111 protein-coding genes, 1 tRNA gene and 2 pseudogenes (2 of these 114 only partly in view) are annotated in these 113,023 nt (G+C 67.0%); 61 read left to right on the forward strand and 53 right to left on the reverse strand.

All coding sequences use genetic code 11. From position 1 onward, the window contains the following. Positions 1-1,057, reverse strand: partial view of a M18 family aminopeptidase gene (locus G6N46_RS15430; protein ID WP_138247844.1) — the 5' portion only. The gene continues 203 nt to the left of window position 1, outside the view; only the first 1,057 of its 1,260 coding nucleotides appear in the window; its start codon is at positions 1,055-1,057; its stop codon lies off the left edge, out of view. Between the two features lie 51 nt (positions 1,058-1,108). On the opposite strand from G6N46_RS15430, the gene G6N46_RS15435 reads away from it, so the two are divergent. Together G6N46_RS15435 and G6N46_RS15440 are read left to right on the forward strand one after the other, a co-directional pair. Next, a complete protein-coding gene (locus tag G6N46_RS15435; RefSeq protein ID WP_133428310.1) occupies positions 1,109-2,125 on the forward strand; it encodes a Dyp-type peroxidase in 1,017 nt (338 codons plus the stop codon). Further along, on the forward strand, positions 2,122-2,919 hold the full coding sequence (locus G6N46_RS15440; protein WP_133428311.1) for a family 1 encapsulin nanocompartment shell protein: 798 nt from the start codon (positions 2,122-2,124) through the stop codon (positions 2,917-2,919). Before G6N46_RS15435 ends, G6N46_RS15440 begins: the two co-directional genes overlap by 4 nt. A gap of 71 nt (positions 2,920-2,990) precedes the next feature. Here the strand turns inward: G6N46_RS15440 and purQ are convergent, their stop codons facing one another. Both purQ and purS read right to left on the reverse strand, forming a co-directional pair. Then, positions 2,991-3,665 (reverse strand): phosphoribosylformylglycinamidine synthase subunit PurQ, encoded by a 675-nt coding sequence (purQ, locus tag G6N46_RS15445; RefSeq protein ID WP_135355853.1) that lies wholly within the window; start codon positions 3,663-3,665, stop codon positions 2,991-2,993. Further along, positions 3,662-3,901 (reverse strand): phosphoribosylformylglycinamidine synthase subunit PurS, encoded by a 240-nt coding sequence (purS, locus tag G6N46_RS15450; RefSeq protein WP_020098778.1) that lies wholly within the window; start codon positions 3,899-3,901, stop codon positions 3,662-3,664. Before purS ends, purQ begins: the two co-directional genes overlap by 4 nt. A gap of 82 nt (positions 3,902-3,983) precedes the next feature. On the opposite strand from purS, the gene G6N46_RS15455 reads away from it, so the two are divergent. Together G6N46_RS15455 and G6N46_RS15460 are read left to right on the forward strand one after the other, a co-directional pair. Then, positions 3,984-4,634, forward strand: coding sequence for an MBL fold metallo-hydrolase (locus tag G6N46_RS15455; RefSeq protein ID WP_138247843.1), 651 nt, complete (start codon positions 3,984-3,986; stop codon positions 4,632-4,634). Positions 4,635-4,651: 17 nt separating this feature from the next. Then, complete coding sequence (locus G6N46_RS15460) at positions 4,652-5,245, forward strand: phosphatase PAP2 family protein (RefSeq protein ID WP_138247842.1); 594 nt, start codon at positions 4,652-4,654, stop codon at positions 5,243-5,245. Between the two features lie 3 nt (positions 5,246-5,248). Here the strand turns inward: G6N46_RS15460 and G6N46_RS15465 are convergent, their stop codons facing one another. The 3 genes from G6N46_RS15465 to G6N46_RS15475 form a co-directional block, all read right to left on the reverse strand. Beyond that, the gene (locus G6N46_RS15465) at positions 5,249-6,889 is read right to left on the reverse strand and encodes an FAD-binding dehydrogenase (protein WP_138247841.1); all 1,641 of its coding nucleotides are present in this window, start codon (positions 6,887-6,889) and stop codon (positions 5,249-5,251) included. Between the two features lie 49 nt (positions 6,890-6,938). After that, positions 6,939-7,643 carry a DUF2334 domain-containing protein gene (locus tag G6N46_RS15470; RefSeq protein WP_061002481.1) on the reverse strand — a complete coding sequence of 235 codons (705 nt, stop codon included), beginning with the start codon at positions 7,641-7,643 and terminating at the stop codon, positions 6,939-6,941. A 254-nt stretch (positions 7,644-7,897) separates the two neighbouring features. Further along, the gene (locus G6N46_RS15475) at positions 7,898-8,449 is read right to left on the reverse strand and encodes a TetR/AcrR family transcriptional regulator (RefSeq protein WP_138247840.1); all 552 of its coding nucleotides are present in this window, start codon (positions 8,447-8,449) and stop codon (positions 7,898-7,900) included. An 80-nt stretch (positions 8,450-8,529) separates the two neighbouring features. Between G6N46_RS15475 and G6N46_RS15480 the strand changes: the two genes are divergently transcribed. Then, the gene (locus G6N46_RS15480; protein WP_133428317.1) at positions 8,530-8,976 is read left to right on the forward strand and encodes a DoxX family protein; all 447 of its coding nucleotides are present in this window, start codon (positions 8,530-8,532) and stop codon (positions 8,974-8,976) included. Here G6N46_RS15480 and G6N46_RS15485 read toward each other — a convergent pair. Both G6N46_RS15485 and G6N46_RS15490 read right to left on the reverse strand, forming a co-directional pair. Further along, positions 8,905-11,061 carry a S9 family peptidase gene (locus G6N46_RS15485; protein ID WP_163692781.1) on the reverse strand — a complete coding sequence of 719 codons (2,157 nt, stop codon included), beginning with the start codon at positions 11,059-11,061 and terminating at the stop codon, positions 8,905-8,907. The two genes, G6N46_RS15480 and G6N46_RS15485, sit on opposite strands and share 72 nt — an antisense overlap. Then, on the reverse strand, positions 11,058-11,957 hold the full coding sequence (locus G6N46_RS15490) for a phosphoribosylaminoimidazolesuccinocarboxamide synthase (RefSeq protein ID WP_135355847.1): 900 nt from the start codon (positions 11,955-11,957) through the stop codon (positions 11,058-11,060). Before G6N46_RS15490 ends, G6N46_RS15485 begins: the two co-directional genes overlap by 4 nt. Positions 11,958-11,987: 30 nt before the next feature. Between G6N46_RS15490 and G6N46_RS15495 the strand changes: the two genes are divergently transcribed. From G6N46_RS15495 to G6N46_RS15505, 3 genes are all read left to right on the forward strand, one after another. Then, positions 11,988-12,617 (forward strand): hypothetical protein, encoded by a 630-nt coding sequence (locus G6N46_RS15495; protein WP_138247839.1) that lies wholly within the window; start codon positions 11,988-11,990, stop codon positions 12,615-12,617. Positions 12,618-12,997: 380 nt separating this feature from the next. After that, the gene (locus G6N46_RS15500) at positions 12,998-13,861 is read left to right on the forward strand and encodes a cyclopropane mycolic acid synthase family methyltransferase (RefSeq protein ID WP_138247838.1); all 864 of its coding nucleotides are present in this window, start codon (positions 12,998-13,000) and stop codon (positions 13,859-13,861) included. A 74-nt stretch (positions 13,862-13,935) separates the two neighbouring features. Beyond that, positions 13,936-14,820 carry a cyclopropane mycolic acid synthase family methyltransferase gene (locus G6N46_RS15505; protein WP_138247837.1) on the forward strand — a complete coding sequence of 295 codons (885 nt, stop codon included), beginning with the start codon at positions 13,936-13,938 and terminating at the stop codon, positions 14,818-14,820. Positions 14,821-14,892: 72 nt separating this feature from the next. On the opposite strand, the gene G6N46_RS15510 is transcribed toward G6N46_RS15505, so the two are convergent. After that, positions 14,893-16,104 carry a geranylgeranyl reductase family protein gene (locus tag G6N46_RS15510; RefSeq protein ID WP_138247836.1) on the reverse strand — a complete coding sequence of 404 codons (1,212 nt, stop codon included), beginning with the start codon at positions 16,102-16,104 and terminating at the stop codon, positions 14,893-14,895. A gap of 320 nt (positions 16,105-16,424) precedes the next feature. Between G6N46_RS15510 and G6N46_RS15515 the strand changes: the two genes are divergently transcribed. Then, a complete protein-coding gene (locus G6N46_RS15515) occupies positions 16,425-17,033 on the forward strand; it encodes a fasciclin domain-containing protein (RefSeq protein WP_407665194.1) in 609 nt (202 codons plus the stop codon). Positions 17,034-17,121: 88 nt separating this feature from the next. Continuing rightward, on the forward strand, positions 17,122-17,979 hold the full coding sequence (locus tag G6N46_RS15520) for a cyclopropane mycolic acid synthase family methyltransferase (protein ID WP_138247834.1): 858 nt from the start codon (positions 17,122-17,124) through the stop codon (positions 17,977-17,979). 45 nt (positions 17,980-18,024) lie between these two features. Here G6N46_RS15520 and G6N46_RS15525 read toward each other — a convergent pair whose 3' ends face one another. Genes G6N46_RS15525 through G6N46_RS15535 form a run of 3 tightly spaced genes read right to left on the reverse strand, consistent with a single transcriptional unit; the run spans position 18,025 to position 21,296 of the window. Continuing rightward, positions 18,025-19,242: a cytochrome P450 gene (locus G6N46_RS15525; protein ID WP_163692783.1), complete on the reverse strand. Its 1,218-nt coding sequence runs from the start codon at positions 19,240-19,242 to the stop codon at positions 18,025-18,027. Further along, a complete protein-coding gene (gene purB, locus G6N46_RS15530; protein ID WP_061002494.1) occupies positions 19,239-20,657 on the reverse strand; it encodes an adenylosuccinate lyase in 1,419 nt (472 codons plus the stop codon). Before purB ends, G6N46_RS15525 begins: the two co-directional genes overlap by 4 nt. 24 nt (positions 20,658-20,681) lie before the next feature. Next, the gene (locus tag G6N46_RS15535; RefSeq protein WP_061002496.1) at positions 20,682-21,296 is read right to left on the reverse strand and encodes a TetR/AcrR family transcriptional regulator; all 615 of its coding nucleotides are present in this window, start codon (positions 21,294-21,296) and stop codon (positions 20,682-20,684) included. A gap of 96 nt (positions 21,297-21,392) precedes the next feature. Between G6N46_RS15535 and G6N46_RS15540 the strand changes: the two genes are divergently transcribed. After that, positions 21,393-22,289: an alpha/beta hydrolase gene (locus G6N46_RS15540; RefSeq protein ID WP_163692785.1), complete on the forward strand. Its 897-nt coding sequence runs from the start codon at positions 21,393-21,395 to the stop codon at positions 22,287-22,289. Positions 22,290-22,340: 51 nt separating this feature from the next. Here the strand turns inward: G6N46_RS15540 and purD are convergent, their stop codons facing one another. Beyond that, on the reverse strand, positions 22,341-23,609 hold the full coding sequence (gene purD / locus G6N46_RS15545; protein ID WP_138247832.1) for a phosphoribosylamine--glycine ligase: 1,269 nt from the start codon (positions 23,607-23,609) through the stop codon (positions 22,341-22,343). 72 nt (positions 23,610-23,681) lie between these two features. On the opposite strand from purD, the gene G6N46_RS15550 reads away from it, so the two are divergent. Next, the gene (locus G6N46_RS15550) at positions 23,682-24,173 is read left to right on the forward strand and encodes an EspA/EspE family type VII secretion system effector (protein WP_082762005.1); all 492 of its coding nucleotides are present in this window, start codon (positions 23,682-23,684) and stop codon (positions 24,171-24,173) included. 315 nt (positions 24,174-24,488) lie between these two features. On the opposite strand, the gene G6N46_RS15555 is transcribed toward G6N46_RS15550, so the two are convergent. The 5 genes from G6N46_RS15555 to G6N46_RS15575 are packed head-to-tail and all read right to left on the reverse strand — an operon-like array spanning position 24,489 to position 29,271. Next, entirely contained in the window at positions 24,489-25,715 is a 1,227-nt protein-coding gene (locus tag G6N46_RS15555) for a hypothetical protein (RefSeq protein WP_138247831.1), read from the reverse strand. Continuing rightward, positions 25,705-26,148 carry a carboxymuconolactone decarboxylase family protein gene (locus tag G6N46_RS15560; RefSeq protein ID WP_061002502.1) on the reverse strand — a complete coding sequence of 148 codons (444 nt, stop codon included), beginning with the start codon at positions 26,146-26,148 and terminating at the stop codon, positions 25,705-25,707. Before G6N46_RS15560 ends, G6N46_RS15555 begins: the two co-directional genes overlap by 11 nt. Continuing rightward, positions 26,148-27,002 carry an NAD(P)-dependent oxidoreductase gene (locus tag G6N46_RS15565; RefSeq protein ID WP_138247830.1) on the reverse strand — a complete coding sequence of 285 codons (855 nt, stop codon included), beginning with the start codon at positions 27,000-27,002 and terminating at the stop codon, positions 26,148-26,150. The genes G6N46_RS15560 and G6N46_RS15565 overlap by 1 nt, the downstream gene beginning before the upstream one ends. Next, the gene (locus G6N46_RS15570; protein ID WP_061002506.1) at positions 26,999-27,751 is read right to left on the reverse strand and encodes an SDR family oxidoreductase; all 753 of its coding nucleotides are present in this window, start codon (positions 27,749-27,751) and stop codon (positions 26,999-27,001) included. Before G6N46_RS15570 ends, G6N46_RS15565 begins: the two co-directional genes overlap by 4 nt. 50 nt (positions 27,752-27,801) lie before the next feature. Next, on the reverse strand, positions 27,802-29,271 hold the full coding sequence (locus G6N46_RS15575) for an aldehyde dehydrogenase (RefSeq protein ID WP_138247829.1): 1,470 nt from the start codon (positions 29,269-29,271) through the stop codon (positions 27,802-27,804). A gap of 211 nt (positions 29,272-29,482) precedes the next feature. Here G6N46_RS15575 and G6N46_RS15580 point away from each other — a divergent pair, with 211 nt between their 5' ends. The 8 genes from G6N46_RS15580 to G6N46_RS15615 all read left to right on the forward strand — a co-directional run bounded on the left by G6N46_RS15580 (position 29,483) and on the right by G6N46_RS15615 (position 36,009). Next, positions 29,483-30,088: a TetR family transcriptional regulator gene (locus tag G6N46_RS15580; protein ID WP_133428003.1), complete on the forward strand. Its 606-nt coding sequence runs from the start codon at positions 29,483-29,485 to the stop codon at positions 30,086-30,088. Beyond that, positions 30,085-31,284, forward strand: a complete 1,200-nt coding sequence (locus G6N46_RS15585) for a cytochrome P450 (RefSeq protein WP_133428002.1) — start codon at positions 30,085-30,087, stop codon at positions 31,282-31,284. Before G6N46_RS15580 ends, G6N46_RS15585 begins: the two co-directional genes overlap by 4 nt. After that, positions 31,285-32,112, forward strand: coding sequence for an SDR family oxidoreductase (locus tag G6N46_RS15590; protein ID WP_133428001.1), 828 nt, complete (start codon positions 31,285-31,287; stop codon positions 32,110-32,112). After that, positions 32,109-33,497: a lanosterol 14-alpha demethylase gene (locus G6N46_RS15595; RefSeq protein ID WP_138247828.1), complete on the forward strand. Its 1,389-nt coding sequence runs from the start codon at positions 32,109-32,111 to the stop codon at positions 33,495-33,497. Before G6N46_RS15590 ends, G6N46_RS15595 begins: the two co-directional genes overlap by 4 nt. 1 nt (position 33,498) lies before the next feature. Then, positions 33,499-33,705: a ferredoxin Fdx gene (locus G6N46_RS15600; protein ID WP_061002518.1), complete on the forward strand. Its 207-nt coding sequence runs from the start codon at positions 33,499-33,501 to the stop codon at positions 33,703-33,705. Positions 33,706-33,722: 17 nt separating this feature from the next. Continuing rightward, positions 33,723-34,286: a nuclear transport factor 2-like protein gene (locus tag G6N46_RS15605; protein ID WP_138247827.1), complete on the forward strand. Its 564-nt coding sequence runs from the start codon at positions 33,723-33,725 to the stop codon at positions 34,284-34,286. 96 nt (positions 34,287-34,382) lie between these two features. Next, positions 34,383-35,513, forward strand: coding sequence for an NDMA-dependent alcohol dehydrogenase (locus tag G6N46_RS15610; RefSeq protein WP_061002522.1), 1,131 nt, complete (start codon positions 34,383-34,385; stop codon positions 35,511-35,513). A gap of 73 nt (positions 35,514-35,586) precedes the next feature. Continuing rightward, on the forward strand, positions 35,587-36,009 hold the full coding sequence (locus tag G6N46_RS15615; protein ID WP_234880509.1) for a nuclear transport factor 2 family protein: 423 nt from the start codon (positions 35,587-35,589) through the stop codon (positions 36,007-36,009). Here the strand turns inward: G6N46_RS15615 and G6N46_RS15620 are convergent. From G6N46_RS15620 to G6N46_RS15635, 4 genes are read right to left on the reverse strand one after another with little or no spacing between them, the layout of a single operon-like run. After that, on the reverse strand, positions 35,997-36,971 hold the full coding sequence (locus G6N46_RS15620) for an NAD-dependent epimerase/dehydratase family protein (RefSeq protein WP_407665112.1): 975 nt from the start codon (positions 36,969-36,971) through the stop codon (positions 35,997-35,999). The genes G6N46_RS15615 and G6N46_RS15620 overlap by 13 nt on opposite strands. Positions 36,972-36,994: 23 nt before the next feature. After that, positions 36,995-37,960 (reverse strand): SDR family NAD(P)-dependent oxidoreductase, encoded by a 966-nt coding sequence (locus tag G6N46_RS15625; protein WP_235688644.1) that lies wholly within the window; start codon positions 37,958-37,960, stop codon positions 36,995-36,997. Between the two features lie 8 nt (positions 37,961-37,968). Further along, positions 37,969-40,185, reverse strand: coding sequence for an MMPL family transporter (locus G6N46_RS15630; protein ID WP_138247882.1), 2,217 nt, complete (start codon positions 40,183-40,185; stop codon positions 37,969-37,971). Then, entirely contained in the window at positions 40,185-41,351 is a 1,167-nt protein-coding gene (locus G6N46_RS15635) for a thiolase family protein (RefSeq protein ID WP_138247823.1), read from the reverse strand. Before G6N46_RS15635 ends, G6N46_RS15630 begins: the two co-directional genes overlap by 1 nt. Positions 41,352-41,812: 461 nt before the next feature. On the opposite strand from G6N46_RS15635, the gene G6N46_RS15640 reads away from it, so the two are divergent. Genes G6N46_RS15640 through G6N46_RS15660 form a run of 5 tightly spaced genes read left to right on the forward strand, consistent with a single transcriptional unit; the run spans position 41,813 to position 46,147 of the window. Beyond that, positions 41,813-42,436 (forward strand): PaaI family thioesterase, encoded by a 624-nt coding sequence (locus tag G6N46_RS15640; RefSeq protein ID WP_064857339.1) that lies wholly within the window; start codon positions 41,813-41,815, stop codon positions 42,434-42,436. Further along, the gene (locus tag G6N46_RS15645; protein ID WP_138247822.1) at positions 42,437-43,369 is read left to right on the forward strand and encodes an SDR family NAD(P)-dependent oxidoreductase; all 933 of its coding nucleotides are present in this window, start codon (positions 42,437-42,439) and stop codon (positions 43,367-43,369) included. It abuts the gene before it with no gap. 15 nt (positions 43,370-43,384) lie between these two features. Further along, positions 43,385-44,746: a cytochrome P450 gene (locus G6N46_RS15650; RefSeq protein WP_138247821.1), complete on the forward strand. Its 1,362-nt coding sequence runs from the start codon at positions 43,385-43,387 to the stop codon at positions 44,744-44,746. 9 nt (positions 44,747-44,755) lie between these two features. Further along, positions 44,756-45,733 carry an enoyl-CoA hydratase/isomerase family protein gene (locus G6N46_RS15655; RefSeq protein ID WP_138247820.1) on the forward strand — a complete coding sequence of 326 codons (978 nt, stop codon included), beginning with the start codon at positions 44,756-44,758 and terminating at the stop codon, positions 45,731-45,733. Between the two features lie 9 nt (positions 45,734-45,742). Next, complete coding sequence (locus G6N46_RS15660; RefSeq protein ID WP_064857336.1) at positions 45,743-46,147, forward strand: HIT family protein; 405 nt, start codon at positions 45,743-45,745, stop codon at positions 46,145-46,147. Here the strand turns inward: G6N46_RS15660 and G6N46_RS15665 are convergent. Both G6N46_RS15665 and G6N46_RS15670 read right to left on the reverse strand, forming a co-directional pair. After that, entirely contained in the window at positions 46,094-47,608 is a 1,515-nt protein-coding gene (locus G6N46_RS15665) for a sensor histidine kinase (RefSeq protein ID WP_138247819.1), read from the reverse strand. The two genes, G6N46_RS15660 and G6N46_RS15665, sit on opposite strands and share 54 nt — an antisense overlap. 35 nt (positions 47,609-47,643) lie before the next feature. After that, positions 47,644-48,363 (reverse strand): response regulator transcription factor, encoded by a 720-nt coding sequence (locus G6N46_RS15670; RefSeq protein WP_020098732.1) that lies wholly within the window; start codon positions 48,361-48,363, stop codon positions 47,644-47,646. A gap of 133 nt (positions 48,364-48,496) precedes the next feature. On the opposite strand from G6N46_RS15670, the gene G6N46_RS15675 reads away from it, so the two are divergent. The 3 genes from G6N46_RS15675 to G6N46_RS15685 all read left to right on the forward strand — a co-directional run bounded on the left by G6N46_RS15675 (position 48,497) and on the right by G6N46_RS15685 (position 50,364). Next, positions 48,497-49,792, forward strand: coding sequence for a hypothetical protein (locus tag G6N46_RS15675; protein ID WP_064857334.1), 1,296 nt, complete (start codon positions 48,497-48,499; stop codon positions 49,790-49,792). A 48-nt stretch (positions 49,793-49,840) separates the two neighbouring features. Then, a tRNA-Thr gene (locus G6N46_RS15680) sits at positions 49,841-49,915 on the forward strand. A gap of 44 nt (positions 49,916-49,959) precedes the next feature. Continuing rightward, entirely contained in the window at positions 49,960-50,364 is a 405-nt protein-coding gene (locus G6N46_RS15685; protein ID WP_064857333.1) for an HNH endonuclease, read from the forward strand. 22 nt (positions 50,365-50,386) lie between these two features. Here the strand turns inward: G6N46_RS15685 and G6N46_RS15690 are convergent, their stop codons facing one another. Together G6N46_RS15690 and G6N46_RS15695 are read right to left on the reverse strand one after the other, a co-directional pair. Beyond that, entirely contained in the window at positions 50,387-51,409 is a 1,023-nt protein-coding gene (locus G6N46_RS15690) for a tetratricopeptide repeat protein (protein WP_138247818.1), read from the reverse strand. Further along, positions 51,406-52,632 carry an ATP-binding protein gene (locus G6N46_RS15695; protein WP_138247817.1) on the reverse strand — a complete coding sequence of 409 codons (1,227 nt, stop codon included), beginning with the start codon at positions 52,630-52,632 and terminating at the stop codon, positions 51,406-51,408. Before G6N46_RS15695 ends, G6N46_RS15690 begins: the two co-directional genes overlap by 4 nt. Before the next feature lie 331 nt (positions 52,633-52,963). Between G6N46_RS15695 and G6N46_RS15700 the strand changes: the two genes are divergently transcribed. From G6N46_RS15700 to G6N46_RS15715, 4 genes are all read left to right on the forward strand, one after another. Continuing rightward, entirely contained in the window at positions 52,964-54,361 is a 1,398-nt protein-coding gene (locus G6N46_RS15700) for a threonine/serine exporter family protein (RefSeq protein WP_138247816.1), read from the forward strand. Between the two features lie 6 nt (positions 54,362-54,367). Then, positions 54,368-54,733 carry a hypothetical protein gene (locus tag G6N46_RS15705; protein WP_138247815.1) on the forward strand — a complete coding sequence of 122 codons (366 nt, stop codon included), beginning with the start codon at positions 54,368-54,370 and terminating at the stop codon, positions 54,731-54,733. A gap of 94 nt (positions 54,734-54,827) precedes the next feature. Next, positions 54,828-56,861: a glycoside hydrolase family 183 protein gene (locus tag G6N46_RS15710; protein ID WP_138247814.1), complete on the forward strand. Its 2,034-nt coding sequence runs from the start codon at positions 54,828-54,830 to the stop codon at positions 56,859-56,861. Between the two features lie 2 nt (positions 56,862-56,863). Further along, complete coding sequence (locus G6N46_RS15715; RefSeq protein ID WP_138247813.1) at positions 56,864-57,355, forward strand: hypothetical protein; 492 nt, start codon at positions 56,864-56,866, stop codon at positions 57,353-57,355. A gap of 4 nt (positions 57,356-57,359) precedes the next feature. Here G6N46_RS15715 and G6N46_RS15720 read toward each other — a convergent pair whose 3' ends face one another. Continuing rightward, the gene (locus G6N46_RS15720; RefSeq protein ID WP_138247812.1) at positions 57,360-58,358 is read right to left on the reverse strand and encodes an AraC family transcriptional regulator; all 999 of its coding nucleotides are present in this window, start codon (positions 58,356-58,358) and stop codon (positions 57,360-57,362) included. 180 nt (positions 58,359-58,538) lie between these two features. Here G6N46_RS15720 and G6N46_RS15725 point away from each other — a divergent pair, with 180 nt between their 5' ends. Both G6N46_RS15725 and G6N46_RS15730 read left to right on the forward strand, forming a co-directional pair. Next, positions 58,539-58,811 carry a hypothetical protein gene (locus G6N46_RS15725; RefSeq protein WP_138247811.1) on the forward strand — a complete coding sequence of 91 codons (273 nt, stop codon included), beginning with the start codon at positions 58,539-58,541 and terminating at the stop codon, positions 58,809-58,811. Positions 58,812-58,871: 60 nt separating this feature from the next. Continuing rightward, entirely contained in the window at positions 58,872-59,396 is a 525-nt protein-coding gene (locus tag G6N46_RS15730; RefSeq protein WP_138247810.1) for a DUF1254 domain-containing protein, read from the forward strand. Here G6N46_RS15730 and G6N46_RS15735 read toward each other — a convergent pair. Beyond that, positions 59,393-61,300 (reverse strand): acyl-CoA dehydrogenase family protein, encoded by a 1,908-nt coding sequence (locus G6N46_RS15735; RefSeq protein ID WP_138247809.1) that lies wholly within the window; start codon positions 61,298-61,300, stop codon positions 59,393-59,395. The genes G6N46_RS15730 and G6N46_RS15735 overlap by 4 nt on opposite strands. 66 nt (positions 61,301-61,366) lie before the next feature. Between G6N46_RS15735 and G6N46_RS15740 the strand changes: the two genes are divergently transcribed. Together G6N46_RS15740 and G6N46_RS15745 are read left to right on the forward strand one after the other, a co-directional pair. Continuing rightward, positions 61,367-61,999, forward strand: a complete 633-nt coding sequence (locus tag G6N46_RS15740) for a TetR/AcrR family transcriptional regulator (protein WP_138247808.1) — start codon at positions 61,367-61,369, stop codon at positions 61,997-61,999. Positions 62,000-62,016: 17 nt separating this feature from the next. Then, positions 62,017-63,066: an oxygenase MpaB family protein gene (locus G6N46_RS15745; protein ID WP_226520528.1), complete on the forward strand. Its 1,050-nt coding sequence runs from the start codon at positions 62,017-62,019 to the stop codon at positions 63,064-63,066. Here the strand turns inward: G6N46_RS15745 and arsB are convergent. Both arsB and G6N46_RS15760 read right to left on the reverse strand, forming a co-directional pair. Beyond that, positions 63,063-64,531 (reverse strand): annotated as a pseudogene (gene arsB, locus G6N46_RS15755) (ACR3 family arsenite efflux transporter). The gene G6N46_RS15745 and the pseudogene arsB overlap by 4 nt on opposite strands. Then, entirely contained in the window at positions 64,528-64,953 is a 426-nt protein-coding gene (locus tag G6N46_RS15760; protein WP_133427984.1) for an ArsI/CadI family heavy metal resistance metalloenzyme, read from the reverse strand. Before G6N46_RS15760 ends, arsB begins: the two are co-directional and overlap by 4 nt. Positions 64,954-65,052: 99 nt before the next feature. Between G6N46_RS15760 and G6N46_RS15765 the strand changes: the two genes are divergently transcribed. Continuing rightward, positions 65,053-65,406 carry an Rv2640c family ArsR-like transcriptional regulator gene (locus G6N46_RS15765; RefSeq protein ID WP_060999484.1) on the forward strand — a complete coding sequence of 118 codons (354 nt, stop codon included), beginning with the start codon at positions 65,053-65,055 and terminating at the stop codon, positions 65,404-65,406. A 7-nt stretch (positions 65,407-65,413) separates the two neighbouring features. Here the strand turns inward: G6N46_RS15765 and chrA are convergent, their stop codons facing one another. The 3 genes from chrA to G6N46_RS15780 all read right to left on the reverse strand — a co-directional run bounded on the left by chrA (position 65,414) and on the right by G6N46_RS15780 (position 67,333). Then, positions 65,414-66,571 carry a chromate efflux transporter gene (chrA, locus tag G6N46_RS15770; RefSeq protein WP_234880507.1) on the reverse strand — a complete coding sequence of 386 codons (1,158 nt, stop codon included), beginning with the start codon at positions 66,569-66,571 and terminating at the stop codon, positions 65,414-65,416. 38 nt (positions 66,572-66,609) lie between these two features. Further along, positions 66,610-67,062, reverse strand: a complete 453-nt coding sequence (locus tag G6N46_RS15775) for a lipoprotein LpqH (RefSeq protein ID WP_234880506.1) — start codon at positions 67,060-67,062, stop codon at positions 66,610-66,612. 88 nt (positions 67,063-67,150) lie between these two features. Next, positions 67,151-67,333, reverse strand: a complete 183-nt coding sequence (locus tag G6N46_RS15780; protein WP_060999479.1) for a hypothetical protein — start codon at positions 67,331-67,333, stop codon at positions 67,151-67,153. Between the two features lie 264 nt (positions 67,334-67,597). Between G6N46_RS15780 and G6N46_RS15785 the strand changes: the two genes are divergently transcribed. Beyond that, positions 67,598-67,915 carry a DUF732 domain-containing protein gene (locus tag G6N46_RS15785; RefSeq protein WP_060999477.1) on the forward strand — a complete coding sequence of 106 codons (318 nt, stop codon included), beginning with the start codon at positions 67,598-67,600 and terminating at the stop codon, positions 67,913-67,915. A gap of 1 nt (position 67,916) precedes the next feature. Here G6N46_RS15785 and G6N46_RS15790 read toward each other — a convergent pair whose 3' ends face one another. The 5 genes from G6N46_RS15790 to G6N46_RS15810 form a co-directional block, all read right to left on the reverse strand. After that, complete coding sequence (locus G6N46_RS15790; protein WP_133427983.1) at positions 67,917-69,074, reverse strand: glycoside hydrolase family 76 protein; 1,158 nt, start codon at positions 69,072-69,074, stop codon at positions 67,917-67,919. A 15-nt stretch (positions 69,075-69,089) separates the two neighbouring features. Then, a complete protein-coding gene (locus G6N46_RS15795) occupies positions 69,090-69,764 on the reverse strand; it encodes a TrmH family RNA methyltransferase (protein WP_060999472.1) in 675 nt (224 codons plus the stop codon). Beyond that, a complete protein-coding gene (locus G6N46_RS15800) occupies positions 69,757-70,668 on the reverse strand; it encodes a hypothetical protein (protein WP_234880505.1) in 912 nt (303 codons plus the stop codon). Before G6N46_RS15800 ends, G6N46_RS15795 begins: the two co-directional genes overlap by 8 nt. A gap of 25 nt (positions 70,669-70,693) precedes the next feature. After that, a complete protein-coding gene (gene ttfA / locus G6N46_RS15805) occupies positions 70,694-71,506 on the reverse strand; it encodes a trehalose monomycolate transport factor TtfA (protein ID WP_060999469.1) in 813 nt (270 codons plus the stop codon). A 66-nt stretch (positions 71,507-71,572) separates the two neighbouring features. Next, on the reverse strand, positions 71,573-72,178 hold the full coding sequence (locus G6N46_RS15810; protein ID WP_138247805.1) for a TetR/AcrR family transcriptional regulator: 606 nt from the start codon (positions 72,176-72,178) through the stop codon (positions 71,573-71,575). Between the two features lie 69 nt (positions 72,179-72,247). Here G6N46_RS15810 and G6N46_RS15815 point away from each other — a divergent pair, with 69 nt between their 5' ends. Both G6N46_RS15815 and G6N46_RS15820 read left to right on the forward strand, forming a co-directional pair. After that, a complete protein-coding gene (locus G6N46_RS15815; protein ID WP_138247804.1) occupies positions 72,248-73,222 on the forward strand; it encodes a 3-ketosteroid-9-alpha-monooxygenase, oxygenase component in 975 nt (324 codons plus the stop codon). 4 nt (positions 73,223-73,226) lie between these two features. Then, a complete protein-coding gene (locus G6N46_RS15820; RefSeq protein ID WP_138247803.1) occupies positions 73,227-74,303 on the forward strand; it encodes an NAD(P)H-dependent amine dehydrogenase family protein in 1,077 nt (358 codons plus the stop codon). A 223-nt stretch (positions 74,304-74,526) separates the two neighbouring features. Here the strand turns inward: G6N46_RS15820 and clpB are convergent, their stop codons facing one another. Continuing rightward, complete coding sequence (clpB, locus tag G6N46_RS15825) at positions 74,527-77,073, reverse strand: ATP-dependent chaperone ClpB (RefSeq protein WP_138247802.1); 2,547 nt, start codon at positions 77,071-77,073, stop codon at positions 74,527-74,529. A 175-nt stretch (positions 77,074-77,248) separates the two neighbouring features. Between clpB and G6N46_RS15830 the strand changes: the two genes are divergently transcribed. The 5 genes from G6N46_RS15830 to G6N46_RS15850 are packed head-to-tail and all read left to right on the forward strand — an operon-like array spanning position 77,249 to position 81,422. After that, entirely contained in the window at positions 77,249-77,914 is a 666-nt protein-coding gene (locus G6N46_RS15830) for a GAP family protein (RefSeq protein WP_064857532.1), read from the forward strand. 15 nt (positions 77,915-77,929) lie between these two features. Continuing rightward, the gene (locus G6N46_RS15835) at positions 77,930-78,574 is read left to right on the forward strand and encodes a CYTH domain-containing protein (RefSeq protein WP_138247801.1); all 645 of its coding nucleotides are present in this window, start codon (positions 77,930-77,932) and stop codon (positions 78,572-78,574) included. Then, a complete protein-coding gene (locus G6N46_RS15840; RefSeq protein ID WP_138247800.1) occupies positions 78,564-79,730 on the forward strand; it encodes an FAD-binding oxidoreductase in 1,167 nt (388 codons plus the stop codon). The genes G6N46_RS15835 and G6N46_RS15840 overlap by 11 nt, the downstream gene beginning before the upstream one ends. Before the next feature lie 14 nt (positions 79,731-79,744). Then, positions 79,745-80,644, forward strand: a complete 900-nt coding sequence (locus G6N46_RS15845; RefSeq protein WP_138247799.1) for an aldose 1-epimerase — start codon at positions 79,745-79,747, stop codon at positions 80,642-80,644. Positions 80,645-80,681: 37 nt separating this feature from the next. Beyond that, positions 80,682-81,422, forward strand: a complete 741-nt coding sequence (locus tag G6N46_RS15850; RefSeq protein WP_133427974.1) for a potassium channel family protein — start codon at positions 80,682-80,684, stop codon at positions 81,420-81,422. Between the two features lie 12 nt (positions 81,423-81,434). Here the strand turns inward: G6N46_RS15850 and G6N46_RS15855 are convergent, their stop codons facing one another. After that, entirely contained in the window at positions 81,435-82,877 is a 1,443-nt protein-coding gene (locus tag G6N46_RS15855) for a hypothetical protein (protein ID WP_131808644.1), read from the reverse strand. Positions 82,878-83,292: 415 nt separating this feature from the next. Here G6N46_RS15855 and G6N46_RS15860 point away from each other — a divergent pair, with 415 nt between their 5' ends. The 4 genes from G6N46_RS15860 (at position 83,293) to G6N46_RS15875 (ending at position 85,965) form a co-directional block, all read left to right on the forward strand. Beyond that, positions 83,293-83,598 carry a WXG100 family type VII secretion target gene (locus G6N46_RS15860; protein WP_064857526.1) on the forward strand — a complete coding sequence of 102 codons (306 nt, stop codon included), beginning with the start codon at positions 83,293-83,295 and terminating at the stop codon, positions 83,596-83,598. A gap of 10 nt (positions 83,599-83,608) precedes the next feature. Then, complete coding sequence (locus G6N46_RS15865) at positions 83,609-83,899, forward strand: WXG100 family type VII secretion target (RefSeq protein WP_064857525.1); 291 nt, start codon at positions 83,609-83,611, stop codon at positions 83,897-83,899. A 75-nt stretch (positions 83,900-83,974) separates the two neighbouring features. Next, positions 83,975-84,826 carry a hypothetical protein gene (locus G6N46_RS28410; RefSeq protein WP_179967688.1) on the forward strand — a complete coding sequence of 284 codons (852 nt, stop codon included), beginning with the start codon at positions 83,975-83,977 and terminating at the stop codon, positions 84,824-84,826. Next, on the forward strand, positions 84,823-85,965 hold the full coding sequence (locus G6N46_RS15875; RefSeq protein ID WP_131808643.1) for an ESX-1 system-associated protein: 1,143 nt from the start codon (positions 84,823-84,825) through the stop codon (positions 85,963-85,965). Before G6N46_RS28410 ends, G6N46_RS15875 begins: the two co-directional genes overlap by 4 nt. 1,231 nt (positions 85,966-87,196) lie before the next feature. On the opposite strand, the gene G6N46_RS15880 is transcribed toward G6N46_RS15875, so the two are convergent. After that, a complete protein-coding gene (locus tag G6N46_RS15880) occupies positions 87,197-87,373 on the reverse strand; it encodes a hypothetical protein (protein ID WP_163692794.1) in 177 nt (58 codons plus the stop codon). A 137-nt stretch (positions 87,374-87,510) separates the two neighbouring features. Here G6N46_RS15880 and G6N46_RS15885 point away from each other — a divergent pair, with 137 nt between their 5' ends. After that, positions 87,511-88,329 (forward strand): EspK C-terminal domain-containing protein, encoded by an 819-nt coding sequence (locus G6N46_RS15885; protein ID WP_133427968.1) that lies wholly within the window; start codon positions 87,511-87,513, stop codon positions 88,327-88,329. Continuing rightward, a complete protein-coding gene (locus tag G6N46_RS15890) occupies positions 88,326-89,072 on the forward strand; it encodes a hypothetical protein (RefSeq protein ID WP_138247798.1) in 747 nt (248 codons plus the stop codon). Before G6N46_RS15885 ends, G6N46_RS15890 begins: the two co-directional genes overlap by 4 nt. Positions 89,073-89,083: 11 nt before the next feature. Here the strand turns inward: G6N46_RS15890 and G6N46_RS15895 are convergent, their stop codons facing one another. The 5 genes from G6N46_RS15895 to G6N46_RS15915 all read right to left on the reverse strand — a co-directional run bounded on the left by G6N46_RS15895 (position 89,084) and on the right by G6N46_RS15915 (position 94,004). Then, the gene (locus tag G6N46_RS15895) at positions 89,084-89,458 is read right to left on the reverse strand and encodes a heat shock protein transcriptional repressor HspR (RefSeq protein ID WP_064857520.1); all 375 of its coding nucleotides are present in this window, start codon (positions 89,456-89,458) and stop codon (positions 89,084-89,086) included. Beyond that, a complete protein-coding gene (gene dnaJ / locus G6N46_RS15900) occupies positions 89,455-90,639 on the reverse strand; it encodes a molecular chaperone DnaJ (protein WP_064857519.1) in 1,185 nt (394 codons plus the stop codon). Before dnaJ ends, G6N46_RS15895 begins: the two co-directional genes overlap by 4 nt. Positions 90,640-90,667: 28 nt before the next feature. Next, entirely contained in the window at positions 90,668-91,306 is a 639-nt protein-coding gene (gene grpE, locus G6N46_RS15905) for a nucleotide exchange factor GrpE (protein WP_064857518.1), read from the reverse strand. Continuing rightward, the gene (gene dnaK, locus G6N46_RS15910; RefSeq protein ID WP_138247797.1) at positions 91,303-93,165 is read right to left on the reverse strand and encodes a molecular chaperone DnaK; all 1,863 of its coding nucleotides are present in this window, start codon (positions 93,163-93,165) and stop codon (positions 91,303-91,305) included. Before dnaK ends, grpE begins: the two co-directional genes overlap by 4 nt. A 191-nt stretch (positions 93,166-93,356) precedes the next feature. Beyond that, positions 93,357-94,004, reverse strand: a complete 648-nt coding sequence (locus G6N46_RS15915) for a pyridoxamine 5'-phosphate oxidase family protein (RefSeq protein ID WP_138247796.1) — start codon at positions 94,002-94,004, stop codon at positions 93,357-93,359. A 78-nt stretch (positions 94,005-94,082) separates the two neighbouring features. Here G6N46_RS15915 and G6N46_RS15920 point away from each other — a divergent pair, with 78 nt between their 5' ends. Together G6N46_RS15920 and G6N46_RS15925 are read left to right on the forward strand one after the other, a co-directional pair. Continuing rightward, on the forward strand, positions 94,083-95,507 hold the full coding sequence (locus G6N46_RS15920; protein ID WP_138247795.1) for an aminotransferase-like domain-containing protein: 1,425 nt from the start codon (positions 94,083-94,085) through the stop codon (positions 95,505-95,507). A gap of 1 nt (position 95,508) precedes the next feature. After that, positions 95,509-96,231 carry an oxygen-binding di-iron domain-containing protein gene (locus G6N46_RS15925; RefSeq protein WP_138247794.1) on the forward strand — a complete coding sequence of 241 codons (723 nt, stop codon included), beginning with the start codon at positions 95,509-95,511 and terminating at the stop codon, positions 96,229-96,231. Here G6N46_RS15925 and G6N46_RS15930 read toward each other — a convergent pair. Beyond that, entirely contained in the window at positions 96,228-97,688 is a 1,461-nt protein-coding gene (locus G6N46_RS15930; RefSeq protein ID WP_138247793.1) for an HNH endonuclease signature motif containing protein, read from the reverse strand. The genes G6N46_RS15925 and G6N46_RS15930 overlap by 4 nt on opposite strands. Before the next feature lie 644 nt (positions 97,689-98,332). Between G6N46_RS15930 and G6N46_RS15935 the strand changes: the two genes are divergently transcribed. Genes G6N46_RS15935 through G6N46_RS15955 form a run of 5 tightly spaced genes read left to right on the forward strand, consistent with a single transcriptional unit; the run spans position 98,333 to position 104,317 of the window. Further along, entirely contained in the window at positions 98,333-99,808 is a 1,476-nt protein-coding gene (locus G6N46_RS15935; RefSeq protein ID WP_133428268.1) for a flavin-containing monooxygenase, read from the forward strand. 14 nt (positions 99,809-99,822) lie between these two features. Next, positions 99,823-100,800, forward strand: coding sequence for an alpha/beta hydrolase (locus G6N46_RS15940; protein ID WP_133428267.1), 978 nt, complete (start codon positions 99,823-99,825; stop codon positions 100,798-100,800). Positions 100,801-100,851: 51 nt separating this feature from the next. Continuing rightward, positions 100,852-103,701 (forward strand): AMP-binding protein, encoded by a 2,850-nt coding sequence (locus G6N46_RS15945; protein ID WP_234880504.1) that lies wholly within the window; start codon positions 100,852-100,854, stop codon positions 103,699-103,701. A 33-nt stretch (positions 103,702-103,734) separates the two neighbouring features. After that, positions 103,735-104,001 carry a hypothetical protein gene (locus G6N46_RS15950; protein WP_064857510.1) on the forward strand — a complete coding sequence of 89 codons (267 nt, stop codon included), beginning with the start codon at positions 103,735-103,737 and terminating at the stop codon, positions 103,999-104,001. A gap of 19 nt (positions 104,002-104,020) precedes the next feature. Further along, the gene (locus tag G6N46_RS15955) at positions 104,021-104,317 is read left to right on the forward strand and encodes a hypothetical protein (RefSeq protein ID WP_020103971.1); all 297 of its coding nucleotides are present in this window, start codon (positions 104,021-104,023) and stop codon (positions 104,315-104,317) included. A 5-nt stretch (positions 104,318-104,322) separates the two neighbouring features. Here the strand turns inward: G6N46_RS15955 and G6N46_RS15960 are convergent, their stop codons facing one another. Both G6N46_RS15960 and G6N46_RS15965 read right to left on the reverse strand, forming a co-directional pair. After that, a complete protein-coding gene (locus G6N46_RS15960) occupies positions 104,323-106,080 on the reverse strand; it encodes a SulP family inorganic anion transporter (RefSeq protein ID WP_138247791.1) in 1,758 nt (585 codons plus the stop codon). Next, positions 106,077-107,126, reverse strand: a pseudogene (locus tag G6N46_RS15965) (sulfate ABC transporter substrate-binding protein). The gene G6N46_RS15960 and the pseudogene G6N46_RS15965 overlap by 4 nt, the downstream one beginning before the upstream one ends. Before the next feature lie 101 nt (positions 107,127-107,227). Here G6N46_RS15965 and G6N46_RS15970 point away from each other — a divergent pair. The 3 genes from G6N46_RS15970 to G6N46_RS15980 are packed head-to-tail and all read left to right on the forward strand — an operon-like array spanning position 107,228 to position 109,110. Next, the gene (locus tag G6N46_RS15970) at positions 107,228-107,773 is read left to right on the forward strand and encodes a hypothetical protein (RefSeq protein WP_138247790.1); all 546 of its coding nucleotides are present in this window, start codon (positions 107,228-107,230) and stop codon (positions 107,771-107,773) included. 14 nt (positions 107,774-107,787) lie between these two features. Next, positions 107,788-108,717: an LLM class F420-dependent oxidoreductase gene (locus tag G6N46_RS15975; RefSeq protein ID WP_138247789.1), complete on the forward strand. Its 930-nt coding sequence runs from the start codon at positions 107,788-107,790 to the stop codon at positions 108,715-108,717. 6 nt (positions 108,718-108,723) lie between these two features. Next, entirely contained in the window at positions 108,724-109,110 is a 387-nt protein-coding gene (locus G6N46_RS15980) for a hypothetical protein (RefSeq protein ID WP_138247788.1), read from the forward strand. Here G6N46_RS15980 and G6N46_RS15985 read toward each other — a convergent pair. The 4 genes in view from G6N46_RS15985 to G6N46_RS16000 are tightly spaced (at most 50 nt apart) and all read right to left on the reverse strand, a layout consistent with a single transcriptional unit that may run on beyond the window. Then, positions 109,107-110,348: a DUF445 domain-containing protein gene (locus G6N46_RS15985; protein WP_138247787.1), complete on the reverse strand. Its 1,242-nt coding sequence runs from the start codon at positions 110,346-110,348 to the stop codon at positions 109,107-109,109. The genes G6N46_RS15980 and G6N46_RS15985 overlap by 4 nt on opposite strands. Beyond that, positions 110,348-111,031 (reverse strand): Abi-alpha family protein, encoded by a 684-nt coding sequence (locus G6N46_RS15990; RefSeq protein WP_138247786.1) that lies wholly within the window; start codon positions 111,029-111,031, stop codon positions 110,348-110,350. Before G6N46_RS15990 ends, G6N46_RS15985 begins: the two co-directional genes overlap by 1 nt. A gap of 50 nt (positions 111,032-111,081) precedes the next feature. Next, on the reverse strand, positions 111,082-112,584 hold the full coding sequence (locus G6N46_RS15995; protein ID WP_133428263.1) for a dynamin family protein: 1,503 nt from the start codon (positions 112,582-112,584) through the stop codon (positions 111,082-111,084). Next, positions 112,581-113,023 carry the final stretch of a dynamin family protein gene (locus tag G6N46_RS16000; RefSeq protein ID WP_163692797.1) on the reverse strand. It continues 1,399 nt past the right edge of the window, so only the last 443 of its 1,842 coding nucleotides appear in the window; its start codon lies beyond the right edge, outside the window — the gene reads right to left on this strand; it ends in the stop codon at positions 112,581-112,583. The genes G6N46_RS15995 and G6N46_RS16000 overlap by 4 nt, the downstream gene beginning before the upstream one ends.

The following is a 113,023-nucleotide window of genomic DNA, read 5'->3' on the forward strand; positions in this document are numbered from 1 at the left end:
CGGCCTGGGCGCACGCGAGCGCGAACGCCGCGGCGGTCCGGCCGTCGGTGGCGTACCGCAGGTTGGGCTGCACCTTGAGCACCGGGCCGGCGTTGACCTGGATGAGGTGGCCCGGCTCGTGTCGCTCGGGGTAGTTCGGGTGGGTGGCGTGCGCCATGTCGCCCGAGGCCACCATAGATCCGGAAAGCCGGCGCAGCAGGTCTTCGCGCGTGCCGCCGGCCGCCAGGACGATGCGCTCGAGCACCGTCGGCAGGAGATCGGACTGCGCGCCGTGGTCGGACGTCGACCCGACCTCTTCGTGGTCGAACAGCGCGAGCACCGGCACGTGGCGTTCGGCGTCGGCGGCCAGGAACGCCTCCAGCCCGGCGTAGCAGGTGCCCTGGTTGTCGAGCCGGGGTGCGCTGATCAGATCGCTGTCGACGCCGATCAGGCGCGACGGCGCGAGGTCGTGCGTCATCAGGTCGGCGGCCAGGACATCGGCACCGTCCACCCCCGCGTGCGCGGCGACGTAACCGAGGAAGTCGCGGGTGCCCGTCCCGACGCCCCACACCGCGTTGACGTGCCGCTGCGGGTCGAGGGTGACGCCCTTGCGGTCGTCGGACAGGTGGATGGCCAGCTGCGGCACCCGCAGGATCGGGTCGTCGATCCGGACCAGGACGTCCTCGACGGTGTTGCCGCGCCGCACCGAGAGCCGGCCGCTGATACCGAGATCCCGGTCGAGCCAGGAGTTGAGCCAGGCGCCACCGTACGGCTGGAGCGCCACGACCTGCCAGCCGCTGACGAACCGATCGGGGTACTGCTTCACCCGCAGGTTGGGGCTGTCGGTGTGGCCGCCGACGATGCGGAACGGGTTGGCCGCGTCGGTCGCTTTCCACGCCACCAGCGAGCCGGCCCGCACCGTGAAGTAGTTGCCCCCGGTGGCGGGCCAGGCGTCGGTCTCGGCGAGCTCGGTGAAGCCGGCGGCGGTCAGCCGCGCGGCCACTGTCGCGCACACGTGGAATGGCGAGGGCGACGCGTCGATGAACCCGCAGAGGCCCGCGGCAGTAGCTCCGGTCATGAGGCCATCATCACCCGGAAATCCGTGACGGTTGCCGCTAGGGTCGGATTCGTGTGTCCCGCACGGCCTCAGCCCGTACTCACGACTTTGACGTCTGCCGCGATCTTTCTCATCGCCACCATCGATGAGGGCGCCGAGCCCGAAGTGCACGATGCGCTCACCGGGTTGTCGGGACTTGTTCGGGCAGTCGGATTCCGCACGCCCGCAAGCCGTCTGAGCCTGGTGACCGGCATCAGCTCGGACGCCTGGGATCGCTTGTTCAGCGGACCGCGGCCGGCCGGGCTGCACCCGTTCCCGGAATTGCAGGGTGCGCGTCACCACGCACCGTCGACGCCGGGCGATCTGCTGTTCCACATCCGGGCCAACGCCATGGACGTGTGTTTCGAGCTGGCCAGCCAGATTCTGAAGTCACTCGACGGCGCCGTGACGGTGATCGACGAGGTGCACGGATTCAAGTTCTTCGAGAACCGCGATCTGCTGGGCTTCGTCGACGGCACCGAGAACCCGGATGGTCCGGACGCCGTGGTCGCGGCACTGGTCGGCGACGACGACCCCGAATTCGCCGGTGGCAGTTACGTTCACGTGCAGAAGTACCTGCACGACATGGCGTCGTGGGAGTCGCTCAGCGTCACCGAGCAGGAACGGGTGATCGGCCGCAGCAAACTCGAGGACATCGAGATGGCCGACGACGTCAAGCCGCCCAACTCGCACCTTGCGCTCAACGTGATCGAAGACGACGACGGCAACCAACTGCAGATCGTGCGGGCCAACATGCCGTTCGGCCGCGTCGGCGCAGGGGAATTCGGCACGTACTACATCGCGTACTCGGCCGACCCGGCCGTCACCGAACGCATGCTGCGCAATATGTTCATCGGCGATCCGCCGGGCAACACCGATCGCATCCTGGATTTCTCCACCGCGGTCACCGGAGTGTTGTTCTTCACGCCCACAGTGGATTTCCTCGATGCCCCACCACCCCTGCCCGTCGCACCACCGGCCGAACCCGAAGCCCAACCCAAGTCCACCGGCACCCTGTCCATCGGCAGTCTGAAAGGTCAACCGCAATGAACAACCTGTACCGCGATCTCGCTCCGATCACCGCGGCCGCGTGGGCCCAGATCGAGGAGGAGGCCGCCCGGACGTTCAAGCGGCACATCGCCGGCCGTCGCGTCGTCGACGTCAGCGAACCGGGTGGGCCGAAGACGGCCGCGGTCAGCACCGGCCACCTCGTCGACGTCACGTCACCGGCCGACGGTGTGGTGGCGCACCTTCGCGAGGCACGCCAGCTGGTCCGCCTTCGCGTGCCGTTCACGGTGACGCGCACGGCCGTCGATGACGTCGAGCGCGGCGCACAGGACTCCGACTGGGACCCGGTGAAGGAGGCCGCCAAGAAGCTGGCGTTCTCCGAGGACCGGGCGATCTTCGAGGGCTACCCCGCCGCGCAGATCGAGGGCATCCGGGCCGCCAGCTCCAACCCGGCGCTGGCGCTGCCGAGCGACCCGCGCGGCTACCCGGACGTCATCTCGCAGGCCCTGTCGGAACTGCGCCTGGCCGGTGTGGACGGGCCGTATTCGGTGCTGTTGTCGGCGGAGGCCTACACCAAGGTCAGCGAGACCACCGAGCACGGCTACCCCCTGCTCGAGCACCTCAACCGACTGGTCGACGGTGAGATCATCTGGGCGCCTGCCATCGACGGCGCGTTCGTATTGTCCACGCGCGGAGGCGATTTCGATCTGCAGCTGGGCACCGACGTCACCATCGGCTACCTGTCCCACGATGCCGAGACGGTGCAGCTGTACCTGCAGGAGACGCTGACGTTCCTCGTGTACACCGCCGAGGCGTCCGTCGCGCTCGACAGCTGACGCAGCTGTCGATCCTGCGCTGAGGGTGCGAGCCACTCGCGGTTCTGCGCCCTCAGCGCGGGGTCAACGAATCAGGCGCTCAGAACCGCGTCGAGTGCCGAGAAGAAGATGCCGAGCCCGTCGTCGGACGGGCCGGTGAGCGCCTCGGTGGCGTGCTCGGGGTGCGGCATCAGGCCGACGACGCGGCCGTTGGCCGAGCTGATCCCGGCGATCGAGCGCATCGAGCCGTTCATGTTGTCGCGGTAGCGGAAGACCACACGGCCTTCGCCTTCGAGCTCATCGAGCACGTTCTCCGACGCGACGTACCGTCCTTCACCCGACTTGAGCGGGATCAGGATGTCGGCGCCGGATTCGTAACGGCTGCTCCACGCGGTCGACGTCGCGGTGACCTCGAGCCACACGTCGCGGCAGATGAAGTGCAGGCCCTCGTTGCGGGTCAGGGCGCCCGGCAACAGCCCGGCCTCGCACAGCACCTGGAAGCCGTTGCAGATGCCCAGCACGGGCATGCCCTTAGCGGCCGCTTCGACGACCGAGGTCATGACGGGCGCGAACTTCGCGATGGCGCCGCAGCGCAGGTAGTCGCCGTAGGAGAAGCCGCCGGGGACGATGACGGCGTCGACGCCCTTGAGATCGGGATCGGCGTGCCAGAGGCTGACGGCCTCACCGCCGACGGCCCGGACCGCCCGCGCCGCGTCGACGTCGTCGAGCGTGCCGGGGAAGGTGATGACGCCGACCTTCGTGGTCATGCGTTCTCCCGGTGCACCGAGAAGTCCTCGATGACGGTGTTGGCCAGCAGCGTCTCGGCGACGTGCTCCAGCGTCTCGTCGGACACCGTGTCGTCGACCTCGAGTTCGAATCGCTTGCCCTGGCGGACGTCGGACACTCCGGTGATCCCGAGGCGCCCCAGCGCTCCCACGATCGCCTGGCCTTGCGGGTCCAGGATCTCGGCCTTGGGCATCACGTGCACAACGACGCGGGCCACGCGCGCTCCTTTGTTCGGGTCGGATTGCTCGCGCTTACTCTACCGGCGCCCCTGTTCGCGGCGTTGCCCGCACAATGGACTGATGGAGCTGACGCACTTCGGACATTCCTGCCTGTTGGCCCGGTTCACCGATGGCGAAGCCGAGGCGACGGTCCTGTTCGACCCCGGCAACTTCTCGCACGGGTTCGAGGGCATCACCGGACTGGACGCGATCCTGATCACCCATCAGCACCCCGACCACGCCGACCCGGCCCGGCTCCCCGCCCTTGTCGAGGCGAATCCGCAGGCCAAGCTGTACGCCGACCCCATGACCGCGGCGCAACTGGGTGGTGCGTGGCAGGCCGTGCACGTCGGCGATACCCTGTCGATCGGTCACCTGACGGTGCGCGGCGCGGGCGGCACGCACGCCGTCATCCACCCGGACATCCCGATCATCGACAACATCTCGTACCTCGTCGGTGATGCTGGTCACGCCGCCCGCTTGATGCATCCGGGCGACGCGCTGTTCGTGCCGGACGAGCCCGTCGAGGTGCTGGCGGCGCCGGCCGCCGCGCCGTGGATGAAGATCGCCGAGGCCGTCGACTTCCTGCGGGCCGTCGCGCCGCGGCATGCGGTACCGATCCATCAGGGCGTCGTCGCCGAACAGGCCAAGGGCATCTACTACGGCCGGCTCGACGAGATGACCGACACCGACTTCCGGGTGCTGACACCCGAGCAGGAGATGCGGTTCTGAACACGCGACGGTTCTTGGTGTGGTGGCCGCTGGTCGGGTTCACCGCGACGATCGCGCTGGGCCTGGCCGTCAGGTCAGGTGACTCGGGGTTGGATCGCTGGTTCGTGGCGACGTCTCACGAACTCCTCGGCCCGCATCCGTACTGGATGCTGCTGCTGAACCGCGTCAAGGTGCTGGTGCCGCTCTACCTGCTGGCGGTGGGCATCCCGCTGTGGCGACGCGAATGGCGACTTGCCACCGCTGCCGCGTTGTGCCCCGTCATCTCGATCATCGGCGCCAAGGTGCTCAAGGTCCTGTTCGGCCGGCCCTGGTACGGCGAGAATCTGGCATACCCCAGCGGTCACACCACCGTGGCGATCACCGTCGCGGCCATGCTGGTGCTCGCGATCGGGATTCACCCGTGGAGTGTCACTCTCGCCGTAATCGGCGCCGCCATCCCGTCTATTGGCATGGCCAGCAACGGCTTCCACTACTTCACCGACATCATCGGCGGGGCGTTCTATGCCACAGGCATGGTGTGCCTGGCGGTCTTGGCGGCCGGCCCGCAGGCCCTGCACCATTCGCAAACCAGGGGCGCCTCCCACTGGGGAAGTGGAAGTGTTCGGCGGTAAACCTCAGCCGACGGCGCGGGCGGCAGCCCGTCCCGCCGCCCGGCCGGAGAAGATGCAGCCGCCCAGGAAGGTGCCTTCAAGCGCCCGGTAGCCGTGCACGCCGCCGCCACCGAAGCCGGCCGCCTCACCCGCCGCGTACAGCCCGTCGAGCACCGCGCCCTCGGGCGTCAGCACCCGGGAGTCGAGGTCGGTGTGCAAGCCACCCAACGACTTTCGGGTCAGGATGTGCAGCTTGACGGCGATCATCGGGCCGGCCTTGGGGTCGGTCAGTTTGTGCGGTCCGGCGATGCGGGCCAGCCGGTCCGGCAGGTAGGAGCGCGCGGCCCGGTAGGCGACGGTCTGGCCGTCGCTGGTGAGCTTGCTGGTCATCTCCTTGTCGCGGGCGGCGACCTCGGCCTCGACGGTCGCGTAGTCCAGCGGTTCGACGTCGGGCACCTTGTTCATGGCAGAAACCAAGTCGCGCAACGTGTTCGCCGCCACGAAGTCCACGCCCTTGTCGACGAACGCGCGGACCGGGGCGGGGCCACCACCCCGACTGCGTCCCAGCACTTCCCGCAGGTTCTTGCCGGTGAGGTCGGGATTCTGCTCCTGTCCGGACAGCCCGAACTCCTTGGCGATGATGCTCTGGTCGAGCACGAACCACGTGTAGTCGTAACCGGTTTGGCAGATGTACTCCAGCGTGCCCAGGGTGTCGTAACCCGGGTACAGCGGGTCGGGTAGCCGCTTGCCGGTGGCATCCAGCCACAGCGACGACGGCCCGGGCAGGATGCGAATACCGTGCAGCGGCCACACCGGGTCGTAGTTGGTGATGCCCTCGGTGTAGTGCCACATCCGGTCGTTGTTGATGACGCCGGCGCCGGCGGCCTGGCTGATGCCGAGCATCCGGCCGTCGACGTGCGCGGGCACACCGGACAGCAGTTGCCCGGGCACCCGCCCCATGCGCTCGGGCCAGTTCTGGCGCACCAGGTCGTGGTTACCGCCGATGCCACCGCTGGCGACGATCACCGCCTGCGCGCGGAACTCGAACTCCCCCACGGCGTTCCGCGAAGACGCCTCCCCGCGGGCGGTCGTCGACGGTTCCAGCACCGCGCCGCGTACACCGGTGACGGCGCCGCCGTCGACGATGAGTTCGTCGACCCGATGCCGGTGCGCGAACCGGACTTTCGGCTGCCCGACGACCCGTCGGGCGAAGACGTCGACCAGTGCCGGACCGGTGCCCCAGGTGATGTGGAAGCGCGGCACCGAGTTGCCCGGCCCCTTGCCGTCCCAGCCGCCGCGTTCGGCCCAACCGACCAACGCGAAGGTCTGCAGTCCCCGCTCACGCAGCCAGCTGCGCTTCTCGCCGGACGCGAAGTCGACGTAGGCGCGCGCCCACTGCTCGGGCCAGTGATCCTCGTCGCGGTCGAAACCCGCTGTGCGCAACCAATCTTCCAGCGCCCGCTCGTAGTTGTCGCGGATACCGACGCGACGCTGCTCGACACTGTCGACGAAGAACAATCCGCCGAACGACCAGAACGCCTGGCCACCGATGTTGGCCTCATTCTCCTGGTCGACGATCAGGACCGACCGGCCCCGCTCGAGCAGTTCGGCGGCGGCGACCAGTCCGGCCAGCCCGGCTCCCACGACGATGACGTCAGCGTCCATGGGGCCACGCTAGCGCCCCCTCGCGGTTGACGAGCCAGATGGCTCAGGTTCAGGCGGCCGCGTTCAATGCCGGGTCAGGTGCCCACTCGTAGGCCGCGGGCGCGCAACCGTGCATGAGCGACAAGTCGATGGCGTCGAGCATGGCCTGCCGCGGCCCGATCCGGCGCAGCTGGGCGGCGGCCACCGCGAGCCGGACGGTGCCGCCGCGCCGGGCCGTGCGCTCGGCGGCCAGCACCAGGGTGCGACACCACCAGGGCTCGGTGAGGAAGCCCTCGCCGATGCCGAAGACGCGCGACCGCAGGGTCGTCGAGCGCACCAGATCGGTGATGCCGCTGTCCCCGGCCAGCAGCCGGAAGCCGTTGCGCGGCAACGCCGTGATGGTGCCCTGCGATGCCGTCCAGCCGGGCGCCGCGAACAGGCGGGTACGCAGGCCGAGGTGCTCCAGGACCCGGTCGGCGCCCATCAGCCGCAGGTTCGCCTCGTGGGCGGGCAGGGCGGCGAACTCGCCACGGCGCTTCTTGCTGGCCGCTTCGTCGAACCCGTGCAGGACGACCGCGGCACCGCCGGCGCGACGGGCCGTCAGCCAGTCCACCGTCGTGGCGTCGCGGTCCAGCCGGTAGCCGCCCTTGAGCCGCGGGGCGACCAGCAGCGACGCGGGGATCTGCCGGGCGTCGAGTTCGGCACAGAAGTCCGCGACATCGCCCAGCGTGCGGTCCCGGATCCCCGAGATCGAGACGATCAATTGGCCAGCCATGTAAGCAGTGTGACAACGTCAGGTGTCCCGTCGGTTGCCGTGACATTGGTGCCGCCTGAACACTGGCCCTTTTCTCGCGCCCCAGAGCGCCCGCCTTTGCCGCGAGCGGCCGTGTTTGTACGCCAACACGCCGACGCATGTGTGCGAAATGGGGCCACTCGGCGGCCGTGAGCGACACGTTTCCGCACGCAGATTGCGGCGTGTTGCCGTACAGACACGGCCGCTCGCGGGAGGTGGGGTGCGGGAAGTGGGGGCTAGCCGGAGAAGAGGATGCGGGCGAGGCGTTCGGCGGTGTCGACGGGGTCGGCGTCGGTGACGGCGCCGTTGAGGGTGAGCAGGGCGAAGCCGTGGACCAGCGACCACGCGGCCAGAGCCGAGCCGTCGGGGTCGCGCTGGGCATTGGGATCGGCCAGGGTCGCGACGCCGCCCGTGAGTTCCGCGGCGGCCTCGGCTTCGGCGGCGCGCAGGGCCGGGTCGGCCGCGTCGTAGAGCATCTTGTCGAACATGACGGCGTAGTGGCCGGGGTGGTCGAGGGCGAACTGCACATAAGCCCTTGCCGCGTAGGCGAATTCAGGTTTGGCTTCGTGGAGAGCGCCAGCCAGGAGGGTGAAGCCCTCCGTCGCGAGGGCGGTGAACAAACCCCGCCGATCGGTGAAGTGGTGCGCCGGCGCCGCGTGCGACACACCGGCGGCGCGGGCCAACTCACGCAACGAGATGGTGTCGGCGCCGCGTTCGGCGACGAGCGCAGCCGCCTGCACCAGGATGACGGCCTTGAGGTCGCCGTGGTGATAGCTCTGCCTGGCCATGTCCGCATCCTATCTTGACAGTGTCAAGTTCCAGGATATCCTTCAATCTAGACGTCGACTAGATTATGGAGGCGCAGCCCATGGCCGTTCTTCTCGCTCTCGTGTTGGGCAGTTTGGCCGCGCGCGTAGCCGGCTGGTTCGGGGTCGGTTACGTCGACAGCTGGCCGAGCGCCATCGCGGTCGGCCTGGCCCTGATGTTCTTCATGACCGGCGTCGCGCACTTCACCCCGGGCATGCGGCGCGACATGATCGCGATCGTCCCACCGCGGCTGCCCTCGCCGGAACGTCTGGTGGCCATCACCGGCGTGCTCGAACTGCTCGGCGCTGTCGGGCTCCTGTTTCCGCCCACTCGCGTCGCGGCCGCGATCTGCCTGTTCCTGCTGATGCTGGCCATGTTCCCGGCCAACATCTACGCCGCGCAGATGCCCGACACCCCGCCGTCCATGACGGCGAATCTAGGTGTGCGCTCCGTCCAGGAGGTCGTCTACCTGGCCGCTGCCATATTTGTCGCGGTCCGCGGTGGCTAGCACCCAGGCGTACTGGAACGCGGCTTCTTTCCAGCGTTCGTAACGCCCACTGGTGCCGCCGTGCCCGGCGGCCATCTCGGTCTTGAGCAGGACGGGATGGTCGTCGGTCTTGGTGCTGCGCAGCGCGGCAACCCATTTCGCCGGTTCGACGTAGTACACGCGGGTGTCGTTGAGCGACGTCATCGCCAGGATCGCCGGGTAGTCCTGGGCCGTCACGTTCTCGTACGGCGTGTAGGACTTCATGTAGTCGTAGACGTCCTTGTCCGCCAACGGATTACCCCACTCGTCCCACTCGGTGACGGTGAGCGGCAACGACGGATCGAGGATGGTGGTCAGGGCGTCGACGAAGGGCACCTGCGCCAGGATCCCGGCGAACAGCTGCGGCGCCATGTTGGCGACCGCACCCATCAGCAGGCCACCGGCACTGCCGCCGAGGGCCACGAGATTCTCCGGCCGGGTGACGCCGGTGGCGATGAGATGCTCTGCGGCACTTATGAAGTCGGTGAAGGAGTTCTTCTTCTCCAGCAGCTTGCCGTGCTCGTACCAACCGCGTCCCAACTCGCCGCCGCCACGCACATGCGCGATGACGAACACCACGCCGCGGTCCAGCAGCGACAGTCGCGCGATCGAGAAGCGCGGGTCCTCGCAGGACTCGTAGGCGCCGTAGCCGTACAGCAGCGCCGGCGCCGGCGTCGGCGCGCCCGCCCGCTGGATGATCGACAGCGGCACCTTCGTGCCGTCGGCCGCCACGGCCCAGTCCCGGCGCTCGAGATAGTCCTGCGGCCGGTAGTCACCGAGAACCGGCTGCTCGCGCAACAGGATTCGTTCCCCGGTGGCCAGGTCCAGGTCATAGATCCGCACCGGGATGACGAACGACGTCGCCCCCACCCGCAGCCGCGGCGACGACCAGTTCGGGTTGCCCGAGAGGCCGACCGACATCAGTTCCGACTCGAAGGCGATCTCCTGGGTGTCGCCGTAGTTGCCGTCGGAATCGAAGGGCCACAGCTGAATCCGCGGCAAGGCTTCGCGGCGATAACTGACCACCAACTGGTCGGCGAACGCGTCGACACCATCGAGGCGCACGTCGTCGCGGTGCTCGATGAGCGTGCGGGCGCCCTCGATGCCGGCCAGCGGGGCAGCGGACACCGGCACATCCACGAGGGTGAAGTTCTCGGCGCCGTCGTTGTGCAGGATCAGGAACCGATCCTCGCCGCCGACCACCGCGTGCTCGACCGAGTACTCCACGGAATCCTTGCGCGGCAACACGACCGTGAACTCGGCCTTGGAATCGCGCGCGTCGGCGTAGCGCACCTCGGAGGTGACCGCGCTGCCGGCCGCGATGAAGATGTACTTGTCACTGCGGGTGCGGCCCACGCCCACCCAGAACCGCTCGTCGGATTCGTGGTGCACCTTCTCGCCCGGCAGCCCGGAGCCCAGGCGGTGTCGCCAGACGGTGTCGGGCCGCCAGGCCTCGTCGACCGTGACGTAGTAGAGCGTCCGGTTGTCGGCCGCCCAGGTGCCGCCCGCGCCGATGCCGGTGATCCGGTCGTCGTACAGCTCACCCGTGCGTAAATCCTTGAACTTCAACGTGTATCGCTCGTCGCCGACGGTGTCGACGGAGAACGCCAGGATGTTGGCGTCGACACTGACGGTGGCCGCGCCGAGAGAGAAGAAGTCATGCCCCTCGGCCTCGACGTTCTCGTCCAGCAACACCTGCTCGCCGGGGACCTCGGTGTGCTCGTCGAGCTGCGGCGGGGTCCAGTCGTCGGGATCGCTGATGGGGCACCGGCAATGCACGCTGTACTGCTTGCCCTCGAAGCTGCGGGCGTAGTACCACCAGTCGCCGCGACGGGTCGGCACCGACAGGTCGGTCTCTTTGGTACGGGCCTTGATCTCGTCGAAGATCTTCTGCCGCAACGGTTCCAGTGGTGCGGTGATCTCCTCGGTGTAGGCGTTCTCCGCGTTCAGGAGTGCGAGCACCTCGGGATCGTTCTTGTCGCGCATCCACTCGTACGGGTCGATGAACACGTCGCCGTGGTGTTCGCGGCGATGCTCGACCTTCTTGGCGATCGGCGGGGTGCTCACGCGCCGACCCAATCGGCAAAGCGGCGGCCCGAAATCCGTTCGTACGCTTCGATGTATCGCGCCCGGGTGGCCTCGACGATGTCGTCGGGCAACGGCGGGGGCGGGGTGTCACCGGCGCGGTCCCAGCCGGAGTCCGGGCCGGTCAGCCAGTTCCGGACGAACTGCTTGTCGAAGCTGGGCTGCACCACACCTTCGGTGTAGCCCTCGACCGGCCAGTACCGCGACGAGTCCGGTGTCAGCACCTCGTCGGCGAGTACCAGCCCGCCGTCGGCATCGACTCCGAACTCGAACTTGGTGTCCGCCAGGATGATTCCCTTGGTCAGCGCGTGCGCGGCGGCGGCGCTGTAAACCTTCAGGGTCTCGTCACGCAGCTGCTCGGCCCGCTCGGTGCCGACGAGCTTCACGACGGCGTCGAACGCGATGTTCTCGTCGTGCGCCCCGATCTCGGCCTTGGTCGCCGGCGTGAACAGCGGCTCACCGAACCGGCTGGCCTCTGTCAGCCCCTCGGGTAGCGCGATGCCGCATACCTGGCCCGTCTTGCGGTAGTCGATGAGCCCCGAACCGGTCAGGTAACCGCGCGCCACGCACTCGACCGGCATCATGTCCAGGCTGCGCACCACCAGGGCGCGGCCCAGCACCTCGGCGGGGATGCGGTCGTCATCGGCCGGGCCGGCGAGGTGGTTGGCGGTGCCCAGCTGCTCGGCCAGGTAGTCGAAGAAGAAGACGCTCATGGCGGTAAGGACGCGGCCCTTGTCCGGGATCTCGCTGTCGAGGACATAGTCGAAAGCCGAGATCCGGTCCGATGCGACGAACAGCAGGTGGTCGTCGTCGATGCGGTACAGGTCGCGAACCTTGCCGCTGGTCAGATGCCGGTAGTCGGACAAAGCTGGGCGCATCGGACCACCCTATCTGTTGGGATGGGTGGCATGAGTTCGCGCTACGTGCCCTACGCCCGGACGCCGGGCCGGTTGCTCGCCCAGCTGACCAGCGACGTCGTCGCGCTGGTGTGGTTCGTCATCTGGATCTCCGTCGGCGTCGCGGTGCACAGCGCGATCGCCACCATCGCCGACGTCGGGCGCCAGGTGCACGACGGCGCCGACGGTGTCGCGGACAGCCTGGCCTCCGCCGGCCACAACGCCGACGGCATTCCCCTGATCGGGAAGGCGTTCAGGGCCCCGTTGCGGTCGGCCGGCCACGCCGCGGTCGACATCGCAGGCGCGGGTGACAGCCTGAACAGCACCGCGAGCTGGCTGGCCTGGGTGCTCGCACTGGCAGTGGCGCTACCGCCGATCCTCGCCGTGGCGATGCCGTGGCTGGCACTGCGGATCCGGTTCTTCCGCCGTAAGTGGACGGCGGTGACGCTGGCCTCGACCGACGCCGGCGAGCAGCTGCTGGCGTTCCGGGCGCTGGCCAACCGGCCGTTGGCAAAGCTGACCGAGGTTTCCGACGACCCGGTGAATGCCTGGCGCACCCACGACACCATCGCGATCCGGAAGCTGGCGGCGCTCGAGTTACGGTCGGCCGGCCTGCGCCCAGCCCGCACCACCTCGTCCTGACGGACGACACCCGACGTTTCGTGGGCGTTTGCTCTTGCATTGCCGCTGAGTCGTTGCTTCACTGGTAAGCCGTCGGCAACATATTCCAGGGCTTCTCTGGCTGATCGCTCCAGCAGCGCGGGCACCGCCAGACCGCGAATTCCTGTGCTGCTGATCGCTGCGCCGATGTCGCTCCAGCAACCGGGCAAATCCATCAATTTCGGCGCCCGACCCATCCAACTGAAACCTGGCAACGAATCCCAGTTGTCGTGCTCGTGAACCGTACGGGCACCACACACGTGTACAGGGCACAGCACCTCCCTACGAGCCGTCGACGTCGCCGGCTGAGCGAGGTGTGCGCGCGATCAGTGTTCTCAGGCCGTCGGCCTGGAGAGGAAGCCATGGCAGAAAAACTCAAACCGCATTTTGCGGATGTCCAGGCGCATTACGACCTGTCAGATGATTTCTTCAGACTATTTCTGGATCCGAGCCAGACCTACAGCTGTGCGTATTTCGAGCGCGACGACATGACGCTGGAACAGGCCCAATTGGCGAAGATCGACCTCGCGCTGGGCAAGCTGGGCCTCGAGCCCGGCATGACACTGCTCGACGTCGGCTGCGGCTGGGGCGCGACGATGCGGCGCGCCGTCGAGAAGTACGACGTCAACGTCGTCGGGCTGACACTGTCGAAAAACCAAGCCGCATATGTCAATCACCTGCTCGACGGCGTGGACACGAAGCGTTCGCGCCGCGTGTACCTGGAGGGGTGGGAACAGTTCGACGAACCGGTCGACCGGATTGTGTCCATCGGCGCGTTCGAGCACTTCGGCCACGACCGCTATCCGGCGTTCTTCCAGATGGCCTATGACGCGTTGCCGCCCGACGGCGTCATGCTGCTGCACACCATCTGTGGCATCGACCCGCGCCGGGCCGCGGAAATGGGCATCCAGCTGACGTTCGCGTTGGCCAGGTTTGTGAAGTTCATCGTGACCGAGATCTTCCCCGGTGGCCGGCTGCCGTCCATCGAGATGGTCGAAAACCTCTCCACCGCAGCCGGATTCCGCGTGACCCGCGTGCAGTCGCTGCAGCCGCACTATGCGAAAACCCTCGACCACTGGGCCGAGGCACTCGAGGCGCACCGCGACGAGGCCATCGCGATCCAGTCGGTGGAGGTCTACGACCGGTACATGAAATATCTGACCGGCTGCGCCGACATGTTCCACCGCCGCCAGGTGGACGTCAATCAATTCACTCTGCAGAAGTAACCGACCACAACAGCCTGTCATCAGACCGCTATCACAAAGACGTGGCATAGCGCTGCGTTGGAAAGCACGGATCCATGCCTGCTGGTTCCCAAGAAGAAATGCGTCCGCATTTCGAAGAGATCCAAGCCCACTACGACCTGTCCGACGACTTCTTCGCCCTGTTCCAAGACCCGTCGCGCACCTACAGCTGCGCGTACTTCGAACCGCCGACCTTGGACCTTGAACAAGCGCAGCTCGCCAAGATCGATCTCAACCTCGACAATCTCGACCTCAAACCGGGAATGACGTTGTTGGACATCGGTTGTGGCTGGGGCGCCACCGCACGACGCGCAGTCGAGAAGTACGACGTCAACGTCATCGGATTGACCCTGTCGAAGAACCAGAGGGCGTTCACGCAACAACTCCTGGACGATATCGACACCGAGCGAACCCGCCGGGTGCTGCTGCAGGGGTGGGAACAGTTCGACGAGCCCGTCGACCGGATCGTGTCCATCGAAGCCTTCGAGCACTTCGGTTTCGAACGCTATCCGGATTTCTTCAAGAAGTGCTTCGACATTCTTCCCGCCGACGGTCGGATGACCATTCAGAGCAGCGTCGGTTTCCATCCGTACCAGTTGAACGCAGACGGTAAGAAGGTCACCTTCGAAACCGCCCGCTTCATCAAATTCATCGTCACCGAAATCTTCCCGGGCGGCCGGATTCCGACGACGGACATGATGATCGAGCACGGCGTACTTGCCGGTTTCGTCGTCCCCGAGGCCATCTCCCTACGGCCGCACTACATCCGGACGCTCAAGACGTGGGGCGACGCGCTCGAGGCCAATCATGCGAAGGCGGTGGAAATCCAGTCCGAGGAGGTCTACCAGCGCTTCATGAAGTATCTGCGCGGGTGCGAACGCTATTTCACCGAAGGCCTGCTCGACGTCACGCTCGCCAGTTACCACAAGCGCACGGCCTAGGTAAGCGTGCGACCGGCCCGCGCGGGCCGGTCGCACGTTGAATACGTTGACGCACGGTGCTTTTGAACATCCCTACGATTCGGTACCCGGACCCGCCGAATGCGGCGAGGTTGCGGGGTCGGACCATTGCTCCCAGAACAGCAGCCTCGCCCGCACCGACGGATTGCTGACGGCGTCGAGCGTGCGCACCCCGGCAGCCGCGATCGCAGGCACACCGACCAGCCGGTGGAACCATCGACCGCGGCGATATTCCTTGCCCCATGCCGCTTCCACTCGCTGGGTGTAGTTGGTGAAATCGTCTGGCCCACCGTTGGTCAGCGCCGCGATGGCGCATTCACCGGCCGCCAGTCCGGATTGCAACCCCTTGGAGATCCCCGCACCTGAAGCCGGCCTCGCCGCTCCGAGCGCGTCGCCGGCGAACAAGACACCGGGACGCCACGGTGGCCACGCCGTGAATCCCATCGGTAGCCGCCACGCCCGTACGGCCTTCGCTTTCATCAACTCGCCGACCGACGGTAGCTGCCACTCATGGGGTAGTCCGGCCAGGAACTCGCCCAACAACTGGGTAGCGTTGATCTGCTGCCACTGCTTGTAGCTGTTCACATATCCGAGACCGATGTTCACCCGGCCCCCGCCGAGTGGGAAAACCCAGCCATAACCCGGCAGCTGATCGCCGCGGAACCTCAGTTGCAAGTGCACATCGAGCGAGTCGACGTCCGGTCGATTGGCGGACATCTCGGCCCGGATCGCGATCGCGGCGTAACCGTTGTGCTGCGAGACGAGATTCAGGGCCCGCTTGACCGGCGAATGGGCGCCGTCTGCGGCAATCACCGCATCAGCTGCGACCCGTTCACCGCTTTTGAGCACCACTCCTGCCACGCGCCCACCGTCATCGAGGATCGGTCCGGCGACCTCGGTGCCGCGGCGCACCTCGGCACCGCAGAACTCGGCCCGGTCGAGCAGCATCAAGTCGAGATCCAGTCGGCGCGCCACGTGACCGTGATCAGGCATCCCCGGGCGGTCCGGGAATGCCAGGTCCCAGCGGCTCGGACTGTAGACGGTGGCCCGATTCACGCGGTGGAACTTCGCGACCTGCTCAGCGAGTCCCATCTTCTGGATGTAGCTGACGGCCCGCGGTGTCAAGCCATCACCACACGGCTTGTCTCGGGGGAACTCAGCCTTGTCCAGCAACAGCACGCGAGCCCCTGCCTGCGCCGCCTGCCATGCGGCCGCCGACCCTGCCGGGCCGCCGCCCACTATCGCCACGTCAAATCCCTGCGTCATCTGGTTTCACTCTCGTCCGACGCCCGAGCCACCACGCTGCGGGTCGCAGGAGGGGTTCGGAGCCAGGGGCGGCCCGGATGGGTGCGGCAGCGAATTCGGTGTCTTCGGGTACACGAGTCTGGCCGTTCCCTCCCTTCAGTCGAATCACGTTGGCGGACAGACCTCATCCATCTGCCCGCAGACCTATCCAAACGCGCCAGGGCTCCGAACCAGTAAACAAAGAACAAACCACGGCGGCAGTCGTCCGTACAAAGGAGACCCTGATGCAATACCCTCGCTACCCACACATCGCAGCCGCCGGCCTGTCGATCGCCGCCGTCATGGGTTTATCAGCGTGTTCCGACGCCGGCACCAACTCGGCGCCCTCGGCTGCGCCGAGTACAAACATGGCTTCGATGCCAAGTGCTGCCACGGCAGCGACATCGACTCCGCCTGTCACGGCTCTCGTGGGCCCTGGTTGCGAGGCCTACGCACAGCAGGTCCCCACCGGGCCGGGTTCTGTCGCCGGGATGGGGTTGCACCCTGTCGCGACGGCAGCCTCCGACAATCCGATGTTGACCATGCTGACGGCGGCGCTGTCGGGCAAGTTGAACCCGAACGTGAACCTGGTCACGACTCTGAACAGTGGCCAATACACCGTCTTCGCACCCACCGACGATGCCTTCAAGAAGCTGCCGGCAGCGACCCTGGATTCTCTCAAGACGGACTCCGCCACCCTGACCAAAATCCTGACGTATCACGTTGTGCAAGGCCAACTCTCGCCCGCGGCAGTGGCCGGAACGCACACCACCCTCGAACGCTCTCCGGTGACCGTTACCGGCGACGGCGCAGATCTGAAGGTCAATGACGCCGCACTCGTGTGCGGCGGAGTCAAGACCGCGAATGCCACGGTGTACATGATCGACTCGGTCCTGATGCCGCCGAAATGACGGAATCACACCGCGATCCCGATATCCGTTGCCATCCAACGTTTCTCATAACCCACTGAATCCAGTTGAACCGCCAGGAAGGAACACCATGGCGCAGAATCTTCAACCGCATTTCGCGGACGTTCAAGCCCACTATGACTTGTCCGACGACTTCTTCAGACTGTTCCTGGACCCCAGCCAGACCTACAGCTGCGCATACTTCGAGCGCGACGACATGACACTCGAACAAGCCCAAATAGCCAAGATCGACCTCGCCCTCGGAAAGCTCGGCCTCACACCGGGAATGACGCTGCTCGACGTCGGCTGCGGCTGGGGCGCCACCATGCGCCGCGCCATCGAGAAGTACGACGTGAACGTCATCGGCCTCACCTTGTCCAAAAACCAGGCCACCCACGTCGAACGGCTCTTCGAGAACATGAACACCACCCGCTCCCGTCGCGTCCTGCTCGAAGGCTGGGAACAATACGACGGAACCGTCGACCGGATCGTATCCATCGGCGCGTTCGAGCATTTCGGTCACGAACGCTATCCGGCGTTCTTCCAGATGGCCTACGACGTCCTCCCGCCCGACGGCGTCATGCTGCTGCACACCATCTGCGCCACCGATCCGCGTTACACGAACCTGCCTGTGACGATCGACCTGCTGCGGTTCGTCAAGTTCATCATGACCGAGATTTTCCCGGGTGGCCGGCTGCCGTCCGCCCCGATGGTGCGTCAGCACGCCGCGGCGGCCGGATTCAAGGTGACTCGAGTCCAGTCACTGCAGCCGCACTACGCGCGCACCCTCGACCTCTGGGCCGAAGCCCTGGAGACGCACCGCGACGAAGCAATCTCAGTGCAATCGGTCGAGGTCTACGACCGGTACATGAAATATCTGACCGGGTGCGCGAAAATGTTCCGGCTGCGCCAGGTCGATGTCCATCAATTCACCCTCGAAAAGTCGTGATTTGTGCACGATTTTCCGCGCCAGGCGCGGATTTTCGTGCACAGATCACGACAGGGAAACCCAGAGGTGCCGGAGGCCGGTGTGCCGGTTGCTGCGGGTCCATTCAGGTGGCTCGACCACCTGGATGTCCGGGAACCGGGTCAGCAGCTCCTCGAACAGCACCCGCAGCTCCAGGCGGGCCAGGTTGGCCCCCAGGCAGTAGTGCAGCCCCTGCCCGAATCCCAAGTGCGGGTTGGGCTTGCGGGTCACGTCGAACGTCATGGGGTCGGCGAACACCAGCTCGTCGCGGTTGGCCGAACCTTCCCACACGACCACCTTCTGCCCCGGCTCGATATCGCAGCCGCCCAGCGACACGGCACGCGTCGCGGTGCGCCGCTTGGACGGCGACGGCGAGGTCCAGCGCACCATCTCCTCGATCGCCGACGGCAGCAGCGACAGGTCGGCGCGCAGCAGCGCCAACTGAGATGGGTTCTCGCACAACGCCAGCAGTCCGCCGGCAACCGAGTTCCGGGTGGTCTCGGCGCCCGCACTGAACAGCAGGTTGAAGAACAGGTACACCTCGAGATCGGAGACGCCCTCGGCGTTGGCCACCACCGACAGCATGTCGTCGGTCGGTTCGGCCCGCTTGGCGGCGATCAGCTCCATGCCGAAGTTGTACATCCGGGAGCCGGCTTCCTCCACCGACAACCGGGTGATGGCGGCCTTGCGTGAGCCGCCGAAATCGAAGCTCGGCTCGATGGCCTCGAACAGCCAATGCCGTTGTGACTCAGGGATACCCATCAGGATGCAGATCATCTGCATGGGTAGCTCGGCGGCGATGTCGACCAGGAAATCGAACGGCACGCCCGGGGTCACCGCGTCCAGCAGTGCCCGGCTACGCACCCGCAGGTCGTCCTCGACCCGCGCGATCATCCGTGGCGTCAGCCCCGACGACACCAGCCGCCGAATCTCCGCGTGCCGCGGATCGTCCATCATGTTCAGTACCTGGCCGGCGATCGACAGGTCCTGGATCAGCGTCCCGCCGAACGGTCGCGAGCCGCCCGTCACAGACGAGTACGTCACCGGATCACGCAGCACCGCAAGGGTTTCCGCGTGGGTGGCGACCGACCAGAAGCCTTCGCCGTCCGGGGTGTTGTCGGTCGGCTCGTGCCAGTACACCGGAGCTTCCGCGCGGTGCCGCGCGAACAACTCGTGCGGGAAGCCCGACGCGAAGTTGTCGAGGTCGGTCAGGTCGACCCCGGCCAAGCTTCCCGCCAAGGTCACAGGATGGCGCCCGAGGTGTACTTGGCCGCTTCCGGGTACTGCGCCACCAGGCGGTCCACCGCGGCGACGACGGCGTCGACCTGGTCGCCGGCGGCGCCGCTGAACGCCTGCTTGTCGGCCAGTGCCGCGTCGAGCTCGACGCGGTCCAGCGGGAGGCGCGGATCGGCGGCCAGCCGGTCCAGAAGGTCTGGCTCCAAACCCTTTTCGCGCATCGCGAGCGCGACGGCGACGGCGTGCTCCTTGATGACCTCGTGCGCCGTCTCGCGGCCGACGCCGGCGCGCACCGCCGCCATCAGGATGCGGGTCGTCGCCAGGAACGGCAGGTAGCGGTCCAGCTCGCGCTGGATGACGGCCGGGTAGGCGCCGAACTCATCGAGCACCGTCAGGAACGTCTCGGTCTGGCCGTCGATGGCGAAGAACGCGTCGGGCAGCGCGACGCGGCGTACCACCGAGCAGAAGACGTCGCCCTCATTCCATTGCGCCCCAGCCAGTTCCGCGGCCATGGAGCCGTAGCCGCGCAGTACGACCTGCAGGCCGTTGACGCGCTCGCACGAGCGGGTGTTCATCTTGTGCGGCATGGCCGACGAGCCGACCTGCCCGGGCGCGAAGCCTTCGGTGGCCAGTTCGTGGCCGGCCATCAGCCGGATGGTGTGCGCGAACGACGACGGGCCGGCGCCCAGCTGCACCAGCGCGGACAGCACGTCGTGGTCCAGTGACCGCGGGTACACCTGCCCGACGGAGGTGAAAACCTCGGTGAATCCAAGAAACTCAGCGATTCGGCTTTCCAACTTGCCCAGCCGCGAGGCGTCACCGCCGAATAGGTCCAGCATGTCCTGCGCGGTGCCCATCGGGCCCTTGATGCCGCGCAGCGGGTACCGGTCGATCAGCTCCCGCAGCCGGGTCAGCGCGACCAGGGTCTCCTCGGCGGCCGAGGCGAACCGCTTGCCGAGCGTGGTGGCCTGCGCCGCGACGTTGTGCGAGCGACCGGCCATCACCAGGTCGCGATACAGCGCGGCGCGCTCGGCGAGCCGGGCCACCACCGCGACGCCGTGCGAGAACACCAGTTCCAGCGACTGCCGGATCTGCAACTGCTCGACGTTCTCGGTGAGGTCGCGGCTCGTCATGCCCTTGTGGACGTGCTCGTGGCCGGCCAGCGCGTTGAACTCTTCGATGCGCGCCTTGACGTCGTGCCGGGTGACGCGTTCCCGCGCGGCGATGGAATCCAGGTCGACCTGGTCCAGCACCCGCTCGTAGTCCTCAACGACGCCGGACGGTACGGCCACGCCCAGTTCGGACTGCGCGCGCAGCACGGCCAGCCACAGCCGGCGTTCGGCGACGATCTTGTTCTCCGGCGACCAGATGGCCACCATCTCGTCGCTGGCGTAACGATTGGCCAGCACGTTGGGGATGCTCACGGGACTACAGCCTACTAAGCCCGCTTATAGGGCGACCCGGCGTTCTTGGTCGAAGGGCGCCAGGACGTCGATGACGTCCACGAGGGTCGCCCGGGCAGTCGCGCGCGGGCCGTCACCGTCGCTCACCATCGACGCCACCACCGCACCGTCGACGGCGCAGACCAGCGCCGTGAGCAGTTCGGCGCGCACCGAGCGCCCGGATCGCTCCACCACCTCGATGACGGCATCGGACCGCTGCTTGAGGATGCGTCGCTGCACGTCGCGCAGCCCGGGCTGACGGGCGCAGGCGATGTACCGCTCATAGCGGGAAATCAACTGGTCGGACGCCCGGGTGCTGTCACCGACCAGCAGGTCGACCAGCAGATCCGCCGTCGCGTCTGCGCCGCGGCGGCGCCGCGACAACGCCGAGACGCGCATGCGCAGCTGCTGAGATTCCGATTCTCCGACGTGCTCGACCGCCTTTTCGATCAGGTCGTCGAGGGACGAGAAGTAGTACGTCGTGGAGGCCAGCGGCAGCCCGGCCCGCTGCGCCACGGCGCGGTGCCGGACAGCGTCGAAGCCGCCCTCACACAGCAGCTCGGCGGCAGCGCTGACCAGCGCATACCGTCGCCGTTCCCCCTTTGGGGTGACTGCTGTCATCACCCCGTAAATGCTGCCAGGAATGGTCACGCGACGATCACGATTTCACGTAATCCATTAGGCATTACTCAGGAATGCCGGGCTGCGGCCGATGGCATGATGGCGGCCATGGCAGAGCTGAGCCGACGCGCCGTCCTCCGTCTCGGAGCCGGCGCCGCCGCAGGGGCCGCCGGCGCGTTCGCGTTGGGGTCGACGTTCAACCGCCCGACCGTCACCGCGACCCCGGTGACAATGACGAGCGTCGGGGCGCCGCTCGCGCCACCCCCGGCCGTCGCCGATCCGGCACCCACCTACGTGACCGGTTCATTCGTCTCGCAGGCCCGCGGTGGCGTCTCGACCAACTGGGCCATCGCCCGCCCGCCGGGCCAGACCGCGCCACTGCGGCCCGTGATCGCGCTGCACGGCAAAGGCAGCGACGCCGCGACGGTGATGGCCGGCGGCGTCGAACAAGGGCTGGCACAGGCCGTGGCCGCGGGGCTGCCGCCGTTCGCGGTCGTGGCCGTCGACGGCGGTGGCGGCTACTGGCACAAGCGGGCTTCGGGGGAGGATTCGGGCGCCATGGTGCTCGATGAGCTGATCCCGATGCTGGCCTCGCAGGGCCTCGACACCTCGCGGGTGGGTTTCCTGGGCTGGTCGATGGGCGGCTACGGCGCGCTGCTGCTGGGGGCCCGGCTGGGCGCGGCCCGCACCGCGGCGATCTGCGCCGTCAGCCCGGCGTTATGGACGTCATCGGGCGCGACGGCTCCGGGCGCCTTCGACGGTGCGGCCGACTACGCGGCCAACTCGGTGTGGGGTCTGCCCGGGCTGGCGGGTATCCCGATCCGCATCGACTGCGGCGACAGTGACCCGTTCTACTCGGCGACCAAGCAGTTCATCGCCCAGCTGCCCAACGGCGCCGCGGGTGGCTTCTCCCCCGGCGGCCACGACGCGTCGTTCTGGAGCGCGCAGCTGCCGGCCGAGATCTCCTGGCTGGCCCCGCTCCTCGTCCAGTGATTTGTGCACGAAAATCCGCGTCTGCCGCGGAAAATCGTGCACAAATCCCGGCTAGAGCGAGATGCGGCCTTCGGCGGCAGCGAGGCCGATGTCGGTGCGGAAGTGGCTGCCCGGCAGGCGAATCGACTCGATGATCCGGTAGGCCTCGGCCCGCGCGGCCGCCAGGTCCGCACCGGTGCCCACCACCGACAGCACCCGGCCGCCGGAAGAGACGACGCTGCCGTCGTCGCGGCGGCTGGTGCCCGCGTGCAGCACGCCGGCCGTCTCCGATCCGGTGATCACGTCCCCGACGCGGGGGCGACCCGGGTAGTTCTCGGCGGCCACGACGACCGTGACGGCCGACCCGTCCTGCCACTGCAACGCACCGACAGAATCGAGGGTGCCGGTGGCGGCGGCGTTGAGCAGCGTGCCCAGTGGGGTCTGCAGCAGTGCCAGCACGGCCTGGGTCTCGGGATCGCCGAAGCGGCAGTTGAATTCGACGACGGCCGGGCCCTTCGAGGTGATGGCCAGGCCGGCGTACAGCAGGCCCGAGAACGAGCTGTCACGCCGAACCAGTTCCGCGGCAACGGGTTTGACGACCTCGTCGACGATCTGGTCGACGACCGCTGCGGGCAGCCACGGTAGCGGCGTGTAGGCGCCCATGCCGCCGGTGTTGGGTCCGCTGTCGTTGTCGCCGACGCGCTTGAAGTCCTGCGCGGGCAGCAGCGGCACCACGGTCTCGCCGTCGACGACGCAGAACAGCGACACCTCGGGCCCGTCGAGGAACGACTCGAGCAGCACCGGGTGGCCGGATTCGAGCAGTTCGGCGGCGTGGGCGCGGGCGGCCTCCCGGTCCGCGGAGACGACGACGCCCTTGCCGGCGGCCAGCCCGTCGTCCTTGACGACCCAGGCCTGTTGGCCGGCGGGCGGGCCGAAGCGGTCCAGGGCGGCGTCGAGGTGGGCGGGGTTGTCGACGATCTCGCTGGTCGCGGTGCGCACGCCGGCCGCGGCCATGACGTCCTTGGCGAACGCCTTGGAGCCTTCGATGCGGGCGGCGTCCTTGGACGGCCCGAAGGTGGCGACGCCGGCCGCGCGCAGCGCGTCGGCCACACCCAGCACCAACGGCACCTCGGGGCCGATCACGACCAGGTCGGCGGCGAGCTTCTTGGCCAGCGCGAGCACCTCGTCGGCGGCGGTGATGTCGACGTCGTGCTGCTCGGCGACGGCGGAGGTACCGGCATTGCCGGGGGCGACAGCCAGGTAGTCCACCTGGGGGTCGCGGCTCAGGGCGAGCAGCAGGGCATGTTCACGGGCACCGGAGCCGATCACGAGGACGCGCACAGCCACACCCTAGTAGCTGGTCGGCTCGTCCTAAACTGGGCAGGCCCGACGCACGCGAGGAGGTCCGCACCGGTGGAGCCGCTGGATGCCTTCCTACTGATGTGGGAGCGGGCCCGCGCCACCTTCGGCGAGGGCGTTCCGCACGACCGCTCCGAGTTCGACAAGAGCGAGCAGCTGCGCGCACTCCAGGATCAGGTGAAGGCCGCGGGTCCCGGTCCGCACTGGACCGGCGGCGCGGCCGACCGCTACGCCGAGGCCAATGACAAGCACGCCCAGGCCCTCGGCCGGCTGGCCGACCTCGACAAGCGCGTGGGCGACGAACTCGAGCGGTCCGCAGACGTGGTCAACGGCGGACGCCGCGAACTCGACGCTCTCAAACACTGGGTGACCGACCTCGCCGACGAAGCCAAGAAGACGCCGACCGCCGCCGCCGACCACGCGCTGTGGTCGGCGATCGGCAAGGCCAGCGGCGACGTCGCCGACATCATCACGCGCTCACACACCGACCTGTCGGGAGTCGCCGGCCGAATCCAGAGCCTCGACAGCGAGTTCGACGACTTCTGAGCGGCTCAGACCGTGCCCGTACGGATTTGACCCTGCGTCCACTCACACATCTACTCGGTCATTTGTGGCGTCAACGCAAGGTCAAACGCAGAAGTCACCTCTCACCCCACTGCCTTTGATCCGGAGCTGTCACCGATCGCGACATTGTCATCATGGGCTGACATGGTCAGCCCGGGCTGACAGCTTCGGCCGACATGTGCCCCAGGGAGAGCTGATCGAGCCGAGCTACCTAGCCACCGGTGACGTTGACTGCGAACTCACGCACACGTTTTCTCGACTTTCTGCGTCGTCAGTTCGCAGTCAACACAGACGCTCCTACACCACCGTCAGCGGCAGGGACTTGCGTTCCTCGAAAACCCACGCCGCGCCGCTACTGACCTTGCACACCGAGACCTCGCCGAGTTCCTTTGCCGGGGTGTCGGTTTCGATGAACCGGACGGTCCAGTCGGTGGCATCGCCGGAGACTTCGGCGCGCAGCAGCGGGTTGACGGCCGTCGCGATGGCCTGCAGCGGCAAGTCCGACTCCGGCGACACCAGGGTGATCCAGGCGCCATCCTCGTGTGCGGGTGACGGGCGCACGTGCGCCTCGCTGCCCGAAACCTCGACGCACACATACGCGGCCGGATTGAGGAGCGGATGCAGCTCGAGTACCCGCAAGGCCCCGGCGGCGTCGTTCGGCAGGTCCAGCACCTTCTGGATCCGCTCGGCCGCCACGCCGGAGATGCCGATCAGGGACTTGGTCCGGATGGACCGTTCCTTCTCGGCGTCGCCAGCACAACGGGCCCGCACGGCCAGCGCGAAAGACAGCACCAGCAGGTGCATCTGCAGGCACACCTCGTCGGCGATGCGCACCAGCGCCGAGTGCGAGAACGCCGAGAAATCGACGTCGCTCACCAGCGGGCCCGAGTAGTCGGCCTGGCCCTCGTCCGCCGGATCGATGTCGTCGAGCTCGCACCGGTAGGCGTTGGTCGCGCCGATGACGTCGAGCTGTGGGATGAAACCGACCTCGGGATGGGACTCGTCGATGATGACGGTCCACGCGCACGCCGGCGTCCGATCCGCCGGGACGCGCGGCGGCCGGTGGATGGGCCGCACCTGGCAGCGCCGGTTGGTCGCGAGCGCTGTCGCGTCGAACGTCGGGTCCTCGATGTCGTGGCACATGCCGCGCACGTAATCGGGGCCCATGGGCTCGACGTCCATGAGCGCACCGCAGTGGTCCAGGTGGAATTCGCCGTGCCAGCGGTCGTGCACGGTGTACCGGAAGTCCATGAACTGCGGGGGCGCGCCGATGTCGAGCTGCAGGCCCTTGAAGATCGTGATGACGTCCACGCCTTCGTACTTCAGCGCCTTCTGCATCCGCTTGGTGTAGAGCGGGCTGGACCCGGCCCACTCCTCGATGGCGACCTGCAGCATCTCTTCCCGGCCGAATTCGACTATGCACCAGGCCATTCCGGCGCGGTCGATGAGCTGGCCGATCAGCAGCAGCTCGGGCACCAGTGCCGCCAGCTCAGCACGCGACAGCGACGCGTACCTACTTGTCATCGAGCTCGCTCCCGGTGTTCATCTTGACGGCGGCATTGACATTGGCCTTGCGGTCCTCTGCCACGCCCTTCTCGGCGGCCTTGCGCCGCCTCGCGACCACCTTGGACACGGCGCCGTTGAACGCCGACCCGAGGGGGAAGCCGAGGTACTGCGTCAGGAAGATGCCGATGTCCTTGAGCTCGGCCTCGGTGAATTCCTCGTTGAGCAAGGCGGCGTTGATCTGAATCTCGGCGAGGTCCTGCGAGCCGACAGCGGTGACGCACGTGAACGTCATCAGGCGCTTCTCCCGCATCGACAGTCCGGGCTTGCTCCAGATGGTGCCGAACAGGTGATCCACGGTGAGGTCGAAGTACGGGTCGCCCTCGATGTTGGGCATCTCCCAGCCGTAGACCTCGTTCATCTTCGCCAGGCCCTTGGCGCGCAACTCGTCCATCAAGACTCCTTCACATGCGGTACGCCGAGACCCTCGGCGAGGTTGGCCAGCGCCAGCTCCGCAAGCGGAAGATCCACTCCCACAGCCGAACCCAGCCCCAGCGCCAGTGACAGGTCCTTCTCGGCCAGCCCGCGGGTGTGGACGAACATGTTGTAGAGGAAGTGGTCGGGCGCCAGCGGTTTGGTGTCGTCACGCGCCATGATGGCGCCGGGGCCGCCCGACTGCGCGTCACTGTGCCGCACCACGCGTCCCAGCTTCTGCAGGTCGATGCCCGATGCCTCGGCGAGTTTCTGCGCCTCACACGCGGCGGCAAAACCGATGAACGTCAGCATGTTCCGCGCCAGCTTCATCTTGGTCCCGGCGCCGGGCTCGCCGGCCCGCACGACCAATGACGCCCACTGCTTGAAGACGGGCTTGACCTTGTCATAGGCCTCGTCGTCGGCGCCGACCATGACCGCCAGCTCACCCTGGCTCGCCGCATGGGCGCCGCCGCTCACCGGAGCGTCGACGATGTGGATCCCCTTGGGCCGCAGCTGCTCGGCCAGCTCGACGGCTGTCGTCGGCTCGATGGTGGAGTGGATCGCGATCACCGTGCCGGGCGCGGCATGCTCGGCCAGCTGCGTCACGACGTCACGGACCTGCTCATCGTTGAGCACCGTCACGCTGATGACGTCGGCCTTGGCCACCTCGGCGACGCTGCCGGCCAGGGTGGCGCCGAGCTCGCTGAACGGCGCCATGGATTCGGCGCGGACGTCGAAAACGATAAGCCCGCCGGGCCATTCGGCCAGGCGCTTGGCCATGGGGGCACCCTGGTTGCCCAGCCCGATATACCCCAGCTTCACGTCAGAACTCATGACCGGATGATCTGTCCGCCGTCGACGTTGAAGATCTGCCCGGTGATCCAGCTGGCCTCGTCGGACAGCAGGAACAGGCACATGCCGGCGAGGTCTTCGGGCGTGCCCATGCGCGCCAGCGGCAGGGTCTGCACGATCTGCTTGACGATGGCCTGCGGCGTGGTGCTGCGGTTGGCCTCGGTGTCGATCGGGCCGGGCGCGATCGCGTTGATCCGGATGTTGCGCCAGCCCAGCTCGCGCGACAGCTGCTGCGTCAGGCCGTTGACACCGACCTTGGCCAGACCGTAGAAGTTGGCGTAAACCCATGCCGCGGTGGAGGACTGGTTGACGATCGATCCGCCGCCCCGCTTCTCCATGTGCGGGAACACCGCGCGGGTACACACCAGCGCACCGTCGAGGTTGACGCTCATGAACTTGCGGTAGTAGTCCCAATCGACGGTCAGCAGACCGTCGAGCTTCATGCCGCCGAAGATCGCGGCGTTGTTCACCAGGTAGTCGATGCCACCGAATTCCGCGACGGCCGCCGCGGCCATCTCGTTGGCCGAGTCGATGTCCGACACGTCGACCCGCACGGCCAGCGCCTTGCCGCCGTCGGCCTTGATGCCGGCGGCCACCTTCTCGGCGCCCTCGACGTTGATGTCGGCGATGACGACCGCGGCGCCTTCCCGGGCCAGCGCCTCGGCGTAGACCTGGCCGATGCCGCCGCCCGCCCCGGTCACGATCGCGACCTTGTTCTCAAACCTGCTCATGATTTCCTCTCGAATAACGCTTGTCAGTCAACAGTTCTCGGCGACCAGGCCTACGTGGCCAGCGTGGCGATGCACTTGGTCTCCAGGTACTCCTCGAACCCGGCGATACCCATCTCCCGGCCGTTGCCGGACTGCTTGTAGCCGCCGAACGGTGCGTCGGCGGAGTACCAGACACCGCCGTTGACGTTGACGGTCCCGACGCGCAGTCGCGCGGCCACGCCGGCCGCCCGCTGCGGGTCGGCCGAGAACACCGTGCCGGACAGGCCGTACGGCGAGTCGTTGGCGATGCGGACGGCGTCGTCGTCGCCGTCGTGGGCGATCACGGTGAGTACCGGCCCGAAGATCTCCTCGCGGGCGACGCGGGCCGAGTTGTCCAGTCCGGCAATGACGGTCGGCTCGATGAAGAAACCGGTGTCGCGGTCGGCCGGCCGGCCGCCACCGCACGCGAACGTGCCACCCTCCTCGATGGCCAGGTCCAGATAGCTCTGCACCCGGTCACGCTGGCGGGCCGAGATCACCGGGCCGCAGACGGTGCGCGGGCTGGACGGATCGCCCGGTTTGATGCCACCCATCGTGCCTGCCGCGGCCGCGACGGCCTCGTCGTAGCGGGCCCGCGGTACCACGAGCCGGGTGGTGATCGCGCAGCCCTGGCCGGCGTGCATCGATGCCGTGAACGCCGCCATGGCGCAGGCGCCGGCCACGTCGGCGTCGTCGAGAACCAGGAACGCCGACTTGCCGCCGAGTTCCAGGAACACCTTCTTGATGGTCTCGGCGGCATCGGTCATCACGGCGCGGCCGGTGACAGTCGAGCCGGTGAACGAAACCATGTCGACGTCAGCATGTTTCGACAGCATGGCCCCGACGCCGTGATCCCGAGAGGTGACGATGTTGATGGCGCCCGCCGGGAAGTCGGTGTGCTGGGTGATCAGTTCGCCGAGAACCGCGGCGACCCACGGGGTGTCCGGTGCGGGCTTGAGGATCAGGGTGTTGCCCGCCGCGAGCGCCGGACCGATCTTGGCCAGGTTGATCTGGTGCGGGAAGTTCCACGGCGTGATGGCGCCGACGACGCCGACGGCCTCCCTCGCGATGGTCCGGTTGGTCGGAATCCCCTGCGGCGTGGCATGTCCCAGGTCGGTGGTCCACTGGTAGCTCTCCGCGGTGTCGGCGGCAAAGCTCAGGTCCTCGATCGGGCCGTCCAAATGCGCTCCGGCGGTGAGCATTCGGGGCGCGCCGGCTTCGGAGATCGTCAATTCGCGCAATTCAGCACTGTGGTCACGCATGGCCTGCTGCAACTGCCGCAGGCACCGCACGCGAAGCTCCACGTTGGTGGACCAGTCGGTCTCGTCGAAAGTCCGACGGGCGGCGTCGATGGCGTCGACCATGTCGCCCACCGTGGCGTCGGCTGCCACGCCGAGGACTTCCTCGGTCGCGGGATTTACGGTCGGGAATGTGCCACGCGAACCCGGCACCAATTTTCCGTCGATGAGAAGGCGACTTTCGCGATCACCCAGCAAGGTCATCTGCACTCCTGCCCACTGGACGATGTCCAGCAATGTGAATTTTCGTTGGACAACTGTCCGACAACGTTCAGTCGAACCATAACCTCACGCGCCGTCGAGTAGCAAGAGTCAGGCGGTATCGGTCCTCATTTTTCGCGCATAAATAGCTGTTCAACAGGTATTATCCGGAAACATCTTGCCTTCGCGGCAGGCCGTCGGCTAACTTGGACATGTGTCCAGCGATGCAGTGGCCGCGCTCACAAGCGCCAGCCAAGAAGCGGACGACCAGCCGCGCAACCGCCGCCAAGAGGAAACCTTCCAGAAGGTTCTGGCCGCCGGTCGCGAAATGCTGCGAGAGTCCTCCTACGCCGACCTGACGGTGCGGGCCGTCGCCGCGCGCGCCAAGGTCGCGCCGGCAACCGCCTACACCTACTTCTCGTCCAAAAATCACCTCATCGCCGAGGTGTATCTGGACATGGTTCGGCAGGTGCCCTACTTCACCGACGTCAACCAGACGATGGCCAGCCGGGTCGAGCAGGCACTGCGCAGCCTCGCACTGGTCGTCGCAGACGAACCCGGGGTGGCCGCGGCGTGCACGACGGCCCTGCTGTCGGGCGACGACGAGACCGTCCGCAAGGTGCGCGACCGCATCGGTGGCGAAATCCACAAGCGCATCCGGTCAGCCGTCGGACCCGACGCCGATCCGCGCCTGCTCTCGGCCCTGGAGATGACGTACTTCGGCGCGCTCGTCAACGCCGGCAGCGGCGCGTACACCTATCACCAGATCGCCGACCGGCTGGCCTACGTCGTCGGACTCATCGTGGGAGACAACGCATGACAGCCAATGTGGAGCTACTGATCGACCCCTACAGCTACGACTTCCACGAGGATCCGTACCCGTACTACCGGCGGCTGCGGGACGAGGCGCCGATCTACCGGAACGACAAACTCAACTTCTGGGCACTGTCCCGCCACGAGGACGTGCTGCGCGGTTTCCGGAACAGCACCGCCCTGTCCAACAAGCACGGCGTCTCGCTGGATCCGATCTCCCGCAACGCCGAAGCCCACCGCGTGATGTCCTTTCTGGCCCTTGATGATCCGGCGCACCTGCGGCTGCGCACCCTGGTGTCCAAGGGGTTCACCCCGCGGCGCATCCGTGAGCTGGAGGGACGGGTCACCGAGATCGCCGTCCAGCACCTCGACGAGGCGTTGCAGAACAACAGCTTTGACTACGTCGACGATTTCGCGGGCAAGCTGCCCATGGACGTCATCAGTGAGCTGATGGGCGTCCCGCAAGAAGACCGCGTGCGTATCCGCGCGCTCGCCGACGGTGTGATGCACCGCGAAGACGGGACGGCCGATGTGCCGCCGTCCGCCATGGCCGCATCGGGTGAGTTGCTGATGTACTACGCCGACATGGTCAAGCAGCGGCGCAAGAGTCTGTCCGATGATCTCACCTCGGCGCTGGTGGAGGCCGAGATCGACGGCGACAAGCTGACCGATGACGAGATCATGGCATTCCTGTTCCTGATGGTCATCGCCGGTAACGAGACCACCACGAAACTGCTTGCCAATGCGGCGTATTGGGGACACAAGAACCCCGGGCAGCTGGCGCCGGTGTTCGACGACCATGAGCTGATCTCGCCGTGGATCGAGGAGACGCTGCGCTACGACACGTCGAGCCAGCTGCTGGCCCGGGCCGTCGTCGAGGACCTCGAGTTCTACGGCACCACCGTGCCGGCCGGTGACGTACTGGTGCTGCTGGCCGGCTCGGCCAACCGCGACGAGCGGGTGTTCGACCAGCCGGACGAATACCGCATCGGCCGCGACATCGGTTCCAAGCTCGTGAGTTTCGGCAGCGGCGCCCATTTCTGCCTTGGCGCCCACCTGGCCCGGATGGAAGCCCGGGTCGCCCTGACCGAATTGTTCAAACGCATCCGGAGCTACGAGGTGGACGAGGACAACTCCGTCCGCGTCCACTCGAGTTCCGTACGCGGATTTGCCCACCTCCCAATGACAGTGAAGGCACGCTAAATGGCCCGTTTCGAACCACACCCCACCCGCAGGCCCGCCATCGTGGCCGGGGCCTCGTCGGGCATCGGCGCCGCGACGGCGACCGCACTCGCCGCGCGCGGCTTCCCGGTCGCTCTCGGCGCCCGCCGGGTGGAGAAGTGTCAGGAACTCGTCGACCAGATCAAAGCCGAAGGCGGAGAGGCGATCGCGCTGCCGCTCGACGTCACCGACAACGCATCGGTCGAAAATTTCGTCGCCAAGGCGACGGCCGCGCTCGGCGACATCGAGGTTCTGGTCACCGGCGCCGGAGACACCAACTTCGGCCGGTTGCACGAGATGACCACCGACGAGTTCGCCGAGCAGCTGCAGATTCATCTGGTCGGGGCCAACCGCATGGCGCGCGCCGTGCTCGACGGCATGGTGGAGCGCCGGCGTGGCGACCTGATCTTCGTCGGCTCCGACGTGGCATTGCGCCAACGTCCGCACATGGGAGCCTACGGCGCCGCGAAGGCCGGACTGGTCGCGATGGTGACCAACTTCCAGATGGAACTGGAAGGCACCGGCGTGCGCGCCTCGGTGGTGCATCCCGGCCCGACCATGACGTCCATGGGCTGGAGCCTGCCCGCTGAGAAAATCGGCCCGGCCCTGGAGGATTGGGCCAAGTGGGGCCAGGCCCGCCACAGCTACTTCCTGCGCGCGGCCGACCTGGCCCGCGCCATCACCTTCGTCGCCGAGACCCCGCGCGGCGGCTTCATCGCCAACATGGAACTGCAGCCCGAAGCGCCACTGACGGAGATGAAGGACCGTCAGTCGCTGGCCCTGGGCGAGGAAGGAATGCCTGGACAATGACCATCACCAAAGAGGTACAACGGGTTTCGGGTGGCGCCGAGGAACACGGCCACCTGGAGGAGTTCCGCACCGACCCGATCGGACTGATGCAGCGCGTGCGCGACGAGTGCGGTGACGTCGGCTGGTTCCAGCTCGCAGACAAGCAGGTGGTGCTGCTGACCGGAGCAGAGGCCAACGAGTTCTTCTTCCGCTCCACCGACAGCGAGCTCAACCAGGCCGAGGCCTACCCGTTCATGACGCCGATCTTCGGCGAGGGCGTGGTGTTCGACGCCGATCCCGAACGTCGGGCCGAGATGCTGCACAACACCGCGTTGCGCGGTGAGCAGATGAAGGGCCACGCCGCGACCATCGAGCGCGAAGTCCGGCGGATGACCGAGAACTGGGGCGAATCAGGCGAGATCGACCTCCTGGAGTTCTTCTCCGAGCTGACCATCTACACCTCGACGGCCTGCCTCATCGGTCCGAAGTTCCGCAACCAGCTCGACTCCCGGTTCGCGAACTACTACCACCTGCTCGAGCGCGGCACCGATCCGCTCTGCTACGTCGACCCCTACCTGCCCATCGAGAGCTTCCGTATCCGCGACGAGGCCCGGGCCAACCTGGTGGAGCTGGTGCAGGAGGTCATGAACGGGCGAATTGCCAACCCGCCCACCGACAAGAGCGATCGCGACCTGCTCGACGTCCTGGTCTCGATCAAGGATGAAGAGGGCAGCCACCGCTTCAGCGCCAACGAAGTCACCGGCATGTTCATCTCGCTGATGTTCGCCGGGCACCACACCAGCTCGGGCACGTCGTCGTGGACGCTGATCGAACTGCTGCGCCACCCCGATTTCTACGCCAAGGTCCAGCAGGAGCTCGATGACCTGTACAGCGACGGCCAGGAGGTGAGTTTCCATGCGCTGCGCCAGATTCCGAACCTGGACAATGCGCTCAAGGAGACGCTTCGCCTGCACCCGCCGCTCATCATCCTGATGCGCGTCGCGCAGGACGAGTTCGAGGTCGCCGAGCACCCGATCCACAAGGGTCAGATGGTGGCGGCGTCACCGGCGATCTCCAACCGGATTCCCGAGGACTTCCCCGACCCCGACGCCTTCAACCCCGACCGGTACGAGAAGCCTCGCCAGGAAGACCTGCTGAACCGGTGGACCTGGATTCCGTTCGGCGCCGGCAAGCACCGCTGCGTGGGGGCGGCCTTCGCACAGATGCAGATCAAGGCCATCTTCTCGGTTCTGTTGCGCGAGTACGAGTTCGAGATGGCGCAACCCCCGGAGAGCTACCAGAACGACCACTCCAAGATGGTCGTCCAGTTGGCCCGGCCCGCCACGGTGCGCTACCGGAAGCGGGATTCGGCGGGCAAGAGCGCAGCGACCGGGGAAGTTGACTGAGATGGGCAGTTATCGCGTTGAAGTCGACCGCGACCTGTGCCAGGGCCACGCCATGTGCGCCCTGGAAGCGCCGGACTACTTCAACGTCCCCAAACGCGGCACTGTCGAGATCCTCGACGAGACCCCGCCCGACGACGCGCGCGACGAGATCGAGCGTGCTGTCGCCGAGTGCCCCACCCAAGCCCTGTTCATCCGCGAAACCAGCTGAAAACAAAGGACAAGACAATGACGTCATTCCCCCGCGCACAACTCGAAGACTGGGTAGAGCGGTGGCTGCAGGTCAACCGTGACGCCGAGGCGGCCGGCGACTGGAAGCCCATGGCCGACTTCTACACCGAGGACGCCACCTACGGCTGGAACATCGGCCCCAAGGAAGACGTGATGTGCCTCGGCAAGGCCGAAATCCGCGACATCGCTCTGGGTTTGGAGATGGAGGGCCTCGAAGGCTGGAAGTACCCGTACCAACGCGTGGTGATCGACGACAAGCAAGGTGAAGTGGTCGGCTTCTGGAAGCAGGTCGTCACCGATCCGGAGGATGCGTCGGCCCCGGAACGGGAGATTTACGGCATCGGCGGCAGCTGGTTCCGGCTGGAGAACGTCGACGGGGAACCGAAGATCGCCTGGCAGCGCGATTTCTTCGACTTCGGCCACGTGCAGAAGCTCTATTTGGACCTGATGACCGCCGGCAAATTGTCCAAGGGCATGCAGCAGCGCATCCAGCGCAGCCTGGCCGGCGAGCAGCTGCCGGGCTACTACCCGCTGGGTGAGGCCCCCGTCCCGATCTGGTGAAAAACCGGCCAAGCAGTTGGTTGGGGGGTGGGGTGTGACGAACGTAACTTTTACCTCTACGCTAACTGAAACAGGTTCTAGTGGAAGGCGCATGCGGTGAAGACAAAAGGTGCTCTCATCTGGGAGTTCAATCAGCCGTGGTCGATCGAGGAGATCGAGATCGGCGACCCCGTCAAGGACGAGGTCAAGATCCAGATGGAAGCCTCGGGCATGTGCCACTCCGACCACCACCTGGTGACCGGCGACATCCCGATGGCTGGGTTCCCTGTTCTCGGCGGCCACGAGGGCGCCGGCATCGTGGTCGAGGTCGGCCCGGGCGTGGACCACATCGCCGTCGGCGACCACGTCGTGCTGTCGTTCATCCCGTCGTGTGGTGAATGTCCGTCGTGTCAGGCCGGCATGCGCAACCTGTGCGACCTGGGCATGTACCTGTTGACCGGCACCGCGGTTTCCGACGGCACCAACCGCGTGCACGCCGCCGACGGCACGCCGGTGATCCCGATGACGCTGCTGGGCACATTCAGCCCGTACATGGTGGTGCACAAGAGCTCGGTGGTGAAGATCGACCCGACCATCCCGTTCGAGGTCGCCTGCCTGGTCGGGTGCGGCGTCACCACGGGCTACGGCTCGGCGGTCCGCAGTGGTGACGTCCGTCCCGGCGATGACGTCTGCATCGTCGGTGTCGGCGGTGTGGGCACGGGTGCACTGCAGGGTGCTCTCAACGCCGGTGCACGCAATGTGTTCGTCGTGGATCCCGTTGAGTTCAAACGCGACAACGCCCTCAAGTTCGGTGCCACGCATGCCTACCCCGACATCTTCAGCGCCATGGCCGGCGTTGCCGAGGTCACCGAGGGCCGCATGGCCACCAAGACCATCGTCACCGTCGGTGAGCTGCACGGCGAGGACATCGACAACTACCTCAACATCACCAGCAAGGGCGGCACCTGCGTGGTGACCGCGGTCGCGAACATGGCCAGCCTGGACGTGAAGCTGAACCTGTCGATGCTGACCTTGATGCAGAAGCGCCTGCAGGGCACCATCTTCGGTGGCGGCAACCCGCACCACGACATCCCGTCACTGCTGGCCATGTACAAGGCCGGCCGCCTCAACCTCGACGACATGGTCACCCGCCAGTACAAGCTGGAGCAGATCAACGACGGCTACCGGGACATGCTGGAGGGCCGCAACATCCGCGGTGTCATCCGGTACACCGACGCCGACCGCTGAGCGAGACGCACCAACCCGAAACGGCATTCCACCTGCTGGAATGCCGTTTTGGCATGAAATGGAAGGAAATCCCTTGTCCGACAATCCCGTTGTCACCGCCTCGCAGTCGTCGTGGCGTTGCGTCCAGAGCCACGACCGCGAGGGCTGGCTGGCCCTGATGGCCGACGACATCGTCGTCGAAGACCCCATCGGCGAGGCCGTCACCAACCCCGACGGCACCGGCGTCAAGGGCAAGGAGGCCCTGGCCGCCTTCTACGACACCAACATCGGGCCCAACCAGCTGACGGTCACGTGCGAGGAGACGTTCCCGTCGAGCTCACCCGACGAGATCGCCTACATCCTGGTGCTGCGCACCGAATTTCCGAACGGTTTCGTGGCCAGCGTCCGTGGCGTCTTCACCTACAAGGTCAACGCCGAGGGGCTCATCACCAATCTGCGCGGCTACTGGAACCTCGAGGCCATGACGTTCGAGCAGACCGCCGATCAGACCAACTGATTGTCGGCGTAGAACCGGGCCGCGCGGCGAATCGCATTCACCGTCGGCTCCGGTTCCCAGCCCAGTTCCCGCCGCGCCTTGCTGTTGGCGGCCGGTGACGTCATGTGCAGCAACCGCGTGATGGTGACCAGCGGCGGAATCTTGCCCGGGCGCAGCGCGCGCAACGGCTGCGTGGCGTAGGCACCGGCGTACATCGCGGCCTTTGGCACCCCGAATCGTGGTGGCGGCACGCCGATTTCGTCGGCCGCCGTCTCCAGGATGGTGCGCAGTGTCAGGTAGCTCTCTGAGATGATGTAGCGCTCGCCGACGCGGCCGCGCTCGGCGCCCAGGAGCAGCGCGCGGGCGGCGTCCTCGATACCGACCACTTCCGCGGCCGCATCCGAGGCATAGAACCGCATCCGGCCGGCCGCGGTGCGCGCCACGATCTCACCGTGCGGCGTCGGCTGCCAGTCCCGTGGACCGTAGGTGTTCGACACGCACATCGCTACGGCCGGTAGTCCCCGCTGCGTCGCCGCGTCCAGCACGAGTTGTTCTGCGGCACGCCGTGATCGGACGTAGTCACCGCCCTTGTCCGCCCAGTTGAACGGGGTGTCCTCATCGACGACCGACCCGTCACCGCTGACGGCGATGGTGCAGATGGTGCTGACGAACACGAACTTGTCGAGGCCGGCGTCCACCGCGATGTCCAGCACCTGACGCAGTCCGTCGACATTGGTCCGGAACAACGGCGCCGGGTCGGGCAGCATGGCCCGGGCGTCCACGACGCAGTAGAAGACGACGTCCCGGTCGGCCATCGCGGCCCGCACCGCGTCGTCATCGAAAATGTCTCCGTAGCAACGCTCGACGTCGAGGTCATCGATGCCGCGGGTCGAGCTGGTCTGCCGCAGCAGCACCCGGACGTCGTCGCCGCGTTCGACGAGCTGCCGCGTCACGTGGGAGCCGAGGAAGCCACTGGCTCCCATCACCAGTGACCTGCGCGGTGCCATCAGGCGCGCGGCCCGACCGGCTGACCGAGCAGGCGGTCCGGCTGCGACCACCACGGCGCGGCGTCGGACTCGCCGATGCCGGTGATGTCGTTGGCCTCGACGAAGTACTCGTGCACCCGCTCGGGGGCGACGGCCGGTGCGCGCTTGCCCCATTTCACCGACAGGAAGCCGCTGTCCCCCATCGATTTCTGGTGCAGCACGTAGGGAGACATCGAGCGCGCACCACGGCCGACGGTGACCCCGCCGAACGTCCATGCGATGTACGGCAGCACCCGGCGCCAGTACACCTGACTGAACTGACCGCGCTCCCGCAGGATGTTCGTGCCCGGCATCACGCCCGGATCGAAGTACGCCGCGGACATGCCCTCGGGCACCAGCCGTCCCGTCGCGCGCGACAGGTAGAACAGGCCGAGCTTGGTGCGCGCGTACGCCTGCACACCGTCATCGCTGGGCAGACACTGCTCGGCGAGGGGCTTCCATTCCGCGGTCTTCACCCGCGCCAGCCGCTGGAACAGCGTCTGGCGAATCGTCGGTGACCCGACGATCATCACCCGGGCATCGGCTGCCAGTTGCGGGCTGATGCGTGCCAGTAGCGCGTGCGGGCCGAAAAGGTTGGTGGCGACGGTCAATTCGATGCCGTCGGGACTGAGTTCGTGGGCGTCGTTGCGCAGCACCGCGGCATTGAGCACGACGGTGCTGAGCGGCGGGATGACGCCGTCCGTCACCAAGCGGGCGATGTCCGCGGCGGCACGGCGCACACTTTCCTGCGAGCCCTGATCGCACACCACGATGTGGGTGGTGCCACCGGCGGCGCGGTCGCCGAGCAGTGCCTTGAGCTCCTCGCCCCGCTCGGCGTTCCGGACGGGCAGCACGCAGTGCCAGCCCGGCGTTCCCACGATCCGTTGCGCCAGTCCGAGGCCCAGCCCGGAGGTGGCGCCCGTCAACAGCAGACTGCGGGTTTCCATCTGATTCATCACCCGACTTCCGCTGGAACCGACGAATTGCTGCACGGTGCAACCTCATTCAGCCCGATGCGGGCATGCAGGCGAGCCAGCGGCGCGGGCGCCCACCAGTTGGCCTTGCCCAGCAGCACCATGACGGCCGGTAGCAGGACAGTGCGAATCACGATGGCGTCCACCAGGATCGCGACCGCCAGCCCGAACCCGAAGATGCGCAGGAACGACACCTGGGAGGCCACCAGTCCGGCGAAAGTAATCGCCATGACGAGCGCCGCGGCAGTGACGATGCGGCCGGTGCCGGCCAGACCGAGAGCCACCGATTCGCGGCCGGCCGCATCGGATCTGTCCGAGGCGAGCCAGAATTCGCGGATGCGGGCGATGATGAACACCTCGTAGTCCATCGACAGCCCGAACGCGACGCAGAACATCAACACCGGCATGGTCGACACCAGAGTGCCCACCACCGTGGTGCCCAGCCCGCCCAGGTGCCCCTCCTGGAAGATCCACACCAGCGCCCCGAACGTCGCGGTGAGCGACAAGGCGTTGAGCACCAACGCCTTCAGCGGGATGATCACGCTGCCGCTCAACAGGAACAGCAGGACGAACATCACCGCCGCGATCAACCCGAGCATGGTCGGCACCCGGCTTGCGATGGCCTCGACGCCATCGCGGTTGGACTGCGCGGCTCCCGTGAACAGTGGCGTCATCCCGGCCGGCGGCGGCACGGCGTGCAGCCGGTCCAGCGCTTCGTCCGACGCTGCGCTGAACGGCAGCGTCGTGGTGGTCACGGTCAGGAAGCTGGCGTCTTTCCCGGTCCCGGCCTCGTGGCCGGCGGGTCCGATCGCGCGTCCACCGGCATAGGTGGCACCCGGCCCGGCCGCGGCCACCACCGTCGGCACCTTGGACAACTCCGCGGCGTAGGCGTCGATGGCAGCATTGTCTCGCGTTCCGTTGCCGTGCAACAGCACGATGTGCACCGGCAGGCCGGCGTCCTGCGTGAAGTCACTGCGCATGTGGTCACCCACCTGCCGGGCCGACGATGTGGTCGGCAGGATGCGGTCGTCGGGGAAGCCGAATTTGATGTTGAGGAACGGCAGTCCGACGATCACCAGCGGAATCAACGTGACGGCCGCCGCGATGCGAGGCCGGCGCATGACGGCGTGTGTCCAGGTGTACCAACGGGATTCGGTGAGCGGGCCACGCTGGCCCGGCTTGCCGATCCGCTTGCCAGCCAGCCGGATGGCAGCAGGCGTGATGACGAGCGCGGCAAGAGCCGCCATGGCCACCACCGACACCGCGCCGTACGCGAACGACCGCAGGAAGTACATCGGGAAGACCGCCATGGTCGCGAGGCACAGCGCGACCGTCGCGGCCGAGAACACCACCGTCCGGCCGGCGGTGCGCATGGTGCGCCGCAACGCCTCGTCGGGGTGGGAGCCGTCGCCGATCTCCTCGCGGTACCTGCTCACCAATAGCAGTGAGTAGTCGATCGCCAAGGCCAGCCCCAGTGCCACGGCGAGGTTGAGCGCGAACACCGAGACGTCGACGAACTCGGCCAGAACCCGCAGAATCGCAACGGAACCCGAGATCGCGAACGCCCCGACTGCGAGCGGCACCAGCGCTGCAACGACACCACCGAAAACCCACACCAGCACCAGGAACGTCAGCGGCAGCACGATTGCCTCGCTGAGCGTCAGGTCATGCCGGCTCTGCTCGTTGACCGCGGAATACACGGCTCCCGGACCGCCCGCCGAGATGGTCAGCCCCGGATCACGTTGCCCGACATAGCGTTCCACCAACGTGGTCGAGGACGCGATGCCGGTGGTCTCGTTGCCGTCCATGAACGCGATGACCAGCGCGGAGCGGCCGTCCTTGCTGACCAGACCGGCCGCGACCGGGTCGGGCGCCTCGAACGGTGACAGCACCCGCGCGACGTGCTCGGTGCCGCGCAGCTCGGTGACCAGCCGGTCGACCGCCGCGCGCACTGGCGCCGAGGCCACCGGTTCCTTCGCCTGCACCAGCAGGTTGAGGTTGACGAAGCCGCGGTGAAACTCTTCGGTGAGCACCTTGTTGGCGCGGTTGGACTGGGCGTCGGGGTCGGTGAAGCCGCCTGCGCCGAGCAGGTCCGCGACGGGCGCGGACAGGATGCCGAAGAGCGACATCAGCACCACAGTGGCAAGGAGAATCCTTTTGGGCGCGGCGATCACCACGCGCGAGATCAGATCGAGCATCATGCCGCCGGCGGGAAGACGTTGAGCACGACGGCGGCGCCGAGGCCACCCGCACTGACGATCGCGCCCGCGCCGATGCCGCCGCCGCGGCGCTGCAGTTCGTTGATCAAGGTGCCGGCCACGCGGGTACCGGAGGCGCCATAGGGGTGGCCGAGTGCCAGGCCGCCGCCATGCACGTTGAGCCGGTCGCGGCTGATGTTCAGCGAGCGCTCGTAGGCGATGCCGATCGAGGCGTAGGAGTCGTGGACGTCGTAGAGGTCGACGGCCGCGGTGCTGATGCCGGCGCCGTCGAGGGCCCGCCGGGTGGCGGTGATCGCCGCGTCGGTGGCGCGCTCGGGCTCGGAGCCCACGACCGACCAGCCGATGATCTCGGCCAACGGTGTCAGGCCGTGCAATGACGCGAAGTCCGGGTCACAGATCATCATCGCGGCGGCGCCGTCGGTCAGGCCCGTCTGATTGCCGGGCGTCACCGTGCAGTCCTCACCGAGGAACGACGTCAGTGCGGACAGGTTGGTCATGTTGAATTCGCGGCATGGCAGCTCGTCGGCGAAAACCTCTGTGCCGTCGACGGTTACCGCAACCTTCTCGGCATCCAGGACGCCGCCCTCGATCGCATCGGAGGCCAGCGTATGCGCCCGGGCCGACCACTCGTCGACCTCTTCACGCGTCAGGCCGAACTGCCGCGCGGTGCCTTCACCGAGGGTCCGGGCCAGGTCGAGCGCGGGCATCTCACCGATACCCGGATGCATCGGGGCGATCTGGGTGTCGGTGATCCCCGTAGCCGCGAAGTGCGGACCGGCCAGCGGCGACGCCGACGGCGTGTTCAGACCGCCGGCGATGACGCACTTGCCCATGCCCGCCTTGATGGTCGCCACCGCCTGGTGCATCGCCATCATTCCCGACGCGCACCAGCCGCCGACCGCGACCGCGGGGGTGTCCAGCGGCAGTCCCATGTCCAGGGCCGAGTAGCGGGCGATACAGCCGCCGCCCTGCAGCACCTCACCGAGCACGATGTTGTCGATCAGTTCGGGGTCGACACCCGAGCGGTTGATCACCTCGCGGATCACGGTGCTCGCCAGGTCGAACTCAGAAACGTTGGCCAGTCCACCTACCAGCGAACGCGTGAACGGGGTCCGCGCATACGCAACGACTACGGGATTGGTCAAGGTTCTTGTCCTCCTCGGCAACGACGTCCGCTTGTGGCACCGCGCAATCCGCGGACTGCCCAGAACTGTCGTGTGCGCGCGGACATAACGGCATGGCTGTTCTTCGTTGTGCTGATTTCAGCAACTAACGGCAATAGTTTGTAGCACGCAAATCGACCGCGGTCTATATTCCATCAACGTAAATATCCACGTCAGCAGCGTTAATTATGGATTTAGCGAACTAGTTAGAACTTGTTTCAATAATTGCTCACGGCAAGTATCGATGTAACCCCCATCACAGTCGGAACGGCGTTGGCGCACAACCGATAACAGCGTTTCGAACACCATTTGCCGATGCGGTGGATCGGGCCCTTGACCGCGCAGTCAGTTCGGTGAACCCTGCCGCTGTGGCAAACCACCGACTGCCATCACAGCAAACTCTGGGCTCGACAGCATCCGGTAGAACATGTTCTAGTAGCGGCATGCTCGACTTCAGCACCGACACCCTCAGCCCGGAGGAAGCGCAGCGCCTCCGTTCCGTATTCGAGCCGCTGACCCAGTCCGTCCGCGAACTGATGGACGCGACCGCCCGCAGCGATGCCGATGCCGACACCATCGCGGCCGCGAAAGCCGAAATCGAGTCGGCCACCGCGCGGTTGCGCTCCAAGCAACTGGAGAAGACCTGGGGCCTGCGCTTCACCACCGAAGGCGAGTGGCTGCCGTGGACCAATGCCGTTGTGGGCCTGCGCAACCCGGTCGCGCCGCCGCTGACGGTCGTGCTCGAAGCAACCGACTATGTGTGGTCCGAATTCTCCCTCGGCGCCGCCTATGAGGGCCCGCCCAACCACGCGCACGGCGGCGTCTGCGCCATGATCCTGGACCACGTGCTGGGTGAGGTCGCATCGAACGACGGCACCACCCGGTTCACCGGCACCATCAACGTGAAGTACGTGCGTCCCACGCCGCTGGGCAAGCTGCGGGCCGAGGCCCGCATCGTGCGCACCGAGGGTTTCAAGGCCTACGGGGTCGCCCACATCGCCGACGACCAGGGCGTCACCATCGAAGCCGAAGGTGTCTTCATCCAGCCCAAGTGGGCCCGCGGCTAGATGGCGCGGTCGACTGGCGCCAGTGCCACCAAAGTCGCGAAAGACTGGCTCGACGCACATGTCCCTGACCAGACGGGCCGCACGGTTCTGATCACCGGCGCCAACGGCGGTCTCGGTGCCGCCACCGCGCGGCATCTGGCGGCCGCCGGCGCCCAGGTGATCCTGGCCTGCCGCCGCCCGGAGCAGGCCGCGGCCCTCGCCGCCGAAATCGGTCCTGCCGCACAGACTCTGCACCTCGATCTGGCAGACCTGGACTCCGTGAAGTCCGCGGCGGCCGCATGCGGACCCGTCGACACCGTGGTCGCGCTGGCCGGGGTGTGCCACGTGCCGTACGGCCTGACCGTCGACGGCTTCGAATTGCACACCGGCATCAACCATCTCGGGCACTTCGCGTTGGTCGGCCAACTGCTGGACCGGATCACCGACCGGGTCGTGGTCGTCACCAGCCGCGCGCACGAGTTCGTCGGGCGGCCGGGATTCGGCAGGCTCATGCCCGCCGATCCGGGATGGCGGACCCGTCGCTACTCCGCTTTCGACGGGTACTGCCAAGCCAAGCTGGCCAACCTGCTGTTCGCCAATGAACTGCAGCGGCGCCTGACGGCAGCCGGCAGCACGGTGAAATCGATATCCGCACAACCCGGTTGGGCCGACACCGACGCCGGCATGCACTCGGGCCGCAAGTGGGGCGACCTCTCGTGGCGCGCCTCGTGCCGGGCCATCGGCCAGCCGGCCGACGTCGCGGCCCTCTCGATCACCTACGCCGCCGCCGCGGATGACGTCGCCGGCGGTGGCTATTACGGACCCGACCGATTCTTCGGCATGCGCGGGCTACCGGCGCCGGCGAAGGCCGGCCGCGCGGCCACCGACCAGGCCCTGATGACCGCGAATTGGGTTGCCGCCGAACACCACACCGGTGTCCGGTACGACATCTGACAACAGGAGCCGACCGTGTCAACCGACGCACCGGACGTCGCCCGGCTGCCCCTCGCCCCCGACGTGCCTCTGAGTCTGCGCGAGCGCATCGCCGCAATCCAGTTGGCGCACAGCGGATGTGAGACGTTCCGTGACGCCGGCGGGCCCGTCACCACCGTGCGCATCGCGCCGAAGTGGATGATGCCGCCGATCATCGCCGTCACGTCGCCGCAGGGTGCCCGCGACGTCCTGACCGCCACGTACCCGGCCGTCGACCGCGACTTCCCGTTCATGACGGAACAACAGAAGCTCAACGGCGGCTCGCTGCTGAATTTCAGCCACAAGGAGTGGGTCGGGCGGCGCCGCATGCTGCAACCGGTGTTCACCACCGCGCGCATCGCCGAGCTCAACGAGCAGATGTATGACATCGCCACCGACGCCGCGACCTCGTGGCGCGACGGGTCCGAGATCGACCTCGACCAGGAGAGCCGGCGCATCACCATGCGGGTGCTCGGCCGCACCATCATGGGCTTCGAACCCGGTTCGTACACAGACGAATTGGTCGATCCACTGCGCCGGATCAGCAAGTACATCGCCGACCGGGGCCGCGCCCCGGTGAAGCTGCCGAGCTGGGTGCCGACCAGGGAGCGCCGCTTCGCGGTCAGGTTCAACAAGGTCGCACACGATCTCGCCGCCCAGATCCTGCAGGACTGCCGCACCGATCCGCAGCTGAGCGCTCCCCTGGTCCGCGCCATGATGGAGGCCCGCGACCCCGAGACGTCAGAACCGTTGACGGACGAGGAAATCTGCCACGAACTCGTCATCTTCCTGGCCTCGGGACTGGAGACCACCGCGACGACGCTCGCCTACGCACTGTGGGCGCTGGGCCGTCATCCCGAGATCTTCGACCGGGTGGCGGCCGAGGTCGCCGCGGTCGACGAAGCCGCGCTGCGGACCAATCCGCGCAGCCATCTGCCGTACACCGTCAGCGTCATCCAGGAGGCCCTGCGCCTGGGCGGCCCGACTCCCGCCGTGATGCGGATCGCCCGGCAGGACATGGCCGTCGACGGCTTCCGCGTCGATGCGGGCAGCATGCTCATGGTCGGCGTCTACGCCATGCACCGCGACCCCCAATTGTGGGACCGCCCACTGGAATTCGATCCCGATCGGTTCAGCGGCGGCCGCTCCCGGATGCAGTGGCAGTTCCTGCCGTTCGGCGGTGGGCCGCGGTCGTGCATCGGCGAGTTCTTCGCCCTGACCGCCGCAACCCTGGAACTGGCGTCGATCGTCCGGCACTGCCGGCTGACGTCGCGCAACGCCACGTTCCCCATCACCGCGCCTCTCACCATCGTGCCGGACGGGCCCATCCCCGCCCTGGTCCAGACCGTCAACGCCTAGGAAGACGCCGTGCCACGACGAGCCCCGGTACGCACCGCCGAGCTGAACCTGGAAACCCTGACGCTGCAGCAGGACGGCCGCGTCCTGACCGCGCGGTTCGACGACCCGCCCAACCACTTCCTGTCGCTGCGGCTCGTCAAGGACATGGACCGGCTGACCCGGGCCGCGGATCGGGACCCGTCGGTCGGCGCCGTCATCCTGACCGGCACCGGAGACAAGTTCATCTCGCACTCCGAACCCGAACAGGTGCAACTGTTCTTCCAGATGGCGACGCCGCCGCTGCCGTCACGCGCGGTGACGTGGTCCATCAAGCTCAACAACGCCGCCATGCGCGTGCCCGCCCTGCTCAGGGCCACCGAGACCCGCGGCGGCGACTGGGGCACCGGCATCGTCTACAGCGCAATCCTCAAGCGGACCATCACCCGGATGAACCGGTCGGGCGTCGTCTACCTCGCGGCCATCAACGGCACGGCCCTCGGCGGTGGGTTCGAACTCGCGCTGTTCTGCGACCTGCGCATCGCGGCCGACGCCGACCGGGTCCGCATCGGCCTGATCGAGATTCTGGCCGGCCTGGTACCGGGAGGCGGTGGGAGCCAACGACTTCCGGCGATGCTCGGCATGTCCGCCGCGCTGGAGCACATGCTGGAGGGCCGCCCGCTCACCGCGCGCGAGGCGCTCGACGCCGGCATCGTGCACCGGCTCGCGCCTGCCCAGGGATTGCTCGACGACGTGCAGGCCACCGCGCAGCGCCTGGCCCGCCGCTCCCCCTACGCCATCGCGGCCGTCAAACGCGCCGTCTACTTCGGCGGCAACAGGTCGTTGTCCGCGGCCCTCGACTTCGAGCTCGCGGGATTCGTCGGGACCGGCCGCAATCCGCGAAAGCACTTGACGGCGGACGCTTTTCAGCAGGACTACGAGACCATCGGCGACAGTCCCTTCGCCGGCCACATCGAGCCCTGGCTATCCGGCACCCGCGTCGAGCAATAGGCTGGACCCATGCCGTCCGTCTTCACCATGATCATCAACCGCGACCTGCCGGGCCGATTCGTCTACGAGGACGACGACGTCGTCGCGTTCCTCACCATCGAGCCCATGACGCCGGGTCACACTCTGGTCGTGCCCCGGGCCGAGGTGGACAACTGGCAGGACGTGGACCCCGAGCTGTGGGGCAAGGTGATGGCCGTGTCGCAGAAGATCGGCCGCGCGGTGTGCACCGCCTTCGACACCGAGCGGGCCGGCGTCATCATCGCCGGGCTCGAGGTGCCGCACCTGCACGTCCACGTGTTCCCGGCCCGCAACCTGTCCGACTTCGGGTTCGCCAACGTCGACCGCAACCCGTCGCCCGAATCACTCGACGAGGCTCAGGCCAAGATCATCGCCGCCCTCGGCACCGTCGGCTGATTCGGCAGAGCCGGCCGCGCCGCCGATCCGCGGCAGGCGCACGGTGAATCGGCAGCCCTGCCCCGGCGAGGTCGTCACGGTGACGACGCCGCCGTGCGCCCGCACCAGCGAGTCGACGATCGAGAGCCCCAGGCCCGTGCCACCGCTGGTCCGGGTGCGTGACGAGTCCGTGCGGTAGAAGCGCTCGAAGATGCGGTGGGCGTCCTCGGCCGACAGGCCAGGGCCCTGGTCGCAGACCTCGAGCACCGCGTCACCGTCGATCGTGCCGACGCGCACCGTGATGCCGCCGGACTCCGGCGTGTGCTGCACGGCGTTCATCACCAGGTTGCCCAGCACCTGGCGCAGCCGGGCCTCATCGCCCAGGACCTCCGGGGTACCGGGGCCGTCCAAGAGTTCCAGCGACACCGACCGCTGCGGCGCGATGGACCGCGCGTCGTGCACGGCGTCGGTGGCCAGGATCAGCAGGTCGACGGGCCGCTGCTCCAGCGGCCGCTGTTGGTCCAGCCGCGCGAGCAGCAGCAGATCCTCGACCAGCAGACCCATGCGCCGGGCCTCGCTCTCGATGCGGCTCATCAACATCTCGACATCGCTGGCAGCACCCTGCCGGTACAGCTCGGCGAAGCCGCGAATGGTGGTCAGCGGCGTCCGCAGCTCGTGGCTGGCGTCGGTGATGAAGCGGCGCATCCGCTCCTCGGAAGTCCGCGCCGACTCTGCCGACTGTTCCGACGAGGCCACGGCGTTCTGAATCTGCGCCAGCATTCCGTTGAGCGCCAACGACAATCGGCCGACCTCGGTGCGGGAGTCCCGCTCGGGCACACGACGGTCGAGCTGACCCGAAGCGATGTCCGCGGCAGTGCGCTCCACCTCGTCCAGCGGCCGGAGGCTGCGGTGCACCGCGACGTACCCGGCGATGCCCAGGATCAGCAGCACCGCGGCACCGATACCCACCTGCGACCAGGCCAGCGCCCGCACCGTCGACGCCACGTCGGACAGGTCGATCGCGACCGTCGTCAATTCCCCGTCCGGGCCGCGCACCGTCATGGCCCGCCACTTCACGTCGGAATGGTGGATCGAGCCGACCGTCGTCGGCACCGGGCCGACGTCATTGCTGTCCGGCAGCGCCGGCTGCGCGTCGTTGTCGTTGACAGCGATCCACACCCGGCCGTCAGGGTCGATGCCGCGCACGTAGAAGTTCGACGGCGGCCGCGCCGGATTCGGGCCCTCGATCGGGGTGGCCGGGATGCGCCGCGGTTCCTGCGCCCAGCTGCGCGACGCGTCGAGCAGCGTCTCGTCGACGCGGTTGATCAGGCTGTGCTGCATGATCGAGGTGACGGCGACGCCGGAGGCCAGCAGGCCGAGGGCCGCCAGCAGCACGGTCGCGGCGACCAGCCCCACCCGCAGCGGAATGCCGCGTGTACCGCGCCATGTCCCGTCGCTGCGCTCGCCCAGGTGGCGTGTCATCACTCCATTGTTGGTGATGCCCCGCCAAAAATGTCTCAGCGCGGCTCGCGGAGCACGTAACCGACACCCCGCAACGTGTGCAGCAGGCGCTTCTCACCGGTGTCGATCTTGCGGCGCAGGTACGACACATAGGACTCGACGACGTTCACATCGCCACCGAAGTCGTAGCGCCACACGTGGTCGAGGATCTTGGGCTTCGACAGCACCGTGCCCGCATTGATGATGAAGTAGCGCAGCAGCGTGAACTCGGTGGGCGACAGCGACACCGGTTCGCCGGCCTTCCACACCTCGTGCGTGTCCTCGTCGAGCTCGATGTCGGCGAACGTCAGCCGGGCGCTGCGCGGCTCTTCGACCCCGCGGCCCGTGCGACGCAGGATCACCCGCAGCCGGGCCACGACCTCTTCCAGGCTGAACGGCTTGGTGACGTAGTCGTCGCCGCCGAGCGTCAGGCCGGCCACCTTGTCCTGCAGGCTGTCGCGGGCGGTCAGGAAGAGCGCGGGCGCGTCGATACCGTCGGCGCGCATCCGGCGCAGCACGCCGAAGCCGTCCATACCGGGCATCATCACGTCGAGGATCACCGCATCGGGCTTGACCTCGCGGGCCTTGTCGAGCGCGGCGGGGCCGTTGGAGGCGGAGTGCACCTCGAAGCCCTGGAACTTCAGACTGACCGACAACAGCTCGACGATATTGGTCTCGTCGTCCACGACGAGAATCCGCGCTTCGGGGGTCGCCTCAGGAACTGCAGCCATGGCCATGCAGCCATGGTCCTCGCAGGCCTTAAATCCTCCCTGCCTGGTGACTGTGAAGATGCTGTGAGTCGTACAGCCATTTGCCAGACCTCCCGCATCTCGGTCACATCAGATGTGACCGGCGCCATACACTGGGCCGATGGATTTGGGTAAAGCCCTGTCAGACCTGGCCGCGGCGCCGCTGAAGATCGCCAGCGCCGGTCTGGAGATCGCCAGCGGCACGCTGTCCACCGTGCAACACGCGCTCGGCGACACCAGCGTGGGTTCGCCCGTCATGTCCATGCTCGGCCTCGACGACACGCTGAGCCGGGCCGGCCGCCTCACCCGCCTGGTCGACGACGACGCTCCGCTGGGCCGGGCGCTGGCACCGGGCGGTGTGCTCGATCGGTTGCTCCGCCCGGGTGGCCTGGTCGATCAGATCAGCCAGGACGGCGGCCTCCTCGACCGCCTGACCGCCGAGGGTGGCGCCGTGACCCGGGCCCTGGCACCGGGCGGCGTCATCGATCGGCTGACCCTCGACGGCGGCCTGCTGGACCAATTGACATCCGACGACGGCGCGTTGTCCCGCGTGCTCGCCCCGGGCGGCTTCGCCGAACAGGTGCTCGCCCCCGACGGTGTCGTCGATCGGGTACTCAGCGAGGAGGGCATCGCCGCCCGCCTGATCGCCAAGGACGGACCGGCGGACCGCGTGCTCGCCGACGGCGGTGTCGTCGACCGGCTGCTGAGTTCGGGCGGCATCGTCGACCGGCTGCTCGAACCGGGCGGCCCCGCCGACCGCGTCCTGGCCGACGGCGGCGTCGTCGACCGTGTGCTGTCCACCGACGGCATCCTCGACCGCGTGCTCGCCCCGGGTGGGGTGGCCGACCGCGGGCTCGCCGAGGGCGGCGTCGTGGAACAGATGCTCGCCGATGGCGGCATCGTGGACCGGGTCCTTCGCCCGGAGGGCATCGCGGACCGATTGGTCGGCGAAGGCGGTATCGCCGACCGGCTGTTGGCCGACAACGGCGTCGTCGACCGGGTGCTGCGTGCCGACGGCATCGCCGACCGCCTCCTCGGCGATGGCGGGCCGGTCGACAAGATGCTCTCCGACGGCGGCCTGGTGGACCGCCTGCTGAGCGAGGGCGGCATCGCCGAACGGCTGCTCGACGAGGGCGGCGCCATCGACGTCCTCACCGCACCCGACGGCGCCCTGATGAAGTTGAACGACGTCGTCGACAATCTCAACCAGCTGGCGCCCGTGCTCGCCGGGCTCGCCCCGACCGTCGACAAGCTGTACGACGCGGTGCTCGTCCTCAACGACGCGGTGAATCCGCTGAGCAACATCGCCGGACGCATCCCCCTGAGCCGCCAACGCGGCAAGCGAGCCGCCAAGGCCGCAGCCGCGCGGCAAGTCGTCGACCAGAATGGGCAGGACCCGCCGATATCCGGCCAGTGAAGCTGACGGGTTAGGATTCGGGGCGGTTCGAGGTTTCTCGAACCGCATGCCTCCCTAGCTCAGTGGTAGAGCGCCGTTCTTGTAAAGCGGATGTCGTCGGTTCAATCCCGACGGGAGGCTCCAAAAGGAAGCGACCACTTGTCGGTGGCCCGTCGTAACGTCCGCTCATGCGGTCATGTCTCGCTTGCGGTAATCCACTCTCGAAGCGCAGCCAGAAGTTCTACTGCAGTAACGCATGCCAGGGATCGGCTCGCCGCGACGCCAGCACGAAACGGTGGCTCGAGACCGGAGAGGTGTTCCTCGGCACTCGCCAGGATCACTACGTCCGGCAACACCTCGCCGCCGCCCAGTACGGCCGCTGCGCGATCTGCGGCGGAGACACAACCTGGCAGGACCTGCCGCTGGCGCTCGTACTGGACCACATCGACGGCGACCCGACGAACAACCGACGCGAGAACCTGCGATTAGTCTGCCCGAACTGCGACTCCCAGCTGCCGACGTACAAGAGCCGCAACCGCGGCAACGGCCGCCACTTCCGTCGCGAGCGATACGCCAATGGCCAGTCGTACTGAGACGATGCGGCTTTCGATTCGCCTACTGCCGCGTGAATCGCCCTACCCAGGCCAGCACGAGCGTGACGATGAGCAGCATCGGAGCGCCGATCTGCACCACCTCCAACTGCCGGCGGCTGACGACCGTCAGCGCCCCCAGGACCACCGCGACGACAACGACCACAAGGCGCATCGCCAGCAGTGGCCGGCTTTTCAGCGCCGACGCCAAGGTCCGGCGCCCGACGGTGACCACCAGCTTTCCGAGTGCAGCGCCAAGGCCGATGGTCGCCGCCGCGATCCCGAGCCGGGGTCCGACACCCAGGGTGTTGCCCGGGGCCGCCGTGACGAGCAGCAGCCACACCAGGAACAACACTCCCGCGGTACACCACCGCAGCCACCGGGCCATCGCGAGCGCGATGTTGCTGCGTGCCAGACCACCGAGGGTGGGGTCGAGCGTGCCGGCGCCGAGGAAGCCCTGCAGCGCGCCCAGTAGCCGTCCCCGCGCCATCCGGTTGACTGCCAAGTTGTGCGTCGCGATGGCGTGATCGGGTTGCAACCGCAGCGCGGCGGTGTAGTCCGCATCCGATTCGGCGGTGCGCGACTGCTTCCGAAAGATGTTCCCGCGCAACACGAACAGATCGGGATCTGAGGGTTCCAGCCGGATCGCTTCGGTCACCTCGGCCAGCGCGGCATCCAGCCAGCCTTCATCCGACAGGATGTGGGCGTACACCAGGTGGGTTCGATACTCGTTCGGGTCGGCGCATACCGCGCGCCAGGCCATCCATTTCGCCTCGTGCCACCGGCCTTGCCCGCGAAGCGCCAACGCGTACAACCGGATCGCGTGCTCGTTGTCAGGAGCCGATTTCAGCGCCGCATAGAGCCGGCGCTCGGCGCCGATGTAGTCGCCGAGCCCGATGGCGGCCTGGGCATCGAAGATGAGCAGTGCCGGATGGTCCGGCGCCATCGACAGCGCAGCGGCCAGCACTTCTCGGGCCCGCTGATGGTTGTCGACGTCGAGGTACACCCGCGCCTGCTGCAGCGCGGCATCGACAGCTTCGGCTGTCACCGAATCTTGTTGCGACGCAGGTACTTGGCGAGTTCGTCGTAGGTGCCGTCGCGATTGCCGAATTCCACGACGTTCCGTGCCGTATCGAACCAGGGACCTGTCGACGGACGAACCTGGCGCAGCGCGGCCTCCACATCGGACATCCGCACCGGCCGGACCTGCCCGCTCTGTAGCGAGTCGGCCATCGCCAATTGCGTTGCGGTGTCACAGACGTGCGCCAGATCCGCGCCCGAGAAGCCCGCCGTGCGAGCCGCCAGTGCGGACAGGTCGATGCCCTCGATCGGCCGGTCCTGCAGATGCAGTCGCCCGATGCTGGCCCGGGCCGCGGTGTCGGGCAACCCGACGAAGACCATTCGGTCGAACCGGCCCGGCCGGCGCAGCGCCGCATCGACATCCCACGGCGCGTTGGTGGCGCCCAGAATGTACACGCCGTCGTTGCTCGCCGAGGCTGAATCCAGTTCTTCCAGAAGGGTATTGACGATGGTTCGAATACCGGACGTACCGCTCAGCGCGGACCGGCGGTGGCCCAGGGCGTCAACCTCGTCGAAGAACAGCACACACGGCGCGTTACGCCGCGCGGTGTCGAAGACCGCGCGGATACTGCGTTCGCTCTCCCCGAACCAGCGGTGCAACACGTCCGCGATGCCGACCTGGTAGAAGTTCGCCCCCAGCTCGCCCGACACCGCCTTGGCGATGAACGACTTCCCGCACCCGGGCGGCCCGTAGAGCAGCAGCCCGCCGCGAGCCGACATCTTGTAGGCCTTCATCAGCTCGGGGTTGCGCAGTGGCCCGAGTAGCGAGAGTTCGAGCTGCTTCTTGACGGCGTCCATGCCGCCGACATCAGCAAGCCGGACCCCGCTGCGGGTGACGGCCTCGAAGTCGTCCTCTCCCACCGCCTGCGCCGGTTCGTCGACAAAAGCGGGCTTGACGATGTCGGACACCTGGTCTTCGGCCGCATCCCAGTCGAACGATGACTTCGGTTGCGGCACTTCGGGTTCAGCTACGGGTACCGGGGCGGCAAGTGCCGCGGTGCACTGCTGCAACAAGCTCTGCGCGGTGGTGTCGGTCGGGTCGGCGGCCAGTACCGCACCACAATGCGCCAGCGCCTCGGCGTGCCGGCCCCGGTCGGCCAGCATCGCGGCCAGGTGCAGGCGCAGGGCCAGCGCGTCGGGGCTCTGCTCGACGGCCTGCACCAACTGTGCGATCACCGGATCATCGGTCATTTCTCAGTCCCCCTCGCCCCCAACTCGACCTCAATCCTAGGTCGGCAGTGCCAGCGGGCGCCCGGTCACCGCGGCCCGCCCCATCCGGCGGCCAGCCAACACTGCCCGCCGATCACGAGGGCAATCGTGACCGCCAACGCCACCAGCACCGGCCACCAGCGAGCGGCACGACGCCACAGCCGGCCACCCGGCCCAAGGTCCCCCAACGCACGACTCCCTCTGAAAACGTTCCGCAAGGTGTAGTCGGCGGGCACGCGGCCAACCGAACGCCGCCCGGCAGTGATCTGGCACACGGCGAAGAGTGGGCAGTTGTGGGACCTACGATTCTGTTGTGACACTGCGCGACCGCGTCGCCGCCGCTCGACGCCGCATTCTCGGTGACCGGCCGTCCACCGCCGACACCGCGGGCCTGCCCGTCATCGTGCCGGCGCAGCCCGTCGACCTGAGCGACGAACGTGCGGTCACCGAGGTTGTCGAGCTGGCCATGAACGTGGGGGAGGTGCTGCTGGACTCGGGCACCGGCGCCATCGACACCAGCAAGCAGATCGCCTTCGTCGCCGCGACATACGGCCTGCCGGACTGCGCCGTCGACGTCACCTACAACGCCATCCACGTATCCGCCCGGCGCGGTCCCGGCCTGCCGCCGACCAACTACATGCGCACGGTGAAATACCGCTCGCTGGACTACACGCGCCTCGAACAGGTGGACACGCTGCTGCGGCAGATCGGCCGCGGACACCTCGGCCTCAAGCCCGCCCGCGCGGCCCTGGACCACATCGTCGCCGCCGACCATCCGTATTCACGCAAGGTCGCGCTGTCCGGCTGGGCACTCATGGCGGCGGCGGTGACGCTCATGCTCGGCGGCAGCCCGACACTCGCCGTCGTCTCGTTCGTCACCACCGCCGCGATCTACGGCACCAACGTCGCTCTCGGCAAGCTCGGCCTGCCCTACTTCTTCCAGCAGGTCATGGGCGGTTTCATGGCGACGGTCCCGGCGGCGTTCATCTATAAGCTGGCCATCGAACACAGTGCCGTCGTCGCGCCGTACCGCATCATCGTGTCCGGCATCATCGTGCTCATGGCGGGACTGTCGCTCGTCGGTTCGGTGCAGGACGCCATCACGGGTGCGCCCGTCACGGCGGCCGGCCGGTTCATCGAGGTGATGGTCTATACCGCAGGCCTGGTCGGCGGCGTGGGCATCGCGCTGCGACTCACCTCCGCCCTCGGCGCCAGCCTGCCGCCCATGCAGCAGGAGGTGCTCCCCTATGCACCGCTGCCGATCATGGTGCTCACCGGTGGTCTCGCGTCCGCCGCCTTCGCGCTGGCCAGCTACGCGTCACCGAAGGCGCTGACCACCTCATTCGCGTCAGGTGCTGTCGGCGCGGGGCTGGTCGGATCCATCTTGAACGCGGGGCTGGGCCCGATCGTGGCGTCCGCGGTCGCCGCCACCGTCGTCGGTCTGGCCGGTGGCCTGCTGGCCCGCCGCGCCGTCGTCCCGCCGATCATCGTCGCCGTCGCCGGCATCACGCCACTGGTGCCCGGTCTCGCGGTCTACCGCGGGCTATCCGAGATCATGGCCGGGCAGACCCTGGCGGCCATCTCCAATCTGTTCACCGCCGTCATGGTGGGCTGCACGCTGGCTGCCGGGGTGACCCTCGGCGAATGGGTGGCGCGCACCATGCGCCGCCCGCGTCTTCCCCGCCGACTGCTCGGCTCGCGCGTAGCGTAAGGCGCCATGTCCGAGACCGGAATCTGGATTGCCTGGGGATTGCCCACCCCGGGACGGGAACTGCAGGCCCTCGCGGCGCTGCGCGATGCCCGCGGCTACCTGCAGGCACTCGTCGACGACGGCCGGATCGAAGGTTTCGACGTCACGGTGCTGCGCCCGCAGACGACGGAGCTGGGCGGCTTCATCCACGTCAAGGGCACCCGGGTTCAGATCGACATGCTGCGCCGCGCTGGAGATTTCGAGCGCTGGGCCACCGGAATCCAGCTGATCGCGGACCGGGTGGCGTTCGTGGACAGCTGGGTCGATCGCGGCATCGATCACGCCATCGAGTTGTACGAGGACGCGCTCCGCGAAGCCGGTCTGCTCCACTGACGTATCGAGACGGAAACAACCCCGTCGAAAATCTCCCGCGGCCCGAGCCGATGTTGTTCCATAGGTTAATTAGCTGGAACAGCAGGGAGAAACGATGAGCGCCGCACGCTACATCGGCCGGGTCGGCAGGCTCGCCGTCGCACTCGGCATCGGCACCGCGATCGCGTCTGGGCAGGGCGCCGCGTGGGCCGACCAGACCGACACCGGAGCGTCCACAGGCCCAGCAGCGGCGTCCGCGACAGGCGAAACCGCCGGGGCGTCCGGCACGTCAGGGAGCCCCGCCAAACCGCGTCGCGACAAACCGCGGCCCAAGAAGGACGACGACAAGACCGGGACGCCGGCCGCGGGCACCACCGACGACAGCGCGTCCGATCCCAAGGCCGAGACCCCGCCCGACCCCAAGACCGACAAACCGGCCAAGGCGCCCGGCAAGGGCCGTGATCGCGCGAACCAGCCGAAGAACAACAACGCCAACGACGCCGCACCGGCCGCCGCGGGCCCGAAAACCCCGAAACGCCCACGGGTGACCCCGGACCCGACCGCCGCAGTCAAGCCGGTCGCCGGCCGGCAGACCGCGACGGCGCCCAAGCCGGTCAGCGTCGCCGCCGTCGCACCGACGGTCATGAAGGTCACCGCCAGCGCCGTGACGGCGTCGCCGACACCCGTTGCCGCGACGACGAACCTGCTCACCCCGAACGTCACTGCACCCACCGCCAAGGCGCTGAACCCGGTGGCGGCTGTGATGAAAGCCGTGTCCGGCGCGCTGAATTGGGCGTTCAACCCGATGGGGAGTCCCGCCCAGCCCACGCTGGCGTGGACGGTCCTGGCCTTTGCCCGCAAGGAGATCGACAACCTTCTGACGGCCATCAAGCCGCAGAACGTCGTCAGCGCACTCACCACCACCGGCCAGGTGCTGAGCAACCCCATGGCCGCGCTCACCACGATCATGAACCCCCGGCCGGCCTGGCCCACGCCGGGTCTACAGCTCAGTCCATCAACGAGTTTCGTCGACTGGGTGACAGGCAACTTCGCCCCCAACGACACCTACTCGCGGTTCGGCGTGTGGGGCACCGATGTCGGCACCGCGTGGGACAACGGAATCGCCGACGATCCCAGCACCCCGATCAACGAGCACCAGGTGCTGATGGCATTCGGCGACACCTTCAGCGGCCCCAACATGACCGGCAACTGGCTGAACAACATCCTGTTCCGCTCGTCGGATGCCAATCTCGCCGACGGCATTTCGATCCCGGCCGGCCAGTGGTTCAACGGCAACATGTTCGGCGGTACCCCGCTGTCGTCGCCGACGACGGCACGCCAGATCATCCTGCCCGCCAAGCTCCCCGCGGGCCTGCCGTCCGGAGTGACGCTGATCCCGACGTCGGGCATCTCGGTGCCGACACCCGGTACCCAGTTCGGCGCCACCCAGTACCTGAGTTTCATGTCGGTCAAGCAGTGGGGCGCCCCCGGCCAGTGGACGACGAACTATTCGGCGATGGCGTACTCGACCGACAACGGCGAGAACTGGACCATCGCACCGCAGAGCGTCCGCCAGAACTGGGGCGGCAACGCCAATTTCCAGCAGGCGGCCCTGGTTCGCCCCGGCGATGGCTACGTCTACTCGTACGGCACCCCGAATGGGCGTGGCGGCGCCGCGTACATCTCGCGGGTAGCCGAGGCCGACATCCTCGACGCGTCCAAATACGAGTACTACAACAAGGGCAGTGCGGGTGGCTGGTTCGGCATCGGCGCGATCAAACAGGGCTGGTACAAGGATCCGTCGAAGGCCGGCGTGGTGTTCGGCAGGGACACCGGGGCGTGCGGTATCGGCAAGCCCGGCAACCAGGTCAGCGAGATGTCGGTGCAGTACAACCCGACTTTGGGCAAGTACGTGACGCTCTACGGCGACCAGTTCAACAACATCGTGCTGCGCACCGCCGACAGGCCCGAAGGCACGTGGTCCGCCGCCACCGTGCTGATGCCGCAGCAGAACGGCGGCATCTACGCCCCCATGATGCAGCCCTGGTCGCCGTCAACCCTGGGCACCGGTACCGATCTGTACTGGAACCTGTCATTGTGGAGTGAGTACAACGTCATGCTGATGAAGACCGACCTCACGAAGTTGTAGCCATGATCCGCACGACCGTCATGATGGCCGCAGTCGCCCTGGCGACCGCGATGGCGCCGCTGTGCGCGGCCGATCCCGTTGCACCCCAACAGGATCAACCATGTCCGCCGACAGCCGACGAAGCCACCACCATGCCGACGACACCGGCGCCCACAGCCGGGGCCAACACCCCGCTGCAGTGCCACCAAGGGCGTTGGCAGGCCGTCGCCCTACCCGCGGAACCCAGCGACCGCTGGTGGAGCACGGGCCCCGTCATCGCGCTGCGCGGCCAGGGCATGCGTAATCCAAACCTGTTGTCCGGCAAATGGAGTGGCACGCCACTCAGCCCCGGGAACCGCTGCCACGTCGAGCAGCGCGCGGTGATCAGTGCCGGTGTCGTCAGCGCGCCGGCGGCCATCGATGGTGCACCCGACCAGACACTGCATTTCGACGTCGCGCCCACGGCGTCCTCGGTCGAGTTCTCCGGCTACTGCCTCTGGACGTTGCTCGACTGAGTTGTCAGCGCCGACCGTTCCGGTAGGCCGTGGGGGTGGTGCCGAACCACCGTTTGCACGACCGGGTGAGCACGCTCTGCTCGGCATAGCCGAGATTGCGGCAGAGCTGGTCGAGGGTCAGCTCGGTATCGAGCAGTAGCCGCTGTGCGGTGTCCCGGCGGGTCTGGTCGACCAGGTCGCCGAACGTCGCGCCCTCGGCCGACAGCCGCCGCTGCAGCGTCTTCGGATGCAGCCCGACGTGGCGGGCAATGTCCTGCAGCCCCACGGCGCCACCGGGTAGCAACTGACGAACCAAGGTGCGGACCAATTGGGTTGTGGCAGGCTCGGATTCACCGATGGTACTGATGAGGTAGGCCATGGCCGTCTGATGCGCAATCCGGTCGGTGCGCAACGGTCGCTCCAGGTCGGCGGCGCGCAGCGTGAACCCGGCGACCGGTTCACCGAACGATGGTGCGCAGCCGAAGTAGGACTGGTACTCGTCGGCCGGGGTACGTGCCGAGTGCGGCAGGTGCACCGATATCGGGCGGTAGTCCGGGCCGAGGAACAGTCGCAACACCTGCAGCGTGACACCGAGCGAGAGCTCGATGGCCTGTGCCTGCGGCGGCGCCGGGTCCAGGAGGTACTCGAACTCGAAGCGGCGCAGGTCCGTACCGACGGGGACAGTGATGCGGGCACCGATCGCCGGGCTGTACGCGGCCATGAACTTGTCGAAGATGACGAAGGCATCGGCGACCGTTTCGGCGTTGCGCGCCGCCAGACCGACCGGGCCGAGGATGTCGATGTTCTGGCGCAACGCAAGTCGACGCCCGAAGTCGGGAGTGCGCAGTGCCACAGCCGCGAACTCGAGCGCCTGCGCACCGCTGGGCAGGGAGATGAACCGATCGTGACGGCCGACGTCCCCGCTCGCGATGTTCGCCGCCGCCAGGAACGCGTCACTGTCACCGCCGAGTTCAGCAACCAACTCATGGAAGCTGGTGAGCGCCGAGCCCCGGATCACCGACATGTCTCCAACTGTCAAAAATTTGTCGCGAAATGTCAAGACACGGACCGGTACTGTGCAGCACAGTCGAACTTCATGATGGGCCGGCGCAGCGTCGCGCCGGCCCGTCGACGACTGCATCGCCCACACGTCGCAAATTCAGCAAAGCGCGACCGTTTCGTCTCCAGCAACCCGAGGAGCACCATGACCCCACGCATCACCGCACTGGTGTCCGTCCCAGTGATGGGCGCCGCACTGGCCGTGGCACCACTGGTGGTGGCCCCCACCGCCGGCGCCGACGTCTGCGCCAGCGCCGGTGGCCGCCACTTCTCCGCCGGCGGCTGCACCAACATCGCGGGCGACGTCGCGGTGGGCACCGCCATCGCCGCGGCCCACGTCCCGTATGTCGCCGGTGAAGTTCCCTGCTACACAGACGAGGGCGTGCCGTACTACACGCCGCCCGGCGCGCCCTGCTGAACCCCCGCACCCGGCCCGCGACAAACCTTGGGCCCCAACCGGATTGGAGCTACGGCCGTCATGTCAGCAGCCGACATCCTGCCGTGGTGCGGCACGTTGTCCATCGCCGTCGCCGCACTGGTGATCCTGGCCGGACCGGCAGGACGCCGTGCCTACCACGCCGAGAGCGAGACCGCCTCCAGGCGCTGCCCGCTTCAGCAGCTCATGCGCACGAGCCCAACCGACGCCATGTACGTCGACCGCTTCCTTGACGTGAACACCGAGCCCTGGGTACTGACCCTGCCGGACTCCGCCGACCGCGGCTATCTGTTCCAGGTGCTCTCCGGCCGCGCCGATGTCTTCGACGACGCCGACGAGCACGTCGCCTGGACCACGCCGCAGACGTATGCCATCACGGGCCCGAGCTGGAATGGCGAACTGCCCACCAATGTCACCGAACACCGTTCACTCGCGCCGATCATCTGGCTGCTGGGCCGTGTCGAGTGCACGAGCACGGCCCAGGACCGCGCCGCGGCGCAAGAGCTACTGGACCGGATCTCGCTGGTTCCGTTGAGTGCCTACGTAACTCAGTTCGTGTCCGACTAGGGCGCCATCTCGTAACGACCAGCCAGGTCCCGCACCGTGCGGACCATGCGCTCCAGGCGGTCCGGGTCGCCGACCGGTTCCGCGATCAGATCCAGCGCGAGTTTCTTCTGCGCCGCGGTGGCGGTCGTCTTGCAGTGCAGCGTGGTGGCGTGCCGGGAGAAGTCGGTGACCAGAACTTCGAACAGTTGGTCCAGCACGTCGTCGTCGGTGCCCTCGATGGCAGCCTGCTCGAGGATCAGCTGCGCGTAGGGCAACAGGGTGAACAGCTCACCGATCGCGAACAGGAAGTCGACGTCGTCCTGCTGTGCGGCGGTCGGCGTGGCCGCCGCGAGCAGAGTCTGGAAACCATTGGCCTGCTTGAGGAAGACCGCAACGTTCGGCAGATGCGCGAACCCCTGAAGGATGCCGCGCCAGTCCGCGAACGCGACCCGGCCCAGACCGCGGCTGGGACCTTGCGCGAACAGGAAGTCATCGTCGACGAAGTCTCGGCACCGGCCCACGTGCGGCAGCTCGTCGGTGCGTAATGCCTTCGGGGCCCTGGGAATCCGCGCGATCTGCGGCACCACGGCCGAACCCGCCGCCCGCAGACTGTTGGCCACGGCCCGCGTCGCCGCGTTCGGCGAGTACTCGACGGGAAGCTGCTGCAGCGCCAGCAGGCCCGCATCGGCCGGGCGAAACATGAAGTTCTGCATGAACTTCAGCGAGAGGGCCATGTTGACGTGGACGGTGCCCTCGAGGCGGGGCAGACCGACCGACCCGAGCAGCGCCATCGGGAAGAACATGTCGTTCTCGAAACCGCGCGCGGCGATGGTGTCCGACAACAGCGTGACGATCTTCTCGCCCTCGCGGGTGACGGTCATCTTCTCGATGGCGTTGAACAGCAGATAGCGACGATCGGACGCGGACGCCGACCGCATGTAGTCGATGGCCCGCTCGCTGTAGAGCTTCATCCCGGCCAACCGGACATATGCCTCGGCGAGCATGCGGCGGATCTGCGGGAATTCGGTGACGTGCTGCCCGAACAGGATTCGGTTCTCGGCGTGCGTGATCGCCTCGTACATCGCGTGTTCGCACGTGCCGATCGCGCCGAATCCCAGGTTGAACTTACCGATGTTGACGGTGTTGATCGCGGCGTGAAACGCATCCTTGCCGGCATGCAGGATGTCGTCGGCGGAGACCGCGTAGTCCTCCAGATCGAAAGCGGCCACGTACATCTGGCCGTTGACGACGTTCTTGCGCAGCTTGTAGTCGTCGTGCTGGCTGTCGGCCGCGAAGAAGAGATACCCCTCGAAATCCTCGTCGGGCTTGCCGCCGTCCAGCGCTGTCGAACTGTCCAGGATCGGCTTGTCGGCACGGCGGCCGAACACCGACACCATCCGCGCCAGGTTGCCGTTTCCGATGTAGTACTTGCCACCGTTCGCCCGGTAGTCGTCGCCGACCGGAGTCAGCACCATGTCCGTGGAGTACACGTCGGCGCCGTGCTCCTTCTCGGAGAGGCCGAACGCGAAGATCTCACCGGCCTCGAGAAGCTCGGCGGCGCGCCGACGGGCCGCGGTGTTGGACGACTGCCAGATGGGGCCGAGGCCCAGGATCGTGACCTGCCAGACGTACCAGTACTGCATGCCGTAGAAGCCCAGGATCTCGCTGAACATCGCGTTGCGCGCGGTGTCCCAGCGCTTGTCGGGGTCACCGCCTGCCTCCGATGCCGGCGTCAGGAAGGTCGCGAACACCCGTTCCTTCTTGAGGAATTCGATGAACTCCGCGAACCAGACGCGGTCGCGGTCCTGCTGCGTCAGCCAGGCCTTGCCGTGGCTCTCGAAGAACTCGATGGTGGCGCTGAAGATCTGCCGGGTCCGCTCGTCGAAGTCGGCGAAGTCCGGCTTGTGCGGGTTGAGCATGGTCATGACCAGCGATCCTACAAGTATGAAGAAAAATTATTCAAACAAGAATAATCCTGCTACATTCAGTTCATGGCCACCGACGCCGCAACGAAGCCCCGGGAGCGGGCCGCCCATCTGGGCCCGGAGCGCCGCCGTCCGCAGATCCTCGATGCCGCACTGCAGATCGCCGCGGAATCCGGCACGGCTGCGGTGACCATCGGCGCCGTGGCCACCCACCTCGGCGTCACCCGTCCGGTCATCTACTCGTGCTTCAAGGACCGGGTGGAACTCCTGGCCGCGCTGCTGGATCGCGAGGGCGAGTCGCTGCGCGAGACCCTGCTGGCCGCCCTGCACACCGGCCGCGGCGACGACCCGGAAGCCGCATTCATCGACGGGTACCGCGCGCTGCTACATGCCGTCGAGGACCAACCGGACACCTGGCGTTTCGTCTACCTGGCGCACGCCGACCCGGCGGTCGCCGACATGGTCGCCGAGACCCGCCGCGCGCTCGCGAGAAGTTCTTCGCGCTGGATCGCACCGGCGTTGACGACGTGGTGGCAGACCACCGACCTCAATCGCAAGATGCCGATACTGACCGAACTGTTCGTGTCCTCCAGCGAGGCCGCGGTCCGGTCCCTGCTCGACCCCGAAAACGACTGGGACGCAGACAGTCTCGGTGAGTTCTACGGACGACTCATGTGCCGCGCGTTCGCCGCGGCCTGACCAACAAGGAGTAAGTCGTGTCCCAGCCAGTGCAACCCCTCGCCGATTACGGCTTCTTCGGCCCGGGCACCGTCACCTGGAAGGTGTGGGGACACACCACCACCCCGGTGACCGGCCTGCAGCGCGCCGTTGTGGTGGAGGAGCTCGACCCGTCCCTGATCGCCGCGGTCGATGCCACGCAGGCCAACTACGACCGGCCCCGCACCCGCTACGACCGCACCGTGCGCTATTTCGCGACCGTCGCGTTCGGCGACAGCGAGTCGGTCATCAAAGCCGCCGACGTGCTGGTCAAGGTCCACTCCAAGGCCATCGGTACCGAGCCCGTCAGCGGCAACAAGTACGACGCGAACAACCCGCACTCGCAGCTGTGGATCCTGCTGACCGGGTGGCATTCGGTGCTGACCGCCTACGAGATGTACGGCGGCGGCAAGCTCACGCCGGAGGAAGAGAACCAGTACTGGGAAGAGTGCGCCATCGCGGCGGAGTTCCAGACCTGCGACCCGGCCGACGTGCCGCGCACCAGCGCGGGCGTCCGCGCGTACTTCGACGAGATGCGCCCGCACCTGGCGGTCAGCGAAGCCGCCCGCGCCATGATGGACCACCTGCTCAACGCCAAGGTCGTCCTGCCGCCGGCGCCGTTGCCATTGAAGCCGGTAGTCGAGCTCATCAACCTCGTCCTGCGCGCGGGCACCATCGCCACTATGCCCCGCTGGATGCGCAAGCTCAGCGGTTTCGACCAGCCTCGTGCCGTGGACATCGCCGTGCGCCCGGTACTCAAGGTGGCCTATGGCATCGTCGATCGGAGCCCCCGACTGAAACTCGCTGTGGCACAACTTATTGCGCCGTCAGTGGCCCCGGTGGCCGCGCCGTACATCCTCGGCATCGCGCCGGCATCCGACGAGGTGCTCACCCCGGAACAGGCGCGCGGCCGTTATGGCTACGCCAAACCCGCTGACGCCCACCATGATCTGCGTGCCAAGCAACAGCAGCGCGTGTTCGGCGAAGGCCAGGCACCCAGCGACGAAGGGCTGATCGAATCGCAGGCGTATCTGGGCAGTTTGGCCTAGTTCGGCAGCAGTTCTTCGACCAGGTCCCGGACCCGGCCTGCGATGGCATCGCGGATGGGCCGCACGGCCTCGAGCGGCTGACCCGCCGGGTCGTCGAGTTTCCAGTCGCGGTAGGACACCCCCGGGAAGTACGGGCAGGTGTCGCCGCACCCCATGGTGATCACCACGTCACTGCTTTGCACGGTATCGGCGGTGAGCACCTTCGGGGCTTCGGCGGTGATGTCGATGCCGAGTTCGGCCATGGCCGCGACGGCGACGGGGTTGATCGCATCAGCGGGTGCTGTTCCCGCGGAACGTACTTCGATGCGTCCTGCGGACAGGTGCGTCAACAGGGCAGCGGCCATCTGCGACCGGCCGGCGTTGTGCACGCAGACGAACAGGACGCTGGGCTTGGGTGTCATGCGTGGACGCTCCTCAACCGCGGTCGCAGTGCCAGCGACAGATAAACCAGCGCGACGAGAACCGGCACCTCGATGAGCGGTCCGACGACGCCGGCCAGGGCCTGCCCGGAGGTCGCACCCCACGTCGCGATGGCCACGGCGATGGCCAATTCGAAGTTGTTGCCTGCCGCGGTGAATGCCAGCGTTGTGGTGCGTTCGTAGCCGAGACCCAGGACAGCGCCCAGGACGTAGCCGCCGCCCCACATGATGGCGAAGTACGCCAGCAGCGGCAGCGCGATGCGAGCGACGTCCCACGGCCGCGTGGTGATCTGATGCCCTTGCAGCGCAAAGAGAATCACGATGGTGAACAGCAGGCCGTACAGTGCCCACGGACCGACCCGGGGCAGGAACGTCGACTCGTACCAGGTGCGCCCCTTGGCTTTTTCCCCGAGACGACGTGACAGGTAGCCGGCAGCCAACGGGATGCCGAGGAAGATCAGGACCGACTTCGCGATCTGGAGCGGCGACGTCGCGATCGCGGCCTGCGGCAGGTGCAGCCAGCCCGGGAGGACCGACAGGTAGAACCAGCCGAGCACCGCGAACATCAGTACCTGGAACACCGAATTCAGCGCCACCAGCACGGCGGCGGCTTCCCGGTCACCACAGGCGAGGTCGTTCCAGATGATCACCATGGCGATGCAGCGAGCCAGGCCGACGACGATGAGCCCGGTCCGATACTCGGGCAGGTCCGCGAGGAACAGCCAGGCCAGCGCGAACATCAGCGCCGGCCCGAGCACCCAGTTCAGCACCAGTGAGGACAGCAGCAGCTTACGGTCGGACGTGACGGTCTCGAGTCGGTCGTACCGGACCTTGGCCAGCACCGGGTACATCATGACCAGCAGGCCCAGCGCGATCGGCAACGAAATGCCATCCACCTGAACCTTTTCCAGCACGACGTCCAGTCCGGGGACCCAGCGGCCGAGCAAGAGCCCGGCCGCCATCGCCAACCCGATCCAGACCGGCAGATACCGGTCGAGCGTCGAGAGTCGAGCTGTCGCCTGAGCGGCGTCAGCGCTCTGCGTCATGCCTGCGCCCCGCAGCACACCGCATCATCCGATCCGCTCGGCGCAGCGCCGAAGGTTTCACTGTCGGCCAGCACGGTGTAGACCTCCCAGCGTTCCCCGCCGGGGGCGGTCGCCCACACCTTGTCCTGCGTGGCGAAGCAGCAGGTGGTGCCGATCTCCTCTTCGGTGAACATTCCTGCCTCGGCCAGGCGGGCGATCTCGGTGTGCACGGCGTCGCTTGATTCGACCTCCACACCCAGATGGTTGATCGACCCGCCGTGTCCCGGGTTCTCGAGCAGCACCAGTTTGAGCGGCGGATTCGCGATCGCGAAGTTCGCGTAGCCGGGCTTCACCTTGGCCGGCTCGGCGCCAAAGAGGTTGCGGTAGAAGGCGATCGACTCGTCGAGGTTGTCGACGTTCAGAGCGAGCTGGACACGAGACATGGCAGACCTCCTGAGGTATGTGACGTATATCGAAATCCGTAGCACAGTTCTACCGCACCTTTTCGATATATGTCAACAAGCTGAGGTAGCATCGGTGGCATGCCCAAGGCACTGCCCGTGATCGACATGTCGGAACCGTTGTGTTGCGCCCCGGTGGCCGCGAGCCCGACCGACGACGCCGCCGCACTCGACCTCGCCATGCGGCTCAAGGCACTCGCCGACCCCGCGCGCGTGAAACTGATGTCGCTGCTGTTCACCTGTGGCGAGCCCTGCACCACCGGCTCCCTTGCGGCCGTGGTGGGCCTGGCCGAATCGACGGTCAGTCACCACCTCGGCCAACTGCGGGCCGCCGGGTTCGTCATCTCCGAACGTCAGGGGATGAACGTGCACCACACCCCGCGACGCGACGCGCTCGCCGCGCTATGCCGGGTGCTCGACCCGAATTGCTGCTGACCGCCGATCAGCTCGGCAGCGGCAGGCCCAGAGAGGTGGCGAGGACGCCCGCCACGGCGGCCAGCAGCAACGTGATCACGACGTTTACCCGGCTGAACACCGCAACCACCGCCACCGCCAGGACGACGTACTGCCAGGTCTGGCTGATCGACATGGCCAGCGGCACGGCCGAACCCAGAATCGCGCCGATGGCGGCCGGACCCGCGCCGTCCAGGAAGGCGCGCACATAGCTGTTGCTGCGAATCCTGTCGAAGTGCTTGGCGCCCAACAGGATGAACAGGAACGACGGGCTGAACGCCACCACCGAGGCCAGCACCCCGCCGAGCAATCCGGCGGCGGCATAGCCGACGACAGCGACGGTCTGCACCACCGGTCCCGGCGTGATCTGGCCCAGCGCAACGGCATTGAGGAACTGCGCCCCGGTCATCCAGTGGTAGTGGTCGACGGCGTCGGCCTGCATGAGCGGAATGATGACGAAGCCGCCGCCATACGACAGCGCACCGACCTTCAGCGCCACCCAGCACAGCGAACCCAACGTGCCCAGCGTCAGGGACTGGAACGCCATGACCGGCATGCTGCGTGCACCGGACCGGGGCAGCGTCGTCGTCCGCGCCAATTCGATTGCGCCACAGGCCAACAGCACCACAACCAGCCACGGTCCCAGCAACGCGGCGGCGATCGCACCGGCCGCGAGGTACACCGGCCACCAGACCGAACTGGTGCGCCGCTGCCAACTGGCGGGGATCAATGCGGCGCCCGCGTGCACGGCCACGGCAGCCACTGCCGCGCCCGCGCCGGCACCTGCCGCCAGCACCCACCGCGGCGGCGAACCGGCCAGGAACAACGCCGCCAGCCCGAGGATGACGATGAGCCCGGGAATGATGAAGGCGGCGCCGCCGACCAGCGCACCCAGCCTGCCGCGGACGCGCCAGGCGCAGTAGATCGACAGCTGCGTCGACGCCGGCCCCGGCAACAGGTTGCAGGTGGCGATCGCGTCTTCGAACTCGGTGGCACCGATCCAGCGGCGCCGCTCCACGCACAGGCTGCGTAACAACCTGATGTGCGTGGGCGGGCCACCGAAACCGATACAGCCGATGATGCCCCACTCCCGCAGGACGGTGCCCAATGGCACTCGGGGCGGTGAATCCTCTGCGGGCGTGGTCACGACCAATCATCCTGGCAGGTCACGCCGCAGCGCGCACCTTACGGGCAGGCGACGTCCATCTCGAAGCTCTTGTTCACCTGCTGCGGCGATCGCGGATTGCTCAGGTCGCTGCCGCTGGCGGTGCCCTTGATCGCGTACGACTTGCCCCGCACGGCGGCTACGGCATTGTCGGCCTCGCCGGGCTCGGAGCTCGTGAATCCCAGCGCGACACCGTCGACGGTGCCGAGCCCGACGGTACGAACCTGTGGCGGATCGCTCGTCGTCACCACGGCACCCACGCCGCTGGACACGTCGCCGATCCCGATCGTGACGTTGTCACCCGCCTGGTGGCAGGTCACTCCGCCGCTCACGGCACGTTGTTGTCCGTCGACGATGACCTGCGGCGCGCGCATGCCCACATTTGGCGAGCCGGCCCCCGATTGGGAGTTCTGCGTGGAACAACCGGCCAGCCCCAGGGCGACCACACCGATCACGACACTCTTACGTACCAACGTTTCTCCTCCTTCACGTCCGGGATGTCTGGCGGTACAACGCCAGGGTTCCCCGGAGCGGAGGAGATCAATCGTCCGCGGCGACGAGCTACGGGCAGACGGTGACGATCCCGGCGGGGCCGGTCACGCAAGGCAGGTTGACGTAGACCTCAGGGCCATCCCAGCCGCCACCGCGCCAACCCGGGCCACCCCAACCGCGGCCGTGGTCGTCCCAGTCGTCGTGGCCGTGGCCGTGGCCGCGGTCCATCGGGATGATGGCCGGGTCAGTCACCGGCGCAGCTGCGGAAATACCCGCACCGAAACCCAAAAAAGCAGCTCCCAGGCTTGCTGCAAGTGCTGTAGTCGACGCAATCTTCTTCATCGTGGCCATAGCCATCCTCCGAAATGAGCAAAAAATCAAAATGCAATATGCGATCTAAGTATATGACGCTGACGTTGCTGAAGAAATTCCTGGGTTCGTCGGCAAGCGACTCCGCCCCGGATCGGCGGGCCTCGCGTAGCCTGTCAGCAAATCGATCTTGCATGGGAGATCCGGATGAAACGCACTCGCACCGCAGCTCTGCTCGCGGCGGCCTCGTCGGCAGTCGCCATCGTGATGGCCGTTCCCGCCCACGCCGACGACGTCGACCCCATGTTCCTGCAAGCGGTGCACGACAAGGGCATCCTGATGCCGAACAGCACCGCCATCAAGCTCGCGCACGGCACCTGTAGCGCGATGCGCAGCGGGGGCGTCAACTCGGCGCTGAGCTACCTGAAGAAGAACGCCGGCAACCTGTCCAACGACGACGCCGTCAAGTTCGGCGGGCTGGCCATCTACGCGTACTGCCGCGAGCTGACGCCGAAGGGACAGTAGGTCAGGGCCCCTCGGCCGCTGCCTCTGTCTCTGTCTCGGCGGTCAGGGCGTGCGCCGCTTCCATCAGCATCCAGCCGGCCACCTGCACCGACAGGTCGCGTTCCGCGATATCGGATGAATTCACCGCGCCGTCAACCGATTTCGCCGTCTCGCCGGTGTTCGGCAGCTCGGCCGCGCGGTCCCAGAAGGCGCCGAACAGCGGGATGCCGTTGACGGACTGCCGGTAGTCCCACGCAGACTGCGCGGACTTCAGCACCAACTCGCGGGCCGTCGTCCTGGCGGTGTCGTCGTCCTCGGTGTCCCCGGGCAAGGTGGTGGCGACCAGCGTCAGGTACCGGGCCAGGATGGCGCCGAACAGGCCACCGTCGCCGCCGCCGGCACCCCTGATGACGCCGTCGTCGAGCATGTGGTCCTTGACGGCGGCCACCAGGCGATGCACCCGCTCGGCGTGCCGCGGATCGCCGGTGCGCACCGCCAGCTCCACTTCCAGGCCCAGCACCACGCCCTGGCAGTAGGTGTACTGGGCGCGCACCATCGAGCCGCCCTTGATGCCGTCGAACACCAGGTGCGTATCGGGGTCGATCAGCGTGCCGTCGATCCAGTCGGCCATCTGCTGCGCCCGCCGCAGGCGGTCGTGGCGGGCCAGGAAGATGCCGGCCGGGCCGTTCGCCGGGGCGTTGAAGAACTGGTCCTGCTTGCGCCACGGGATGCCGCCGCCGTCCTCGGGCACCCAGGCATTGAGGAACTGGTCGGCAAACGTCTTGAGCGCCTTGGGCCGGCCCACGCCGACCAGCCGGCCGGAACGCTCCAGCGCGAGTGCCAGCCAGGCCATGTCGTCGTAGTAGTTGTTGGTCCAGGATCCGTTGTTGCGCAGTCGATGTCCACGGATCTGCCGACTGATGCGGGCGACGCGGTACTCCTGCGGGTCGCGCAACTGCGCGTCGACCATGCAGTCCAGCAGGTGCGCCTGCCACCAGTAGTCCCAGCTCTTGAAAAGCCGGTCGGCACGCGTCGACGGCCAGGCCACGACGCCCAGCTGGGTTCCGGGTATCCCCCAGAGCCGCCGGATATGCCGGTTGAACACAGCCGTTTCGGCGCTGGCCGCACGGTTGGCCCAGACTGCATCCCCGTCGCTGCGCTCCACCGGACGCTGATCCATGCGTTCTATCCTGCCCTACCAGGCCCGATCCAGTCCGGCATGTTGCGTGATCCAGGTGTGCATCACGATGCCGGCGGCCACGCCGGCATTGATGCTCCGCGTCGAGCCGAATTGCGCGATGGACACCGTCATCATCGACCCCGTCTTGGCGTCGTCGGTGATGCCCGGTCCCTCCTGCCCGAAGATCAACAGGCATTCGCGCGGCAGCGTCGTCTCTTCCAGCCGCACCGAGCCGGGCACGTTGTCGACGGCCACCGGAGTCAGGCCCTTCTCGTCGGCGAAGGCCAGCAATTCCGCCGTGGTGGCATGGTGCAGGAGCCGCTGGTAGCGGTCGGTCACCATGGCGCCCCGGCGATTCCACCGCCGGCGGCCGACGATGTGCACGGTGTCCACCGCAAACGCGTTGGCGGTCCGCACCACCGCACCGATGTTGGCGTCGTTGCCGAAGTTCTCGATCGCGATGTGCAGCGGGTGCCGGCGCTGGTCGATGTCCGCGATGATCGCCTCACGTGTCCAATAGCGGTAGGCGTCGACGACGTTGCGAGTGTCGCCCTCGCGCAACAACTCCGGGTCATAACGCGGGTCGTCGGGCAGCTCACCGGGCCAGGGGCCGACGCCGGGCCCGGCGCCCCACTCGGTGGGCCCTGGCACGTCGGTGTGATCGGGGTGGTCGGCGACGTGATCACTCACGCGAAATCCACACCGCCGCAGGGGTTCCCACCACGGTGACGGTGGCGTACAGCAGCGCCTGGTTGATGTCGCCCTGCGTGCACAGCGAGGCGCGGGTGTTGATGGCCCCGACCTTCGAATCCGGCAGCACCAGCAGCGTCGCACCGTAGACGTCACACAGGTGCGACAGCCCGGGCGGCGGCAGCGTCGGCGCCACCGCGATCATCAACGGCCCGCCGCGCTTGGCCGAGTCATCTTTGTACCTGCTTGCCAGACCACCGATCTCGAGGCCGAGCAGCATATAGCCCTTGCCGGTGAACGCCGCCGGATCGCCCAGCGCCGCGGGGATCAGCTGCCCGCCGTCGGCGCGGAACCCGTCGACGCTCGTGGCCTTGAGGGTGAGCCCGGTGTCGGCCTCGTTGGTCGGGGTCAGGCCAACGGGATACGCCGCACCGTAGGCGACGGTGGTGTCCTTGATCCGGTCGGCAGGCGAGTAGAGGTAGACGCCACGCACCTGGGTCTGGTCGCGCATCGGCCCCAAACAGACTGTGCCCGTTACCTTGTCCGGGTTCTGCACCACGGCCGGATTGATCTTGAGGCTGGGGACGCCGGCGCAGCCGCCGATCAGGTTCGATTCGAGGGGGTGCGCCAGTGCGCCGTACAGGCCGAAGCGCAGCGTCTCGGGCTTGGCGTGTTCGCCGCCGGCTTTCGCCGCGGCCAGGTCGACGTCGATCAGCACCTGATCATCCTGGAAGCGCAGGTTGGACACCGAGACGTTCCAGCCCAGCAGGGTCTGCGACTCACCGACCTTGACGCTGGACGCACCGAAGATGACGGAGTTGGCGGCACCGTCGCCCGAACATGCGACCAGCACACCGGCCAGCAGCACAATCAGCAGCCGCGAGGCCAACCTGCGAAAAGACATGCGGCCAAGGTTAGCCGCAGGCGAATCAGCGCTGATAATTCGGCGCGGGGCGGCCGTTCCGGGCCGGAGCGAATTGCGTGTAGCGGCCGATGTCGGCGCGGCCGGGGGCCTGGTTGCTGCGGCCGGCAGGCAGTTCGTTCTGCCGCATCGGGCCGGCGCTGAGCGGACGGCTCGGCGAACCGCTACGGCGGGCGACGGCCTGACCGGCGACGCTGTTCTGGCCGGACGGCACCGGCGGCAGCACCCGCAGCAGGTCGTTGAACTGGCGGACGGTGCGCAGACCCTCGTCCCACTGAGCGCGGGTGCTGGTGATCGGCATGGACACCAGCGTCCAGTTCTGCTCGTTCCACATGACCTCGGCGCAATCCGGGGCGGTGTGCGAGAACGTCACCATGCGGCGGTCGCAGGCGCGACGGGCGGCATCGAGGTTCGTGGAGTAGACCATGCGGGGACCGATGGCGCCGAGCAGCCAGATGTCGTTTTCGCGCGGCTCCGGGATGTCCTTGAGGCGGACGTCCACGGCCACGTTGGTGCCGACCTTGCGGTGCAGGGCGATGACGGTGGCCACATCGTCGAGGTCGAAGATGAACACGGCCTCGCCGCGGATCTGCCCGAGCACGACATTGCGGGCGTGGACGTTCTCACCGACGGTCGACATGATGCCGCGGCTCCACCGCTTGACCAGGTCGGGAGTCTCGTGTTCGTAGTCGAACCCGTGCGACTTAGCCCATGACTTGCGGCGCCTGCCGAGGCCACGTCGACGGTCGATGTCGACGTACAGCAGCACCGCCGCACCCACGAAGCAGAGTGCAGAAAGTGTGAACCAGAGCGGGACCATCGGGCCAAGCCTACTGGTTGGTACCCGAAATGCTCGAACTCGAATTGGTCACAAGCTGGTCACATGCTATTTGAGGTAGGCGACGATCGCGTTCGTCAGCCCCCTGCGGGCCACGTCGAGGTCGGTGTAGGTGCCGAGCTGGCGCTCGGAAGCGATGCCGCGCATGGCGCCCGGGATGAATGCGGCCACCTCGCGCACCCGTTCTGGGTCGACGTCCAGGTCAGCGAAGGCCTGCTGGCAGGTCTGCAGCCAACTCCGGCCCCATGACGAAAGCTCCGCGGCGGTCTTCGGGTAGAGCCGTTCGAGCTCGGCGTGATCCCGCGGCAGCGCCGCGCGCAGATTCTCGATGGCCCGCGAGTCGCCGATGGTCAGGCCGTCATAGAGCAGGTCGATGATGGTCGCGACGCGTTGCCGCAGCGTGGCGCCGGTGTCGTGATGACTGAGCATGCCCGCGCGGCGCTCGGCGGTGCGGCGCAGGACTGCGGCCCAGAAGCCGTCGATGTCGCCGAACTGGTACTTCACCGCGCCCCAGGTGGCGCCGATCTCCTTGGCGATCCGGTTGGCCGATACCGCGCCCGGGTCGCCGGTGGCCAGCGCCTTGCGCGCGGCCTCCAACATGCTCTCCCGGGTGGCGTTACCGCGCTTGTTGGTTCGTCGTGCCGCGGCGGTCATCGTCCGAGATTAGCGCAGTTTCAACGAACCCTCTTTCAAAGTTTCACAGAACCCCCTACGATTCGGGTCATGGCCAAACCCCAGTTGCCGATGAAGCCGACGGGATGGTTCCAGGTCGCCTGGTCGGACGAGGTCCAAGTCGGCGCGGTGCACGCCATGAAGTACTTCGGCGAGGAGATGGTCGCCTGGCGCGCAGAATCCGGCGCCGTCACCGTCATGAATGCCTACTGCGAGCACCTCGGCGCGCACCTCGGCTTCGGCGGCCACGTCGTCGGTGAGACGATCCAGTGCCCGTTCCACGGCTGGCAGTGGAACGCCGCCGGCCACAACGTCTGCATCCCGTACCAGGACCGGCCCAACCGCGGCCGCCGGATCCGGACCTACCCCGTCACCGAGCGCAACGAGGCCATCTACATCTGGCACGACGTCGAGGGCCGGGAGCCGTACTTCGAGGCGCCCGATGTGTTCGCGTCATTCAACGACGGCAGCAGCGCCGCCGACTACTACCCGCAGCAGCGGCTGTTCCGCGAAACCCTCGAACTGCATCCGCAGTACGTCCTGGAGAACGGCGTCGACTTCGCACACTTCAAGTTCGTGCACCAGACCCCGATCGTCCCGGTGTTCACCCGGCATGACTTCGCGGCGCCGATCTCCTACGTCGACTTCACCATCACGTTCGAGGGCAGCGATCAGCAGTCGATCGACGACGTGCGCAGTGGCGTCGAGGCGATCAACGGCGGTTTGGGCATCGCCGTCACCAAGAGCTGGGGCATGATCGACAACCGCACCATCTCGGCCGTCACACCCGTCGACGAGTCCACCTCGGACGTGCGGTTCATGGTCTATATCGGACGGACGCCCTGGAGCGCCGAGCGCGCCACCGCCTTCGGCGACGAGGTGATCCGCCAGTTCACCCAGGACATCCACATCTGGTCGCACCAGCGCTACTCCGATCCGCCGGCGCTGGCGACCGCCGAGTGCGAGGGCTTCACGGCAATCCGCAAGTGGGCCATGCAGTTCTATCCCGAAACCCCGAAGGGCTGACCAGATGTCCAAGATTCGCGTCTTCCAGGTGGCGACCGGCAACGTCGGCACCGAGATGATCAAGCGCATCAGCAAGCGTCCCGATCTCGAATTGATCGGATTGCATTGCTACACAACGGAAAAGGTCGGACGCGACGCCGGCGAGATCGCCGGGATCGGGCCGGTCGGCGTCATCGCCACGGGCTCGGTCGACGACATCATCGCCGCGAAACCCGATGTCCTCACCTTCCACGGCGTCTTCCCCGACGAAGACCTGTACGTGAAAGTCCTTGGAGCGGGGATCAATATCGTCACGACAGCCGACTGGATCACCGGCTGGCACCGCGACACCAACCATCCGCACCCCTCCGGTCGACCGGTCAGCGAGTTGCTGGCCGAGGCGTGCGCCAAGGGCGGGTCGACGTTCTACGGCACCGGGATGAACCCCGGCGTCAATCAGATCCTGGGCGTGGTGTGTTCGGCCGACGTCGCCGAGATCGAGAACGTCACCACCATCGAATCCGTCGACGTGTCCTGCCATCACAGCAGGGACACCTGGATCGAGGTGGGATACGGCCTGCCCGTTGATGATCCGTCGATCCCGGCGAAGCTCGAGAAGTACACCCGGGTGTTCGCCGACAGTGTGCTGATGATGGCCGATTGCTTCGGGCTGGAGCTCGACGAGGTGAAGTTCAGTGCTGAACTCGGCGCCTGCACCAAGGACGTCGACCTGGGCTGGTACACGCTGCCCAAGGGCTCGCTGGGCGGCAACTACATCAAGTACCAGGGCATGGTCGACGGCGTGCCGCGCATCGAGACGCACCTGGAGTGGCAGATGACGCCGCACACCGAGCCACATTGGAATATCAAGGGCTGCTACATCACTCAGATCAAGGGTGATCCCTGCGTCTACAACAAGCACATGATCTACCCGAAGCCCGGTGTGGACCTGTCGAATCCGGACAACTTCGCCTCGATCGGCATGACGGTGACGGGGCTGCCCGCGCTCAACGTCATCGCCTCGGTGGTCGAGGCGCCGCCCGGACTGCTGACGAGCGCCGACGTGCCGCTGCGCGGTTTCGCGGGACGGTTCAACATCTGACGCGAGAAGTACATAGCTTCAATCACGAGGCACTGGCAGTCATCGTGGCTGAAGCCAGGTACATCTTTGGGACGTCGGAGGTGCCTCAGTTCAATCTCCACTGCAAACGGTCGTACCGATTGAACTCAGGGACTTTCCGATCACATTCATTGCGGCAGCCCCAAGCGAAAACCCCCTATCTCCAGAGAAATAGGGGGTTTCCGCATCCACTCGGCGAACTAGCTCAGCCGAGGACCAGGCTCTCGCCGTCCGCGCTGACGTGGACCGGAACGACGTCGCCGTCGTGCACCTGGCCGGCCAACAACATCTTGGCCAGCTGGTCGCCGATGGCCTGCTGCACCAGCCGGCGCAGCGGACGGGCACCGTACAGCGGGTCGAACCCGCGGTCGCCCAGCCACTTCTTGGCCTCCAGCGAGACCTCGAGCTGCAGGCGCCGCTGCGACAGCCGCTTCTGCAGCTGTGCCAGCTGGATGTCGACGATCCGCACCAGCTCGCTGGGGTCGAGCGCGTGGAACATCAGCACGTCGTCCAGACGGTTGATGAACTCCGGCTTGAACTTCGCGCGCACCGCCGCCATCACCTGCTCCTCGGTGCCGCCGGCGCCGAGGTTCGAGGTCAGGATCAGGATGGTGTTGCGGAAGTCGACGGTGCGGCCCTGACCGTCGGTCAGGCGGCCCTCGTCGAGAACCTGCAGCAGCACGTCGAACACGTCCGGGTGCGCCTTCTCGACCTCATCGAAAAGTACGACCGTGTACGGGCGGCGCCGCACGGCCTCGGTCAGCTGACCACCGGCGTCGTAACCGACGTAGCCCGGAGGGGCACCGACCAGGCGAGCCACCGAGTGCTTCTCGCCATACTCGCTCATGTCGATGCGGACCATGGCGCGTTCGTCGTCGAACAGGAAGTCCGCCAACGCCTTTGCCAGCTCCGTCTTACCGACACCGGTCGGCCCGAGGAACATGAACGATCCGGTGGGACGGTTCGGGTCGGCCACACCGGCACGGGCACGACGGACCGCGTCGGACACCGCCTCGACGGCCTGCTTCTGGCCGATGACGCGCTTGCCGAGCTCCTCCTCCATGCGCAGCAGCTTGGCGGTCTCGCCCTCCATCATTCGGCCGGCCGGGATGCCCGTCCACGCCGACACCACGTCCGCGATGTCGTCGGGGCTGACCTCCTCCTTGAGCATGACGTTCTCGCGCGCTTCGGCAACCGGCAACGCGGCGTCGAGTTGCTTCTCGATCGACGGAATCCGGCCGTACCGCAGCTCGGCGGCCTTGGCCAGGTCGCCGTCACGCTCGGCCCGATCGGCCTCACCGCGCAGCGCCTCCAGCTGTTCCTTGAGCTCGCGCACGATGTCGATGGCATTCTTCTCGTTCTGCCACCGCGTGGTCAGCTCGGCCAGCTTCTCCTTCTGGTCGGCCAGCTCCGAGCGCAGCTTCTCCAGCCGCTCCTTGGAGGCGTCGTCCTCTTCCTTGGACAGCGCCATCTCCTCGATCTCGAGGCGACGGACCAGCCGCTCGACCTCGTCGATCTCGACGGGCCGGGAGTCGATCTCCATGCGCAGCCGGGACGCGGCCTCGTCGACCAGGTCGATGGCCTTGTCCGGCAGGAACCGGCTGGTGATGTAGCGGTCCGACAACGTGGCCGCCGCAACCAACGCGGAGTCGGTGATGCGCACACCGTGGTGCACCTCGTAGCGGTCCTTGAGACCGCGCAGGATGCCGACGGTGTCGTCGACCGACGGTTCGCCGACCAGCACCTGCTGGAACCGGCGCTCCAGGGCCGCGTCCTTCTCGATGTACTTGCGGTACTCGTCGAGCGTGGTCGCGCCGACCAGCCGCAGCTCGCCACGGGCCAGCATCGGCTTGATCATGTTGCCGGCGTCCATCGCGGATTCGCCGGTGGCGCCGGCACCCACGATGGTGTGCAACTCGTCGATGAAGGTGATGACCTGGCCGGCCGAGTTCTTGATGTCGTCGAGGACGGCCTTGAGCCGCTCCTCGAACTCACCGCGGTACTTGGCGCCGGCGACCATGGACCCCAGGTCCAGGCTGACGACGGTCTTGTCGCGCAGGCTCTCCGGTACGTCACCGGCGACGATGCGCTGGGCGAGGCCCTCGACGATCGCGGTCTTGCCGACGCCGGGCTCACCGATCAGCACCGGGTTGTTCTTGGTACGCCGGCTCAGCACCTGGACCACGCGACGAATCTCGTTGTCGCGGCCGATCACCGGGTCGAGCTTGCCTTCGCGGGCGCGGGCGGTCAGGTCGGTGGAGTACTTCTCCAGCGCCTGGTAGCTGCCCTCGGGATCGGGGCTGGTGACGCGCGCGCTGCCGCGGACCTTCACGAACGCCTCACGCAGCGTCTGCGGCGCGGCGCCGTGGTTGACCAGGATCTTGGCGACGTCGGAGTCGCCACTGGCCAGGCCGTACAGCAGGTGCTCGGTGGAGACGTACTCGTCGTCCATCTCGGTGGCCAGATGCTGGGCAGCAGTCAGGGCCGCGACCGACTCACGAGACAGTTGCGGCGTCGAGTTGGCGCCGCTGGCGCTCGGCAGCTGATCGATCAGCCGCTGGGCGTCGGCCCGGATGGCAGCGGGCTCGACACCGACGGCCTCCAGCAGAGGCGCGGCGATGCCGTCATTCTGGGTCAGCAGAGCCATCAACAAGTGCGCCGGACGGATCTCCGGGTTTCCGGCGGCAGTCGCCGCCTGCAACGCTGAGGTCAGCGCCGCCTGAGTCTTCGTGGTCGGGTTGAACGAGTCCACGACACCTCCCTTTCGTCTACAGAAAAATGCTTGTCGCTGAATTCAACGTCGTCAAGGTTGAGTCTGTTCCGCTCAAGTCTAGAAAATTTCCCGGCTACCTATGATCTGGCTCACCCCGTAAATACTGCCGTGCCCAACCGACAAGATCGACGGAAACGTAAGCAACAATGACCGCATGACAGATTGGGTTTCGGTCCTGACCGAGTTGATCCCCCTCGCCCTGGTGATCGCCCTTTCGCCACTGTCGATCATTCCCGCCGTCCTGGTGCTGCAATCCCCCCACGCGCGCCTCACCGGCCTGACGTTCCTCGCCGGCTGGCTGCTGGCCATCACGGTGCTCACGGGAGTGTTCGTCCAGCTGTCCGGCCTGATGCCCGAGGCCGGCCATCCGTCGACCACGGCGTCGTGGGTGCGCATCGTGATCGGCGTCCTGCTGGTCGTCTTCGGCATCTACCGCTGGGCCAACCGCAACCACGACGCCGAGGAGCCGGCGTGGATGCGGAAGCTCACCAGCGTCACCCCCGCCCGGGGTTTCGTGACCGCCGCAGTGCTCGCGGTGGTGAACCCCAAGGTGTTGTTCATGTGCGTCGCCGCCGGTCTGGCGATCAGTACCGACGAACTACCGCGCGCGGCCACCTGGGCGTCGGTGCTGTGTTTCGCGGTGGTGGCAGGCAGTTCGGTCGCCATCCCGGTGCTGACCTACGTCGCCGCCGGTGAGCGGCTCGATCCCGCCATGGCCCGCCTCGGCGCCTGGCTGCACCGACAGCATGCGGTGCTGGTGGCGGGAATCCTGATCGTCATCGGACTTCTCGTGGCATACAAAGGCCTGAGCCATCTGTAGGACTACCGTCTAGTCATGTCCGAGTCCGGCTTCGGCGATTTCGAGTTCGAACGAAAGTTCCTCGTCCGCGACCTGCCCGCTGTCACAGCGTCCGACCCGAGCCCTGCCCTCATCGTGCAGGCCTACCTGTTCGCGTCCGATGGCTATGCCGTCCGCGTGCGTGTCCAGGGCCCCGCGCCGGCGGATCTGAGCGATCCGGCGCTGGACCTCATCGACGCCATCGGCAGCGACTCCATCGGCACCATGACCGCCAAGGGCCCGGCCGCCGGCGGCACCCGCTACGAGGCCGAACGGGAACTCGATCCGCTGGTCGCCGGCGAAATCGTGCGTCGCGCTGAGCACGTCGTGACCAAGGTGCGGTACTCGGTGTGGCTGGGTGAGGACGGCTGGATCATCGACCGCTTCACGGGCGGCAACGCCCCACTGCTGCTGGCCGAGGTCGAGCGCGGCGGACCGGTGGTCGACCTGGCCATCCCGACGTTCTGCGTCACCGAGGTGTCCGAGGACGACCGGTTCCGCAACGAGTATCTGGCCCACCAGCCGTACGGCACGTGGGCCGACGCGCACCGACGCGAACTCGACCTGCTGGGCCCCACCTTCGTCAACACGTTGGGGCAGAACCACTTCGACACCACCTCGCCGATGCCAGATGGGACTTGACGACCGCGAAGCGCTGATGACGGTGCGGGCCCTGGTCGACCCCGCGCGCGGTGGGGACGACGTGGTCGGCCGCTTCTACACCCGGTGGTTCGCCGGCGACCTGTCGGCGCGCGACCTCTTCCCACCGGACCTGGCCGCCCAGCGCACCGCCTTCAGCCAGGCGCTGTTCTGGGTGCTCGGCGAGTTCATCGAGCAGCGCGCCGAGGAGCCCGTGGCATTCCTCGCCCAGCTCGGCCGCGATCACCGCAAATACGGTGTGGGACATCAACATTACGCGGCGCTGCAGGACGCGCTGCTGACCACCCTGCGCGCTGAGCTCGGGGACCACTGGGACGCGCGGGTCGCCGAGGCCACCACGCACGCCGTCGACCTGATCGTCGGCGTCATGCGCGGCGCCGCCGATTCCGAGCAGACCCCGCCTTACGTCGACGGCACCGTCGTCCAGCATCTGCGCGTCACCCGGGATGTCTCGGTGGTGCGACTGCAACTCGACCAGGCGCTGGCCTATCACGCGGGTCAGTACGTCGCGGTGCAGGTGCCCCAGTGGCCGCGCCGCTGGCGGCATCTGAGTCCGTCGATGCCCTCAGATGCCAGCGGCGCCATCGAGTTTCACGTCCGTTCCGTCAGCGGCGGCATGGTGAGCACCGCGATCGTCAACCAGACCGCCGCCGGTGATCGCTGGCGACTGTCCAACCCCCATGGCGGCATGAATGTTTCACGCACCGACGGTGATGTGCTCATGGTGGCCGGTAGCACCGGGCTGGCCCCGCTCCGCGCCCTGTTGATGAATCTGTGCCGCGAGGCCGAGAATCCGCGCGTGCACCTGTTCTTCGGCGGGCGCTACCCCTGCGACCTGTACGACCTCCGCATCCTCTGGGAGATCGCGGCCACCAATCCGTGGCTGTCCGTCACCCCGGTGTCCGAGTACTCGACCGACCCGCCGTGGGCCGCCGACTATCCCGACGTGACGCCGCCGCGCGGGTTGCACGTCCGGCAGACCGGGCTGCTCCCCGACGTCGTGACGAGCTACGGCAGCTGGGGCGACCGGCAGATCCTGCTGTGCGGCGGACCCGGGATGGTGACCGCCACCAAAGCCGCGCTGATCGCCAAAGGCGCACCCGCAGAACGCATTCAGCACGACCCGTTGGCCCACTGACCCTGGAGGAATCGATGGCCGAACTCGACACCGTCGTACTGCGCGACCCCGAGTCCGCGATGACTGCCACGTTCGTGCCTGGCGCCGGCATGATCGGCACCTCGCTCGCCGATGGGGATCTGGAGTTTCTCGGCCAGCGGCGCGGCCTGGACGCCTATCTGACCAACGCCAAGACCATGGGCATCCCGCTGCTCTATCCCTGGGCGAACCGGTTGGGCGGCAACACCTATGACGCCGACGGCGCAGTGGTCACCTTGACGCCCGGCTCCGGTGGCGTGCGCGTCGACCCGAACGGCTCCCCCATGCACGGCACGCTCGCGGCCTACCCGGGCTGGCTGATCACCGAGCAGTCGGCGAACTCGCTCACCGCCGCAGTCGATTTCAACCGGCCCGGCCTGTTGGCGTCGTTCCCGTTTCCGCATGTGCTGACGCAGCGCGTCACGTTGGCGGGCCGCGTCCTGACGGTCGAGACCGTCGTTCGGCCATCGGCTTCCGCGGCGGTGCCGCTGTGTTTCGGGTATCACCCGTACGTGACCATTCCCGGTGTGCCTCGGGAGGATTGGATACTGGAGACGCCGACGATGCGGCACCTCCCGACCGATGATCGCGGGTTGCCGTCCGGCGCTGCCGAGGCGTGGCCGGCACGGTCTGCGCCGCTCGGTGACACCGCCTACGACGACGGCTTCGACGAGGTGCCCGACGGCGCGCAGTTCATCCTCCGCGGCGGCGACCACCGGATCACCGTGACCTTCGAAACCGGCTACCGCGCCGCGCAACTGTTCGCGCCGCCCGGCGACGCGCTCGTCGCCATCGAGCCCATGGCCGCGCCTACCGACGCGCTATGCCGCGGTGGCTACCGCCTCGCCTCCCCCGGCCGACCAGTGACAGCGCGGTTCTCGATCAAGGTCAACTGAGTTCCGAAAACGCGGCCGGTGCCGCACACTTTCTGACGTGGATACGCAAGACCGCCTCGACAGGTGGGAACATCGCGCGGAGTGGCCGCTGGCCGCTGTCGCCGCGCTGTTCCTGGCTGCATACAGCATCGAGGTCCTCGTCCAGCCGAAGGGCCTGGTCGCACGACTCCTGACCCTGGTGACCATGCTGGCCTGGGCGGTATTCACCGCCGACTACGCGGCCCGGCTCTACCTGGCCCCCGACCGCAAGAAGTGGTTCTTCCGGCATCTGGTCGACCTGGCCGTCGTGCTGCTGCCGCTGTTGCGGCCGCTGCGCCTGCTCCGGCTGGTCGTGCTGGTCGGTGCCCTGCAGAAGGCCATCGGCAACGCCATCCGGGGCAAGGTGATCATCTACACCATCTCGGGCGCGGTGCTGCTCGTGTATGTCGGGGCGCTGGCGGTGTACGAAGCCGAGCGGGGTGCGCCGGACGCGCACATCACGAGCTTCGGGCTGGCCGTGTGGTGGGCGATGACCACGATCACCACCGTCGGCTACGGCGACATGTATCCCGTCACCACCACCGGCCGGGTCATGGCGAGCCTCATGATGATCGGCGGCATCAGCCTGGTCGGTTCCATCACGGCGACCATCGCGTCATGGATCGTGCAGACCGTGTCGATCGACGATCAGAAACAAGACGCGGTGACCGCCGCGCACATCGAGGACCTACGCGGCGAAATCGCCCAGTTGCGGGAGTTGTTGCGCGACAAGGTGAGTAGCGATGTGACCGCCAACTGACTTGCTGCGCCGTTAGCCGGTTATTTTGCCTTCGACGCCGTCCGCGCGAAGAGTGCCTACCACCGGGTCGAAGATCAGCACCAACAAATCGCCGAGTTCAGCATCGACCGCATGGGCGAGTTGCCGGACAGAACCCATATTGGGTGCAGCCGGCTCGGCAGGATCCCAAGCAACAGGCACGGGCCCGTGGGCCGTTTCGAAATCGCGGCTGAGCCCCGGCGCCACGCCAATCGCCTGTGCGACAGGCGGTTCGACGAAGAGTCCAGAACCGCGCAGAACCTGTGTTGTAACGGGGATGGTGATGCGGACGCAGCCGTCGGATCGATGAGACGCGCCGCGCACCGTATTCAACGAAGGTATGACCGGCCAAGGGTCTTCAGGTCGGCGACAACGCACCGTGCCACCTTCGACCACGAACGCGAGCGTCGCCAGATAGGTACGAATCGAGCTTTCCTTGATGTCCGGGAATGCGTCGAGCATGTCGTCAAGCAATGCCCGTACCGACACCCGCCCGCCGGCATCTGCGACACGGTTTTTCAGCTCTTGCGCGATGCCGCCGTAGGCAGAAACCTCCCGGTCGGCCAGAGTCCATCTGGTCCGACTCGTTCGAACGAATGCAGCGTTGCCATGCAAGGCCTTCAATACCGCGCGTGCGGACGTATTTTCACCCACAACGGCACTGATCTCGTCGGCAGTCATCGGTTCAACGTTCGCTTTGAGCACTGCAGCGACCTTGTCGCTCAGTCCAGCGCTCGACGGAACGTAGACCCCGGCGATCTCCCGCAATCCGTGCGCGTCCAGATAGGCCGGCACCACTGCGCGCCGCATACCCGCGGCCGTCAGAACGTCGGTCAACACCCTCAGAGTCGGCATAGGCTCCGTGCGATAGAGATCGCGCACGGCGGCATCGACTCGCTGGCCTCCATCTTCCGGAATCTTCTCGAACCAGCCGGCACGCTCCCGGTATGGCCCGGCGACGTAGAGCAACAGCCAAGCCGCCTCGGTCGTCGGCTCCACGCCAAACCGACGAATCTCAGATTCGACGTTTGATCGCGGAACGTAGACGCCTAAACGTCCGCCCAAATCCTCGGCGAACTGCCGTACCTGCGAATGAGCTTGCTCACCGAGCCGTTCGGCGAACCGCGACCGAATCCGGCTCTCGTTTCGCCACAGCCAGGTGGGATGCACACCCAGTTCGGCCGAAAGGCATTCCTGCGTGACCTTCGCCGGTGCCCATTCGCGCGCTAACAAGACTTTGCGGTCGCGCCCGTCGAGACACTCCAGTAATCGGTTGACCCCGTCTGTAGCGCTTGCCTGAGATGTGTCGGCTGGCTCGTCGCGCTGAGCCACCGCTCTTCGAGCAGCCCGTACGATCGACTCGACGGTTCGCACACCAGTCGACCGGTGCCCTAAGAGATCGCCGACTGTCACATCGATCATGTCGGACCACGTCACGTAGGTACGTTCGTATGCATTTCGTGCACGAGCAGGCAACGTTCCGTACGGAATGGGCTGAGTCCCAAGAGCGTCCAATCCGGCGACCAGCTCGCCCAACCGAACGTCGTCGGCGGGCCATAATCGGGCGGCGGTATGAGTCGAGGTCACTGGTACAAATCGTTCATCGGTGTGCTGGACGAGGCCGCGGCTGCAAGACCATACTCGGCTCAACGCCGATCGACCGCGGTCAAGAGATCCTATCGACGCCGCGACGCGCCAGCTAAAACGTCATGGCACCAGCCGCCAACAATTGCCAGCGGCGGGACAATTTGGTGCAAGTGCCCCCTACGTCAGCGGACTATCCTTGTTGGGACGACTGAAATGCCCTCGGGCGTAAAATCGGTTCGGGGTTGTCGTGCGAAGGGGGGCCGGCGTGGTGGACGTAGTCAAGGTCGATACACAGATGCTGCGGCATCAGGTCGCGAAGCTCGAGGAGACGATCGGTCACCTGGAGTCACACGAGAAGACGGTCGGGCACACCATCGACTCATTTGGTGAAGCGCTGAAGGGCGACACCGGTAAGGCCGTCGCGGAGGCGTTGACCAGCTACCAGAAGGCGATGGCTGCGCTCCGCACAGAGCAACACGGGATTACTGAAAAGCTGCAGTCCGCGGTTGTGGCCTACGACTCGACTGACACCAACGCCGCCGCAGGCCTGACCCAAGCAATGCACCTGTAGGGGGACTTCGATGGCCGAGCAGGAATGGCACTTTGCAAAGATCGAGCAGACGATCGGCGACCTCAAGGATGAGCACAAGCGGCTGAACGACATTCTGGTCGAGGAGCGCGCTCGGATTCAGATGGTCAGCAGCGACATCTGGCACGGCACGGCACGTGAGGGTTGGCAAGCTGCCGAACGCTCGTGGGGCGAGAAGGCCGACGCTGCGCTGGAGTCCTTGAACAAGCTGATAGGCGCCATTCAGGGCGGTCATGATTCGATGGAATCTGCCGAGGGGAAGCTCAAGGGCAAGTTCGGCTGACCGACGCAGGGAGGGGAATTCGGTGTCGAGTAGTCACCGTTCGCTAGGGGCGGCGCACCGCGAGGCGGCCATCAAATGACGCCTACGTTGAAGGTTGATACGGCCCAGCTTGCGGCTGCCGGTCAAGCGTTTCAAGCAGCGTCGGACGCCGTGCCGGCTGCTCCAGCCTTTTATATCCCGCCTGCTGCGGATGCGCTCTCGGCTGCAGCGGCAACCAATGCCCCAAAGTTCGCAGATCCGATTACGACCGGCTTGCCCAAGCTGAAAACCGAGACCGCTGCCTACGCAGCGAATGTCAAGGATGCGGCGTCGACGTACGCGACGACTGATCAACAAGCTGCGGCGGACGTGCTGAAGCAAAAGCTCGATGATCCGGCAGGCCAAGGGGCCGGCGGTGGCGGCAGTGCCGTGTCAGGCGGTGGCGGCGGAGCGGGATCACCTGGCGGCGCCCCCGATTCGGCCAAGGCCGGCGCAACGTCCGCGGCAGCATCGGGCGCGCCAGGCGCTGGGGGGGATCCGATGAGCCAGCTGAGCCAAACTGGCCAGATAGGCGGTCAAATGCTGCAAATGCCGATGCAGATGGCCCAAATGGCGGGGGCGATACCCCAGACTGCAATGCAGATGGCTCAGCAGGTTGGTCAGCAGATCGGCCAGATGGCCGGCAAGAAGGGTGAGTCCGAAAAGGACAAGCCGGAGGACGCCGACAAGAAAGCTGCTGAAGACAAGAAGGCAGACGACGAAAAGAAGTCGGCAGACGACAAAGAGAAGTCTCAGGCGCAGTCCGAGAAGGCGCAGCCCAAGGCCCCGGTCGAGGGCAAGCATGCCGCCACGCCAATCCACGGTTCGACCGCTGCCCCCGTCCCCCCGGCTTCGTCTGCACCACGCCACGCGGCACCGACCCGACCCAATGTGGAGGAACAACTGTGACCCAGCCACCGCCATCCGGCCCGTGGGGCGCTCAGCCCCCGCAGCAGCCCGGAAACTGGCAGGGGTACCCCGGTGGACAGCAGGGGCCGGGTCCGCAGGGGCAATGGAACCCGCAACAGCAGTGGCCGAGTCCCGCGCCCGCACCCAAGAAGGGGCCACTGAAGTGGGTCCTGGGTGCTATCGCCCTGATCGCTGTCATTGCGGTCACTGCCGTCGTGGCCGTGTCCTGTGCCGGTGGCAACGGTTCCAACAACGGCGGCACGCCGTCATCGGGCTCGAAATCCGACGTCGCCAGCGCTAACGACACCGGGCCGGTCTCGGTGATCACCGAAGACCCGTCGTGCGGACCGTGGGGTCCGATAAATGACACGCTAGCGAACATCGAAAAGAACGGATGGGACAAACGCGATCCGTCTCTACCAGTAACAGCCTGGTCGGCTGACCTAAGCGCACAGTACAAGGCCGTTGGGGAAGCCTTGCGTAACGCGGCCGACCAGACGGCACCACTGGCGAAGCTAACGCCCCACCGAGTAATGCGTGAGCTGTATCAGCAGTACATCGCGTACATCCGGACTTATGCCGACCACATACCGACGTACAGCTCGGCTGACAACCTGCTTATCACTGTTGGTGGAACGATCGGCACTGTCCTCAACGACATCTGCCAGGCGATCGCGTTCCGTTCCGCCGCAGCCCGTGGCCCTCTTGTTGGAGCGATCGAGCCACCTAAGCATGTCGCGAACACCAAAGGCGACGGTCCGCCTGAACGGTTCCTCTCCGCGCCAGATCCGGTTTGCGCAGATTGGAAGAATGCCATAGATCAATTGAGCTCAGATCCTGCATACCTCGCGTGGAGCAAAGAGGATTCGAGCATTCCTGCAAGCAGCTGGCCCCCGCAGTACAAAGCTGAGAATGATGCAATCAGGCCGATATTCACGCAGACAGCAGACTCTCTGCAAAAGCTTGGTGGACAGAGTGATAATCCGTTCATCGGCGATCTAGGCGCCCTTGCAGCTCAGTATGGCCGCGCATTTATCCAAGGTATACCGACCTACACAACGAACGACTTGTATCTTTTCAACGTTTTCAGGCACGCCCCGGGTGTTGTAAGTGCAGCCTGCGAAGCGGCGGGAGTCTGATTAGTGGGCGACAGGCAAAAGCCGGAAGGCGCCAGCGAAATGTTGGACCCGGGAGCCTGGCCAGATTCAAGCGAGAGCCAGTTCTACCGAGTCGCACAGGATTGTCTCGATGCATTGCGCCGCCTTACCAATAACGGGGCGCGCCCGTGGGAAAGCCACCATCGAGACACGTTCCGCAGTGGAGGGGGATTCTGGTCTGGAGGCACTGCTGGAGCCGCAGACAGCAAAGGCAGTCGCATACTCACCCAGTTCACTGACATGCAGAATTACCTGACAACGGCAGCTAATTGGAATAACGATATGTCCCATGTAGTTGCCGGAGCAAAAGATTCGATCATCACTAACGTCAACAATGCAAAGTCCGATATTGCAAAAATATCGACAGATGATCCCGACTACGACACGCTTGTTCACAACCGAAAAATTCAGTGCTACAACGCCAATTTGGCCGTTGTTTCGAACGCTGCGGCCGCAGTAGCGTCCCCGCAGAATTACCGGCCTCCCGCTAGCGAACAAGAACTATTGACGAATGGGCTTCCACCCGCGCCCATGTCCGCCACACCGCCCCCAGCCGGCAGTCCATCGGCAACACCGCCCCCAGCCGGCAGTCCATCGACGCCACCACCCCCTACTAAGGGATCAGATCCAACGCAAGCGGAACAGCATCAGCAGACTCCGCTGCCACCTAACGCACCGACAGGCAATAATCCGTCTCCGTCGCCCGCTGGTCCCAACAAATCGACTGGCCCTACACAGTCTGAACAACATCAGCAGCAAACCCCTCCGCCGGCAAACACTCCGACAGGCAACGACACACCCTCACCATCCAGCCCCACGAAGACCGTCGACCCTGTGCAGGCCCAGCAACAAGTCCAGCAACATGCGCCAGCCGCACAGGCTGTGGCTGACCCCAATATCCCCGGCAATGTTCCAGGCGCCGCCGTCCCGTCGCCACCTTCTGCGGCCAGAACCACGGGCGGTGGCGGCACGTCGACCGCGGCCACCAGTGGCGGAAGCCCCAATTCGGGCAGCGGCCTCGGAACCGGAGGCGGCTCCGGTACCCAGCAGTCTGGAAACCCGACCGGCCAACCAACCGGAGCGCAACCGCCCGGCGGTCAACCGAACAATCCACTGCAGCAGGGGTTGCAGCAGCTCAATCAGGGTCTGCAGAGCGGAGCGGGTAACGCTTCACAACCGCTGGCCGCAGCCCAGCCGGCGACGCAACAGCCCACTACGCCACCTCCGGCGACACCGACTGGTGCAGCCAGCGGCACCTCGGCGGCAAGCGCCGCACCCGTCGGTGCCGCATCGGCAGCAGGCGGCGGGTCTGTCGGTGGCCCAGCGGCTGCAGCACCGACTGCACCGGCAGCACCGTTGGGCCCTGCCCCGACGCCGTCTCCGGCTGCACCAGTCGCACAACCCGGGCAAGGCGGCCCCGTCGGACCCGCGGGTCCAGGTGTCGCCGCGGCCGGCACGAACAACCAGCAGGCTGCCGCCGCTGCCGCGCCAATCCCGGTCAGCCCGGCGCGCGCGGAGCGCGACGCCATGGCGGCCGCAGCCAAAGCCGGTCTCCTACAACGCAAGTCGGCTGGAAACACCGACGCGGATATCGAGATCGCGCGACGAATTTCCGCGGCATTGCACGCGCCGCCGTCTATACCGGCAGCGAGCTACCAGTTTGTGTGGGCGGTCGGCGTCACGTCTGAGGGCCAGATACTTGCGGCCAATTCATACGGAATCGGCTACATCCCGGACGGAGTGAAACTTCCGGGACAGGTGACCCTCGTCAGCGCCGACGAGGCGATCTCGCCGGCTGAACGCGGCCGCTGGGTGAATTTTCCATTCCTGGCGATACAAGGCTGGGCGCAGTTCCACGGTAAGACGCTGCGCGCGATCATCGGCACGCCTGAAGAAGTGAAGCCATACAAATCGAGCATGCATGCCGAGGAGTTGGCACCTGACGACATCCCCGCCGACGGCACGATGCAAGGTCGGTCTCGCCTGCAAGTGATTGCACCGGAAGCCGCTGCGCGACTTGAGGAATGGGCTGACGTCACGCTGTACGAGGCACTGCCGCCTCGACCGGTGCAAGATGCCCCACCCGACGCCAAGCAGACCATGAAGCTCTGGGTAGAGACGATCAAGCCGCTGCTACGTACGACTGGCACCAACGGTCCGGTTGACCATCTGACGAAGCTCATCGCATACGCCGATCACATGCAAAGTGTCGAGCTGTACAAGGCGTACACCGCTCCGCATGTGGCTGCGCAGCGTGCGGCGATGTCGGATTGGATCTACTGGCAACATGTTTCGTCGATCTGCCAGGACGCCACGAATCCCGTTCTTGGCAGCGTTCAGGCGTGAACGATTCCGGTGACGCATGGGAGCGCACTGCTGTCCGGCCGTTCGAGGTCTTTCCCGAGCTATATCGGCACATGGACACACAATTGCTGTCGGCCATTGCTAGCGGCGACGACGCCAGCCGAGCGGCCGCGATCGGTGCCGGCAGTCGCGAGGTAGTCGAGCGGATCGCACATCTACGTGAACCATGGGTTTTAAACATCGATGCCGATGCCACGATCGAGTCGATCGACCGGCACGCGGTGAAGCTGTTCGAGCGCGGTGCGCCAGAGATCGGAGAATGGGTCCAGCGCATTCTCGGTCATTGGCGGCGGCAGCGGTCCTGGTTCAACCTAACGGTCGACGTCGTCGCCAGGGCTGGCGATGATGATCTGAACCGCGTCATCATCGCCTCTGCCGACTGCATCCGGCGGGCCACATTTGCGTTCTTGGACATCGACTTTGGCGCTGACCCACCAATGCCCGACGACCCGTCCTATGGATTGCTGTTAGCCGTTGGCGAGATTTTCACGACTCATCGGGATCAGAATCCGCTCCGGATGCAGCTCGATTCCGTCGGAGGGCTCGCTGCTGCACCCGAGCACAACCCGTGGGTGGCCGCGCTCATCGATCAAGAACTAGTGATCTACCGCCGGCTATATCGAGTGTTTTTCCAGCTCTTGGAACACGCTGGCATGTTCGATGATCGTGAGGACGACCGCGAGTTCTTCTACACACCTGACGAGGTGGACCGCCAAACCCGTTGAACCGTTGGGGTTCAGCTCCGCTGCGGATTCCCCCGCCGCCGTGGTTCCCACAGCACCAGCGCGGTGCTGGGCTTGCGGACGCGTTCGAGTTCGGCGGTGACCTCGGCGAGCCTGGCCTGCAGCGCCTCGACCTGATTGGTCAGCTCGATGATGCGCTTGATGCCGGCCAGGTTGACGCCCTCGTCCTGGGACAGCCGCTGCACCTCGCGCAGCAGGTCGACGTCGTGCTGCGAATACCGTCGACCGCCGCCCGAAGTGCGCTGCGGGCTGACCAGGCCGAGCCGGTCGTATGTCCGCAACGTCTGCGCGTGCATACCGGCCAGCTCGGCGGCCACCGAGATCAGGAAGGTGCGGGCTTCCTCTGTCTTACGCCGGGCTGCGCTCATAATGAGCCTGCCCAACCCGCCCGCGGATCAAATCCACTGGCGCGCTCCGCCTTGGCATACGCCTCCAGCGCCTCCGCCGCTTCACCTTCGAGGTTCGGTGGCACGGCCACCTTGACGGTGACCAGCAGGTCGCCATGGCCGCCGTCGCTGCCGCGCTTGGGCACACCGCGCCCGCGCACCCGCAGGATGCGGCCGTCGGACGTGCCCTTGGGCACCCTGACGCCGACCTTGCCTTCCAGAGTCGGCACGGAAAGCGTTGTCCCCAATGCCAATTCATGGAAGCTCACCGGAACGGTGACAGTGAGATCGTCACCGTCGCGACCGAACACCTTGTCGGGCCGGACGTGCACGGTGACATACAGGTCGCCCGAAGGCGCCCCGCGTAGACCCGCTTCACCCTGCCCGGCCAGTCGGATGCGCTGGCCGTCGGTGACACCCGGAGGGATGCGCACGTTGATGGTGCGCGTCCGGGTGGAGACGCCGGTGCCTTTGCACTCGTCACACGGGTGCTCGATGATCGAGCCCGTGCCGCGGCATTCGGTGCACGGCTCCGAGAAGCCGAACGCACCCTGGTTGCGGTTGATGACACCGGCGCCGTTGCAGTTGGGACACACCTTCGGGCTGGTGCCCGGGCGCGCGCCACTGCCGTGGCAGTTGGTGCAGGGTGCCGGGCTGGTCAGGCGCAGCGGCATGGCCACGCCCTTGGTCGCTTCGAGGAAGCTCAGCTCGGTTTCGGTTTCCAGGTCGTTGCCGCGGCGCGGACGGCTGGGGCGCGGCTGCTGCGCGCCCCGGCCGAACAGGCCGCCGAACAGGTCACCGATGTTGGCGCCGCCGGTCTGCCCCGCCTGGTCGAACAGGTCGCCCAGGTTGAACTCCGCGGAGTCGCCGCCGAAACCTCCGAAGCCGCCTCCACCGCCGCTGAACCGGCGGCCGAATCCACCGTTGGCGAAAAGCCGTCGGGTTTCGTCGTATTCGGCACGCTTGGTGTCGTCGGTCAGAATTTCCTTGGCCTCGGTCGCCGCTTTGTAGCGTTCCTCGGCCGCCGGGTTGTTCGGATTGCGGTCCGGATGGTTGTCGGCCAGCACCTTGCGCGCGGCGCGCTTGATCTCATCCTTGGTGGCGTCAGAGGTGACGCCGAGTTCCTTGTAGAAGTCCTTCTCGACCCATTCACGTTGAGCCATGTCGCGTCACCTCCTCAGCGTCGCTCGGTTACTCGTTTGATTCTGATTTCTGTTCGGTCGCAGCGTCGGTATTGATGGGCGTGTCGGGCGTATCAGCTGCGGGTTCGGCGTCGACGACACCGACCATCGCGTGCCGCAGCACCTGCTCACCGAGCTTGTAGCCGCGACGCATGACGGTCCCCAACACCGGGTTGGAGCCGTCGCCTTCGTGCTGAACGGCTTCGTGCAGCGACGGGTCGAACGCGTCACCCTCGGCGCCGAACGATGCCAGACCGAGGCTCTCCAGCGCACCGGAAAGCTTGTCTGCCACCGACTTCAGCGGCCCCGACTCGAGATCACCGTGGGCGCGGGCCCGCTCGAGGTCGTCGAGCACCGGCAAGAACTGCTGCACGACAATGGCTTTGGCTCGCTCGGCTGCGGCCTGCTCCTGACGGATGGCCCGCTTGCGGTAGTTGTCGTACTCGGCCTTGAGCCGCTGCAGGTCTGCCTTGAGCTCGGCGGCTTCGTCGGACACCGGAGACTCGGCGGCCTCACCGGAGGCCGGGGAGCCCGGCGCCGACCCCTCAGGGGCCGACGCCGGAGCGCCCTCACGTGGTTCGCCGGTTTCCGGATCGATGCGCCGCTTGTCGGTGATGGTCACCGGCTCGTGCGAATCGTCCTGGCTCACTTGTTCTCCTGATCGTCCTCGACAACCTCGGCGTCCACGACGTTGTCATCTGCGGCGGCGCCACTCGGAGCACCCGCACCCGCACCGGCGGCCTGCTCGGCCTGAGTGGCCTCGTAGATCGCCTGGCCCAGGGCCTGGCTCTCGACGCCCAGCTTCTCCATGGCCGTCTTGATGGCGGCGATGTCGGTGCCGGCGAGCGCGGTCTTGGCCTCGGCGATGGCACCGTCGACCTTGGTCAGGGTGTCCTCGGGGACCTTAGAGCCACCCTCGGCTTCACGCTGGTCCTTGACGAACTTCTCCGTCTGGTAGACCAGCGACTCGGCCTGGTTGCGGACGTCCGCCTCTTCGCGACGCTTCTTGTCCTCTTCGGCGTGCGCCTCGGCGTCCTTGATCATCCGGTCGATCTCGTCCTGCGACAGGCCCGAGCCTTCCTGGATCTTGATCGTGTTCTCCTTGCCGGTGCCCTTGTCCTTGGCGGTGACGTGCACGATGCCGTTGACGTCGATGTCGAAGGTGACCTCGATCTGCGGCACGCCACGCGGGGCCGGCGGGATGCCGGTCAGCTCGAAGCTGCCGAGCAGCTTGTTGTGCGCCGCGATCTCACGCTCACCCTGGAAGACCTGAATCTGCACCGACGGCTGGTTGTCGTCGGCCGTGGTGAAGGTCTCGGACCGCTTGGTCGGGATGGTGGTGTTGCGCTCGATCAGCTTGGTCATCACGCCACCCTTGGTCTCGATGCCGAGGGACAGCGGGGTGACGTCAAGCAGCAGAACGTCTTTCACCTCACCCTTGAGCACACCGGCCTGCAGCGCGGCACCGACGGCCACGACCTCGTCCGGGTTCACGCCCTTGTTGGGCTCCTTGCCACCGGTCAGTTCCTTGACCAGTTCGGTGACGGCGGGCATACGGGTCGAGCCACCGACGAGGACCACGTGGTCGATGTCGGAGACCGAGATGCCGGCGTCCTTGATCACCGACTGGAACGGCTGACGGGTCCGGTCGAGCAGGTCCTGCGTGATGCGCTGGAACTCGGCACGGGTCAGCTGCTCGTCGAGGAACAGCGGGTTCTTGTCGGCGTCGACGGTGATGTACGGCAGGTTGATCGAGGTGCTCTGGCTCGAGCTCAGCTCGATCTTGGCCTTCTCCGCAGCCTCACGCAGACGCTGCATCGCCATCTTGTCCTTGGTCAGGTCGATGCCGCTGGTGCCCTTGAACTTGTCGACCAGCCACTGCACGATGCGCTCGTCCCAGTCGTCGCCACCGAGGTGGTTGTCACCGGAGGTCGCCTTGACCTCGACGACGCCCTCGCCGATTTCCAGCAGCGAGACGTCGAAGGTGCCGCCACCGAGGTCGAAGACCAGGATGGTCTGCTCCTTCTCGCCCTTGTCCAGGCCGTAGGCCAGGGCGGCCGCGGTCGGCTCGTTGACGATGCGGAGCACGTTGAGGCCGGCGATCTGGCCGGCTTCCTTGGTGGCCTGACGCTGAGCGTCGTTGAAGTAGGCCGGGACGGTGATGACGGCGTCGGTGATGTCCTCACCGAGGTACGCCTCCGCGTCGCGCTTCAGCTTCTGCAGCGTGCGCGCGCTGATCTCCTGCGAGGTGTACTGCTTGCCGTCGATGTCGATGGTCCAGTCAGTACCGATGTGCCGCTTCACCGAACGGATGGTCCGGTCGACGTTGGTCACTGCCTGGTTCTTCGCGGGCTGGCCGACCAGCACCTCGCCGTTACGCGCGAACGCGACGACCGACGGGGTGGTCCGGGAGCCCTCAGAGTTGGCTACGACGACGGGGTCGCCGCCCTCCAGCACCGAGACGCAAGAGTTGGTGGTCCCGAGGTCGATACCGACCGCACGAGCCATAGTGATGCCTCCTGATAGACATTGTTGGGTGATCTGAGCGAACTGCGCTCAAGCTTGCTATCGGACGAGGCCGTCTGTCAAGCCGAACTTGAGTCTGTTGCACTCAACTTGTTGTCGGTCAGTCCAACCTGGGCGGTTCGCGATCTATTCCCGATTCCCCAAAAATGTCCATCCGGGGCCATCAACGCTGGTCAGGCACCTCCAGCAGCGACCATTGCCCGCACCGAGTCCGGCAATTCGGCCGTCGACCACTCCGCCCGCCGCGGCTCCCCGTAGGTGACCGAGAAGGGCACGACGCCCGCCCAGGCGGTGGTTTCCTCGTCCGGTTCGGCCAGCGGACCGCCGTTGACCTTGTACACCCAGTCGCCGTCGACGATCGGCAGGGAGATGACGTTGGTCGCCGCGACCTCCTTCGGCAGCATCGCGCGCACCTCGGCAGTACGGCCGGGGATCAGCAGCTCGCTGAAGCGCTCCAGGAGGGCTTCCCGGTCTTCGCGTTCGGCGGGTTGCACTTCGCCGTAGATCACCGCGGAACGGTAGTGCACCGAGGAGTCAAAAGTGCTGTGCGCCACCACAAGTGCATCCATGGCCGTCACGCAGAAGGCAACCTGCCTCCCCGCCCCCTTGACGCCCAGTGTGCCCGCACCGGTCGAGCCGTGGATGAGAATCCGATCCTCGTGACGGACGAACAGCGTCGGCACCGCAAGGGGCCGAACCTTGCCGTTCGGACGGGCCACATCGCCGACGCTGAGCACGCCCCACCACTGCCCATCGAGGAACTCCTCGAGAGCGGCGCGCGCCGTGGACTGACGACCGTACTTGCGAGTGACCTTTTCCATGAATTCAGATCACCATGATTGCGGCCTGGTTAGAATAGCCAGAAATACCCAGTTCTGGCAGGCCAGTATTCTGACTGGGTGGCGCGGCACACACGGGCGGTCCATCTGCCCCTCGACACCACCGATCTCAGTGCCAGGGCGATCGCGAGTCAGTTGGTGGCGCTGATCGCCGCTGGACAGGTCGGCGACGGCGACTGGCTGCCGTCGACCCGCGCCCTTGCGCATGAGGTCGGCGCCTCGCGAACGATGGTCGCGGCCGCCTACGACGAACTGGTGGCCGCCGGATTTCTCGAGGGCGTGCCCGGCTCCGGAACCCGGACAACCGTCGGAGCCACCGCAGCCGCCCGCGCCGGGCTGTCCAGCCGCGCACCGTGCCTGGAGAAGACGAACGTCGTACCGGCAGCGCATGTCACGGCGCACCGAACCGATGCCGTCGATCTCCGTCCGGGCACCCCGGACACCGGCCTCATCGACATGCGGGCATGGGCCCGCGCGTGGCGGGCCGCGGCGTCGACCCGACCCACGACGCTCTCACCGTGGCAGGACACCGACGATGCCTTCACCGCCGCCATGTCGCGCCACCTGCGTACCAATCGGGGTATCGACACCGACACGGTTTTCGACGTTCCCGGATCGACCGCGGCCTTTCAAACACTGGCGGCCGTCAGTGGCCTCACGCGCTGTTATCTCGAATCGCCCTGCTACCCCGCCGCCGCCGACGAATTCAGCCGCACCGGCTTGGATCTGGTTTTTGTCCCCGTCGACCACGACGGGCTGTGCGTCGACAGACTCGGTGACGACCCCGGCATCGTCTACACCACACCGGCTCACCAGTACCCGCTGGGACACCGGCTCTCGGTGAACCGGCGGGCCGAACTCGTTGCGTGGGCCAAGCGGACCGGGTCGATCGTCATCGAAGACGACTACGACGGCGAGTTCCGCTACGGCGTCGCGCCGCTGCCCGCCATCCGGTCGATTCCGGGCGCCGGAGAACACGTCGCCTACGTCGGCACCGCGTCCAAGATGCTGGCGCCGAGCCTGGGCGCCGCCTGGCTGGTGCCGCCACTGCCACTGCACGACGCCGTCCAGACCTACCTTCGCGAGCACCGCATCGCGGTCTCCACCATCACACGCATGACCCTCACCGCCTTGATCACCGGCGGCGAGCTACAGCGACACCTGGCACGCGCAAGCCGCGAATACCGTTGCCGCCGAGACATTCTCATCACCGAACTCGAAGCGCGCTGCCCCGGCCTGGAAGTGCTCGGCGTCCAGGCGGGGTTGCACGTCGCCATCCTGCTGCCCGATAGCCGCCCCGATCTCGACGTTGCCGAATTGCTCCGCGCCGACGGCCTGCTCGTCTCGCCACTGTCGACCTTTCCTCAGCAACCGCGCTCCGAAATAAACGGCATCACAGTCAATTTCGCGCAGATCGACCGCTCGACCGCGAGGCTCTTCGCCGAATGCACTGCTGCGGTTCTCGCCCAGGGCGCACCATGGTGAGATGAATGCCGACCCGCACACGGCAGTCGACGAGATTGCCCCCGACATCTACCGGCTCTCCACGTGGATTCCGGACATCACCGAGAACGGCTTCACGTTCAACCAGTTCCTCCTGACCGGCGATGAGCCGTTCCTCTTCCATTGCGGGCAGCGACAACTGTTCCCACTCGTCTCGGATGCCATCAGCCGGGTCATCCCACTGCCCACACTGCGCTGGATCTCGTTCGGACACCTCGAAGCCGACGAATGCGGCGCGATGAACCTCATGCTGGCAGCGGCACCGCATGCCGAGGTCGTGCACGGCGGGCTGGCTCTGATGCTGTCGTTGGTCGACATGTGCGACCGACCTCCCGTCCCCGCCCCTGACACGGCGCTGGACATCGGCGGGCACCGACTGAGATTCATTGCCACACCGCATGTCCCGCACAATTGGGAAGCGGGATTGTGGTTCGACGAGACGACCTCCACCCTGCTCGCCGGCGACCTCTTCACCCACACCGGACACTGCCCGGCACTGACCGAATCCGACTGCGTGGCCCCGGCGCTCGAGGCAGAGGCCATCTTCCACGCCACCGGGCTGACGACGAACCTCGCACCGACGCTCGAGCAACTCGCCGCGTTGAACCCCTCGACGCTTGCCCTCATGCACGGTTCGTCCTACGCCGGCGATGGTGCGGCTCAATTGCGAGCACTCGCCGAGGGGTATGCCGCGACGGCCGCCTAGAAGGGTGCGGGTTCATCCCATTCCTCTGCGGCGCGGGCCGTTTCGAGTTCGCGGTATCGGTGCCATTCTTCGCTGGCGATGCGTTCTTCGTTGATCATGCGGGCTTCGTTGATGAGTTGTTGGCGTTCTTGGGCGCGGGTGCGTTTGCGTTTGGGCATGCAGTGCCCGCGGCCGGGGGTGCGTGGTGGTTGTTCGGTGATTGTGGGTGTTCCGGTGGGTGTGGCCAGTTGTGGGTACCAGTGGGCGCCTTCGGGTTTGGTGATGTAGGTGTGTCCGGTGGGGGCGACCCAGACGACGGTGCCGTCGGGGTATTGGTGGTCGGTCCAGCCGTGGAACGTTTTGAGTAGGTGGTGGAACCGGCACAGGCATTTGAGGTCTGACGGGTGCGTCGGCCCGGCCGGGTACGGGACGGTGTGGTCGAGGTCGCAGGCTTGCGCGGGCCGGTCGCAGCCGGGGAATCGGCAGGTCAGGTCTCGGCAGCGCACGAACTCCGCCAGCTTGGCCGACGGACGGTAGCGGGGCTCGGCCGCATCCGGCGGAATCTCGACCTCGCGGATGGTCGCCCCCTCGGCGAGCTGGGCGACCTGCTCGGCGGGGATCTGCCCGTACCCGGGCAGGAACCCCGGCGCGTCGCCGGCGAGGGTTTTGGGGCCGGCGATCACGTGGATGACGGCGCGGGTGCCGACGGTCTGCGCCGGCAGTTCCCCCATGGCGGCCGCGGCGGCGGGGCAGTCGTCCTGTCCGCATTGGCAGGCCAGGCGCTGCCCGCGGGCGAGGGCGTCGATGGCGGCGGCGCGGCGCTGATCATGGGAGCGCGGATCATTGCGGCACACACTCTTGGCGAGGTCGTCGATGGCGGCGTCGAGCACGGCTGCGGTCGCCGCGTCTATCGTGCCGCAGATGCTGGCCGCGCCGGGGCCGCAGGCGCGGATGTCGAGGTAGCGGGCCTGCGACGGGGGTTTGGGTTGGTGGACCCCGGCCTGGTCGGACGCGGCGATGATGGCGTCGATGCGTTGTTCCATTTTCGGTTTCGACAACCGGCCCCAGGCCACGATCTTGGCGGCCAGGTCGGCATCGACCTGCCCGGCGACGTCGTCGTCGATGATCAGGTCGGTGCGGGCGACGATCATCGCGACCATCACCGCATCAATCAAACCTTTGGCGTAGATGGCCGCCACCTTCGGCAGGCGGGTGCGGAGCGTCACCGCCCGGTCCACCTGGGCTTGGGCCCGCTTACGGGATATCCCCAAGGCGGCGGCGACCTCGACGACCAGCCCGGCATAGCCGTCGATCGCCCAATACCGTTTCTCGATGTCGTCGTCGGGGGCCCGCAGCGCCCACAGGTCACCGATCGCCCCCAGGCGGCGGGCGCCGGCGGCGTTCTCTTGCCGGGTGGCCAGGGTGATCGCGTCGACCGCCGCGGCCGCGGCGTGGGGATCACCATCCAATTCACTCATACGTTCGAATATAGATCCACCCACCGACGAGAATCGGGGGCCGCGGACGCGACCCATCGGCGACGGTTAGGGCAGCTAAACAGAAGGGCCGCAGCCAGATTGGATCCGGCCGGGCGCCGTGGGAACGACAGGAAGGGGATCGTCGACGGTTAGATCGACTAGCCACCCGACACACGCAGACGGCGCCGACGGGACGCGCCGCCGACCATCCCCGGACCCGCGACAGTCAGACGACCGACAGTGGTTAGGTGACCTAACCGATGGGGATCGCGGCGCGGCCCGGAGTGCGGAGCCCGGGCTGGGTGCGGTCGGGCGAGCGCTACCGATTAGCCGCCCTAACCGTCGAGGATCGCGGCACAGCCAACCGAGCCGGGCACGAGCCGGCACCAACTACCGAGCACACCTAACCGACGAGGATCGCAGCACAGCCCAGTCGGGATGGGCACGGCCAGAACCACCGAGCCGATCTAACCGTCGACGATCCGTGCCCGGGTCAACGGACAGCAAGCCCGCCTGGTGACGCCGGCCAGGCCGGAACTCGCAGTGGACGCGGTAAGCGCGGCAAGTCTGCAAAACCCGGCGTGGACGCGTCGCCGCGCTACTAACGTCGCAGGTACACCCGCCGGACCGGCAAAGGAGTGCCCATGACAACCACCGCTCCCATCGACGTCCTGGTCATCGGCGCCGGGATCTCCGGCATCGGAATGGCGTATCACCTCAAGACTCTTCGCCCGGACACGTCGTTTGCGGTGCTCGAGGGACGAGACGCGATCGGCGGCACCTGGAGCCTGCACCAGTACCCGGGCATCCGCTCGGACTCGGACATGCCGACCTTCGGCTTCGGCTTCAAGCCGTGGACGCATCGCAAGTCCATCGCCGACGGGCACATCATCCTCGACTACCTGCAACAGACCGTCGAGGAGAACGACCTGGCCGGCCACATCCGGTTCGGCCACCACGTGGACTCGGCGAATTTCGATTCCCGGCAAGGACTTTGGACCGTCAACACCACCCACGACGGACACCCCGAGACCTTCACCTCGCGCTTCCTGTTCCTGGGCACCGGGTACTACGACTACGAGAACCCGTATATCCCCGACTTCCCCGGCCGCGACGATTTCGAGGGTCCGGTGATCCACCCCCAACTGTGGCCGAAGGATCTGGACTACACCGGTAAGAACGTCGTCGTCATCGGCAGTGGCGCCACCGCCGTCACGCTGATCCCGAACATGGCCGACAAGGCCGCGCACGTCACCATGCTGCAGCGGTCGCCGAGTTACGTGTTCTCGATACCGGCGTCCGACCCGATCGCCAACGTGCTGAACAAGGTGCTGGGCCATGAGCGGGCGTACAAGATCGTGCGGCGCAAGAACATCTCGCTCAATCGCGGGCTGTTCAAGATGTGCATGCGCTACCCGAAGGTGATGCGAAAGTTGTTGATCGCCAATGTGGCTCGGCAGCTGCCCAAGAATTTCGATGTCGACACGCACTTCACGCCCAAGTACAACCCGTGGCAGCAGCGCCTGGCCATGGTGCCCGACGGCGACCTGTTCAAGATGGTCTCGTCAGGCAAGGCCTCGATCGTCACCGACCATATCGAGCGGTTCACCAAGCACGGCATCCTGCTGAAATCCGGGCAGGAGCTGGCCGCCGACATCATCATCTCGGCGACCGGATTGAACATGATCCCCTTCGGCAAGATCGAGCTGAGCGTCGACGGGCACCTGCTCCATCTCCCCGACCTCACGGTCTACAAGGCCATGATGCTGTCGGGCGTGCCCAATTTCGCGTTCGCCGTCGGTTACACCAACATCGCCTGGACCCTCAAGGTCGACCTGGTGTGCGAGCACTTCTGCCGCATGCTCGACTACATGGACGAGCACGGCTACGGCAAGGTGGTCCCGATCCTGGAAGACGGGACCATGGAGCGAGTTCCGTTGTTGGACATGACCTCCGGCTACGTCCAGCGGGCCGTCGCGAAGTTCCCCCGTGGCGGCACCTACGGCCCGTGGGCGTTCAAGCATGCCTACGAAATGGATCAGGAGCGGCTGCGCAACGGCCCCATCGAGGATCCCGCCCTCGTCTTCACGCCCGCCGCCGCACCGCTGTCCGTGGTCTGACCGAAGGAGCGATCATGACAACCGAGTTCGTTTTCATCAGCCACGGCGAGCGTTGCGCCGCCTGGCATCTGACCGCAGACAGTGACGCGCTGACCGGACAGAGCGGTCGGCCGTGTGTGGTCATGGCCCACGGCTTCGGCGGCACCCGCGACTCCGGACTGATGGCGTTCGCCGAGCCGTTCGCGGCCGCCGGGATGGACGTGGTGCTGTTCGACTACCGGGGCTTCGGCGATTCCGAAGGTGAGCCGCGCCAGGATGTTTCGGTCAAGAAGCAGCGCCAGGACTACCACGCCGCCATCGACGCGGCGCGGAACCTGCCGGGCGTCGACCGCGACCGCATCGCGCTGTGGGGCACCTCGTACTCGGGCGGACACGTCATCGCCGTCGCCGCCACGGACCAGCGAGTGGCCGCGGTGGTATCCGTATGTCCCGCCACCGACGGGCTGGCCGCCCTGGTGCAAGGAGTTCGGGAGGCGAGCGCCGGACACATGGCGCGCCTGGTGGCGCACGGCCTGTTCGATGCCGCGGGGGCACGGCTCGGCCGCAGCCCGCACTACCTGCCACTCGCCGGACAGCCGGGCAGCGCCGCGCCGCTCAGCACTCCTGGTTCCGAGGAGTCGTACCTCGCGCTGGCCGGCCCCACGTGGCGCAACGAGTTCGCCGCCCGCACCGTGCTGGAAGTCGCGTTCAACCGGCCTACCGTCCACGCCAGCCGGCTGGAGTGCCCGCTGCTGGTTCAAGTCGGCGCCAACGACCGCATCGCTCCACCGGATGCGGCGCGCCGCGCCGCGAAGAAGGCGGGGTACCTGGCCCATCTGGTCGAGTACCCCATCGACCATTTCGATTTCTACGAAGAGCCGTGGCAACCGCAGGTCCTCGCCGACGAGTTGACTTTCCTGACCCGCGTCCTCGATCCGATCCGCTCGACCGACGTGCATTTGCGGTCGACCAACCCGCCGGCGCCGCGAATGGCGGTCAAACTGCCGTGGTGAACGCGTCCGCTTGGCATGATCCTCACCGAGTGTTGAGCGAAAGGGCGGACCGTGATCTTCGACAGGGTTGTGGCGACGACGCGTAACTGGCTGGAAGTCGCCCGCTACGGCGGGTTGGAGACGGGCGAGGAGCCGTCGCCGTACGACGTCGTCGCCCAGGGCCGCATCCACAAGCTGCGGCGCTACCGCACCACCGGTGAGGCGGGCCGCCCCCAGGTGCTGCTGGTGCCGCCGCTGATGCTCACCGCCGATGTGTTCGACGTATCGCCGCAGGCCAGCGGCGTCCGCACCCTGATCGAGAACGGCATCGACCCGTGGGTCATCGACTTCGGCTCACCGGAGAAGGAAGCGGGCGGCCTGGAGCGCAACCTGGGTGATCACGTGCTGGCGGTCGACGCGGCCATCGACGAGATGCGCACGTTGACGGGCGGTGACGTCCACATCGCGGGCTACTCGCAGGGTGGCATGTTCTGCTACCAGACGTCGGCGTACCGGCGCAGCGTCGGTATCGCCAGCGTCATCACCTTCGGCAGCCCGGTCGATCTCAGCAAAACCGCGCCGATGGGCGTCCCGGCAGAAATCGCGATCCCCGGCATGGGGTTCGTGATGGAGAACGTGCTGCGGGGCCGATCCGTGCCGGGCTGGGCGACTCGACTCGGGTTCCAGTTGCTCGACCCCGTGAAAGCGGTGACAGGCCAATTGCAGTTCCTGGCCGCACTACACGACCGCGACGCCCTGCTGCCCCGGGAAGGGCAACGCCGCTACCTGATGAACGACGGCTGGGTGGCGTGGCCTGGCCCGGCCCTCGCCGAGTTCCTGCAGCAGTTCCTGGTTCACAACCGGATGCTGAGGGGCGGATTCAGCATCGCCGGACGGCCGGTGACGCTCGCCGACATCACGTCGCCGATTCTGGCGTTCGTCGGCGATGTCGACGAGATCGCCCCGCCGGCCTCGGTGCGTGGGATCCTGGGCGCGGCACCGCGCGCGGATATCTACGAAAGCACTTTGCACGCCGGACATTTCGGGTTGGTCGTGGGCAGTACCGCGACGTCGCACACGTGGCCTCTCGTCGCTGACTGGATGCGGTACGCCGAGGGCAAGGGCCCGCAGCCGGAGCACGTCACCAAGGTCGACGCCACGTCCGCGGCCGCCGAGGCGGCGCCGGCCGGACAGGGCGAGGGGGTCCAGACCCTGATCGACGCCGGTCGCATGGTCGCCGGTTCCGTCGCACGTTCGGTCGGCGACGTGCGGGGCATGTTCGGCACGGTGTCACGCCAGATGCCGCGTCTGGCGCGCATCCGGAAATTGGATGCGAACACGCGAATCTCGTTGGCGCTCTTGTTCGATGAGCAGGCCCAGCAGGCGCCCAACGACGTCAGCTTCATGTACGAGGACCGCAGCTACACCTACGGCGAGAACAAGGTCCGCATCGACGCGGTGGTGCGCGGCCTGCTCGCCGCGGGCGTGCGCGCCGGTGAGCACGTCGGTGTGTTGATGGGCACGCGCCCGTCGGCGCTGGCGGTGGTGACGGCGCTCAACCGCATCGGCGCGGTGGCCGTGATGCTGCGTCCCGGCGCCGATACCGCGCGCGAGGTCGAACTCGGCAAGGTCAACCGCGTCATCGCCGACCCCGAACATTCCGAGGCCGACTTCGCCGGCCGCCCGCTGCACACGTTCCTGTTGGACACCCCGTACCTCAACCGGGACCGCACCCTGACGGCCCTGGAGATCGGCGAGACCAACGCCGTACGCATCCCCGACTGGTACCGCCCCAACCCGGGCCGCGCCGGCGAGCTCGCGTTCATCTTCTTCGGCGGCCCGGACGACGATCCGCGTCCGATCCGAGTCACCAACGGCCGCTTCGGTTTGTCGGCCTACGGCACCGCGACGTCGGCGACGCTGAACAACTCCGACACCGTCTACTGCATCAACCCGATCTACCACACCTCCGGCCTGCTGACCGGAATCGGCGGCGCGGTAGCGGGGGGTAGCCGACTGGCGATGGCCACCGATCTGGACCCGACCACGTTCTGGACGGAAGTCCGCCGGTACGGCGTGACCATCGTCTGCTACACGTGGGCGCAGCTGCGGCCACTGGTCAACGCCGCGCCGCAGCCCGCCGAGCGCAACCACTCGGTGCGGCTGTTCGTCGGCTCCGGCATGCCGCGCGGTCTGTGGCGCCGGGTGCTGGACCGGTTCGCCCCGGCCGGCGTCCTCGACTTCTGGTCCACCAGCGAGGGCGAGGCCATCCTGGCCAACGTCAACCCGGCCAAGCCCGGGTCGCTGGGCCGGCCGCTCCCGGGCAGCGCGACCGTCGAGGTCGTGCGATGGGATCCCGAAGCGCAGCAAGTCGTTTCGGGCGCCGACGGCTACGCCATCCGGTGTGCGGCCGACGAGACCGGCCTGCTGCTGGTGAAGATCAGTTCCGCCACGACCGCGTCGGCGCCGCCGTTACGCAACCTGTTCGAGGCCGGCGACGCCTGGTTCTCCAGCGGCAGCCTGGTCAACCGGGACGCCGACGGCGACTACTGGCTGATCGACTCCGTCGACACCCAGATCCGCACCGCCGACGGTGTGGTGGCGTCCCTGCCCATCACCGCGGCCATCGGCAAGCTGCCGGCCGTCGACCTGGTGCACACCTACGGCGTCGCTGCCGACGACGCGGAAGTGGCGGTCGCGGCACTGTCCCTGGTCGACGGGCAGGACGTCTCTGCCGCCGACCTGGACGAGGCGCTCGCGAGCCTGCCTGCCGAACAACGACCGGCGTTCGTCCGCGTCGTCGACGAGGTGCCGATGACGCCGTGGCACCGCCCGGTCGCCGGGCCGCTGCGCCGCGACCCGCTGCCCCCGCCCGGTCGCTACTTCACCCGGACAGACGACGGCAGTTACAAGGAAAGCTGACGCCGCACTGACGAAGTCGTCAATACTCTTCTCATGAAGAAATCCGTTGCTGCAGTGCTGTTCCTGCTGGTGTCCGCGGCCGTGCCGGCCGTCGGCGCCCCGGCCGCGCACGCCGATGTGTGCGGCAGCGTCGGCGGTCGCCACGTCAGTGCCGGCGGGTGCACCAACATCGCCGGCGACGCGGCGGTGGCCGCGGCGGCTCCCGAGGACGCCGCCGCGCAGGCCGCCGCCGGCCGGCCGCCGTGCTACACCCCGGCCGGGGTGCCCTACTACACGCCGGGCGACTTGCCTTGTAACTGAGGCCCTTTAGGCTGGCGGCATGCACAAGTCACTGCAGCGTGCCGCCGTCATCGCCGCGGCCGCCTTGGCGCCCATGGCCATCACCGCCGCGATCGCTCCGGCCGTGAGCAATGCCGACTGCGACAACGGCACCTGGTGGGACCCGGTGCAGAACCGGTGCCAGGCCCCGCTGGTGCAGAACTGCCCAGGCGGCTGGTGGGACCCGAACATCAACAGCTGTCGGCCGCCCGTCTCGACGACGCCGCTCGACTGCCGCGACGGCGCGTGGTGGGACCCGATCAACAACATCTGCCGTCCGCCGCTGCTGCCGCAGTAGTCGCCTCAGACGAGGTAGTACAGCTCGTCGCCGCTGCGGACGCCACCGGGAACCAGCCGTGACTCCGCGTAGCGGACTGCCTTGAGCGTTGCCGAGAACTCCTTGTCCTCTTCGGGGAAGATGCGCTCGTCCGGGAACCACTCACGCAGCCCGACATTGCTGAGGAGGTCCAGGATGTCGGGCCGGACGCCGGCCAGCAGGACGGTGACGCCCAGCTCCGCCAGGTCATGCAGGAACCGCTCGACCCGCTCGATGCCGACCGCGTCGGGGTTGCGGGCCCGTTTGAGACGGAGCACGACGAACTGGGTGCCTTCGGCCTTGACCCGTTCGGTGAGTGCGTCCAGGGCGTGCTCGATTTCCGGTGCGGCACCGAAGAACAGCTCGCCTTCGATGTCGTAGATCAACACCGCCGGGTTGTCGGGCTCATCGCCGACCCGCTCCCGGACCACGCGTTCGGGCGTGACCACCAACTCGGCGATCTTGAGCTTCGAGGCCCGCGGCACGAACAGCAGGATCGACAGCGCAACGCCGAGCAGCACTGCCTTGTCCAGGTCGATGACCACACCGGTGATCGCCGTGACGATCACCAGACCGGCGTCGTAGCGAGATGCTTTGACCGTGCGCACCAGTCGATGGAAATCGACCAGACGCACTGCGGTGACGAGCAACAAGCCGGCCAGCGCCGCCTTCGGGATGTAGCTCAGCAGGGGCGCGAACAACAGCAGTGCGCCGGCCACCGCCGCCGACGCGATGACGCCGGAGACCCGGGTGGCCGCGCCCGCCTGGAAGTTGATCGCCGACCGCGACAGTGAACCCGAACCGGGCAGGCTCTGGAAGAAGCCGCCGGTGAGGTTGGCCAGCCCCTCGGCCACGATCTGCCGGTTGTAGTCGATCTTCTGCTGCGTCTGGTGCGCAATGGCTTTCGCGATCGACAGCGCCTCGATCAAGCCGATGAAAGCGACCGCCAACGCGCCCTCTGACAGATGCGGCAGCCACTCCCAATGCACCACCGGAATGTGGAAGTCGGGCAGGCTGGCGGGAATCTTCCCGGTGATCGACACCGCGGTCTTACCCCCGTGGCCGGGCGTCGACCAGCCCGAGAAGTAGGCGATCAGAGCCGCGAGGACCAGCACGGCAAGCATGTCGAGCTGCGGCAAGCCATAGCGCTGCACCAACTTTCGGAGCACGACGGCGGCGACGACAGCGGTGCCACTCAGGACGACGGCTCGGTAGTTGATCGCGTCGCCGTGGAACAGCGTGAGGTAGGTGCGGTACAGCACCTGCATGTTGCCGTTGCCCCGGTCCTTGACCCCGACCGCATTTCCCAACTGGCCCAAGGCAAGTAGGAACGCGGCTGCCGCCATGAACCCGACGATCACCGACTCCGATATGTAGCGGGTCAGGTCACCCAGTTTGAACACCGAGATCAGGATCTGAATGGTGCCCACCAGCACCCCGAGTACGAACAGCGCCTCGAACAGCTCGGTGCGGTTTTCCGGATCGATGAACGCCAATGAGCTGAACACCAACAGCGAGATGGCGCTGGTGGGTCCGTTGATCAGGTGTGACGACGAGCCGAATATCGACGCGATGAGCGTCACCACGATGGCAGAGAAGACACCGTACTTGGGGTCGACGCCGGCGATGAGGGCGTACGCCATGCCCTGCGGCAGCGCGATGGCGGCCACCGTCAGGCCGGCGATCAGATCGCGCCGGGCGAGGGTGCGGTCGTAGTTGAGTTTCAGGTTCGAAAGCAGGCTCACGATCCCACCACCGTTCGCTGCGCAGGGATATGAATGGTGTCGACGATTCCGTTGTCGCCGAAGAACTTTTCGGCGGCGTCGTCCCAGTCCTTGGCGATCGCGGTCACCGGGAACAGCGCGATGTCCGGCAACTGAGCCCGATACCTGGCCTGGATCTGCGGGTTGATCGAGCGGTACCCGTACTTCGCGATGACGTCCTGGGCCGGGTCGGTGAACAGGTAGTTCAGGTAGGCCTTCGCGTAGGCCTCGGTCTTCTTGCCGGCCACGTTCGCATCGACCCAGGCCACCGCGGGTTCGGCCTTGATACTCACTGGGGGATACACGATCTGCAGCTCGCCGGGCGCCGCGGCCACCTCCCGGATGGCCTCGTTCTCCCACGTCAGGTGCACATCGCCGATCTTCTGCACGGCGAAGCTGGTGGCCGCGCCGCGCGCGCCCTCGTCGGCGACGGCGACGTGCTTGAACAACGCCGCCAGGTAGTCGTGGGCCGCTGCCTAGGTGCCGCCGCGAGTGGTCACCGATCCCCACCCGGCCAGCACACTGAGCTTGCCGTTGCCCGACGTCCGCGGGTCCGGGGTCACCACCGAGACATCGCCCTTCACCAGGTCGGGCCAGTCATGGATGTTCTTCGGGTTGTCCTTGCGAACCACGAACACGATGGTCGACGTATAGGGGACCGAGTTGTTGGGCAGCCGGTGCTGCCAGTCCTTGGCGATCAGCCCGCGCTTGGCCAGCTTGTCGACGTCACTGACCAAAGCCAGTGAGACCACACCGGCTTTCGACGTCCCGTCGATGACGTTGCGCGCCTGTCGGCCGGACCCGCCGTGCGACTGGCTGATGTCGACGGTGACGCCGGTCTGCTTGCGGTACTGCGCGACGAACTGCGGGTCCAGCGCGGCATACAGCTCGCGTGTCGGGTCATACGACACGTTCAGCAACGCATCCGGCGACGGACCGTGAATGTTCTTGAACCCGATCAGAACTCCGGCGACCGCGATGGCGACGACGCCGACCACACCGAGCGGGGATATGTGTTTTCTGCTCATCGCCACCTCTGTTCACTACGGAAGTTCGACGTTAGGCAGGAGGACGCGCCGGGGCAGCGGTCTGGATCAGCGCGATCAGATCTCCCGTAGCCTGATGGCCGATGAACCACACACGGCTCACCATGTCTGCCACCGCCGCGCTGGCGGTGGCACTGCTCGCCGGCTGCGACAGCACCACCACAGGAAGCCCGAAGTCGGGACTGCCCAGCGGGGAAACGTCCGCGGCGAGCACACCGACGCCGAGCGAGAAGGCGATCCGCCCGGTTCCCGTCAGCCCCATCCCGGTACCGAGCGCCGTGCCGCCGACCGCGCAGGCCCTCGCCCCGCAGAACGGCTACGTCTTCATTGCGACCAAGTCCGGCCAGACCCGGTGCCAGCTCAACGCGGCCGCCGTCGACTGCGAGTCGGACTTCGCCAACGCGCCGCAGGTGAACGGGGAGACCGCGCGCGGCGTACGGGTCACCGCCGACGGCAAATTGTCCTGGGGCCTGGGCAATCTCGGCGCCATCCCGACCGTGACGATCGACTACCAGACCTACTCGGCGGTGGGTTGGACGATCCTCGCCGGCGCCGAGGGCACACGCTTCACCAACGCCGGCACCGGCCACGGGATGTTCGTCTCGACGGCGGGCGTGAAGGCGTTCTGACTAGGCTGGGCGGCATGGACTTCCGGGTATTCGTCGAACCGCAGCAGGGTGCCACCTACGCCGACCAGCTCGCCGTCGCGCAGGCCGCCGAAAGGCTCGGCTACTCAGCGTTTTTCCGATCCGACCACTACCTGGCCATGGCCGGCGACGGGCTGCCCGGGCCCACCGACTCGTGGGTGACGCTCGGCGGCATCGCCCGCGAGACCAGCACCATCCGGCTCGGCACCATGGTCACCTCGGCGACGTTCCGGTACCCCGGACCGCTCGCCATCGCCGTCGCGCAGGTCGACGAAATGAGCGGGGGCCGTGTGGAATTGGGCCTCGGCGCCGGGTGGTTCGCCGAAGAGCACGAGGCCTACGCCATCCCGTTCCCGGCCCTGGGCGAACGCTTCGACCGGCTGGAAGAACAACTGCAGATCATCACGGGCTTCTGGGACACCCCGGTCGGCGAGCACTTCGACTTCGCGGGCAAGCACTACACCGTCAAGAACTCCCCGGCCCTGCCCAAGCCGGCGCAGGCCCACCCGCCGGTGATCATCGGTGGCGGCGGCGCCAAGCGGACCCCGGCGCTGGCCGCCAAGTTCGCCTCCGAGTTCAACATTCCGTTCGTCGACATCGACACCCTGACCACTCAGTTCGGCCGGGTGCGGGCGGCCGTCGACGCAGCCGGCCGGGCACCCGAAAGCATCACGTACTCGGCGGCTTTCGTGCTGTGCGCGGGCAAGGACGAGGCGGAGATCGCCCGGCGGGCCGCCGCCATCGGCCGCGAGGTCGACGAAATGCGCGGCAACTCCCCCACCGTCGGCACCCCGGCCGAGATCGTCGACAAGCTGGCACCGTTCATCGCGGCCGGCGTCGAGCGCATCTACCTGCAGGTGCTGGACATGGCCGATCTCGACCACATCGAGTTCTTCAGCACGGAAGTCATTCCACAGCTACGCTGACCGGCCATGACCGAGCGGCCGTGGCATGAGCGCACCCCTCATCTCGTGGGTGCCAGCATCGCCGCGCTCGCGGCCATCGCGTTGCTGTACTTCGCCGGGGCGTGGTTGACGCGGCACTACAACCAGCCGCAGCCGCCGCCGGTGCCCGTCATCGTGAATGACCCGGTCCACTCGTCGACCACGACGGTCACGACCACCACGACGTCGACCAGCTACACGTCGGTGACCCCGTCGACGACCGACATCGACGTGCCGCCCCCGACGGAGACGACGGACACCACGTCCGAGACATCCACCCCGCGGGGCGACAGCACGACCACCAGCCGCACCACGACGTCGACGTCCATCACCCAGTCCCGGCGCACCCACCCGCCGGGACCGCGCCAGCGCTAGTGCGTGAAGAACTCGATCATCAGCACCTGCAGCTCACCGACGCAGCCACCGAGGATGGCGCCGATCGCGATCATCAACGGTTCGTCGTCCTTGAACACCGGCCGCAGAATCGACTCGTACTCCTCATTGGAGAGCTGATTCATCTTGTCGATGATCGTGCGCTCGAGGTCGATCTTGCTCATGGCGTAGTCCTGCGCGTCCAGCAGCGTGGCCGGCAGCCGCTCGACCACCAGGTCGACGACTCTGTCCTTCAGCGCGTTGTACTTCGACGTGCCGACCGCGAACTTCACGACCGTGCCGGTGAAGCCACCGACCTCGTTGTCGATCGCGAGCTCGACCTCGCGGGCGACCATCGAGAAGAGCTTGTCGGCGCCCGGGCCCTTGAGGATGCCGTCGAACAGGATGTCCGGCGCGAACAGATCCTCCGCCAGGATGCGGGCGTAGTCCGCGGTGATCTTCTCGCGCTGCGCGTGCAGTAGTCCCTGGAACTTGATGAAGCCCAGGTACTTCGTGGGCTTGATGGGCCGGAACAGCATGTTGAGTGCGATGTAGTCGCTGACCAGGCCGATACCGAAACCGAAGGCCGGCATGATCCACGGCAGTTTGAAGATGGCCCAGACGAACATCTGCGCGGTACCGATGATCAGGCCGAAGTAGATGCCGCTGCGACGGACGAACGCCATGGCGTCGTCGGACAGGCCGCGCATGAGCTTGTTGAGCTTCTCCTTGTTGCGCACCAGCGTGGTGACCGAGAGGAACTGCAGATCGACGAACCGGCTCAGGTCCGACTGCATCTCGTTGAGCATCTTCTCGGTGATGCGGGGCGCCTGGGAGTGGATGCGGTTCAGGATGGCCTGGCGGCCGGCCTCGGGCAGGGAGTCCCACAGGCCCGGGCGGATCTCCTCGGCGACGTCGCGGGCGATGTCGTTGATCGACGCCGCCAACGGCTCGCGCAGCACCTCGACGGCCTCTTTGGCGTCGATCCGCGACAGCAGCTCCTCGGGTTTGAGCAGATTCGCGGTGAGCAGCTCGATCGTCGTGGAGCCGACCTTGCCGGCCCGGCGCGGGATGATGCCCTGCCAGCCGATGGGACCGATGCCCTTGAACTCAAGCGGCCGGTAGATCATCTCCATCGCGACGATCTTGGTGCTCCAGCCGACGAAGGCGGCCACCAGCGGCATGGAGAAGTAGATGACCCAGTGCGCGCGGAAGTCGAGAAGGATCTCGGTCAAGGACATCAGCGCCACCCGTTCTGGTCGTCCTCCGCGGTGGCGGCGGCCCACAGCGATCGGCCCAGCGGCGACAGCGTCAACGTCAGCTTCTCCACCTTGGCGGGCAGCGGACCCTTCGACGCGGCCTTGATCGCGTTGAGGACGATGGTCTCAGCCATCAACACCTCGTACTCGGTTTTCAGCGCAGAATCCTCCGGACCGATCTCCACGAGGCGCAGCGCCAGCAAATGCCCGACGTACTGCGGCGTCATCTGTGGGAGCGCGACGTTGGCGGTCCGGCCGACCAGTGCCGCGTTCTCCAGGACCGCCTTGCGGGTCCGGTCGTACACGTTGACCAAGGGTGAGACGGAGCCGTCGGACAGCGCGCCGACGATGCGGGCCTCGTCGGCCACCAACTGATCGAGCAGATGGTGGTACAGCTCGGTCTGGCTGCCCGCGGTGTTCTGGTCGAGCGCCCGGTTGAGCAGCTGGCTCATCTTGGAGTTGAGCGTCTCGTCGCCGGCGGCCGGTTTCGGCGCGTCGGCGGCGGCGACGACGTCGTCGGCACCGTCCTCGGGTTCCAGTTCGTTGAGGCCTTTGCGCAGGGCGCCGACGATCTGCTGCTCGGTCCAGCTGTAGACGTCCAGACCGAGTCGAGCGGCGTCCACCGCGCGTCCTACCAGGCCGAAGGGATCAAACGATTGAGCCACCCGCAAACGGTAGCCGCGCGGGGCACCAATTGCCAACGATCTCGAATATCTCACCTTCCCTGCGCGGCATAGTCCGCGACCAGGGCCTCGGCGCTGCGCACGGCGGCCCGGCAGGCGCGTGCGGTGAAGGGGTCGTTGAGCGGGTGATCGGCCCGGCGGCGCCACCGCTGCACCGCCGCGAAGGCCGCCCGCGGACCGTCGTACGGCGCGTCGCTGCTCAGCCCCAGCCGGCTCGCCGCGTCGGTTCCGGAGCCGCCGATGATGCGGCGCAGGGAGGCCATCTCGTCGTCGTTCAATGTGGTTGGCCGGGAACGTAATTGACCGAGCAACCGCAATTCCTCGAACGCGTGCGTGTCGGCCAGCAGCGGGTCGATGTCCGCCAGGATGAACGGCGTCGCGTAGATGGGATTGGCCTCCACGAAGCGCCGCAGCGAGCGCAGTGCGGTGTGTGCCTTGAGCATGTCGGCGCGCTGCGCGAACTGCTGATCGATGACGTCGCGCAGGGCCACCAGCCCGCTGCGGTCCAGCAGTTCGTCGGCCAGACCCTGTGAGTCGGTGACGCCGGCGCGCAGCACCGCGATCGCGATCCGGATGCCGAACATGCCGAACCGGTCCAGCAGCGCGGCCCGGGTGATGGCGTCCACCGGCAGCGAATCATCCTGCCGGGCAAAGCGATCCGCCGACAACATGGCCTTGGTCAGGGCGGTGGCGCCGTCACCGTCGAGGGCCGCGAGCTTCTGCAGGGCCGTGAACTCACTCTGCTGCAAGGTGCGCGCGGTCAGCGCCAGCAGCCCCGACACCGGGACGACGGCCTGGCAGACGCCGGTGCGGTCCAGCTCTGCGGTGAAACGCGTGGCCACTTCACGGGCCGACATCATCGCGTCGATGCGTCCGGCCCCGATCTCGTCGGCGCGCGACGCGACCCCGATGACGCCGAGGGCACCCGAGCCACTGCCGACGAGTTCCCCGATCTGCTTGAGCAGCGCGATGTCCGGCGCGTTGAGGGTGCGCAGCAGGAACACCACGGCGTCCACGCGCGGCACGCCGTCTCGTGGCACCAGGAGTTGGAGCGTGCGGTCGGAGACGTCACGCGACAGCGACGACGTCCCCGGTGTGTCGATGATGGTCGTCTGTTCCAATTCGGCTGCGGGCCACTGCACATCGAGGTCGACGATGTCGTTTGCGGGCGCGCCGGAATACCGCGCAAGGTCGAAGGTCAGGCCGTCACCGCGGGTGATCGGCACGTCGGTGCGGCGACCGTCCCGATGGTTGGCGGTGACGCGGGGCGTCATGCCATGCCGGAACCAGGTGACCAGCCGGGTGGCCTCTGTGGCGTCGGTGGGCGCAATCTCTTCGCCCACAAGCGCATTCACGAGCGTCGACTTGCCGGCCTTGAGGGTGCCGGCCAGGGCGATGCGGATCGGCTGATCGAGCCGGCGGCCGATCCAGTCCAGTTCGGCCAGGGCCTGCGGCCGGTGCTGGTAAACGGGGTCTGACCGGTAGGCCGAGATGACGCCGCCCAGGATGGCGCGGACGCGTGCGCTTGTGCTCACTGCGCCAGGGCCGGAGTGAGTTTCACCGCGTTGTCGATGACCTGGCGCAGGATGTTCAACTGCCGCTCCAGTTCCCGCACGCGGTTGTCGCGCTCGCCCGCTTCGATCTGCGCTGCGGCGAGGGTGGCCTGCAGCGACTCGTTGAGCGAGCGGGTGGTCTGGTTGGCGATGCCCCGGTAGTGATCGCGCAAGTGGCGCTGGATGTTTCGCAGCCGGTCACGCGATTCCTTGCCGACGGCGAACGACACGTCGTCGACGAACCGGCGGACGTTCATCTTCGCCTCGCCGCGCACCCGCAGCATGCGGTTCTCCATGTCTTCCTTGTAGGCCTTGCGGCCCAGCACAAGTCCGGCGCCCAGCGACAGCGGGTTGAACATGCCGAGCCCGGCGAACGAGGTCAGCATGCCGAACATCAGCACACCGCCGTAGGACCCGCGCA

Origin of the sequence: Mycolicibacterium phocaicum, assembly GCF_010731115.1 — a bacterium.
GTDB classification, from domain to species: Bacteria; Actinomycetota; Actinomycetes; order Mycobacteriales; family Mycobacteriaceae; genus Mycobacterium; species Mycobacterium phocaicum.

What these genes read in the sequence shown, in the direction of transcription:
- G6N46_RS15440 (WP_133428311.1), top strand. Translation starts at nt 2,122, where the DNA reads ATGAACAACCTGTACCGCGATCTCGCTCCGATCACCGCGGCCGCGTGG.
- purQ (WP_135355853.1), bottom strand. Translation starts at nt 3,665, where the DNA reads ATGACCACGAAGGTCGGCGTCATCACCTTCCCCGGCACGCTCGACGAC.
- G6N46_RS15455 (WP_138247843.1), top strand. Translation starts at nt 3,984, where the DNA reads ATGGAGCTGACGCACTTCGGACATTCCTGCCTGTTGGCCCGGTTCACC.
- G6N46_RS15465 (WP_138247841.1), bottom strand. Translation starts at nt 6,889, where the DNA reads ATGGACGCTGACGTCATCGTCGTGGGAGCCGGGCTGGCCGGACTGGTC.
- G6N46_RS15470 (WP_061002481.1), bottom strand. Translation starts at nt 7,643, where the DNA reads ATGGCTGGCCAATTGATCGTCTCGATCTCGGGGATCCGGGACCGCACG.
- G6N46_RS15475 (WP_138247840.1), bottom strand. Translation starts at nt 8,449, where the DNA reads ATGGCCAGGCAGAGCTATCACCACGGCGACCTCAAGGCCGTCATCCTG.
- G6N46_RS15480 (WP_133428317.1), top strand. Translation starts at nt 8,530, where the DNA reads ATGGCCGTTCTTCTCGCTCTCGTGTTGGGCAGTTTGGCCGCGCGCGTA.
- G6N46_RS15490 (WP_135355847.1), bottom strand. Translation starts at nt 11,957, where the DNA reads ATGCGCCCAGCTTTGTCCGACTACCGGCATCTGACCAGCGGCAAGGTT.
- G6N46_RS15495 (WP_138247839.1), top strand. Translation starts at nt 11,988, where the DNA reads ATGAGTTCGCGCTACGTGCCCTACGCCCGGACGCCGGGCCGGTTGCTC.
- G6N46_RS15500 (WP_138247838.1), top strand. Translation starts at nt 12,998, where the DNA reads ATGGCAGAAAAACTCAAACCGCATTTTGCGGATGTCCAGGCGCATTAC.
- G6N46_RS15505 (WP_138247837.1), top strand. Translation starts at nt 13,936, where the DNA reads ATGCCTGCTGGTTCCCAAGAAGAAATGCGTCCGCATTTCGAAGAGATC.
- G6N46_RS15510 (WP_138247836.1), bottom strand. Translation starts at nt 16,104, where the DNA reads ATGACGCAGGGATTTGACGTGGCGATAGTGGGCGGCGGCCCGGCAGGG.
- G6N46_RS15515 (WP_407665194.1), top strand. Translation starts at nt 16,425, where the DNA reads ATGGGTTTATCAGCGTGTTCCGACGCCGGCACCAACTCGGCGCCCTCG.
- G6N46_RS15520 (WP_138247834.1), top strand. Translation starts at nt 17,122, where the DNA reads ATGGCGCAGAATCTTCAACCGCATTTCGCGGACGTTCAAGCCCACTAT.
- G6N46_RS15535 (WP_061002496.1), bottom strand. Translation starts at nt 21,296, where the DNA reads ATGACAGCAGTCACCCCAAAGGGGGAACGGCGACGGTATGCGCTGGTC.
- G6N46_RS15540 (WP_163692785.1), top strand. Translation starts at nt 21,393, where the DNA reads ATGATGGCGGCCATGGCAGAGCTGAGCCGACGCGCCGTCCTCCGTCTC.
- G6N46_RS15555 (WP_138247831.1), bottom strand. Translation starts at nt 25,715, where the DNA reads ATGACAAGTAGGTACGCGTCGCTGTCGCGTGCTGAGCTGGCGGCACTG.
- G6N46_RS15560 (WP_061002502.1), bottom strand. Translation starts at nt 26,148, where the DNA reads ATGGACGAGTTGCGCGCCAAGGGCCTGGCGAAGATGAACGAGGTCTAC.
- G6N46_RS15565 (WP_138247830.1), bottom strand. Translation starts at nt 27,002, where the DNA reads ATGAGTTCTGACGTGAAGCTGGGGTATATCGGGCTGGGCAACCAGGGT.
- G6N46_RS15570 (WP_061002506.1), bottom strand. Translation starts at nt 27,751, where the DNA reads ATGAGCAGGTTTGAGAACAAGGTCGCGATCGTGACCGGGGCGGGCGGC.
- G6N46_RS15575 (WP_138247829.1), bottom strand. Translation starts at nt 29,271, where the DNA reads ATGACCTTGCTGGGTGATCGCGAAAGTCGCCTTCTCATCGACGGAAAA.
- G6N46_RS15585 (WP_133428002.1), top strand. Translation starts at nt 30,085, where the DNA reads ATGACAGCCAATGTGGAGCTACTGATCGACCCCTACAGCTACGACTTC.
- G6N46_RS15590 (WP_133428001.1), top strand. Translation starts at nt 31,285, where the DNA reads ATGGCCCGTTTCGAACCACACCCCACCCGCAGGCCCGCCATCGTGGCC.
- G6N46_RS15595 (WP_138247828.1), top strand. Translation starts at nt 32,109, where the DNA reads ATGACCATCACCAAAGAGGTACAACGGGTTTCGGGTGGCGCCGAGGAA.
- G6N46_RS15600 (WP_061002518.1), top strand. Translation starts at nt 33,499, where the DNA reads ATGGGCAGTTATCGCGTTGAAGTCGACCGCGACCTGTGCCAGGGCCAC.
- G6N46_RS15605 (WP_138247827.1), top strand. Translation starts at nt 33,723, where the DNA reads ATGACGTCATTCCCCCGCGCACAACTCGAAGACTGGGTAGAGCGGTGG.
- G6N46_RS15620 (WP_407665112.1), bottom strand. Translation starts at nt 36,971, where the DNA reads ATGGGAGCCAGTGGCTTCCTCGGCTCCCACGTGACGCGGCAGCTCGTC.
- G6N46_RS15625 (WP_235688644.1), bottom strand. Translation starts at nt 37,960, where the DNA reads ATGGAAACCCGCAGTCTGCTGTTGACGGGCGCCACCTCCGGGCTGGGC.
- G6N46_RS15630 (WP_138247882.1), bottom strand. Translation starts at nt 40,185, where the DNA reads ATGCTCGATCTGATCTCGCGCGTGGTGATCGCCGCGCCCAAAAGGATT.
- G6N46_RS15640 (WP_064857339.1), top strand. Translation starts at nt 41,813, where the DNA reads ATGCTCGACTTCAGCACCGACACCCTCAGCCCGGAGGAAGCGCAGCGC.
- G6N46_RS15645 (WP_138247822.1), top strand. Translation starts at nt 42,437, where the DNA reads ATGGCGCGGTCGACTGGCGCCAGTGCCACCAAAGTCGCGAAAGACTGG.
- G6N46_RS15660 (WP_064857336.1), top strand. Translation starts at nt 45,743, where the DNA reads ATGCCGTCCGTCTTCACCATGATCATCAACCGCGACCTGCCGGGCCGA.
- G6N46_RS15665 (WP_138247819.1), bottom strand. Translation starts at nt 47,608, where the DNA reads ATGACACGCCACCTGGGCGAGCGCAGCGACGGGACATGGCGCGGTACA.
- G6N46_RS15670 (WP_020098732.1), bottom strand. Translation starts at nt 48,363, where the DNA reads ATGGCCATGGCTGCAGTTCCTGAGGCGACCCCCGAAGCGCGGATTCTC.
- G6N46_RS15675 (WP_064857334.1), top strand. Translation starts at nt 48,497, where the DNA reads ATGGATTTGGGTAAAGCCCTGTCAGACCTGGCCGCGGCGCCGCTGAAG.
- G6N46_RS15685 (WP_064857333.1), top strand. Translation starts at nt 49,960, where the DNA reads ATGCGGTCATGTCTCGCTTGCGGTAATCCACTCTCGAAGCGCAGCCAG.
- G6N46_RS15695 (WP_138247817.1), bottom strand. Translation starts at nt 52,632, where the DNA reads ATGACCGATGATCCGGTGATCGCACAGTTGGTGCAGGCCGTCGAGCAG.
- G6N46_RS15705 (WP_138247815.1), top strand. Translation starts at nt 54,368, where the DNA reads ATGTCCGAGACCGGAATCTGGATTGCCTGGGGATTGCCCACCCCGGGA.
- G6N46_RS15710 (WP_138247814.1), top strand. Translation starts at nt 54,828, where the DNA reads ATGAGCGCCGCACGCTACATCGGCCGGGTCGGCAGGCTCGCCGTCGCA.
- G6N46_RS15715 (WP_138247813.1), top strand. Translation starts at nt 56,864, where the DNA reads ATGATCCGCACGACCGTCATGATGGCCGCAGTCGCCCTGGCGACCGCG.
- G6N46_RS15720 (WP_138247812.1), bottom strand. Translation starts at nt 58,358, where the DNA reads ATGTCGGTGATCCGGGGCTCGGCGCTCACCAGCTTCCATGAGTTGGTT.
- G6N46_RS15725 (WP_138247811.1), top strand. Translation starts at nt 58,539, where the DNA reads ATGACCCCACGCATCACCGCACTGGTGTCCGTCCCAGTGATGGGCGCC.
- G6N46_RS15730 (WP_138247810.1), top strand. Translation starts at nt 58,872, where the DNA reads ATGTCAGCAGCCGACATCCTGCCGTGGTGCGGCACGTTGTCCATCGCC.
- G6N46_RS15735 (WP_138247809.1), bottom strand. Translation starts at nt 61,300, where the DNA reads ATGACCATGCTCAACCCGCACAAGCCGGACTTCGCCGACTTCGACGAG.
- G6N46_RS15740 (WP_138247808.1), top strand. Translation starts at nt 61,367, where the DNA reads ATGGCCACCGACGCCGCAACGAAGCCCCGGGAGCGGGCCGCCCATCTG.
- G6N46_RS15760 (WP_133427984.1), bottom strand. Translation starts at nt 64,953, where the DNA reads ATGTCTCGTGTCCAGCTCGCTCTGAACGTCGACAACCTCGACGAGTCG.
- G6N46_RS15765 (WP_060999484.1), top strand. Translation starts at nt 65,053, where the DNA reads ATGCCCAAGGCACTGCCCGTGATCGACATGTCGGAACCGTTGTGTTGC.
- G6N46_RS15785 (WP_060999477.1), top strand. Translation starts at nt 67,598, where the DNA reads ATGAAACGCACTCGCACCGCAGCTCTGCTCGCGGCGGCCTCGTCGGCA.
- G6N46_RS15790 (WP_133427983.1), bottom strand. Translation starts at nt 69,074, where the DNA reads ATGGATCAGCGTCCGGTGGAGCGCAGCGACGGGGATGCAGTCTGGGCC.
- G6N46_RS15800 (WP_234880505.1), bottom strand. Translation starts at nt 70,668, where the DNA reads ATGTCTTTTCGCAGGTTGGCCTCGCGGCTGCTGATTGTGCTGCTGGCC.
- ttfA (WP_060999469.1), bottom strand. Translation starts at nt 71,506, where the DNA reads ATGGTCCCGCTCTGGTTCACACTTTCTGCACTCTGCTTCGTGGGTGCG.
- G6N46_RS15810 (WP_138247805.1), bottom strand. Translation starts at nt 72,178, where the DNA reads ATGACCGCCGCGGCACGACGAACCAACAAGCGCGGTAACGCCACCCGG.
- G6N46_RS15815 (WP_138247804.1), top strand. Translation starts at nt 72,248, where the DNA reads ATGGCCAAACCCCAGTTGCCGATGAAGCCGACGGGATGGTTCCAGGTC.
- G6N46_RS15820 (WP_138247803.1), top strand. Translation starts at nt 73,227, where the DNA reads ATGTCCAAGATTCGCGTCTTCCAGGTGGCGACCGGCAACGTCGGCACC.
- G6N46_RS15830 (WP_064857532.1), top strand. Translation starts at nt 77,249, where the DNA reads ATGACAGATTGGGTTTCGGTCCTGACCGAGTTGATCCCCCTCGCCCTG.
- G6N46_RS15835 (WP_138247801.1), top strand. Translation starts at nt 77,930, where the DNA reads ATGTCCGAGTCCGGCTTCGGCGATTTCGAGTTCGAACGAAAGTTCCTC.
- G6N46_RS15840 (WP_138247800.1), top strand. Translation starts at nt 78,564, where the DNA reads ATGGGACTTGACGACCGCGAAGCGCTGATGACGGTGCGGGCCCTGGTC.
- G6N46_RS15845 (WP_138247799.1), top strand. Translation starts at nt 79,745, where the DNA reads ATGGCCGAACTCGACACCGTCGTACTGCGCGACCCCGAGTCCGCGATG.
- G6N46_RS15865 (WP_064857525.1), top strand. Translation starts at nt 83,609, where the DNA reads ATGGCCGAGCAGGAATGGCACTTTGCAAAGATCGAGCAGACGATCGGC.
- G6N46_RS28410 (WP_179967688.1), top strand. Translation starts at nt 83,975, where the DNA reads ATGACGCCTACGTTGAAGGTTGATACGGCCCAGCTTGCGGCTGCCGGT.
- G6N46_RS15885 (WP_133427968.1), top strand. Translation starts at nt 87,511, where the DNA reads ATGGCGGCCGCAGCCAAAGCCGGTCTCCTACAACGCAAGTCGGCTGGA.
- G6N46_RS15895 (WP_064857520.1), bottom strand. Translation starts at nt 89,458, where the DNA reads ATGAGCGCAGCCCGGCGTAAGACAGAGGAAGCCCGCACCTTCCTGATC.
- dnaJ (WP_064857519.1), bottom strand. Translation starts at nt 90,639, where the DNA reads ATGGCTCAACGTGAATGGGTCGAGAAGGACTTCTACAAGGAACTCGGC.
- dnaK (WP_138247797.1), bottom strand. Translation starts at nt 93,165, where the DNA reads ATGGCTCGTGCGGTCGGTATCGACCTCGGGACCACCAACTCTTGCGTC.
- G6N46_RS15915 (WP_138247796.1), bottom strand. Translation starts at nt 94,004, where the DNA reads ATGGAAAAGGTCACTCGCAAGTACGGTCGTCAGTCCACGGCGCGCGCC.
- G6N46_RS15925 (WP_138247794.1), top strand. Translation starts at nt 95,509, where the DNA reads ATGAATGCCGACCCGCACACGGCAGTCGACGAGATTGCCCCCGACATC.
- G6N46_RS15930 (WP_138247793.1), bottom strand. Translation starts at nt 97,688, where the DNA reads ATGAGTGAATTGGATGGTGATCCCCACGCCGCGGCCGCGGCGGTCGAC.
- G6N46_RS15935 (WP_133428268.1), top strand. Translation starts at nt 98,333, where the DNA reads ATGACAACCACCGCTCCCATCGACGTCCTGGTCATCGGCGCCGGGATC.
- G6N46_RS15940 (WP_133428267.1), top strand. Translation starts at nt 99,823, where the DNA reads ATGACAACCGAGTTCGTTTTCATCAGCCACGGCGAGCGTTGCGCCGCC.
- G6N46_RS15950 (WP_064857510.1), top strand. Translation starts at nt 103,735, where the DNA reads ATGAAGAAATCCGTTGCTGCAGTGCTGTTCCTGCTGGTGTCCGCGGCC.
- G6N46_RS15955 (WP_020103971.1), top strand. Translation starts at nt 104,021, where the DNA reads ATGCACAAGTCACTGCAGCGTGCCGCCGTCATCGCCGCGGCCGCCTTG.
- G6N46_RS15970 (WP_138247790.1), top strand. Translation starts at nt 107,228, where the DNA reads ATGAACCACACACGGCTCACCATGTCTGCCACCGCCGCGCTGGCGGTG.
- G6N46_RS15975 (WP_138247789.1), top strand. Translation starts at nt 107,788, where the DNA reads ATGGACTTCCGGGTATTCGTCGAACCGCAGCAGGGTGCCACCTACGCC.
- G6N46_RS15980 (WP_138247788.1), top strand. Translation starts at nt 108,724, where the DNA reads ATGACCGAGCGGCCGTGGCATGAGCGCACCCCTCATCTCGTGGGTGCC.
- G6N46_RS15985 (WP_138247787.1), bottom strand. Translation starts at nt 110,348, where the DNA reads ATGTCCTTGACCGAGATCCTTCTCGACTTCCGCGCGCACTGGGTCATC.